Genomic DNA, 115343 nt, shown 5'->3' with positions numbered 1-115343 from the left:
CGCCGCGCGGACCGGTGAAGTGGCCACGGTGGTCACCTCGTTCGGCGAGCTGATGGCGGGCCGCATGGACGCGCCGCCGCCGGGCTCCGCCGCCGCCCTGGCCCTGGAGGCCGGGGCCAGGGCGCCCCGCTCAAAGGCGTACGACCTGCTCGCCGCGCTCGGCGGGCGGGACCCCCGGCTCCAGCTCTCCGGCGACGAGTGCACCGCGCTGGAAGCCCTCGTCGGCGAGTGGCTGGCCCGGGGTCTGGACCGCGACCGGATCACCCACGTCCTCGCGTCGGGGCTCCCCCCGGCGGTGCACTCCGCAGTTGCCTTCCTGCAGAAACGACTGGAGACGAAAATGCCCCCCACCCAGCAGCCCGCACCGGACGCACGACCCGGGGCGGCGCGCGAGGAGATCGCGGCAGCGCTGATGATGTGCCTCTTCTGCGACGAGGACGAGACCACGACGACCCTGGTCGGCGGGGTCTGCGGGGAGTGCCGCGCCGCCATCGACCAGGACGAGGCGAGCGGCGCCACCGGTGACGTACCCGACACCTTCCTCGCCCGCCCCCGGCAGCACCAGGACGTCGCCGCCCGGGTCGCCGAACTCCGTGCGGCGGCGGGCCGCCCGATGACGGTGCCGGTACCGCGCCGGTACTGAGCGACGACCTGCACGACGCCTCTGACCTGCGTACCTCATCCCGTGCAGGCTGCACGGAAATTCTGAGCGGCTGTCAGGAGGGGTTGATAACCTCCGGTTCCGCTCGTGATCATCGGGTGGACGAACCGGGGAGGGACGGCGAACATGCCGGAGAACAGAGCACAGGGGACCCGTGCGGGGCGCGGCGCCGCACGGTGGCTCGCGGGAACGGCCTGCGGAGCCGTACTCGCGCTGACCGCCTCGGGGGTGGCCGTCGCGGCGGACAACCTGCCGCCGCTCAAGCCGGGCGCGGCCGATCTGAAGTCCGGGTCGAAGACCTGCGCTTCCGGAGCCGAACGGCCCGAGGTGACCTGGGCGCCGACGCTGTACGCCACGCTGAACGACCCGGCCGAGGACGACGTACCCGACCGGGTCGACTCCGTCGGCGCCGAGTTCGAGGCGTGGTGGACGGACGCGGACGGAGTGGAACAGCGCCTCCACCACGTCACCCCCGCCCCCCTGCCGTCCGGTGCCACGTCCTTCTGGGACACCGCAGTAGGCAATGCCCTCCCCGCCGACACCGTCATCTCCTGGCACGTACGGGCCGACGACGGCTCCGCGGTGTCCGAATGGAGCGACGCGGGCGCCTCCGCCTGCGAGTTCGTCATCGACACCGTCGCGCCGCAGGCCCCGGTCGTGACCTCTCCGGAGTTCCCCGAGGGCGTGTTCCGCAGCGGCGGGATCGGGACGTACGGGACGTTCACGTTCGCGTCCCCGGCGGACGACGACGTCGTCTCCTACCGCTACACGCTTCTCGGGCACCCCGCCGTGGACGTCGCGGCCACCGGTCCCGACCACACGGCGGAGGTTCGCCTTCTCGCCACGGAGTCCACGCAGCGGCTCGACGTCCAGGCCTTCGACAGAGCGGGGCACCCCGGTGCAACGACGCACTACGCCTTCTACCCGTCCCTGGCGAGCGCGCCCGTCGCGGAGTGGCAGCTCACCGACCCGGCCGGCAGCCGGTCCGCCGCCCCGGTCACCGGCGCGACGGCCCGTGCCGGAACCGGCGCCGCGTTCGGTGCCTCCGCTCCCGAAGGCACCGCGCTGACCACCACCGTCTCGCTCGACGGCACCGGCCACGGCTTCCTCACCCCGGGCGCGCCGGTCGTCGACACCGCGAGGACCTTCGCGGTGGGCGGCTGGGTCCGGCCGGGAGCCACCGACCACGTCATGACCGTCGCCTCGCAGGACGCCGACGGTGCCCCCGCGTTCACCCTCGGCCTGCGCCCCGGTGACGGTGGCGCCCAGTGGTCGTTCGGCGCGGGAAGCGAGCGCGTGACCGGCGGCGAGCCGGAAGCCGGCCGCTGGGCGTACGTCCTCGGCCTGTACGACTCCGAGACCGGCCTCGCGCACCTCTACGTCGACGGCAAGGAGACGGGTACACCCGTCGCGGTCGCCCCGGCCCGTGCGACCGGTGACTTCCAGATCGGCCGCGCGCAGGGCAAGCTCGGATACCGCGACCGCTGGCAGGGCGGGATCGGTGACCTCCGGGTCTACGACCGGGTCGTCCTGCCCGCAGAGATCACCCAGCTCGCGGCCGTGGAGATCCCCGCGCCCACCGAGGCCGGGCGGTGGTCCATGGAGTCCGCGACGGACGGGACCACCCCCACCAGGGACGCGGGCGAGCCGCTCCGCCTGGAAGGCGGCGCGTCCCTTTTCCGGCTGCCCGACGACATCTGCGACGTCTACCCCGTCGACTGCGAGCCGCCCCTCTACCCGCTCCGCGGTGATGCCCACCTGACTCTCGACGGAGTCGACGACTACGCGCACACCGCACAGCCCGTCGTCGACACCACCGGCAGCTACACGCTCTCGGCGTTCGTCCGCCTCGCGGACGACGTGACGGCCGCCGACGCGCCCATGACGCTCCTCTCCCAGGCGGGCGAGGACGGCAACGCCGCGTTCGAGGTGCGGTACGTCCCCGCGACGGGGCGCTGGGAGTTCAGCGTGGCCCAGGGCGGTGCGACGCCCCAGGTCACCACGGTGGGCAAGGACACCGTCCCCACCGGCACCCACCGGGTGGCCGTGGTCCACGACGCTCGGACCGGGCGCATCACGCTCTACGTGGACGCCCAGAAGGAGGACGGCGTGAGCGCCACCTTCAAGGCCCCCGTGGCGAGCACCGGCGGCCTCCAGGTCGGGCGCGCCACGCTCGCCGACGGCACCGGAAGCTCGTACCTGCGCGGAGCCGTGGACGAGGTCCACGCGTACACCGGAGCCCTGTCCGCGAGCGCGGTCCAGGACCTCGCCAACGGGTACGACCCCTGCCTGGTCTGCTCCTGACCGACCGGTGGTCCGCACCCGATCGCGGGCGGATCACCGGACGCGGCCGACGCTCCTCCCCGGTGGCGGAACCCGCCGGAAGCGTGTGGGCTGGAACACAGACGCGCGTGGCGGCCGGTGAGGTGGGCATAGGCCCCGTACGAGCGGCCCGGAACGACACGCCGGACCAGGTGGTGGGCGGGACATCTCACCATCTGGTAAGGACGAGGAGATTCCGGGCCGCTCGTTAAACTGAGCCGACCGCAGTAACGGAATGAGCGAGGAGCGCACGTGGGCCTGGTCGTGCAGAAGTACGGAGGCTCATCCGTAGCCGATGCCGAGGGCATCAAGCGCGTCGCCAAGCGAGTCGTCGATGCCAAGAAGAACGGCAACCAGGTGGTTGTCGTGGTGTCCGCGATGGGCGACACGACGGACGAGCTGATCGATCTCGCCGAACAGGTGTCTCCGATGCCTGCCGGGCGTGAGTTCGACATGCTACTGACCGCCGGAGAGCGGATCTCCATGGCGCTTCTGGCCATGGCGATCAAAAACCTGGGCCACGAGGCCCAGTCGTTCACGGGCAGCCAGGCCGGTGTCATCACCGACTCCGTCCACAACAAGGCGCGCATCATCGATGTCACGCCCGGCCGCATCCGGACCTCGATCGACGAGGGCAACATCGCCATCGTCGCCGGGTTCCAGGGCGTGAGCCAGGAGGGCAAGAACATCACCACCCTCGGCCGCGGTGGGTCCGACACCACCGCCGTCGCCCTCGCCGCGGCGCTGGACGCCGAGGTCTGCGAGATCTACACCGACGTGGACGGCGTCTTCACCGCCGACCCCCGGGTCGTCAAGAAGGCCCAGAAGATCGAGTGGATCTCCTTCGAGGACATGCTGGAGCTGGCCGCGTCCGGCTCCAAGGTGCTGCTGCACCGCTGCGTCGAGTACGCACGCCGATACAACATCCCGATCCACGTCCGCTCGTCCTTCTCCGGACTGCGCGGCACCTGGGTCAGCAACGAGCCGCAAGGGGACCAGCAGGTGGAGCACGCGATCATCTCCGGAGTCGCCCATGACGTCTCCGAGGCCAAGATCACCGTCGTCGGCGTCCCCGACAAGCCGGGCGAGGCCGCCGCGATCTTCCGCACCATCGCCAACGCGGAAGTCAACATCGACATGGTGGTGCAGAACGTCTCCGCCGCCGCGACGGGGCTGACGGACATCTCCTTCACCCTGCCCAAGGCCGAGGGCCGCAAGGCCATCGACGCCCTGGAGCGGGCCAAGGGCACCATCGGCTTCGACTCGCTGCGCTACGACGACCAGATCGCCAAGATCTCGCTGGTCGGCGCGGGCATGAAGACCAACCCGGGCGTCACCGCCGGTTTCTTCGAGGCGCTCTCCGACGCCGGTGTGAACATCGAGCTCATCTCGACCTCCGAGATCCGCATCTCGGTCGTCACCCGCGCCGACGACGTCAACGAAGCCGTCCGCGCCGTGCACACGGCCTTCGGTCTCGACAGCGACTCCGACGAGGCCGTCGTCTACGGAGGCACCGGCCGATGACCGCACGCCGCCCCTCGCTCGCGGTCGTCGGTGCGACCGGGGCGAGCGGCGGCGTCATGCTCCAGATCCTTTCGCAGCACGCGGACGTCTGGGGCGAGGTGAAACTGATCGCCTCCCCGCGTTCGGCCGGCCGCAAGCTGGCCGTACGCGGCGAGGAGAAGGAAGTCCTCCCGATCGGTGAGGACGTCTTCGACGGCGTCGACATCGCCGTCTTTCTGGTGCCCGACCGGGTCGCCGCACTCTGGGCGCCCGTCGCGGCCTCCCGGGGCGCCGTCGTCGTCGACGGCTCCGCCGCCTTCCGCCTCGACCCGGACGTGCCGCTGGTCGTCCCCGAGGTCAACCCGCACGCCGCCCGCACCCGCCCGCGCGGGATCGTGGCCTCGCCGGACTGCACCACGCTCTCGCTGATCGTCCCGATCGGCGCGCTGCACGCCGAATTCGGCCTCAGTGAACTGACCGTCTCCACCTACCAGGCCGTGAGCGGCCAGGGCCGCGACGGCGTCGAAGCCCTCCGCCAGGAGCTCGGCCTGGTCGCCGGCAGCCTCGCCACCGGTACGGAGCTGGGCACCCGCCCCGGAGACGTACGCCGCGTCCTCGGCGACCGGCCGGCCGGCCCGTTCTCCGCTCCCGTCGCGCTGAACGTCGTGCCCTGGGCGGGCAGCGACGCGGGGGACGGCTGGTCCTCCGAGGAACTCTCCATCCGCGAGGAATGCCGCAAGATCCTCGGCCTGCCGGACCTGCGCACCGCCATCACCTGTGTGTACGTCCCCGTCGTCATCACGCACTCGATGTCCGTGCACGCCCGTTTCGAGAACGAGGTCACCGTCGACCGGGCCCACGAGATCCTGGCCACCGCCCCCGGCGTCGTACTCGTCGACAGCCCCGCCGAGGGCGAGTTCCCCACCCCGGCGGACGTGGTGGGCACCGACCCCACCTGGGCCGGCCGGGTGCGCCGCTCGCTGGACGACCCGCAGGCCCTGGAGATGTTCCTCTGCGGGGACAACCTGCGAAAAGGCGGGGCCCTGAATGTGGCCCAGATCGCCGAATCCCTCGCGGCCTCCGTGGGCGGGTCCTGAATCCCGGCGCTGTTTTGCCGCACGGTTTCGCTCCGGGCTCCGTTCCGGATGATCTTTCGGGGTCTTTCGGCGGCAGTCTTCGGCGACCGGGGGCCGAGTGCCGGGGAGACCCGTCTCCCGGTCACCTTCCGGCTCTCCCCGGGCTCTACCCGGGCTCTCCCGGGGCCCTCCACGACTCTCCCCGGGACCTATTCAGGTTCTCCGCAGAGCTCTCTTCCGGGCCGCAGAATTTCGTACATCATCGAAATGTCTCATCGAAACAGTTTTGTGGGATCTGTGAAGGTCACATGTTCAATTCGGCTTCCTTAACCTCTTGAGCTGGGGCGTTGTCATATCCGACGATGAGTCTGTGGTCCTGTGCAACCGTGAGTCGGCAGTTCGGCGTCTTCGCCGTCACTTCTTGCGCGACGGGCGCACCAATAGGGCAATTGGGGAAGAGCGGGTACGTATGAGGGCGAGTCGCACGGAGCTGAACGCGCTGCCGCACGCGTACAACCCTGACGGGGGGCAGTGTGTCCAACTTGCGTGGCAGAGGTTCTCGAAATCCCGGCGGTCCGCCCCTTGCGAGGGGCCCTGGTTCTCCCGCTCCGCAGGCCCCGCGCGGTCGGCGGCATGCCGGTGATCGCCCCGCTGAGCGCCGCGAGCACGACGAGCCACGTGCGGCTCCCCTCGCCGCGCGAGGGTGCTGAAGAGGCGGTGGCGGCCGGAACGACGGTCGACCATCTGACCGAGACCTACCGCGCCCACTACCGTTCCCTGCTCGGCCTCGCCGCGCTCCTGCTGGACGACACCGCCTCCTGCGAGGACGTCGTGCAGGAGGCCTTCATCCGCGTGCACTCCGCCCGCAGCCGCGTGCGCGAACCCGAGAAGACGCTCGCCTACCTCCGGCAGACGGTCGTCAACCTCTCGCGCTCCGCTCTGCGCCGCCGCATCCTCGGGCTGAAGCTCCTCTCCAAGCCGATGCCGGACATGGCCAGCGCGGAGGAGGGGGCGTACGACCAGCTGGAGCGGGACGCGCTGATCAAGGCCATGAAGGGCCTCCAGCGGCGCCAACGGGAAGTACTCGTGCTGCGCTACTTCGCCGACATGACCGAAGCGCAGGTCGCCGACACCCTCGGTATCTCGCTCGGTTCGGTGAAGGCGTACGGTTCGCGCGGGATCGCCGCTCTGCGCCTGGTGATGGAGGCGCAGGCATGAGCGGCGGCCCCCTCAGTCACGATCCGGACCGGACGGGAAGCGGAACAGTGAACCATGGGCCGCACACGAGCCATGGGGCGAACGCGAACCACGGGCCCGAGTCGAGTCCCGGTCCCGAACACCCGGCGGAGGCAGCCGAGCCGACCGGCCGTACCCTCGGCGCCGACGAGGAGCACGGCCCTCCGGGGTCCACACCGTCCGGTCGGTACGACGAGACGCCCGGCCGTCCGGGCGGAGAGGCCTCCGACCGGCACGAGAGGGCGTCCCGTGCGCTCGACGACCTGCCCCGCCCCCGCGAGGAGGCGGCCGGCTCCCGCGACGGGGCTTCGGGGGCGGACGCACCGACCCCACGGACCCTGCTCTCCCTGGCACGCCCCGCGGGTGCGGGCTTCGGCGGCGGCGCCGGCGGCAGAGGCCCGAGCGCCGGCGGCCCCGGTGCCGACGACCCGAGCGCCGACGACCCGAGCGCCGTCGGCGACACGGCCGACGAACAGCTGCTGCGGAACCTGCTGCGGGGAGCCGTCCGCGACCTCGAACCCGCCGAGAGCGCACTGGACCACCTGCACCGGGCCATACCCGTCCGCCGGGCGCGCCGTCGCCAGGCGGTCGTCGGCGCTGCCGCCGCGGCCCTGCTGATCGGTACCGCCGTGCCCGCCTTCGTCCACGTGGCGAGCTCCGGGAACGCGGCCACCGCGGCGCCCGCGCTCGCCGGACACGGCGAGAGATCCCAGAGCCGGCAGGGCGACGCCCCCGGGGCGGCGGTGGGGGAGAAGCCGAGCGACGGACAGCCCGCGCGGGGGACGACCGGCCCGCACGAGGGAGCGCCCGGCCCCAGCCGTACCCCGTCCGCGAGCGACGACCCGGCCGACCCCCACAGCGCTCGCTCCGGGGCCGTCAGCCAGGAGGAACTCGCCTCGATCGCCGCCCTGCCCGCCTGCGGGCCCGGCCAGCTCGGCGTCGTCCTGGCGACCAGCGGTACGGCCGACTCGAACGGCACGGTCTACGGGACCTTCCGCATCGCCAACCGGTCCGCAGCGAACTGCTCGGTCAGCAGCGCGGGCACCATGGGGTTCACCGCCTCCGGCGCCGCCGACGCGACGAAGATCCAGGTCGTGCAGCACGTGATGGGCGACCCCGCCGCAGGGCTGCCCGACCCCGCCGTCGAGCCCGCGGCGGTGCTGCTGAGACCCGAGATGTCGTACGAGGTGCAGTTCGCCTTCGTACCGACCGACACCTGTCCCACCGCCACCGCCCCCACACCCACGCCGGTCGAGACCACACCGCCGGGCACGGGCGCCGAGGAGGACCAGACGGCGAGCGTGGAGACGCAGTCCCTGCCGGACGACGCCGCCCCGGCCGACGGGTCCATCGCCGTGACGCACACCCCGGAAGCGGGCGCGCCGACCGTCGAGACCACGATCAGCAACGCCTGCGCGGGCACGATCTACCGCACGGGCATCGTCGCGGAGCCGTAGGGCCGTCCGTCCGGATCATGCTGGGCGCGCTGACGCTGCCCCCTCCTGGCAGCAGACGGGGTCATCCGCTGCGCGGCGGAGTCCCGGACGCGGTGCCGACGGGTTCACCCGGTTCAGGAGCGACCGGCGTTGACGGGGCGGCGCCGGCCGGGTCGGGGACCAGGCCCAGGGCGATGTCCCGGGCCGCTTCGGCCTCGCGCCGCAGCAGGCGGAACCACATGAAGAGCACGAACGCGGCGAAGACGAACCACTCCCCGGTGTAGCCCAGGTTCTGGAAGGCCTTCAGGTCGAGACCGCTGCCCTCCACCGCCGCCGCCGGAACCGCCTTCATGCCGTTGCCGGAGTCGTCCGCGCCGCCGATGCCGCTCGCGGGGAGCGTGACCCAGGCGTCGTACACGTCGTACGGCACGAGGTTCACCAGCGTCGCCGCGCTGATGATGCCGAGCTCCCCGTCGGGAAGGCCGCCCGCGTTGTTCACGCCGGAGCTGGTGGCGCTCTCCGACGCCTGGAGGTCGCCGGTCACCGTGATCTCACCGGTGGGCGCCGGGGGAACCGTGTTGTTCTCCCGCGCGCGCTCCGGCTCGCCGGGCATCCAGCCGCGTACGACGGGCAGCGCCTTGCCGCCGTCCGTACGCAGCAGGTCCAGGACGTAGAAGCCGTCACGGTCGTCCAGCTCGCGCCCCGGGACCAGGAACTGGTCCGCGAACGTCCCCGTCGCCGTGGCGGGACGGCCCGACGTGACCGTGTCCACGGGCAACAGCGAGTCCAGCGGCTTCGCCTCGCGGGTGCCCGGGTCCGGCTGCTTCTCGGCCTGTTCGTGCGACTGCACGCGGTCCTCGAAACGGCCGAGCTGCCAGGTGCCCATGAACACGCAGAACGGAATGGCCAGCACGACGAAGAGGTTGATCCCCCACCATCGCGGGGTCAGCAGGAACCGGTACACCCCATAACCGTACGGTCCCCACCCGGACGGCCGGGAGCGGGGGCGCCCATTTATCCGGCCCTTACAGGGGCGCCCCGGTCCCGGCGCGGGTGCCCGGCTACTCCCCGGGGACCGCCGTAGCGGTGGTCGCCGCGGCCGTTCCCGGTGTGGGCTTCGGCAGATGCCGCAGCGCGAAGTCCAGCTCCAGACCCACCTGCTTGATCCGCTCCTCCACCACGAGCGACCCGTGACCAGCGTCGTAGCGGTAGACCTCGTGCACCGCGCCCCGGGCCTTCAGCCGGTCCACGTAGTTCTCCACCTGACGGATGGGACAGCGCGGATCGTTGACGCCCGCCGAGATGTAGACCGGCGCGCGCACCGCGTCCACGTACGTCAGCGGCGACGACGCCTCGAACCGCTCGGGAACCTCCTCCGGGGTGCCGCCCAGCAGGGTGCGGTCCATCGCCTTCAGGGCCTCCATCTCGTCGTGGTACGCCGTGACGTAGTCCGCGACCGGCACGGCCGCCAGCCCCAGGGCCCAGGCCTCCGGCTGGGTGCCGAGACCGAGCAGGGTCAGATAGCCGCCCCAGGACCCACCGGCCAGGACCAGCCGGTCCGGATCGGCGAGACCCGACTCGACCGCCCACTCCCGGACCGCCGCGATGTCCTCCAGCTCGATCAGCCCGACCCGGTGCTTCAGTGCGTCGGTCCAGGCCCGGCCGTACCCCGTCGAGCCCCGGTAGTTCACCCGTACGACCGCGAAGCCGTGGTCCACCCAGGCCGCCGGACCGGAAGCGAACGCGTCGCTGTCGTGCCACGTCGGCCCGCCGTGGATCTCGAAGACCGTCGGGAACGGCCCCTCGCCCGAGGCCGGCGTCTGCACCAGCGCGTGCACCCGCCCGCCCGGCCCCTCCACCCACGCGTCCCGCACCGGCACCGAGACGGGGGCTTTCAGCCCCGGCGGGTCCAGCACCACCGAGCCCGTGGTCGAGCGGACGACCGGCGGCAGGGCCGCCGAGGACCAGAGGTACTCCACCGTCCCGTCCGGGCGGGCCGTGGCACCCGACACCGAGCCGGCGGGCGTCTCCACCCGCACCGGCGCCGACCCGCCCGGCTCAAGGCGCCACAGCTCACTGCGGGCCTCGAAGCCGTGCTCGACCAGGATCGCGGAGGCGTCCGGATACCACTCGGCACTCACGTCGCCGGGCAGATCGATCGCCAGCTCCGTCTCCGTGCCCGCGACCGGGTCCCAGATCATCGGCTCCCAGCGGCCCCGCCGCTGGTGCCCGACCAGCAGCCGGGTGTCACCGGCGACGGGAGCGAACCCCATCACCGCCAGACCCAGCTCCTTCGTACCGCCCTCGGTGTCGTCGAGCTCGGCCACCGTCGAGCCGTCCGGCCGCACCACCCGCAGCGCCGAATGCATCGCGTCGCCGTGCTCCGTGTGCTCCAGGGCGATCAGGCTGCCGTCGTACGACAGATCACCGACACCTGCCGACTCGCGGTGCCGGTAGATCTCCACGTCCCCCGCGCCACCCGGCCGCGCCAGATGGATCGTGGTCCCGTCCTCGTCGGTGGACCGCCCGACGACCGCGCTGCCGTCCCGCCCGATCGCGAGACCCGCCGGATACGACGGCTCGAGACCCGGCGCCGCCGGAACGTCCTCGCCGCCACCGAACGGCTGCCGCATCCACACGCCGAACTCGTCCCCGTACGACGGTGCGTCCGGATCGTCGGAGCTGCGGCCGTCGTCGAACCACCAGATCCACTCGCCGTCGGGCGAGAGCACCGCGTCCGTGGTGCCGTCCGGCCGGTTCGTGACCATGCGCTGCTCGCCGGTCTTCCGGTCCCACGCGTAGATCTCGTACGTACCGGTCGCATTGGACACGAACAGGCTGCGGTCCGGGGCGTCCTCCGCCCAGTCGGGCAGGGAGACGCGCGGTGCACGGAACCGCTTCTCCCAGTCGGGCATGGCATCTGCGCTACTCATGCCCCCATCAAACCCGATGGCGAGGATCCGGTGCACGGCCCTTCCCGGAAGCGGAGAACCACCCGGATGTGAGGGTGCGGGCCCTTGGGGACAACGGGCAGCGCGGAACTCCTGGGAACGACCCCTGGGAATGACCCCTGGGAATGCCCGGCAACCGACCTACGGCTCTCCAAGGGCCGCCCTTCCTGCCGGGTTGCGGGCGTTGTTCACCGTCTGCGCAGGTCAGCGCGATTGTCAGTGGTGGGGTCCAGACTCCTTCCATGACTGCAGAGATGAGCGCGGGCACGGTCTCGACCGCTGTTCTGCGCAAGGCCGTGGAGACGTACTGGACCGCCGCCGACGCCCGTGACTGGGAGGCGTTCGCGGCCACGCTCGACGACGACGTGGTGTACGAAGTGCCGCAGACCCGCGAGGTGGTCCGGGGCAAGGAGAGATGCGTCCGGTTCAACCGGGAGTACCCGGGCGACTGGCACGTACGTATCGACCGGATCGTTGCCGACCTGCCCGAGCATCCGGCCGGAGCGGGCGGGGCCGGGCTCGGTGGCCAGGCGGCGGCGCGCACGCTCTTCACGGTGGGAGGTGCGGAGTTGGACGGCATCCACTTCTTCTCGTTCGACACCAGGGGCCGTATCACCGCCGTCACCGACTTCTGGCCGGAGCCGTACGAGCCGCCGACCGGGCGCGAATACCTCGTCGAGCGCGTCTGACGGCCGGGGCGCGTTCGACGGCGTGACGCGTCGCACGGCACAGGGCCCCCGCGCCTGCCTGCGGCGGAGGAGCCCTGTGCGGGTGGGGGGTGGCGCTGTGCGGGTCGTCGGCGGTTCGGCTGCTGGAGCGGGCTGCTAGAGAGCCGACTTGAAGGCGGGCAGGTAGCCGCCCGACTGGCCGGCGGCCTTCGGGTGGTAGGAGTTGTAGACCGGCAGCGTGACGCTGTTGAGCCAGGCGTCGCCCGAGCAGAGTTCGTGGCCGGTGAACTCGTCCACCACGCTGGAGTAGGTGAATCCGGCGTTGGCCGCGCGCTTGGCGATGACGGAGTTCAGTACGTCCGCACCGTTGTTGATCGCCTTCCGCGCGTTCTCACTCAGGCCGAGGATGCAGCTGCCGGAGATCTTGTAGAAGTGGGGGTAGCTCAGCACGACCACGTGCGCCGAAGGGGCCTTGGCGTGGATGGAGCCGTAGAGGGAGTCGAGGCTGCCCGGCAGGACGTTCTGCGCCTTGGTGACGGCCGCGTTCACGCTGCTGATGCAGGTGGCCTCGCTCGACAGGACGCAGGTCTGCATGACATCGGCGAAGCCGACGTCGTTGCCGCCCACCGAGATGCTGACCAGTGCGGTCGACGAGCTGAGCGCGCTCAGCTGGCTGCCGGCGACGGTCGATGTCGTCGCGCCGGAACACGCGACGAAGGCGAAGGAGGACGGGGAGTTGGCGGCGGCCCAGAGGTACGGATACGCCTTCGTCGAACGGTGGCAGTCGCCACTGTCCGAGATGTAGCTGCCGGCGCCCACTCCGGAGGAGTAGGAGTCGCCGAGAGCGACGTAACCGCCCGTAGCGGCGGAGGCCGGCTGAGCGGCTCCCAGTGCGGCGACGGCCGCGATGGCCAGAGTGGAAAAGGATGCCCAGAATCTACGCACTGACATGGCCGGTGGCCCCTTCGGAAGGGTGGGGGGTGCGAGGGGAGTTCGTGGCGCAGACAGTTTTTAGCAGCTCGAAGTACCGACCGGTAGCGGCCTCGCGAGAAGTCGTCTGATATGCCCGAATGATCGTTCGGTGGGCGTAGCTCCGCGCGTAGATAAACCCTGAACGCTGGTCAAAATCGGTGCACTTGGGGGCGCAGCGCGGGCGTGCGCGCTGCGGTGGCGGGGTGGCTTCCGGCGGGCCCGGTGGAGGCGTTCGGGCAAGTGCGCGGCCCTGACGTCCCGCCGAAAACCACTCGCACGGGTGGGTCGTGCCCTGCCTACGATGGCGCCCACCGAGGACGCCCCGCCCCGGCCGTACCGACCGGGGGCGCCACGTCGTGGTCACGCTCCGTGGTGCGTACGCGTCCGCGCGGTGGCCCTGCCGGACCGGCCCGTACCGGACTGAAGAAGGAAGCAGCCAGCATGCCCCGACACCTGATCACCAGCGCCCTTCCGTACATCAACGGGATCAAGCACCTGGGCAACATGGTCGGGTCGATGCTTCCGGCCGACGTGTACGCCCGGTACCTCCGGCTGACCGGGCACGAGGTCCTCTTCATCTGCGCCACCGACGAACACGGCACCCCGGCGGAACTGGCCGCCCACGCGGCCGGACTCCCGGTCGCCGAATTCTGCGCACGGGCGCATGCGGCGCAGAAGGCCGTGTACGACGGATACGCCCTCTCCTTCGACCACTTCGGCCGCAGTTCCTCGCCGCAGAACGCCGAGCTCACCCAGCACTTCGCACGCCGCCTCAACGAGAACGGTTTCATCGAGGAGCGCTCGGTCCGCCAGGTGTACTCACCGGCGGACGGGCGCTTCCTGCCGGACCGCTACGTGGAAGGCACCTGTCCGCACTGCGGGGACGAACGGGCACGCGGCGACCAGTGCGAGAACTGCACACGCGTCCTCGACCCCACGGACCTGCTGCATCCCCACTCCGCGATCAGCGGCTCCACCGACCTGGAGGTGCGCGAGACCCGCCACCTCTTCCTCCTCCAGTCCCGGCTCCAGCAGGAGGTCGAGGCATGGATCGACGCCGTGGCCGATACCTGGCCGCACCTGTCCACCTCGATCGCGCGCAAGTGGCTGACCGAAGGACTCCGCGACCGGGCCATCACCCGCGACCTGGAGTGGGGTGTACCGGTACCTGCCGACACCTGGCCCGGGTTGGCGGCCGAGGGCAAGGTCTTCTACGTCTGGTTCGACGCCCCGATCGCCTACATCGGCGCCACGAGGGAGTGGGCCGAGGCCGCGTCGGCCGAGCCGGAAGGTCCGGCCGTCCCGGCCTCGCCGGTCACCCCGGTTGCCCGCCGCGACTGGCGAAGCTGGTGGTACGAGGCCGAGGACTCCGTCCGCTACACCCAGTTCATGGGCAAGGACAACGTCCCCTTCCACACCGTGATGTTCCCCGCCACCGAACTCGGCGTGCGCGAACCATGGAAGAAGGCCGACATCGTCAAAGGCTTCAACTGGCTCACCTACTACGGCGGGAAGTTCTCCACCTCCGCGCGGCGCGGGGTCTTCACCGCCGACGCTCTGGAGGTGCTGCCCGCCGACTACTGGCGCTACTACCTCGTCGCCCACGCCCCCGAATCCGACGACTCCTCCTTCACCTGGGAGCACTTCGCCGCCTCGGTCAACAAGGACCTCGCGGACACCCTCGGCAACTTCGTCAACCGCACCCTTGCCCTCTCACGGAAGAAGTACGGCGACACGGTCCCGGCCGGACGGGCCGCCGGTGAGCCGGAGGCGCGGCTCGGCGCCGAGGCCGCGCGGCTGCTCGCCGAGTACGAGGAGCACCTGTCGGGCCTCCGCTTCCGCAAGGCGGCGGCCGCCCTGCGTTCCCTGTGGGCGCTGGGCAACGCCTACCTCGCCGAGAAGGAGCCCTGGCGGGAGACGAAGACCGACCCGGAGGGCGCGGCCCTGACCCTGCGTACGGCCATGAATCTCGTCCGGGTGCACGCGATCGTCTCCGAACCCGTCGTGCCGGCCACGGCCGCTGCCCTGCGCGCCGTGTTCACCCCGGTGGAGGGCCGCCCGGGCGGGTGGGCCGACGCGACCTGGGTCACGGCGGACGAGGCCCGGACGCTGGACTTCCTGCCGGCCGGAACCCCCTTCGCGGTGCCGCCCCTGCTCTTTTCCAAGATCACGGACGAGGACCTGGAGTCGTACCGCACCCGCTTCGGCGCCTGAGCCGTCCGCCGTCCGCCGTCCGTTGGTTGTCGTCCGTCGTCCGTCGTCCGTAGAGGCTGGCCCGCACGTGCCGGTGGCCGGCTCGGTCCCGACCGTGTCCCGGGAGTCCGCGGGCGGACGAGGACGCCGGGCGGGAGGGAACTGTCGGGCGCAGCGGAAATGCCGTGCCGTCAATGCTGGCAGCGAAAACGCCGGGCAGCGAGAATGCCGGGCAACGAAAAGGTAGGGCTTGGCGGGAAAGCCGGGCGCAGGGGCTATGGGGAGTCCCTGTGCCCGGCACCTAGATCGTTCGCCATCCCCCGGATCCCGTACAGGAGTTGGCATTGGCGTGAACGCGCCAGGGCGTAAACGCGCCTCAGGAATCGCCGTTGTCCACCTGCGGTACCTGCGGTACCTGCGGCACCTCTGACGTCGGCGGGACCGGCGGGACGGACGTGACGGACGGGTCCGGCGGGACGGACTGCACCGGCCGAAGCTGGTCGTCGGCCGGCGCGTTCTCCAGCCAGCCGTTCCGCGCCGCGTGCCACCCGAGCTGGAAACGGGTGGACGCCCTGACCTGCGCCATGAGCCTCTGGAGGCGGCGCTGCACGGTGCGATGGCCCATGCCGAGCTGGCGGGCGATGGCTGAATCCGTCAGTCCGAGGTGCAGCAGGACGAGGATTCTGCGGTCGGTGGGATCGGGGAGGGTGCCGGAGGCGTCCTCGGGAACCGAGGCCGTGCCGGCGGGGCGCAGCAGCGTGCCCCGCTCGAACTGCGCCTCGAAGAGGGAGCTGAGGGCGACGAGCAGCCCGGTGCGGTGGACCACGAGAGCGACCGGCTCGATCTCCTCGCGTTCCGGATCGAGCGGGAGCAGTGCGATCTGCCGGTCGACGATGACCAGTTTGATCGGCAGCTTGTCCACCACGGAGATCTGCTGGCCCTGGGCGACGTAGGCGTCCAGGGCGGCCGAGACTTCCGGGCTGTCCAGCCAGTCGCGCTCGATGACGGACCGCAGCGCGATCCCGCGCCGCATGAGAGCGCCCTCGATCTCCGCGTGGTTGTCCTCGTGGGTGATCACGGAGTGCCCGGGCTGCGCGAGCGGCATCAGGTTGCACACCTCGCTGGTGGCCTGCTCCTGCATCAGCAGCAGCCTGCGGCGGATGGCCGCCACCCCCGAAAGCACCTCGACCGGGGCCCCCGAAGCGTGGGCCTGGGCGGAGCGGTGGCGCTCGGCGAGGGTGGCCATCAGGGACTCGACCCGGTGCAGGGAGGACCGCCGGGACTCCAGGAGCGGGCCGAGGGCGAGTGCGGGGGAGGCCGCCCGGTAGCGCGGTGCGCCCCCTCCGGGGGAGGCGGAACTGGCGAGGCCACGCACCACCAGGGACTCCAGGGCGTCGCGCACGGCCGTGAGGGGAGCGGCCAGTTCCTTGGTCAGCAGCGCGGGCTCGCTGTCGGGGCGGTCCACCAGGAGCCGGTAGAGGGCGTCCTCCAGCGGGTCGAGCCCGAGCAGCGTGAGCAGCGCGTTCTCGGTCGTCCCGGTCTCTCCGGCGCCCGGCTCGCCGGACGCGCCGCCCGTCGGGCGGAACCCGCTGGCGTTCAGCGGTGTCTCCGGCCGGGTGTGGGCTCGAACAATGGTCCCCGCCCCCTTGCTGCCGCGCGCACAACTGTGCTGATCACGATATCCGGTGGTCATCTCGCAGAGTAGCTCTGTGGACAGCGGGGGCCCGGGGCTCGCGGCCCGTCGGTAGGGTGGGCGGTATGTCTGATGCTCCGGTCCGTGTCCGTTTCGCCCCGTCCCCCACCGGCATGTTCCATGTCGGCGGCGCCCGCTCCGCCCTCTACAACTGGGCCGTGGCCCGGCAGTCGGGCGGCACCTTCGTCCTGCGCGTCGAAGACACCGACGCGGCGCGCAACAAGCCCGAGTGGACCGACGGCATCATCAACGCCCTGGCCGCCATCGGCATCCACGAGGACGACCCGGCCTTCGAGGGCCCCTACTTCCAGTCGCACAACGCCGCCCGCCACACCGAGGCCGGCCTGCGGCTGTACGACGCAGGCCGCGCGTACTACTGCGACTGCACACGCGAGCAGCTCAAGGAGCGCACCGGCTCGGAGCACCTCGGATACGACGGCCACTGCCGAGACCGCGGCCTGGTCCACGAGGAAGGACGGGCGCTGCGCTTCCGTACCCCGGACGAGGGCGAGACCGTCGTGGTCGACCTGGTACGCGGCGAGCCCGCGTTCCCGAACAGTGCCATCGAGGACTTCGTGATCGCCCGGGGCGACGGCTCCCCGGTCTTCCTGATCGCCAACGTCGTGGACGACCTCGACGAGGGCGTCACCCTGGTGGTCCGGGGGGAGGAGCACCTTTCCAACACCCCGAAGCAGCAGTTGCTGTGGGAAGCGCTCGGCGCCGAACCGCCCCGTTGGGCGCACCTCCCGGTGATCGTCAACGAGAAGCGCCAGAAGCTCTCCAAGCGCCGCGACAAGGTGGCCCTGGAGGACTACCTCGCCGAGGGCTTCCTCCCCGAGGCGATGGTCAACTACCTCATGCTGCTCGGCTGGGGCCCCGGCGGCGACCGGGAAATCCTCCCCTACGAGGAGATGGAGCAGCTCTTCCGCATCGAGGACGTCAACACCTCACCGGCGTTCTTCGACGTGAAGAAGCTGACCGCCTTCAACGGCGAGTACATCCGCGCCCTCGCTCCGGAGCAGTTCGCCGCGGCCTGCGCACCGTGGCTGATCGCTCCGCACGCGCCCTGGGCCCCGGACGCCTTCGACACGGCCGTCTTCGAGGCGGCGGCCCCGCTCGCGCAGACCCGGCTGACCGTCCTGTCCGAGATCACCGCCTGCGTCGACTTCCTTTTCCTGGCCGAGCCGGTCCGTGACGAGGCCTCCTGGACCAAGGCCATGAAGCCCGGCGCGGACGCCATTCTGCGGGACGCCCGTGGAGCGCTGGAAACCACTCCATGGCAGGCGGACGACCTGAAGTCGGCGCTGGTCGCGGTCGGTGAGCAGCACGGGATGAAGCTGGGCAAGGCGCAGGCGCCCATCCGCGTCGCCCTCACCGGCCGTACGGTCGGGCTGCCGCTCTTCGAGTCCATGGAGCTCCTCGGCCGCGAGCGGGTCCTCGGCCGGCTGGACGCGGCGTCCGAGAAACTGGCCGCACAGGCGTAAATCCAGTACGGGCGGGCCCCGCCGTCCGCCCGTGCTTCTTGTACCGTTGCGTTCAAGCAGCAACCATCTGGCCGGGCGGGCGGCGTGCGAGCGCCCACGGCCGACACGAGGAAGGCGGGCTCGGCATGCTCCGCAATGGACTGGAACCCTGGCACGTGCTGATCCTGGCGGTCGTGGTCATCGCGCTGTTCGGATCGAAGAAGCTTCCGGAGGCCGCTCGGGCCCTGGGCAAGTCGGCGCGCATCCTGAAGAGCGAGGCGCAGGCGATGAAGAACGACCCCGCCCCCGCCCCGGCCGCCACCCAGGCCCCGGCCACCGCCCAGCCCGCGTCGGCGCCCGCCGCCGCGATGGCGGCGGAGCCGCGACCCACGGACGGCTGACCCCGCGACGCCCGCGCCCCCTGCCCCGCCGGTCCTCAGCGACCGCGGGACAGGGGGCGCGTCCGTGCCGTGTCCCGGACCTTACGGATCAGGGGCTGGCAGGGTCGAACCCATAGGCCACGGGTTCGTCCTGCGCATAGGGGTCGCGGCGGTACACGTACAACGCGTCCACCGTGAATTCGTCGCCGTCCGGGGATTCGACGCGGCAGGGACGCGTCACCTGAAGCACCGGGGGCTGGTCGGGAACCCGCATGCGAAGACCGTCGGCAGGCCCCCCGGCGAGTTCGGCTGTCTCCCACATCGTCGCAGTGTGAAGATCCATGCCCACAACTTTACGGGCTGTGCCGCGCCTCTTTGGGGAGCATGGAACAACCGCTACGTCTTCTTGCCGCGCAGGTCACCGCAGCCGTCGCTGCCGACGCAACCTCCGCCATGGCCCCTCCCGCCCCTGCGGTCACTGCCTCCGCTGGTGCCCCGGTGATGAGCGATGCAGCCGAACTCCCTTGTGAGACGCCCGGTCGTGGGTCCCTCTTCCGGTGAAGTGGACAGGAGTCACGCGCCTGGCGGGACGAGCGCAATGGCGTGATTCGGCCTATTCGCGTCTCCGAGGAACGCTTATCACCAATTCCAGGACATGGGCGACGTGACGTCTGCAAGATCTCGTAGTGAACAGCGTGGCGGCCCGCCGTGCTTTCCGCCTGATCGTGCGAGGAGAACCACCATGGCTGATGACATCCCTCTGCATCAGTTGATCAACGCCCGCCTCGACGCGTCCGAACTGGCGACGGAAGCGGCCGACCTGCTGCGTGGGATGCTTCCGGATCCGCCCCCGGAGAAGACCGGGCGTGCCGGCCCCGTATACCTGCGTTCCATCACCGCGGTGGGCTGGCGGGGCGTCGGACCCGAGACCACGCTCGACCTTCCGCCCGGCCCCGGGCTGACCGTGGTCGCTGGTCGCAACGGCACCGGCAAATCGAGCTTCGCCGAGGCCGCCGAAATGGCGCTGACGGGCCTCAACGCCCGCTGGGACGGGAGCAACGGCAAGCCCCGCACGGTGGTGTGGAAGGAAGGGTGGCGCAATCTGCACAGCCCCGCGGTGTCGTCCGTCTCGGCAGAACTCACGCTCGACGACGTCGGCGCCCCGGTCACCGTGCGCCGCACCTGGTACGGGGAGAAGGTGCACGAGGCGCACACGAAGGTGATCCGCGCGGACGGCACGGAGCAGAAGCTGGAGGAGATCGTCGACGCCTCGGTGCTCTCCCTCTACCGCCCGTTCCTGCCGTACAGCGAGCTGGGGTCGATGGTCGACGGAACACTCAGCTCGCTGCACAACACCCTCGCCCGGTTCGTCGGGCTCGGACAACTCGGCGAGATCGACGACCGGCTCGCGGCCCGCGTCAAGGCGTGCACGGACATCGAGAAGAGGCCCCGCGACCTGAGAACCGCCGCCGTCGAGGCTCTGACCGGGCTCGACGACCAGCGCGCGGTCGAGGCGGCTCGGGCACTCGGCGGACGTACCGCCGACCCCGGTGCCGTACGTGCCCTGCTCGACCGCGACGCGGTCACCGATGCGGGCACCGATGTCCGCCTCCGGGCACTCGCCTCCCTGACCGGCCCCGACGAGCGTGAGCTCGCCGGCGCGTTGGCGCGGCTGCGGGAAGCAGCGGCAGCGGCCGAGGACGCACGGCACTCCGACGCCGAGGACTCCCGGCGGCTCGCCGGGCTGCTGGAGAGCGCCATCGAGCACCGACGCCGCTCACGGAACACCGACTGCCCGCTCTGCGGCACCACGGACCGGCTGGACAAGGCGTGGGCCGACAGCGCGCGCACGGAGATCGAGCGGCTCCGGACGGAGGCGGCCGAAGCGGAGGAAACCCGGCGTTCGCTCGCCCACGAGGTGCGGACCGTACACGATCTGGTGCAGCCGGTCCCCGATCTCCTGCGGGGCGAAGAGTCGGAACTGGCTGGTCTGTGGCACGAATGGACTCGCTGCCGGAGTCTTACCGACGCCACCGAGCTGGCGAACCACGTCGAACGCGTCGCTCCGGCGCTGGGCGCGGCCTGCAGGCAGGTCGGCGAGGAGGCCGCCCGTGCGCTCACCGACCGCAACACCGCCTGGCGGCCCGCGGCCGTGCGGCTCACCGAGTGGCTCGACGCGACGGAGAAGGCCACGGAGGCGGCTGAGCGGCGCAAGGAGGCCAAGGCCGCGCGGGACTGGCTCCGAGTCCTGACGGACGAACTGCGTGACGAGCGGATGGCGAAGTTCGTCGAGCAGTCCCAGGACGTCTGGAAGAAGCTCTGCGAGAGCAGCAGTGTCTCGCTCGGCTCCATCGAGCTGAAGGGCACGGCCGCGCGGGGGAGTGTGCAGCTCGGCGTCTCCGTGGACGACCACGAGGCACCCGCGTACAGCGTGATGAGCCAAGGCGAACTGCACTCGTTGGCGCTCTCGTTGTTCATCCCGCGCGCGACGCACGACGACAGCCCGTTCGGCTTCCTCGTCATCGACGACCCCGTGCAGTCGATGGACACCCGGAAGGTGGAAGGGCTGGCCGCCGTCCTGAGCGACTGTGCCCGCCACCGGCAGGTGGTCGTCTTCACCCACGACTCCCGCCTGGAGGAGGCCATCGCCCACCTCGGCATCGGAGCGACGATCCTCCACATCTCACGCGAAACCGCCTCGGTCGTCTCCGTGAAGAAGAGAAGCGACCCCGTCAAGCAGGCGCTCCAGGAGGTCCGTGACCTCTCCTACGACCAGCACCTGCCCCAGCACGTCGTCGCCCGGGTCATTCCGGCGATGTGCCGACGCGCCCTGGAAGTCGCCTGCGTCGAGACCGCGCGCCGCACACTCCGGGACGACCATGGCCTCGGCATGGCGGAGATCGAGGAGCGAGTCGCCCCGCTCGACCGGACCAAGGAGTACGTGGCCCTGGCGCTGCTCGGAGACGCCTTCCAGAATCCGCAGGCGGCGGTCGAGAGCCTGCACCCCGGAGGGTGGGCCCTGATCGGCGAGCTCAACTCCGGCTCCCACCAGGGACTGCCGACGGTGGACGACCGCAAGCAACTCGTGGCGCGTACGGAGAGGCTGGCCAAGGCGATCATCCGCACCCGTGGAACGGCCGTCCCGCAGGGCGGTGCCCGGTGACGAACGACTCCCGCGCACTCGTATCCGCTGCCGAGACCCTTCTGCAGCCAGGAAAGGGCGTGGCGGGAACGCTCGGCCCCGGCGCACGCGCCCGCGCGGCCGCCATGCTGCTGCGCCTCGCCCTCGACCAGCGGTTGGACGACTTCTGGCGCAAGATCGCCCCCGGCATGACGCGCAACGCCAAGCACCGCATGCTGTGTCTGGAGGAGTACACGGACCGCGAGACCGCCCGGCGATGGCGCCTCACCTGGTCCGCGCTCAGCGGTGTCTGCCACCACCGCGTCTCCGAACTGCCCCCCGTGCCGACCGAGATCCACACACGTCTGCTGGAGGTCAACGCCCTGCTGGACGCACTCGACAGGGCGCCCGCCGACACAGTCACCACCCGTGTCCCGGCTCCAGGGCTTCCGGCCGGCCGTACCACCGCACCGGCGCCGAGTGCCTGCGCACCTCCCCCGAGGGGCCCACGGACGGCCCCCTCCATCCCCAAGCCCGCTCCGCCGCCGGGACACGGAGCCGTACCGGCCGCTCCTCCGGCCACCGGCAACCCGTGACCGTGCCGCCTCGGCGCGCCTGCCGGCCTCCGGGGTTCTCCCGAACGAGTGCATCCACCTCCCCCAACGGATCCCCGTACAGCTGACGTTGTCGGTACGGGCCGCTAGTGTCGCAAGCGCGCGGTCGGCTACGAGGTGTCCAGCTCAGTAGAGAATGGTTTCATCCCCGGCCTGTCCGGGGGCGGCTCGGAGCATCGTCCGAGACCCAACCGACGGTCGGGCATCGCCGATGGCCAGCGGGATGGCCTGCCAGAGCCGACCGCGCCCCACCCTCCGTCGCGGGCATCGATGCGGGCCGATGCGCCGGAACTTCCTGAGCCGTTCGCAGCGCCTGAGCACCCGGAGCTCAGGCGGCACAGCGTGCCGCGCCTCGTGGCCTGGTCCCGGCGGACCGATACCCCGCCGACGGGGGCACATGTCCGGGGGCGAGACCGGTCCTCCATCGGTCGGGGGCCGCTCGCCAGCGTGCTCCCCCCGGCGGCGAGTAGGCGGCGAGTGAGTTGTCAGAACGGCCTGTACGCATCCGGAAGAGTACCGGCCAGCGGGGAGCGTGTAAGCAGCACGTACACGGGGCCATGCGGCGTTTCGGCCTGCAAACTCTCCCACTGATCGAGCTCGTGCGCGCAGTACCGGTGGAGAAGATCGCGAAACTGATCGAACTCCGCGTCGGACAAGGGACCGTCGGGCCGGGCGGGCGTGTCCATGACGCGCAGGCTAGCTGTTCTGCCCCAAGGAGGTTGGTGATCAGTGGCAGGAGTACGGGCTTGTCTTCCCTTAGGCCATGGGGACTGAGCCGGACGCAGCGAACGTACGACGCGAGTTCCGGAAAGTCCTCGCCCGTGTCGCGCTGATGCCTGGTATCGAGCTCAAGCCGCACGAGCGGACCACGAGGGAGACTCGGACGCCCTTCGCTTCGATCCTGTCTGACCGTGACATCCCGCTCGAAGAGATCTTCCGGCTGGTCGGGCACTCCGGCACCGCGGTCACCGAGGAGGTCTACCGGAAGCAGATCCGCCCGGTGATCTGGACCGGGGCCGGCGACGGCCATGGACGGAATCTTCGGCACGCCTCCGCCTCCGGCTCCGGAGCGGTAGTCACGCAGATAGACACGCATGCAGAAACAGGTGAGGCACCTAGGAACGTTCCTAGGCGCCTCACCTGGTGTTTCAGCTGTCGGGGTGGCGGGATTTGAACCCACGACCTCTTCGTCCCGAACGCGATTCGTAGGACCGCTGACGTGGCGACGCACCGGCGGGATGGCTGCATCCGTGGCGGACCCAGTCCGTATCCGTCCGGGAGAGTCTTCCGCCGGTCGCGGAAGTTGGCCCCCCGTTTGGCCCCCCGAATCACAGCACAGGCGACGCCGTCGCGTCCGTGAATCCATGGTCACTAGGTACGGCGGGACGCTGAGCGAGCCAGCCAGAAACCCGGGGTCCGCCGTTCACCGCACCTCCTCCGGTAACGGTGCGCACGTGCCGGAAGCCGTGCCGGAGGTAGTACTGCTGAAGCCCCTCGTTCGCGGTCCACGCGTCGAGCCTCAGCCACACGGCGCCCGCAGCGTGGGCACGCGCACCCGCCCAATCGAGCAGCCGACCGCCAACATCTCGGCCGGCGTATGACCGGCTCACGGTCAGCTTGTTGATGAACATTGAGGGCTCCGCCAGCTCACTCTCCGACCAGAGACCGTCTTCAGCTTCCGGGGTGAGCGTGATGGTCGCGGCCGTGGTCGATCCGTCCATCACCATGAACACCGTGCCGGCCTCGATCGTGGCGAGCAGCCTCTCAGCCGGATAGGGGCGCTGCCACTGATCGGAGCCGAGGGTGGTAAGCCAGCGTGCTGCTTCCTCCCGGAACGCGAGCAGCTTGGCCACATCATCGGGCTGAGCGTCAACGATTCTCACTGAGGCTCACTCTCGCTTCGGGCGGACAAGTCGCCGATCTCGTAGTTCATCCGATTTAGGTCGCCGCGGAACGTCGTGACTGTGCACCGCACCGGGCCCTCATCTGAGTAGCCCGTACGTGTCCACAGAAGGACTGGCACCCCCGCACCGATCTCCAGCAGTCGCGCCTCCTCTGGGGTCGGCATACGGGTCGCGATCTCGTCGAAGTAGCCGATCTGCGAGATCCCCAGGGAGGCCAGGTATCGGGTAGTGCCCTCGGGGATGTCACCTGGTTCGGTGAGTCGTGGCCCCTTCTGTACGAGCCATGCCGGGTAGTGCGTCGCCTGCGTAGACCATGGCACGTCGTCTACGAACCGGTGACAGTGCCGAAGAACTGTCTTTTCTCCGGCGGCCACCAGCAGCCGCTCGGCTGCGTACGCAGGGGCGGGCTGGAGCTCCACGCGGAACGTCTGACTCGGTCGGCGCCCGGCGTTCGTGACATCTGTGTTGTACGCGTCACCGTTCTGCGGGAACGTCAGGTCCTCGAACCGTGATGCGTTCAGCTCGAACACCTCGTGCTTGGTCACCTCGTAGCCGAGCCCCTGGCTGGACGACACGAGCCCCTGAGTGACAAGCAGATTCAGCCCTGATCGCACGGTGTTCCGAGACGCCTCAAACCGGGCTGAAAGGTCGCTCTCGGAGGGCAGCCGCGAGCCCGGCGGATACGTCCCGTTGTCGATCTCGCGACGCAGCGCGTCGGCTACCTGCCTGTACTTCGGCTGCTTGGTCATGCGCCCATCATGACGCACCCGCTCAACTTGTTGGTACATGTGGTCCCCAATCGCTTGACGGCGCCCCACTCGCTGGGGCAGCATCTCCATATCAGCTTGTACCAACAAGTTGAGCAAGCGGTCTATGCCCCTCAAGGCGGGTTGCTTGCGATTCACCCCACCGCCCGGAGGGTCCCGCGAGGGAGTGAGCCCGAAGGAAGCGGCGGTTCCTTTTCAACTGAACAGAGTGCGATTGATTCGACGGGGTGGAAGTCCCCGTCCCTGCGGACGACCAGGTGATGTCGTCGGCGGCCCTTTTGGTGTGCTGGCTCTGGAGAACAGCGTGGCGATCATCCCTCCATCACTGGAGTTCAACGCCTCTGCTGCCACCTCGCGCGCCCCGCCCTGCTGGCGTCAGAGCAGTGACGATGACGCACCGATTTCAGGCTCGGGACTGCTCAGCCGCGCAACGGCTGAGCGGCGAAGCCTGCCGGTTGCCTCCCCCGCCCGTCCGGCCTGTGGGTCGTACGGGCGGGGCTGAGGGGAGCCGGAGCACGCTTCCTGCTTCACCCACCAACGGCGCGGCCCCGGTGTTCGAGCACCGGGGCCGCAGTCGAGCCGTCCACCGACTAGGGAGAAAACGACTCATGCGCACCATCGCTGCACTTCAGAGCCGCGTTACGGCGGCGTCGCTCGACTTCGAGCCGACCGCCGCCGAGCTGGACGCGATCGACGCCGAGATGCCCCTCATCCTCGCCGAGGTCGACTTGCTCGACGCGGAGATCATGACCATCGACCGCACGCCGACCGAGCTGGACGAACGGCGTATCCGCCGGGCCCGCCGGCGCGTGCTCGCCGAGCGCCGCAGCCTCACCAACCGGGCCGGTCTCGGCCAGGCGGGCGGTGCGGCGTGACCACGCCGATGCTGCCCGCGCAGATGTCGAACTCCGGCGGCCGGTGGCACCTGTACGTGCCGCTGACCGGCGAGGAGTGGCCCGCGCACGACTGGAGCCCCACCGCCCCGGTTCCCACCCTCGCCGAGCGGGCGAGGGTGCTGGCCGGTCTCGGCTACGCCGTGGCCGGTGAGTGGACGTGGATCGAGGACAGCGAGGTCTACGGCGACCCGACGACGACGGTGCGGCTCATCGCCACCGCCACCGTCCGGGCCGCCGCCACCGACCCCACGACGTTCAGGAGCGGGGGCCGGCATGGCGCAGCGCTTTGAGGCGTGGATGGCCGAGGGCCTGACCGGGTGGGCCGTGACCGTCGTCATGGTCGGGCGCGTGGAGGGGCTCGGCCCCAGCCACCCCGTCACCCCGTCCGCCCCCTTCGGCGTCCCGACCGAGCCCGTGCGGGCCGACGCGCTCACCGTCCTCGGCTACGTCGCCGAGGACGACGCGGCGTGGTCATCGCGGATGCTCGGCCCGCACAAGGTCTGGTCGATCCCGATCCGCCCGCTCAGCACCGAAGTCCCTGAGGGCCAGATGTCGTTCAGTGAGGGGGAGCGATGAGCATCCTCAACACCCTGACGCCCCGGCAGATCGCTGCGGCTGAGCGGACGTTGTCCGTCGGCACGTGGGGCATCACCGCCGGGGCCGTCGCCTACTCCGTCCTCACCGTCACCCCGTTGGTCGCGCGGGTCACCCCGCCCGGCTGGGAGGTCACGGCTCCCCTGCTGCCGCTCGTCGTGGACGCGGCGGTCATCACGTCCGTGAAACTCGACGCGACGGTCGCCCGGCTCGGCGAGAAGGCCGGCGGGTGGGCGACGCTGCTCCGGTGGATGTCCGGGGCGATGACGCTCGGCCTGAACGTCGGCGACAGCGCGTTGAACGGGGACCCGACCGGGGTCGCTGTTCACGCGGTGATCCCGCTCATCCTGATCGTGATCGCCGATGCCGGACTCGCCTGGCGACGGGCGATCGGACGGGCCGTCGAGCGGATCGAGCGTTCACGGGCCGCCGAGCAGGCAGCCCGTGAACAGAAGGCCGAGACCCGTGAACAGCGGGCCGAAGCCCGTGAACAAGCTGCTCGGCAGGAGCGTGAACAAGCGGCCGAGCGTGAACAGGCGGCCGAGCGTGAACGCGCCGAGCGGGCCGAACGCCTGGAGCGCGAGCGGCTCGACCACGAAGCCCGGCAGGCCCGCGAGGTACGCGAGCACGCAGCCACCATGGCCCGCGAGCAGGCAGAACGGGACGCTGCCGAACGGAAAGCCGCCCGGGAAGCGCAGGAAGCCCGCGATCGCCGCGAGGAAGAGCGGCGTGAACGGGAAGCCCGTCAGACCCGGGAAGCAGAGGATCGTCGTCGCGCCGAAGAGGCGGAAGGCGACCGGGTCGCGGCTCTGGCTGCTGCGGCCCACGAACAGCACACGCAGCCCGTGAACACGACCCATCCGGTCGTGAACACGCATTCGGAATCCGTGAACACGGACGAGGTCGCCATGAACAACGACCGCCCGGCCGTGAACACGGAGGAGCCGGCGACCCCCTCGGCGGGTGACGGCCGACTGTCCGAGCAGGCCGCTCGTGAACACATCGCGGCGGCCGTGAACACGAACCCGGGCGTGACGCTCCGGACGCTCGTCGCCGAGACCGGCTGGTCCCTCGGATGGGTCTCCGCCCGCCGGCAGGAACTCCAGACGGCCGGCGGTGAGCGGTGACCACCGCACCGTTCCCGTCGTACCGGTGGCACCTGGCCCCCGAGGGTCTGGCGACCCGTCGCCAGCTCCGCGCTCTCGGGCTCCGGCCCGGTGGTCAGGACCCGGTCGCGGAGCTTCAGCGTCCGCGCCGGCGGCGGGGGCCGCTGGTCGCCTACCTCTACCGCATCGACCTCGCCCGCCCGGTGAGGCCGATGACCCCCGGGCGGCGGGCCGCACTCGCCAAGGCCATGCTCGCCCGCCGCACTTGCCCGACCTGCCGGACGACCCGGGGCTACTGCATCCCCCGCTCGCTCGGCATGTGCGTCCCCTGCGCCGACAACCCACACGCCACGTCCGGAGGTTCCTTATGAACCGCCCGCCCCTGCCCCGCCCCCTCGCTGATCTGATCTGCCTCGGCCGCGACCTGGCCGAGCGCCCCCGCGAAGTGCTGCTGACCCGCTCCCACCACCAGTGGATGGGCGCGGGCTTCATCGCCACCATCGCCGTTCTCGTCGCCACCGGGACGCCCGGCTTCCCGCCGGTGTCCATGGTCCCCGCACTCGTGCTCGCCGGTCCGAGCTGGGCCCTGGACCTGGCCGGGACCGTCGCCCACGGCCTGTGGGAGACCGGGCGGATCTGGCCGGACGCCGAGTGCGAGTGCTGCGGCGACGACCCCGACGACGGCCACGACGACACCACCCCGGACCATCCGGCCGATGACGGCGGCCTCGCCCACGAGGTCGAGAGCTGGCTCCGCGACCGGACCACCGCACACCGCTGACCAGCACCACCCAGCCCCGGCATACCGCCGTGAGGGCGCCCGATCGACTCGGGCCCGGGGCACGCCCCCCGCACCACCCCGCCCATGGAAGGACCCGCATGGACCAGCATCTCCCCACCACACCCGGCGCGGTGACCGTCGTCCAGCTCCCGGACGGCACCTACACCTACGCCGACACCGCCCACCTGCCCGCCCCGCAGATGGCGCCGCAGCCGATCGTGCAGCACATCCACCAGGCAGCCCCGGACCGCACGGTGCAGCGCATGGCCCTCGGTACCGGGGTCGGCGCCGGCGCCGTGAGCGCGTCGGTGTACTTCGGCCCGATGCTGACCGCCGCGATCACGTCGATGGCCGTCTCCCTGGCCGTCGTCGCTCTGGTCGTCGCCGTCATCGGCTGGACCACGGTGACCATCGTCCGCTCGGTCGGCGGCACGGACGGCAAGGCCGCCGCCAAGACCCTCCGCCGCCGCTGAGCAGGGAGTTCGCATGTTCCAGGCAGGTCAGAAGGTTCGGATCGTCGCGTGCGAGGACGACCCGCGCGCGGTCGGCCGGACCGGACGGATTGTCGATGAAGTGCCGCCCGGTCCGCTGACCGGTGGCCGGTGGACGGTCGCCGGCATCGGCGTCTTCATCGGCCCGGTCCTCGCCCACGCCCACGAGCTGCAGCCGCTCTGACAGCTGCCTGTCCGCCCGGTCACGTACCGGGCGGGCGGGGAGCCGGACAGACCGGCCCCGGAAGGGGATCACCGTGGACCGCACCACCCCCGTCTACAGCTACACCGCCGCCGAGAAGCGCGCCCGCCGAACCCTTTTCATCAGGGGGTTCCGGCAGGCCACCGCCGATTGTCTCGACCCCGCCGTCACCCGCCGGATCGAGGAGATCGACCGGTCCGCCGCCGAGCGCGGCGCCCGCGAGCTCCGCGCTCTCCACGACCTTTTGGCGACCGCCCGGCAGGACGCGGCCACCGCCAAGGCCAAGGAGAAGGCGGCGCCCCGGGCGGAGCGGGACGCCGCCCGGCAGGCCCGCAAGGACGCCGAACAGCGCGTCCGCCTCGCCGAACGGGCCCTGGCCCGCGCCGAACGCTGAACCCCGCACGACCAGCCCCGGCATACCGCCGCGAGGGCGCCGGATCGACTCCGGCCCGGGGCGCTTCCCTGCACCACACCACCCAGCAGGAGACACGCCACCATGAGCGAACAGACCACCACTGTCGTGCCCGAGCAGGCACTCGGGACCGTCCACCACCTCGACGACCACCGCCCCCACACCACCGCCGACCCGCTGCCGGCGGACCTGACCAAGACCACCGCCCCGGACCAGGCCGGTACGCGGCGGGCGCGGGTGATCCGTACCGCCCGCGCCGTCCGTAGGGCCGCCACGCACGAGCGGACCCGGTCAGCGGGGCGGTTCACCGTCCGGCACGGCATGTACGTGGTCGGCGGGGGCCGGATCGTGGCCCGCCGGGCGTGGGAGGGCCGCACCGCCGCCCGCTACGAACGGATGTTGCGCGCGGCGGAAGCCACGGGGAACCTCGACCTCGCCACCGAGTGGGAGGAGCGCGGGCAGAAGTTCCGGGCCGCTCGCCACCAGCGGCGCATGGACCTGCTCACCGCCCCGGTCAAGGCGGCCAAGAGCGCGCTTGCCGGACTCGGCATCACCGCCGGCGGTGCCCTGCTCCTCGGCATCATCCTCGCCGTCGCCAACGAGAACATCGCCGACGTCGCCACCCCGACGCTGGCGCTGATCGAGCTGGTGCGGTGGATCGTCGCCATCATCGCCGTCGTGTGGGGGCCGCTGGTCACCCTCGGCCCGTGGGCCGCGCTCCTCGCCCTGTGGGGCGTGGGCCGTCACCAGCAGGCCGCACCCCAGTGGGCGCTCCCCGCACGCGACCGTGACGCCGAGGGCACCCCGATCACCCCGTCGATCGTGGTCACCGCGATGCGGGACCTGGGCGTCTCCGCGCTGAAGAAGGCCATCAAGGAGATGGGCGACGTCGGGGCGCAGATGCTCAGTCCGATCACGATCGCCGGGTGCGGTGTCGAAGTGGACGTTCACCTGCCGTCCGGGGTGTCGACCGAGGAGATCCAGGGCCGCCGCCGCAAGTTGGCGGAGAACCTGAACCGGCACGAGCACGAGGTGTTCATCACGATCCCGCCGTCGCCGCGCACGGTCCGCCTGTGGATCGCGGACAGCGGGGCGCTGGACTCGCCGATCGGCCCGTCGCCGCTGGTCACCGACCCGGACGTCAAGGCCGACTACAAGTCGGGGCGGGCGCCGTGGGGTCAGGATCTGCGCGGGGACGCGGCGATGGTCAGCCTGTTCCAGCGGATGCTGCTGATCACCGGCCTGTCCAACCAGGGCAAGACGGCATCGCTGCGGGCGCTGGCGTTGTGGCTGGCGTTCGACCCGACCGTCGAGTTCCGGATCGGCGATCTCAAGGGTGTGGGCGACTGGGGCATGTTCGAGGGGCTGGCGTCCGTCCTGATCCAGGGGCCGACCGATGACCACGTGCTGGCCGTGACCGAGATGGTCGAGAGCGCCGTACAGGAGATGAACCGGCGCCTGGTCGCCCCGGTGGGCGAGACGCACGCCCCGCTGGTCGTCGTCGTGGACGAAGCGCAGGTCGCCTACGGGTCCGGGGCCGTCGACAAGAACAAGGTCCCGCTCGGCGGGGCGAAGGCGACGTCCCGGTACTTCCGGGCGGTCAAGGCGATCCACGACCAGGGGCGGGCGGTCAACGTCACTACCTGGGAAGGCACCCAGGACCCGACGAACGAGAACCTGCCCAAGCGGTCCCGCGAGGGCAACCACATCCGCTCATCCCTCGTGCTGGGCACCGAGTCGCAGGCGCGCATGGCGGTCGGTGACGCGGCGATCGACGGCGGTGCCGCACCCCACAAGCTCCGCCAGGGTCTGGACAAGGGCACGGTCGTCGTCGCCGGCGACGGCATCAAGCTCAGCCCCGGGCAAACGTCGGTGACCGTGCGCACGCACTACATCGACACCAAGCAGGCCGCCGAGATCGCGACCCGCGCCAAGGCGGTGCGCGACGGGGTCACGACCCTGACCGCCGTCGACCACACCCCGGACCGGGACGCGCTGGCCGACATCATGACCGTCCTCGGCGACGCCCCACGGCTCCTCACTCAGGACGTCCTCAAGCGCCTCGCGGTCCTGGACACGACGTACGACGAGTGGTCGTTCCTCGACCTCAAGCAGGCCCTCGACGGCACCGGTGCCGAGCCCTACAAGTCCGACGGGCGTATGAGCATCGCCCGGGACCGCCTCGCCCGCCACCTCGCCACCCGCGACGACACCGAGGGTTCCGTTTCCGCCGCTGAGTAGAGGGAGGCACCCCCACCAGCGGCAGGGAGGCAGGGAGAACTCCCTAACCCCCTCCCTGACCCGCCTCCCTGGGGTTGACCTGCGTAAACGATCTGCCAGGGAGGCAGGGAGGCGCCGCAGGTCAGACCCCCGAAACCCCCGCCACAGCCCACCCGGCAGGGGGTGCCTCCGCCTCCCTGCCCGACCGCACCGCTCATTCCGTATCCGCCCCGGAAGGACACCCATGAACCCCAGGATGGCCGCCAAATTCGACGGCATTCGCGTCAGCTTCACCGGCGAAGAGGGCGCGATGCTCGCCCTCGGCCACCACCCCACCGACCGCGTCATCGCGGCCTTCCTCCAGCTCGGCGACGACCCCACCATCACTGCCGCCGACCTCACCCCGTGGATCGCCGAGGGGTGGGCCGTCTTCACCGAGGACCCCGACCCCGACTACCAGTGGACGGCCACTGAGGCCGCCAGGGGCACCCCCGGCGCGGTGGCCGTCACGATCCTCCACGCCTAGCTACGCCGAGGGCGGCCCCCTCTCACGCCAATGAACCGGGGCCGCCCTCGTCTGCCAGCACTCACGAGAACTGGAGACACCCAGCATGACCCAACCCACCGACATCCGGCGAGTGCCCGCCCACCGGCCGCGCCTGCTGGACCTCTTCTGCTGCGCCGGCGGCGCGGCCATGGGCTACCAGAGGGCAGGGTTCGAGGTGACCGGCGTGGACATCGCAGACCGCCCGAACTACCCCTTCCCCGTGCACCGGGCCGACGCGCTCGCGCACCTCGCCGCCCTCACCGCGTCCGGGGAAATCCGCCAGTACGCGGCCGTGCACGCCTCCCCGCCCTGCCAGGCCGGATGCGCCCTCACCGTGGGCACCAACCGGTCGCGCGGGTGGGGGCGCGAGCACGTCCAGCTCATCCCCGAACTCCGCACCCTTCTGGACGCGTCCGGCCTGCCGTACGTCATCGAGCAGCCGAACGGCAAGGCGCCTGTCCGCCCGGACCTGAAGCTGTGCGGGGAGATGTTCGGGCTCGGTGTCCTCCGTCATCGGGTGTTCGAGTTGGGCGGCGGCTGGACCGTCTCCCAGCCCGCACACCGCCCGCACCGGGGGTACGTGCGCGGCTACCGGCACGGCGTCTACCGCGACGGCCCGTACGTCGCCGCGTACGGCGCCGGCGGCGGCAAGGCCACCATCTCGGAAATGCAGACCGCGATGGGCATCACGTGGACCGACGTGCGCGAGGAGCTCACCGAGGCCATCCCGCCCGCGTACACCGAGCTGATCGGGCGGGCCCGCCTCGCCGCCGCGCGGGCGGTGGCGGCATGAGCGCCCTCCTGACCGCCGCCCTCGACCTGGCCGCCCGTGGGGTGCCGGTCCTGCCCCTGCGGGCCGGAAAGCTGCCATTCGGCAACTGCCCCGCCTGCAAGGGCAGCGCATGCGGCGACCGGCCGAACATGGTGGCCGCCGGACCGTGCGCCTGCCCCCGCCCCTGCCACGCGTGGGCCGCCGCCACCACCGACCCGGCCACCCTCACCTCCCCGGCATGGTCGCGGGCGTGGGCGCAGGCGCAGGCCGTCGCCTACCACCCCGGCGGCGGCGGGCTCACCGTCGTGGACCTCGACCACGCCGAAGCAGTCGCCTGGGCCCGCGAGCACCTGCCCGCGACCCGGACCGTGCCCACGACCCGGGGCCAGCACTGGATCTACCGGGGCACCATGCAGTCCTCGAACGGCGTCCGGGACGGCATCGACATCAAGTCCGCGATGTCCTACGCCCGGTGGCTCGGCCCCGGGGCCGGCATGATGACCGCCCTGCCCGATGTGGTGCGCGCCCTGCTCGCGGACAAGCCACGGCCCGTTCCGGCCGTGCGCACCGTCACGGTGTCCGCGCCGGCCGGCGGCGGGCAGTGCCCCCACCGCACGCCCACCTACCTCGCCCGGGGCATTGCCATGGCCGAACAGCGCATCACCGGGGCAACCAGCGCCATCCACGCCACGGTCTACGCCACGTTCCTCGCGGTGCTGTCCGCCCACGGCCGGTGCGGCTGCCTCACCGACTCCCACGTCGGGCAGTTGTTCGCCGCCGCGCAGACCAAGGGCGAGTCCGTCCGGCACTGCACCGACGCATGGGCCAACGCCCTCACACGGTTGGGACTCTGACCATGTCCGACGACGAGAAGAACTCCGGCCGCGAGGTCATCACCGAGTATGCGCAGTCGCATTTCCGGTATTTCCGCACCGCCGACGGAACCGTCTACGCCCAGAAGAACGGACACCCCGTCGCCCGTCCGATCCGCTCCCAGGGCACCACCGGCAGCCACCGCCAGGAACTCATGGTCGGGCTTTACCGCGACGGGCGCGGCGTGTTCAACGGCTCCGCCCTGAAAGAGGCGCTGGACCTGATCGAGGCGCTGGCGCTGACCGAGAACGTCCAGCCGGTACACATCCGCGTCGCTCCCGGGTTCGACGGGGCGACGTGGCTGGACCTCGGCCGCGACGACGGGAAGTCCGTCCGCATCCACCCCACCGGGTGGGACATCACCGTGCCCGACCCGCGCGAGGTCTGCTGGCGGCGCACGCAGCTCACCGGGGAACTCCCATTGCCGGCGAAGGACACGGCGGAGAAGGGCATCGATCTGCTGCTACGGCTGACGAACTTCGCCGGCGCGGACACCGAGTGCCTGGCCCTCGCCTGGCTGGTCGGCTGCCTCGGCCCGTCCGTCCCCGTCCCCGCACCGTTCCTCACCGGGCCGCAGGGCGCGGGAAAGTCCACCGGGGGCCGGATGCTCGTGCGCATCGTGGAAGGCATGAGCGGCGACCTACGCCGGGCCCCGAAAGACGAGGAGAACCTGATCGCGGCCGTCGCCGCAGGGTGGGTCACCGCCCTGGACAACCTGTCCCACATGACGCCGGACCTGTCCGACGCCATGTGCTGCATCGTCACCGGAGCCGAGAGCGTCAAAAGGGCCCTGTTCACCGACGGGGACGTGCACCGGGCCCGCTACCGCCGTCCCCTGCTGCTGACCGGCATCGACGTGGGCGTCATCCGCCCCGACCTCGCCGAACGGCTGCTGCCCCTGCGTCTGGAGCGGCCCAGCGTCCGGCGGACCGAAGCGGAGCTGTGGACCGAGTTCGAAGAGGCGCTCCCGGTGATCCTCGGCTCCCTCCTCGACCTCACCGTCAAGGTCCGGGCCGCCGAAGCGGAGACGCCAACCGATCTGCGCATGGCGGACTTCGCCCACCTGTGCGCCCAACTCGACGCCGCGACCAGCCTCGGAGCGCTCCCCGCGTACCGGGCCAGCCTGGACGACCTCAACGACGACGTGATCGAAGGCGATCTCCTCGCGCAGACGGTTCTTCAGCACGCCGCGACCCTCGACCCCTGCACTGAACAGCGAATGACATCCACTGAATGGCTGCACGCCCTGAGCCGCCTCTACAGCGGCGATGAGCTGCGCCCCCTACCTAAAGGGTGGCCGACGACCGGAAAGGTGCTCTCCGACCGCCTCAAGCGCCTCCAGCCCGTGTTGGCGGCCCGGGGGGTCCTCATCGACTCCGGCCGCAACTTCGCGGGCCGGTACCTCGAAATGGCCCGCCACGTCGCCCCGCCGCCGAGCAGCCAGCCGGAAATGTTCTGACCACAAGCCCGGTCACCGGGACAAGCAAGAGGAGCACGGCGGCGAGGCGTGCTCCTCTTGCTGTTCGGCGAAGCCGCCCAATGGTCGCGCCGCGCAGCGGCCCCTCTTTCACGCTCTGAGAGCCACCGAGCTACTACAGACGCCCTCTCTTTTCCTAAGAGGGAAGGCGCTGCGTCATGTGCGTCATGCGGACGGAAAAACAGCCTCTGAGCTGTGACTACAAGCATGACGCAGACGGCCGATCCTGCGTCATGCCTGCGTCATGTGCGTCATGGGTTCGTCATGCCATGACGCACGTCATGACGGACCCATGACGCACACCTAAACCGCTGCGTCATGCGAAACCGCAGGTCAGAGGCTCGCATGACGCACATGACGCAATGACGCAGAAATCCGCACCTCGGACAGACATCGCCCCGGGAGACCCATGTCCGCATCGACTGTCTCGGCACCCGCACCCCGACTTCTCGCGGTGGAAGAAGCTGCCGTCGTACTCAGCCTCGGTCGCTCCATGACCTTCGAGGAGATCCGGCGGGGACGACTCCGCACCGTCAGGTCCGGCCGCCGGCGTCTCGTTCCGACCGAGTACATCGAGGAGTACATCGAACTGCTCAAGCGCGAATCCGCCTGACGAACAGCGACAACCACGAGGCCGCGCCGCTCACCACGGCGCGGCCTCACCCATGGAAGGACCACCAGCGTGAGCACCGAATCGAAGCCGTCCCGCAAGGCTGGACACGGCGAGGACACGATCTACTGGGATGCCAAGAAGAACCGGTTCGTAGGAGCCGTGTCCCTCGGTTACGCCCCGGACGGGCGGCGGCTGCGGCCCAAGGTCTCCGGCAAGACCAAGACCGAGGTGCGCGCCAAGATCCGTGAACTGAAGAAGGAGTTGGAGGCCGGCGTACGGACCCCCGCCAACTACACGGTCGCCAACGCCGTGAACGACTGGCTGGAGCGCGGTCTCAAAGGGCGCGACGAACAGACCGTGGGCAAGAATCGCACGCTCGCGACCAAGCACCTGATCCCGTTCATCGGCCGCGCAAAGCTGAAAGATCTCAGCGCCGACGACGTGGACGACTGGCTGACCGGTCGGTCCGAGGTCGTAGCCACCCGGACGCTCCGAGACATCCTCGCCGTGCTCCGGCGCTCGATCGAGCATGCGCAGCGACGGGACAAGGCGGTGCGCAACGTTGCCGCACTCGTCACCGTCCCCGAGGGCCTGGCCGGGCGACCGAGCAAGGCGCTGAACCTGGAACAGGCCAAGGCTGTCTTGCTGGCTGCTCGCGGGTCCCGGCTGTACGCCTACCTCGTGCTGTCGCTTCTGAGCGGAGTGCGTACGGAGGAGGCTCGCCCGCTCACCTGGGACCACGTCTTTCTCGCGACGGACAGGGAGATCCCGCCGCACGTCGCGGTGTGGCGGTCGGTCCGGCGGCACGGGGAGACCAAGACCCGCAAGAGCCGGCGGACGATCGCTCTGCCGAAGCAGGTGGTGGAAGTCCTCGAAGAACACCAGCGGTGGCAGAAGCAGGAGCGGGCGTCCCACGGGATCGACTGGAGCCCGGCGGGTCGCGTCTTCACCACCAGGAGCGGTGAGCCGCTCGACGCCGCCAACGTGCGCCGCGACTTCCGGGCCATCGTGGTGAAGGCCGGCCTTGAGCCGGAGTGGACACCGCGCGAGCTCCGGCACAGCTTCGTGTCGCTGCTCTCGGACCACGGCATCCCGCTGGAGCGGATCGCGATGCTCGTGGGGCACAGCAGTCAGGCGACGACGGAGGCGGTGTACCGCAAACAACTCCGCCCCGTGATCACGCAGGGCGCGGAAGCCATGGACGAGATCTTCGGATTCGCCCCCGGCTCGGGTGACGGCGAGGCCTGATCAAAAGCCTTTGGCCCCCTGTTTGGCCCCCCGGGGCATGAAAGAGGCCCATTCGCGATCAAGCGAATGGGCCTCTGACCAGCTGTCGGGGTGGCGGGATTTGAACCCACGACCTCTTCGTCCCGAACGAAGCGCGCTGCCAAGCTGCGCTACACCCCGATGTCCACCGGTCTCCCGGCGACATCGATAACTCTAGCCCACCCACGCCCGGAGGCGAAATCCGGTTACCGACGGGGCCCGGTCCGCTGTCGGAGCTGGTGCCTGGGGCGGGGGCGCACGTGGTCCAGGGCGATGAGCAGGGAGGCGAGGACGACGAGGAGCAGGGAGAGGGCGAAGGCGTGGGCGAGGACCTCCGAGTAGCCGTAGGTGTCCACGTCCAGGAAGGGGTACGGGTAGCGGGGGGCGGCATCGGGGGAGAGCAGGGTCCCCCGGGCCAGGACGAAGCCCAGGTAGGCCAGGGCGCAGAACATCCAGAGCGGCAGGAAGCGCAGGCGCAGCACTCGGGCCGGGGTCAGCAGGAGCCAGTCGAGGGCCACGGCCACGGGCAGGTCCGTGTGCAGCAGCTGTTCCGCGACGGCGCGGGCGCCCGTGGCCGGAGCGGCGGGGGTGCCGGTGGCCGAGTAGCCGAAGCTGTTGTCGGTCAGGATCAGGTGGTAGGCCAGGCCGATGATCACCGCGACGAGGAGGACGCCGCCCGTCAGCTGCGGGGCCACCGGTCCCCGGCCCGTCCATGAGCGGAACGCGGACCAGCCGAAGACCCCGGCGATCAGGAGGTTCGCCTGGAAGGTGAACCGGCTCAGCAGCTCCAGCGGCGCACCGGTGGTCGCCAGCTCGATCGTGAGGCCGCAGATCGCCGCCGTGCACACCAGCACCCGGAGCACGGCGGCGGTACGACGCGGGGTGCGGGTGCCCCGCAGGAACGCGTCCTCGGCCCGGGGCCTGGGCAGCGTCGCGGTTTTCGGGGCGGCGGTCATGGCCTCACCGTAAAGGCGGGGTTCCCGGCCCGCGATTCATCCGTGGCGGATGGGCCCACGCCGGTCGAGCGGTCCGCGGCGGGCGGGCCGGGCGACGGCGGAAGACGGCTCGGGCCCACCCCCCCCAGCCGTCGGGGCCTGCCGCCGTCGGAGCCCCCCAGCCGTCGGAGCCGGCCGCCGTCGGAGCCCGCCACCGTCGCCGGAGCCCGCCACCGTCTCGGAGCCGGCCGCCGTCCTCGAAACCCGCCGCCGTCGGGATCGGTCCTCGCGCGCCTCAGGTCCGCGCGGTGAGGGTGAGCAGGGTGGCTTCCGGGGGGCAGGCGAAGCGGACCGGGGTGTAGCGGTTCGTGCCGCAGCCGGCCGAGACGTGGAGGTAGGACCGGTTTCCGTCGGCCGTGTGGCTGGAGAGGCCCTTCACCCGGTCCGTGTCCAGGTCGCAGTTGGTGACCAGCGCGCCGTAGAAGGGGATGCAGAGCTGCCCGCCGTGCGTGTGACCGGCCAGGATCAGCGGGTAGCCGTCCTTCGTGAACGCGTCGAGCGAGCGCAGGTACGGCGCGTGGACCACGCCGATGGAGAGGTCGGCGCCCGTCTCGGGGCCGCCGGTGACCTCGGCGTACCGGTCACGCTTGATGTGGGGGTCGTCCAGGCCGGTGAACGCGATGTCCAGGCCGTCGAGCTTCAGCCGGCCCCGGGTGTTGGAGAGGCCGATCCACCCCGCGTCGTCGAAGGCGTCGCGCATCGGCTCCCACGGGTTGTGGACCACGTTCGTCGCAGGGGCGTTCCCGTTGAGCCCGTGCTTGCCCGCCGCCTTCTCCTTGAGGTAGCGCACCGGGTTGCGGAGCTTGGGGCCGTAGTAGTCGTTCGAGCCGAAGACGTACACGCCGGGGAGCTCCATGAGGGGCCCCAGCGCGTCCAGCAGCTCGGGCACCGCCTCGGGGTCCGAGAGGTTGTCGCCGGTGTTGACGACGAAGTCCGGGCGGAGCCCTGCCAGGGACTGGAGCCAGGCGCGCTTCTTGCGCTGGCCGCTGACCATGTGGACGTCCGAGATCTGGAGTACGCGCAACGGGCGTGCCCCGGGCGGAAGTACCGGGACTGTCACCCGGCGGAGGCGGAACGAGCGGGCCTCGAATCCTGCGGCGTAGGCGAGGCCGGCGACGCCGACCGCCGCACCGGTCGCAGCGACTTTCAGGGGAACTCCGTAGCGTGCGCGCATGCGCCCATCGTCGCAGACCCCGCCCGGCCGGGGTCCGGCGGCGGCGGGAAAACAAACGGGCACCCGGGACCGCGTACCTGACACAATCAAGTCATGACCACGCTCAAGTCCAAGCTCAAGGAAGACCTCACCACCGCCATGAAGGCGCGCGACGAGCTGACCTCGTCCACCCTTCGGCTGACCCTCACCGCGATCACCAAGGAGGAGGTGAGCGGGAAGACCGCTCGCGAACTCTCCGACGACGAGGTGCAGAAGGTCATCGCCAAGGAGGCGAAGAAGCGCCGCGAGGCGGCGGAGGCGTTCGCCCAGGGCGGCCGGACGGAGCAGGCCGAGCGCGAGAAGGCCGAGGGCGAGCTGCTCGACGCCTACCTGCCCAAGCAGCTCTCCGACGAGGAGCTCGACGCGATCGTCGGCTCCGCCGTGGCGGAGGCGAAGGCCGCCGGTGCCGAGGGCCCGCGCGCCATGGGCGCCGTGATGAAGATCGTCAGCCCGAAGGTCGCGGGTCTCGCCGAGGGCGGCCGGGTCGCCGCCGCGGTGAAGAAGTCCCTCGCGGGCTGAGCCCCGGGGGCTGGGCCCTGAACGCATGAAAAAGGTGGGGCGCCCCCGTCGACCGGGGGCGCCCCACCTTTTTCATGCGCTGGACGTTCGGCCCGTCCGTCAGGGGCCGTTGCCGCCGCCGTCCTGGCCGCCGTGCCGGCCGGCACCCTGGTTGCCGCCGGGGAAGTCCGGCAGGGTGATGCCGGGCGTCGGGGTGTCACCGGCGTCGCCGGTGTCGTCACCCTCGTCGCCCTCGCCGTCGCGGCCCTTGTTCTTGTCCTTGTCGCCCTTCTCCTCGCCCCTGGGGACGGAGACCGGGTTGAAGGACGGGGTCTCGCCGGCGTCGAGGGCGCCGGTCATCGCGATCTTCCAGATCGGGCCGGGCAAGCAGCCACCACAGACCTTGTCGTAGTACTGTCCGCCGATCGTGATGTTGTACATCGGCAGCTTCTTGCCGATGTCGGCGCCGACCCAGACGGCCGTGGACAGGTTCGGCGTGTAGCCGACGAACCAGGCGTCCACCCGCTCGTTCGTCGTACCGGTCTTGCCCGCGTTGTCGCGGTCGCTCAGACCGGCGGCCGTACCGGTGCCGTCCTCGACCACGCCCTTCAGCATCTGGTTGATCGTGTCCGCGGTCTTCTCGCTCATCGCCTGCGAGCAGCTGGACTTCGGCACGGAGAGCTTCTTGCCGTTGGCGTCGGTGATCGACTGGATGGCGATCGGGGTGCAGTACGTGCCGCGGTTGGCGAACGTCGCGTACGTGGCTGCCATGCCGAGCGGGGTGCTCTCCGCACCGCCGAGGGTGACGGAGGGGTCTTCTCCGAGGGCCTTGCCGTCCCCGCGGGCGTAGCCGACCTTCTTCGCCATCCGGACCGTGTCGCAGAGGCCGACCTTCTGCTCCAGTTTGGCGAAGTAGGTGTTGATGGACTTGCCGAGGGCGCCCGTCATGTCGAAGGTGCCCTTCTCCTCCTCCAGTTCGTTCTGCACCTCCCAGTCACCACTGCCGGTCGACGCGCCCGAGCAGGTGGTGAAGGAGCTCATCGGCAGTTCGATCTTGCGTTCCGTGGTGAAGGACTGAGCCGGGCTGATGCCCTTCTCCAGAGCCGCAGCCGCGGTGATCGGCTTGAAGGTCGAGCCGACCTGGAAACCGTAGGTGGAGCCGCCCATCGCGGAGCCGACGGCGAGGTTGAGGACCGTCTGGTTCTTCTTCTGGTCCAGGCCGTAGGGGCGGGACTGGGCCATCGAGAGGATCTTGCCGGTGCCGGGCTCGACCTGGACCACCGAGGCGGCGACCTTGTCGTCCTTGTTGACCTTGGCGATGGAGGCCTCGTCGGCGGCCTCCTGGGCGCGCGGCGAGAGCGTGGTCCTGATGGTCAGACCGCCGAGGTTCCAGAGCTTCGAACGATCCTCGCTCGTCTTGCCGAAGGCGGGGTCGTTGAGGATGACCTTGCGCACGTAGTCGCAGAAGAAACCCGCGCCGCTGACGGCGGTGATGCAGCCGTTCTGCGGAGTCTTGACCTTCAGCTTGATCGGGAGGGCCATGGCCTTGTCGGCGTCGGCCTGCGAGATGCTGCCGGTCGCGGCCATGCGCGCGAGGACCGTGTTGCGGCGCTTGGTCGCCTCTTCCTCGTCGTTGACGGGGTCGTACCGGGTCGGCGACTGGACGATGCCGGCGAGCAGCGCGGCCTCGTCCAGCGTCAGGTCCTTGGCGTGCTTGGAGAAGTACCGCTGGGAGGCGGCCTCCACGCCGTAGGCCTGCTGGCCGAAGAACGTGATGTTGAGGTAGTTCTCGAGGATCTTCTTCTTGCCGAGCTCCTCTTCGACCTGGATCGCGTACTTCAGCTCACGGACCTTGCGGCCCAGGGTCTGCTGGGTGGCCTCGGCGACCTTCTCCGGGTCGTCGCCCGCCTCCTCGACGAACACGTTCTTCACGTACTGCTGGGTGAGGGTCGACGCGCCTTCCGCCGTCCCGCCCGACTGCACGTTGCGGTTCATCGCGCGCAGGATGCCCTTGAGGTCGACCGCCCCGTGCTCGTAGAAGCGCGAGTCCTCGATCGCGACGATCGCGTTCTGCATGTACGGGGAGATGTCCTTGAGCGGTACGACGGTGCGGTCGCGCGAGTAGACCGTCGCGATGGCGCCCCCGTCGGCGTCCAGGATCGTGGTGCGCTGGCTGAGCGGTGGAGTCTTGAGGTTGGCGGGGATCTCGTCGAAACCCTCGACCGTCCCCTTGGCGGCGAGGCCCAGTGCGCCCGCGGCAGGCAGTGCGATGCCCGCCAGCACGGCTCCGGAGAGCGCGGCGACACCGAGGAACTTGGCGGCCTGCTGGGTCGTGGTGAGACCCCCGCCCGAGCGCTTTTTTGGCATGGGGGCAGCCTAATCCGTATCCCTGTACGTTCCGATGGAGCAGGCTCCGCTCGGGATGTTCAGGTACCAACCCGTTACGAGACGCGGGTTTGGACGCCGAATCCAGCACGTCACAGGCGTGCGGGCCGGTCGGCCGGAGTCTGCGGGCGCGCCGGGGCGCAGGTGTGGGCACGCAGGCGTGCGCCGGCGTGACGGCACGGCGCAGTGGCTACGTTGTCATTCGCCGGACACGCGCGCATCCCTTGGCCTAAGCTGCACTCAACTGTCACAGCAGTCCGGCTTTGTATCAACCCCCACGCACACGCCGCACGCATCCCCCGCTCGGCGTTCGTGCAGAGGACCGCACACAGGGCGTCCCCGAAAACGCCTGGTGTGTCATGGAACGTCCCTTGCAACTCGGGTGTACCGTCCCCTTTTTGCATGGTTGGTCTCCCATGTCCTCGCATCACTCCCCTGGGTGATCTGCCGCGTACGCATAGTCCGTTCGGGCCATTCAAGATTGGGCCCGAAGGGGGTGTTGTGCTCGGGGCCGCTTCCGTAACGTCCTCAACTGGCAGCGGTGAATATGCCTCTGCCGCCGTGGGGGAGCCTCAATTCGGGAGAGGACGGCGCCGGCATGGGCTGGGTAACCGACTGGAGTGCGCAGGCAGCCTGCCGCACTACCGATCCGGACGAGCTGTTCGTACAAGGGGCAGCGCAGAACAGGGCCAAGGCGGTGTGCACCGGATGTCCGGTGCGGACGGAGTGCCTGGCCGACGCGCTCGACAATCACGTCGAGTTCGGCGTGTGGGGCGGAATGACCGAACGGGAGCGTCGCGCACTGTTGCGACGCCGTCCCACCGTGACGTCCTGGCGGCGACTGCTGGAGACCGCGCGCAGCGAGTACGAGCGGTCGACGGGCATGCTGCCCGGAGTCATCGACATGGACGACGACGACTTCCAGGAGACGTACGCCGCAGTGGGGTGATCCTCCACGTGGCGCGCCGCGGAGGGACAACCCTCCGCTCCCGCAGCCGGGTTGGCGCGGGGGGACGGCAGGGGGCCGGTCGTCGATGTCCCCGGGCGGAGTAGCGCGAACGCGCTGTACGGGTAAGGCCCGGGCAAACCGGGGCCGCATCACGGTCCGGCGTGCCCGCGCTCCGCGGACGGTCGAGGATCGGCCCATGAGGCCGGGGTCCTCAGGCCGCCCCGGCGGGATCGTGGCCGGCCGCACCCGCGGCGAGGCGTTCGCCCACGGTCCGCAGCCCCGCCAGATCGTGCACGTCGCCCGGCAGCGCGGCCACCTCGGTCACCAGGACCTCGGGATGGGCTGCGGTGAAGTGCTCGCGGGTCCGCCGCTCGCGGGCGACGACCTGCATGCGTTCGGCGTGCAGGCGCAGCAGTCCCTCGGTGAGTTCTTCGATCGCGACCACGGGGACCGCCGGTGTGCCGTCCGCGCCGTCGGGGGTGGGGGACTCAGCGGTTTCGGGGGTGGGGGACTCAGCGGTTTCGGGGGATGCCTCGGGAGGGAGGGCTACCGCCGGGTCACGAGGACCAGTCTTCCCGGGGGCCCCGTCCACCATGCCCGCCGCCTCAAGATTTTCAGCGGCGGCGAGTGCCTGTTCGGCGGTCAGGCGCGCGGCCTCGCTGCCGTGCGCCCGGTTCAGCACCAGCCCCGCCAGCGGCATCCGCTCCGCCGCCAGTCGTTCCACGAAGTACGCCGCCTCGCGCAGCGCGTCCCGCTCCGGCGTCGCGACCACCAGGAACGCCGTCCCCGGGGCCTGGAGCAGCTGGTACGTCGCGTCCGCCCGGGTACGGAACCCGCCGAACATCGAGTCCATGGCGGCCACGAAGGTCTGTACGTCCCGGAGGAACTGGCCGCCCAGCAGCTTGCCGAGGGTGCCCGTCATCATCGACATGCCCACGTTGAGGAACTTCATCCCGGCCCGGCCGCCCATCTTCGCGGGCGCCATCAGCAGCCGGATGAACTTGCCGTCGAGGAACGACCCGAGCCGCTTCGGTGCGTCCAGGAAGTCCAGCGCGGAACGCGAGGGCGGGGTGTCGACGATGATCAGGTCCCACTCGTCGCGCGCCCTCAGCTGCCCGAGCTTCTCCATCGCCATGTACTCCTGCGTGCCCGCGAAGCCGGCCGACAGGGACTGGTAGAAGGGGTTCTCCAGGATGGCGCGGGCCCGTTCGGGGTCGGCGTGCGCCTCGACCGTCTCGTCGAAGGTCCGCTTCATGTCGAGCATCATGGCGTGCAGTTCGCCCTCGCCCGCGATGTCCCCGACCCGGCGCGGGACGTTGTCGAGCTGGTCGATGCCCATGGACTGGGCGAGCCTGCGCGCGGGGTCGATGGTGAGGACGACCACCTTGCGTCCGCGCTCGGCGGCCCGTACGCCGAGCGCCGCGGCCGTGGTCGTCTTGCCGACCCCGCCGGAGCCGCAGCACACCACGATCCGGATGCCGGGGTCGTCGAGCAGCGCGTCGGTGTCGATGCCCGGCGCGCGCACGGGGCCCGTACCGTCCGCCGTCCCCGTACCGTCCACCCGTGCCTCGTCGCCGTCGCCGTCGCCCTCGGTGCCGGTCGCGGTGCCGGACGGCAGCCTCATGACGCCTCCTCTTCCCCTGCGCCCTGTTTGCGGAGCTCCCCGGCCAGGACGTGCAGCGCGGCGAGGTCGATGCCCTCGCCCATCAGCGGCAGCTCGTCCGTGGGCAGTCCGAGCCCGGCCAGTACGGCCCGCTGCTCGCGTTCCAGGCGGACCCGCTGCGCGTGCTCGGCCGCCTGCGCGATCAGCGGACGGACCAGGGCCGCCGAGCCGGTCACGCCCGCCCGGGTCAGGGTCTTCGCGATCTCCTTGCGGCGCGCGCCCGACGCGGTGCGCAGCGCCTCCTCGTCCAGCAGGTGGGGGCGGACCATGTTGACGATCACCCGGCCCACCGGGAGCTGGGCGGCGCGCAGTTCCCCGACGCCGTCCGTGGTCTCCTGCACCGGCATCTCCTCCAGCAGGGTCACCAGATGGACGGCGGTGTCGGGGGACTTGAGGACCCGCATCACGGACTGCGCCTGGTGGTGTATCGGGCCGATCCGGGCCAGCCCGGCCACCTCGTCGTTGACGTTGAGGAAGCGGGTGATCCGGCCGGTGGGCGGTGCGTCCATGATCACGTGGTCGTAGACGAAACGACCCTGCTTGTCCTTGCGGCGCACGGCCTCGCACGCCTTGCCGGTCAGCAGCACGTCCCGGACCCCGGGCGCGATGGTGGTGGCGAAGTCGATCGCGCCGAGCTTCTTGAGCGCCCGGCCCGCGCTGCCGAGCTTGTAGAACATCTGGAGGTAGTCGAGGAGCGCCTGCTCGGCGTCGATGGCCAGGGCGAACACCTCGCCGCCGCCCGGCACGTCGGCGATCCTGCGCTCCTCGTAGGGGGAGGCACCCGCGCCGAAGAGCTCGGCGATGCCGCCGCGGCCCTCCACCTCGACGAGAAGGGTGCGCCGGCCCTCGGCCGCGAGGGCGAGCGCGAGGGCGGCGGCCACCGTGGTCTTACCGGTGCCGCCCTTGCCGCTGACGACCTGGAACCTGCTCACGCTTCGAGCCTAACCAGTAGGTCGCCGGCCTACGCACGGGAGCGCCCGTGCCAGGCGTTACAGTCGGGCCATGACCAAGTGGGAATACGCGACCGTGCCGCTCCTCGTGCACGCGACCAAGCAGATTCTGGACACCTGGGGCGAGGACGGCTGGGAGCTGGTCCAGGTCGTGCCCGGGCCGAACAACCCCGAGCAGCTCGTGGCCTACCTGAAGCGGGAGAGGGCGTAATGGCCGGTACCGTCGAGGCGCGGATCGCCGAGCTGGGACTCACCCTGCCCGACGTCGTTCCGCCGCTGGCCGCGTACCAGCCGGCCGTGCGCTCCGGTGCGTACGTCTACACCTCGGGCCAGCTGCCGATGGTCGAGGGCCGGCTCGGTGTGACCGGCAAGGTCGGCGGCGAGGTGACGGCCGAGGAGGCCAAGGACCTCGCCCGGGTCTGCGCCCTCAACGCCCTCGCGGCCGTGAAGTCGGTCGTCGGTGACCTGGACCGGATCGCCCGGGTCGTCAAGGTCGTCGGATTCGTGGCCTCCGCCCCCGACTTCACCGGACAGCCCGGCGTGATCAACGGCGCCAGCGAGCTGCTGGGCGAGGTGCTCGGCGACAAGGGTGTGCACGCCCGCAGCGCCGTCGGCGTCGCGGTCCTGCCGCTGGACGCGCCGGTCGAGGTCGAGATCCAGGTCGAGCTGATCGACGCCTGACCGTACGCACGTGCTTCCCGTCCCGTCCGGCCTTCCCGGCCGGGCGGGACGTTTTTCGTACCAGCTGTCGATCTCACCAGCAGGGAACGTGCGTTCCCCCCTCGTACGAATCGGCTGATCCCGATAGCCTCCGGCCATGTCCCAAGGTCAGTGGTACCCACCGGAATGGCCCGACCGGATCAGAGCCCTCGCCGCGGGCGAGCTGATGGCCGTGACCCCCCGGCGCGCCGCCACCGTGATGCTGCTGCGGGACTCCTCCGCCGCAGCCGATGGCGGACCGGCCGTCCACATGCTGCGGCGCCGTACCACCATGGCCTTCGCCGGAGGCGCGTACGCCTATCCGGGCGGCGGGGTCGACCCGCGCGACAACGATCACCTCGTCGGCTGGGCCGGTCCCCCGCTGGAGAGCTGGGCCGCGCGGCTGGGAGTCCCGAGCACGGCGGAGGCCCAGGCCATCGTGTGCGCGGCGGTCCGCGAGACCTTCGAGGAGGCGGGTGTACTCCTCGCCGGCCCCACCCCCGACACCGTCGTCGGCGACACCACGGGCGCCGACTGGGAGGCGGACCGCGCGGCACTCGTCGCCCGGGAGATCTCCTTCGTCGGGTTCCTGGAGCGGCGGCGGCTCGTGCTCCGCTCCGACCTGCTCGGCGCCTGGGCCCGCTGGATCACCCCCGAGTTCGAGACCCGGCGCTACGACACCTGGTTCTTCGTCGCGGCGCTCCCGGAGGGCCAGCGCACCCGCAACGCCTCCACCGAGGCCGACCGCACCGTCTGGATCACCCCCGCCGACGCCACCGCCGGCCACGCCCGGGGCGAACTCCGGATGATGCCGCCCACCGTGACGACGCTGCGCTCGCTCCTGCCGTACCGGACGGCCGGAGAGGCACTGGAGGCGGCCGGGACCCAGGACCTCGCCCCCGTCCTCGCACGGGTCCGGCTGGAGGGTGACCAGTTGGTGCTGAGCTGGCCGGGACACGATGAATTCACCACGCCCGTCCCGCCCGCGGGACCCGGAGCCGGAGGAACAGCATGAGCGAGGCCGCGCTTCTGCCCGGACAGCCCCGTGGACAGGTCGTCTCCGGACCCGCCACCGCCCGCGCGGTCAACGTCCTGGCCCCCAACGCCTCCCCGATGACCCTGGACGGCACCAACACCTGGATCCTCGCCGAACCGGACTCGGACCTCGCGGTCGTCCTGGACCCGGGACCGCTCGACGACACCCACCTGCGCGCCGTGATCGACACCGCCGCACGGGCCGGCCGGCGCATCGCGCTCACCCTGCTCACCCACGGCCACCCGGACCACGCCGAGGGCGCCGCGCGCTTCGCGGAGCTGACCCGTACGAAGGTGCGCGCGCTCGACCCCGCGCTCCGGCTCGGCGACGAGGGACTGGCGGCGGGGGACGTCATCACCACCGGTGGGCTCGAACTCCGGGTCGTCCCCACGCCCGGACACACCGCCGACTCGCTCTCCTTCCACCTGCCCGCGGACGGCGCGGTGCTCACCGGCGACACCGTCCTCGGCCGGGGCACGACCGTCGTCGCGCATCCGGACGGGCGGCTCGGCGACTACCTCGACACTCTGCGGCGGCTGCGCTCGCTGACCACGGACGACGGCGTCCACACCGTGCTGCCGGGCCACGGGCCGGTACTGGAGGACGCCCAGGGCGCGGTCGAGTTCTACCTCGCGCACCGCGCGCACCGGCTGGCCCAGGTGGAGACGGCGGTGGAGTCCGGGCTGCTCACGCCGTCCGAGGTGGTGGCCCGGGTGTACGCGGACGTCGACCGGTCCCTGTGGCCGGCGGCGGAACTGTCCGTACGGGCGCAGCTGGAGTACCTGGCGGAGCACGGGCTGATCTGACACGGGGACCGGTTTCCGCCCCGAGGGGTCCCGCGCACCCGGGAACGCCGAGAGGCCCCGCCTGACGGCAGGGCCTCTTCGTGCGTGTGCGCGGTCGCGTCGGCGCTGGGGGCCCGGCGCGTCACGTGTACCGCGTGGGGGCTCAGCGCGAGCGCTTCGCCAGCCGCTCGACGTCGAGCAGGATCACGGCGCGGGCCTCCAGGCGGAGCCAGCCGCGTCCCGCGAAGTCCGCGAGCGCCTTGTTGACCGTCTCGCGGGAGGCGCCGACCAGCTGGGCCAGCTCCTCCTGGGTGAGGTCGTGGACGACGTGGATGCCTTCCTCGGACTGGACGCCGAAGCGGCGCGACAGGTCCAGGAGAGCGCGGGCGACACGGCCCGGCACGTCGGAGAAGACCAGGTCGGACATCTGGTCGTTGGTCTTGCGCAGGCGGCGGGCGACGGCACGCAGCAGCGCGGTGGCGACCTCGGGGCGGGCGTTCAGCCAGGGCTGGAGGTCGCCGTGGCCGAGGCCGAGCAGCTTGACCTCGGTGAGCGCGGTCGCGGTGGCGGTGCGCGGACCCGGGTCGAACAGCGACAGCTCGCCGATCAGCTCCCCCGGGCCCAGTACGGCGAGCATGTTCTCGCGGCCGTCGGGGGAGGTGCGGTGGAGCTTCACCTTGCCGTCGGTGACCACGTACAGGCGGTCGCCGGGGTCACCCTCGTGGAACAGCGCGTCTCCGCGTGCGAGGGTCACCTCACTCATCGAGGCGCGGAGTTCCGCGGCCTGCTCGTCATCGAGCGCCGCGAAAAGCGGGGCGCGTCGTAGAACGTCGTCCACGAGATCTCTCCTTGTCGGCCTGTTCAGGGAACCGTGGTCCCCATCATGCCGGACGGTAAAACAGTGCGATCAATCACAAACCAGTTTGACGCACGAGTCGCCCGGATCGTACGGCAGGGGGCCGATCGAGGGCTGATACCCGCTGACAGGGGCGAATCCACGGGCCGGCCCTCGACCGACGACGACAAAGCCCGGCGCGGCACCTCGCGGCGTTGTCGGACCTTCCGTGTACACCCAGTACACGGGAGATCCTCCGCCTTGCGATGCGCCGCACCGGACACCGCCCGCCGCTCCGACGCGAATTGTCGGACACGGCCTAGGCTGACCGGGTGTCCGGAAAGCTGCTGGGAGCGAAGGGCGAGGGGGCCGTCTAGGTGTCGGAGAAGCAGGATTCAGCTATGGGCGAACAAGGCTCGGGGGTGCCGCGGAAGGGCACTGCACGGACACCCGCCGGCGCCGACCGGCCCGCCGCGAAGGCGCGGCCGGCCCGGTCGAAGTCCGGCGGCGCGTCGAAGACCGCGCCGGCGAAGCCGGCCAAGCCGGAGTCGCATCTCGCGATGGTCCGCCGTGCCCGCCGGATCAACCGCGAACTGGCCGAGGTCTACCCGTACGCCCATCCGGAACTCGACTTCCGCAACCCCTTCGAACTCCTCGTAGCCACCGTCCTCTCCGCGCAGACCACCGACCTGAGGGTCAACCAGACCACCCCGGCGCTCTTCGCCGCCTACCCCACCCCCGAGGACATGGCCGCAGCCGTTCCGGAGGACATGGAGGAGCTGATCCGGCCGACCGGGTTCTTCCGGGCGAAGACCCGGTCGCTCCTCGGCCTCTCGGCCGCGCTCCGGGACAACTTCGGCGGCGAGGTGCCCGGCCGCCTGGAGGACCTGGTGACGCTGCCCGGCGTCGGCCGCAAGACGGCCAACGTGGTGCTCGGCAACGCTTTCGGAGTCCCGGGAATCACTGTCGACACCCACTTCGGCCGACTGGTGCGGCGCTGGAAGTGGACCGACGAGGAGGACCCGGTGAAGGTCGAGGCGGTGGTCGCCGGGATCTTCCCCAAGAGCGAGTGGACGATGCTCTCCCACCGGGTCGTGTTCCACGGCCGCCGGATCTGCCACTCCCGCAAGCCCGCCTGCGGCGCGTGCCCGATCGCCCCGCTCTGCCCCTCGTACGGAGAGGGGGAGACGGACCCCGCGAAAGCCAGGAAGCTGCTGAAGTACGAGAAGGGCGGCTATCCGGGGCAGCGCCTGAGCCCGCCCGCCGACTACCCGGGCGACCCCGCGCCGGGCCTGGGCGAGCGGGAGGCCGCCGCGCAGGAGGCCGCCCTGGAGACCGCGCTGGAGGACGGAGCCGGGGGCGCGGGCTCCGCGGACGCGTCGGGTGCCGAGGCGGCGTCGGACCGCAAGGCCGCACCGGGTGGCAAGGCCGCGCGTCAGGCGAAGGCCGCGCCGGGCACGGGAGCCGAATGAGGGAGAACGCGCCCCGCGCCTCACGCCCGGAGCCCGCCGCGCCCCCGGCGCCTCCGGCGGGCTGCGCCGCCCCGGCGGCCGTCGTCATGGAACGTCCCGGCGCGTCCCCCGTACGGATGAGGCCGGAACGAATTGGCAGATGACAGGCGTTGTGAGAAATCGGGGGTGCCCATGACCTACACACCGAGCACGACGCGGCCGACGAGCGCCGCGCAGACGGACGGCGGGACGCACCGGTCGGGCGAGCAGCCCGCCGCCGGGGACGCGGTCGCCGTCACCACCGAGGGCATGCCGTCGTGGCTCGCCCCGGTGGCGAAGGCCGCCCGCGACGTGCGGCCGCAGCAGCTGAGCCGTTTCCTGCCGCCGGAGAGCGGCGCCGGGCGACAGTCGGCCGTACTGATCCTCTTCGGCGAGGGCGGACGCGGACCGGAGCTGCTGCTGATGGAGCGCGCCGGAACCCTCCGTTCGCACGCGGGGCAGCCGGCCTTCCCGGGTGGCGCGCTCGACCCCGAGGACGGCGACCCGGCGACGAGCGGGCCGCTCCGGGCGGCGCTGCGGGAGGCCGAGGAGGAGACCGGTCTCGACCCGCGCGGTGTGCAGATCTTCAGCGTGCTGCCCCGGCTCTACATCCCGGTCAGCAGCTTCGTGGTGACCCCGGTGCTCGGCTGGTGGCGGACCCCGAGCCCGGTGCGCGCGGTCGACGCCGCCGAGACGGCCCGGGTCTTCACCGTTCCCGTGGCCGATCTCACGGACCCGGCCAACCGGGTGATCACCAAGCATCCCAGCGGCTTCCTGGGCCCCGCGTTCCTGGTGGAGAACGCCCTGGTCTGGGGGTTCACCGCCGGTCTGATCGACCGGATTCTCCACTTCGCGGGCTGGGAACGCCCCTGGGACAGGACCAGGCAGGTGCCGCTCGACTGGCACGCATGACAGGCTGGCTCTCCTGCTGGGTTGTTCCGGGCCCCCGGACCCCGTCACCCGACGGGCCAGGTGACGAATCTGCGAGGCTATAGACGGTGAACGTGCTGGACATCCTGCTGCTCGTCGGCGCCGTGTGGTTCGCGGTCATCGGCTACCGCCAGGGTTTCGTCGTCGGCATCCTGTCCGTGATCGGCTTCCTGGGGGGAGGCCTGGCCGCGGTCTACCTGCTGCCGCTCCTCTGGGACAAGGTCACGGCCAACTCCGAGGTCTCCTCGACGGCCGCCGTGGTGGCGGTCGTGATCGTGATCGTGTGCGCGTCGGTCGGCCAGGCCCTCACCACCCACCTCGGCAACAAACTCCGCGGGCACATCACCTGGTCGCCGGCGCGCGCCGTTGACGCCACCGGCGGCGCCCTGGTCAACGTGTGCGCGATGCTGCTGGTCGCCTGGCTGATCGGGTCCGCCCTGGCGGGCACGTCCCTCCCCACCCTGGGCAAGCAGGTCCGCAACTCCTCCGTCCTGCTCGGTGTCTCCCGGGTGATGCCCCAGCAGACGTCCACCTGGTTCGACGACTTCTCCTCGGTCCTCGCCCAGAACGGCTTTCCGCAGGTCTTCAGCCCGTTCGCCAACGAGCCGATCACCGAAGTCGAGCCCCCCGACCCGGCGTTGACCGGCAGTCCGGTGGTGGCCCGTGCGAAGAAGTCCGTCGTCAAGGTCGTCGGCATGGCCCCGAGCTGCGGAAAGGTCCTCGAAGGCACCGGCTTCGTCTTCGCGGACGGTCGCGTCATGACCAACGCCCACGTCGTCGGCGGCGTCGACGAGCCCACCGTCCAGGTCGGCGGCGAGGGACGGGTGTACGACGCGAAGGTCGTCGTCTACGACTGGCAGCGCGACATCGCCGTACTCGACGTTCCGGAACTCCATTCCACCGCACTGGACTTCACCGGATCGGACGCCAGGACCGGCGACAGCGCCATCGTGGCCGGCTTCCCGGAGAACGGCGACTACGACGTCCGCTCCGCCCGGGTCCGCGGCCGGATCCAGGCCAGCGGTCTCGACATCTACCACCGGGGCATCGTCCACCGCGACGTGTACTCGCTCTACGCGCTCGTACGGCAGGGAAACTCCGGCGGCCCCCTGCTCACTCCGGACGGCCAGGTGTACGGAGTGGTGTTCGCCAAGTCGCGCGACGACGCCGACACCGGCTACGTGCTGACCGCCGACGAGATCCAGCCGGACATCGACGCCGGCCGCACGGCCGACCAGCAGGTCGACACCCAGGGGTGCGCGCTCTGACCGTGGTCGTCTCCCCGCGCGGGCGGTGTGCCGGTGCGGGGAGACGGCTGGGTGCGGGTGGTGGTCGGGTGTGTGCGGTTCCCGGTCAGGTGCGGGGATGGCGCAGTCGCGCCGATACCCAACGGGCCCGCCGACGGAGGATGCGGGGAATGCCGAGCCGAGGATCGTGTATGACCTGCACGGTATGCATATGGCCCGTGGGGCCGCCCCCCTCGTGAGTGCTCACCGCGGCAGTGGCGGTCGAGCGGCGGTTGCGTGCTGCGTCACCGAAGTCGTGCGTCCAGCCCATACCCCGACGTGTGCCCCTGACCCATGGTCGGTAATCGTGCGGAAGCAAGCCAATCGGCCTATGCGCGCGGCACGTGGCCGTTCGACGCACACCTGTACGTATCGGATCAGCGATCGGGCTCGGGATCCTTGAGCCAGTTGATGAGTTCGGTCGAGAAGGCGGTCGGATCCTCCTCGTGCGGGAAGTGCCCGAGACCGTCGAAAAGTCGCCACCGATAGGGAGCCTCGACGTACTCGCCGGACCCCGCCGCACTCCGCGTACGCATCGCTGGATCGAGTGAACCGTGCAGGTGCAGGGTGGGCACCCGGACCGGTCGTTTCATGCGCCGGTAGAACTGCACCCCGTCCGGACGGGCCATCGACCGCACCATCCACCGGTACGGCTCCACCGCGCAGTGCGCCGTGGACGGGATGCACATCGCACGGCGGTAGACGTCCAGCGTCGGGTCGTCCGGGAAGACGGTGTCGTCCGGCCCCGCCCACTCCTCGATCAGCCGGCCCACCAGGGCGCCCTCGTCCGCGACGAGCTGACGCTCCGGCAGCCATGGCCGCTGGAACCCCCAGACGTACGAACCGGCCCTGGACTGGGCGAAGTCCGAGAGCATCGAGGAACGCCAGCGGCGCGGGTGCGGCATCGAGGACACCACGAGGCGGCGCACCAGCTTCGGCCGCATCACGGCCGCCGTCCAGGCGAGGTAACCGCCCATGTCGTGGCCGACGAGGGCCGCGTCGGGCTCGCCGAGCGACCGGATCACGCCGGTGACGTCGAGCGCCAGGTTGGCGGGGTCGTACCCCCTGGGCGTGCGGTCGCTGCCCCCGACGCCACGCAGGTCCATCGCGACGGCGCGGAAGCCCGCCTCGGCGAGGGCGGGCAGCTGGTGGCGCCAGGTCCACCAGAACTGCGGGAAGCCGTGCAGCAGGAGCACGAGGGGGCCGGAGCCCATCTCCGCGATGTGGAAGCGCGCCCCGTTGGCGGCCACGTCGCGGTGCGTCCAGGGGCCGTCCAGCCGTACCGGACCGCCGGAGGCCGCCGGGCGGCCACCGCCCGCCGGGGCGACGGGGACCACGGGGGACGGCGCCGCCGGCCCGCCGTCGGAGGCGGGCCGCGCGGCGTCCGGGGTGGACCCGGACGGCTCCGGCGCGGGACGCGCGGAGCCTGTCGTGCCGAATGCGCTGCTTTCGGGGACCGTCATGCCGAAGAGCGTGCCACAGCGGACGACTTGTCCTGAACCGGGCTCTTCTCGACGGCCTTGTCCACGAGGGAGGAACCACCGATCGCGGGACGGGACGGGCCGGGCGCGACGACCGGGCGGGGGTGCGGCTTGACGCCCTGGAGAACGGCCGCGCTCTGCTTCGCGGACGCGATCGACTTCTCCGGCGGCTTGACCTTCTTGAACTTGGCGACGGCGAAGAGCGCCAGCAGTACGCCCAGGAGAATGAAGGCTCCGCCGACGATCAGGAACGACCAGGCCAGGCCCAGCCCCAGGTTGTGAATGCCGTACGCCGCGGCGAAGCTCAGCGTCGGAATCGCGAACAGGAGCAGGACGCCCGCGATGATGCCGGCGGCGCTGCCCATGACGCCCCGCTTGACGTCCTGGCGTACCTCGGCCTTGGCCAGGGCGATTTCGTCGTGCACCAGTGCGGACATCTCGGCGGTCGCCGTGGCGACCAGCTGTCCCAGACTGCGGTCCGCGCCGCCCACGAAATTGCCGGGGTCGCTCATCCCTGACTCCCTCTCCTCTTCAACACATCCGGTGACAGATCATGCCGGACTGTCCGGCTTGCTGCCCGCTGCCCCCGCCCGTTCGGCGAGACGGCGGTGCTCGGCCGCCCTCCGTTCGTGGAGTGCGGCCATCCGCAGGTGGTACCCGGGATCGTCCTGCTCGTAGACGTCGGGGATCCCCGACGCGTCCTCGTCCCGCTCCTCCGCCTCGTACAGCGCCCGGTGGACGCGTACCCGGAGTTTGAGCAGTACACCGGAGACTACGGTGGCGATGAGCGAACCGAGCAGAACGGACGCCTTGACTTCGTTGGTCATGTCCTCGTCGCCGGCGAAGGCAAGCTCGCCGATGAGCAGCGAGACGGTGAATCCGATGCCGGCGAGCGCGGCGACCGCGAAGACGTCCGCCCAGGCCAGGGCCGGGTTCAGCTCGGCCCTGGTGAAGCGGGTGGCGAGCCGGGCGCCCCCGTAGATGCCGACGGTCTTGCCGACGACGAGGCCGAGGACGACGCCGAGCGTCTCGGGCCGGGTGAAGACTTCGGCGAGCGCGTCGCCGCGCAGCGTCACCCCGGCGGCGAAGAGGGCGAACAACGGGACGGCGAGCCCGGCGGAGAGCGGGCGCACCAGATGCTCGATGCGCTCACCGGGGGAGCGCTCCTCGCCCTCGCGCCGGACGCACCGCAGCATCAGTCCCATGGCGACGCCCGCGATGGTGGCGTGCACGCCGCTGTTGTACATCAGCCCCCAGACGACGAGGGCCAGCGGTACGTACACCCACCAGCCGCGGACCTCGAAGCGGAGCAGGGCCCAGAAGAGGGCCAGCCCGAGGAAGGCGCCGCCCAGGGCCAGGAAGTCGATCGACTCGGTGAAGAACACCGCGATGATCAGGATGGCGAAGAGGTCGTCGACGACGGCCAGCGTCAGCAGGAAGGCCCGGAGCGAGCTCGGCAGCGAGGTGCCGAGGACGGCGAGGACGGCGAGCGCGAAGGCGATGTCGGTCGCGGTCGGCACGGCCCAGCCGCCCAGACTGCCCCCGCCGACGGTGTTGGTGAGTACGTAGACGAGCGCGGGCACCGCCATCCCGCACAGGGCGGCGACGACCGGCAGGGCGGCCGTCCTGGGGTCGCGGAGCTCGCCCGCGACCAGCTCGCGCTTGAGCTCCGCGCCCGCGACGAAGAAGAAGACGGCGAGCAGTCCGTCGGCGGCCCAGTGCTCCACGGAGAGGTCGAGGCCGAGGGCCGCCGGCCCGAAGTGGTAGTCGCTGACCGCCGTGTAGGAAGAGCCGAGCACGTTGGCCCAGACGAGTGCCGCGATGGCCGCCACCAGCAGGACGACGCCGCCGACCGTCTCCGTGCGCAGCGCGTCCGCGAGGTAGGTCCGCTCCGGCAGCGGCAGGCGGCCCAGCAGGGTCGGCCGGGAGGGCGCAGGGGGCGCGGCGGGCGGGTGCGGCGGGGTGCGGCGGGATTCGGCCACGGGAGAGACCTCCGGTTCGGGGTGGTGGCTGAGGACATGGCGGACACGCTCGCCGACCAGACTTCCCGGCACCCCTATGAAGATCTTCCCCGCTTCCGCGCGGGTACGGCCACTGTAAGGCCTTGCGTTCGAATCAGGCCGGGCTCCGGGCTCGATCCGGACGCACGGCCCCGCGGTGGCCGCCCGCACGCGCGAGGGGCATCCGGCGCGTTGCCGGATGCCCCTCGGAGCCGTACAGCAGCTCTGGTTCGCTCAGTCCTCGCTCACCTTTCGCCCGGTCCTCGCTCAGCCTTCGGAGGACCCCTTGGGGAACTCCGCCTGGATGAGGGACATGACCGACGGGTCCGTGAGCGTGGTGACGTCGCCCAGCTCGCGGTTCTCGGCCTTGTCGCGCAGCAGACGTCGCATGATCTTGCCCGAGCGGGTCTTGGGCAGCTCCGCCACCGGCAGCACCCGCTTGGGCTTGGCGATCGGACCCAGCGTGGCGCCGACGTGGTTGCGGAGCTCGGCCAGCAGCTCGTCGGAGGAGGTCGCCGTCCCGCGCAGGATGACGAAGGCGACGATCGCCTGACCGGTCGTCTCGTCGGCCGCGCCGACCACCGCCGCCTCGGCGACCGCCGGGTGCGAAACGAGCGCCGACTCGACCTCGGTGGTCGAGATGTTGTGGCCGGAGACGAGCATGACGTCGTCGACCCGGCCGAGCAGCCAGATGTCGCCGTCCTCGTCCTTCTTGGCGCCGTCGCCCGCGAAGTACTTGCCCTCGAAGCGCGACCAGTAGGTGTCGATGAAGCGCTGGTCGTCGCCCCAGATGGTGCGGAGCATCGACGGCCACGGCTCGGTGAGGACGAGGTAGCCGCCCCCGCCGTCCGGGACCTCACGGGCCTCGTCGTCGACGACGGTGGCGGAGATTCCGGGCAGGGCGCGCTGGGCGGAGCCGGGCTTCGTCGCGGTGACGCCGGGCAGCGGCGAGATCATCATCGCGCCGGTCTCGGTCTGCCACCAGGTGTCCACGACGGGGCACGTGTCGGCGCCGATGTGCTTGCGGTACCAGACCCACGCCTCGGGGTTGATCGGCTCGCCGACCGAGCCGAGGACGCGCAGGCTGCTCAGGTCGAACTTGGCGGGGATGTCGTCCCCCCACTTCATGAACGTGCGGATCGCGGTCGGCGCGGTGTAGAGGATCGAGACGCCGTACTTCTGCACGATCTCCCAGAACCGGCCCTGGTGCGGGGTGTCCGGGGTGCCCTCGTACATGACCTGGGTCGCGCCGTTCGCCAGCGGCCCGTAGACGATGTACGAGTGGCCGGTGACCCAGCCGATGTCGGCCGTGCACCAGTAGACGTCGGTCTCGGGCTTGAGGTCGAAGACGGCGTGGTGGGTGTAGGCCGCCTGGGTGAGGTACCCGCCGGAGGTGTGCAGGATGCCCTTCGGCTTACCCGTCGTCCCCGAGGTGTACAGGATGAAGAGCGGCTGCTCCGCCTCGAAGGCTTCGGGGGTGTGCTCGGCGGACTGCCGGCCGGTGATCTCGTCCCACCAGACGTCCCGGCCCTCGGTCCACGCGGTGTCCTGACCGGTGCGGCGCACTACCACGACGTGCTCGACGCTCTCGATACGGGACACGGCGTCGTCGACCGCGGGCTTCAGCGCCGACGGCTTGCCGCGGCGGTATCCGCCGTCCGCGGTGACGACGACCTTGGCGTCGGCGTCCCGGATGCGGGCGGCGATGGCGTCGGCGGAGAAGCCGCCGAAGACCACCGAGTGGGCGGCGCCGATGCGGGCGCAGGCCAGCATCGTGATCGCGGCCTCGGGGATCATCGGCAGGTAGACGGCGACCCGGTCGCCCTTGCCGACGCCCAGTTCGGTCAGCGCGTTGGCCGCCCGCGAGACCTCGTCCTTCAGCTCCGCGTAGGTGATCGCCCGGCTGTCGCCCGGCTCGCCCTCGAAGTGGATGGCGACCCGGTCGCCGTTGCCCGCCTCCACATGGCGGTCCACGCAGTTGTACGCGACGTTGAGCGTGCCGTCCGCGAACCACTTCGCGAACGGCGGGTTGCTCCAGTCGAGCGTCTCGGTCGGCTCGGTGGCCCAGGTGAGGCGGCGGGCCTGCTCGGCCCAGAAGCCCAGCCGGTCCGCGGCTGCCTGTTCGTACGCCTCCGCCGTGACATTGGCGTTCGCGGCCAGCTCGGCCGGCGGCTCGAACCGGCGCTCTTCCCGCAGCAGGTTGGCCAGGCTTTCGTTGCTCACGACATCTCCCGTTCCCAGGGTGACCGTTGTGTCCCGGGGCATAGCTCATCAGGCGAAAGGCCGGGTGACAAGTGTCTGCCGTAAATTGGTTTAGACCTTTTCCTCGTGCAAGGAGGGACTCCGCCCTCCCGTCCCGCCGGCGCGGCAGTCGCTACGGCGTATCCGTACCGACCGTGCCGCGCCCGCGGGAGAGCGGCGGAATCACAAGGTCTCACGTCCCGGGGGCACCACCGGTTCAGGCGAGGCTGTGGCCGGCCTCCTGGTGACCGGGGCCGTCCTCCACACGCGCCTCCCCCTGATCGGGACCGATGCCCGGCGCCACCCGTTCGAAGACCTCGTCCGGGCCCGAACCGGAACTGGCGTCCTCCGTCAGCAGATAGGCCTGCGCCTCCCCGACGTGGAAGTACATGCCGTGCAGCTGAAGGGTGCCGTCCGCCAGCCGGCGCGCCACCGACTCGTGGGCGCGCAGGTGGTCGAGCTGCTGGACGACGTTGGTCAGGCAGAGCTGTTCCACCTCGTCGGCGGGCATCCGGCCGGCGATGCGCGCCCAGGAACGGTCGCGGGAGGACATGCGGTCCAGGCTCGGCAGCCCGTGCCGCAGCCACCGCCACAGGGGCGTGTTCCGGGGCGTCCCCGGCTCGGCGTTGAGCAGCGCCTGCATGGCACCGCAGCCGGAGTGCCCGCAGACCGTGATGGATTCGACCCGCAGGACGTCCACCGCGTACTCGATCGCCGCGGCCACCGAGTCGTCGCCGCCCGCGTCGGCCCCGGCCCCCGGTGGGGGAACGAGATTGCCCACGTTGCGCACGGTGAACAGATCGCCCGGGCCGCTCGACGTGATCATGCTCGTGACGAGGCGGGAGTCCGCACAGGTGAGGAAGAGCTGGGTCGGTCGCTGGCCCTCCGCCGCGAGACGGGCGAGCTCCTCGCGGACCAGCGGGGCCGTGTTGAGCTGGAAGGCACTGATGCCGCTCAGCAGGCGGTGCCCGCCGCGCCGGGAAGCGTCGGCGCGCGCCACGGAGTGTCCGTCCGCCTCCGGCGCCTGTTTCACGGGAAGCCCGTCGGCACCCCCTGTCCTGGTGCGGAGGTGATCCGCGGCGGTGGTGGGCTGGTGCGGGCGGTCGTGGCAGTGGTGGTTGCGCCAGGGCGTCCACGGGCGGCAGCAGGAGTGCGCCGCCGACGCGGGTTCCGCGATCCTCCCCCCGGACCTGCCGGTGAAGACGATGCTGCCGCCGTGGGCCTCCTGGGTGGTGCGCCAGTCCTGAATGGCCTCGTAGGCCGCGTGGTCCATGAAGAAACCGTCCAGTTCCACGATCGCGTCGACGCCTTGGGGGAGTTGGTTGAGGATGCGGCTGAGCCGGGGAACCGCGAGGAAGGTCAACTGGCCCCGGACGATGACCAGGAAGCGGCCGTCGCTCTCGCTCACGGTGACGCGGGTGCCGGCGAGCCGGTGCAGCGCCGTGCCCACGGCGGCCGTGATGCCGATCGCGACGCCGGCCAGCACGCCGAAGACCACGACTCCGGTGATCGTGGCGCCGTAGACCAGGAATTCGCGGTGCCGGTGGACGTTCCTGATGTGGGCGTAGTTCACCATCTGGATGCCGACGACCATGACGAGGGCGGCCAGCGCGGCGAGCGGGATCCATTCGAGCACGGCGACCAGGAACGCCGTCGCGAGCAGCACCCAGAGGCCGTGCATCACGGTCGCGGCGCGGCCGGTGGCTCCGGCGCGGACGTTCGCGGAACTGCGCACCGCACCACCGGAGATCGGCAGCCCGCCGAGCATCCCGGCGAGCGTGTTGGTGATGCCCTGGCCCCGCAACTCGCGGTCCAGATCGGAGCGGGGGACGCGCGGAAGAGGCAGGTCGGGCTGCTGAAGGGCATGTCGGGACGCGCGGTCGGAAGCCAGCTTGTCCACCGCCACGGCCGCCAGGAGCGACTCCAGGCTGCCGACCAGCATCACGGTGAACATCGCGGTGGCGAGGGCGAGTACGGGGCCGTGCGGCATTTCGGGGAGGGCGTGCGAGCTCCAGGAGGGCAGGTCCACCCGGCTGATGCGGGGCGCGGCGACGGCCGCCACCGCCGTGGCCGCGGCGACCGAGGCGAGCGCGGCCGGAACCCTGCGGAGCACGCGGCCCACGCCACCGGGAATCCGCGGCCAGAGCACCAGCAGGGCGATGGTCAGGGCTCCGATCAGCGGTGCGGCCGGATTGATCCGCGCCAACTGCTCCGGCAGCGCGAGGGCGTTGTCCACCGCGGAGCTCTGTGGGGAGCCGCCGAGAACGATGTGCAACTGGGCGAGTGCGATGGCCACCCCGATGCCGGCGAGGGTGCCGTGGACGATCGCGGGGCTGACGGCGAGAGCGGCCCGTGCCGCTCTCAGTGAGCCCAGCAGGATCTGGAGCAGCCCGGCTCCGACGGTGATGGCACAGGTCGTGCGCCAGCCGTAGACCTGGATCAACTCGGCCGTCACGACGGTCAGTCCGGCGGACGGCCCGCTGACCTGGAGCGGGGTGCCGCCGATCAGTCCGGCGACGATGCCGCCGATCGCGGCGGAAATGAGGCCGGCCTCCAGCGGCGCGTCCATGGCGACGGCGAGACCGAGCGACATGGGGACGGCGATGAGGAAGACCGTGATCGAGGCGGAGAGGTCGCCCGTGGTGACGCGGAAGCGGTGGCCTCCGCGCGACGGCGGGCTGTGGGGCCGCTTCTCCCCGGCAGCGCGGGGGAGGTGGGGGCCGTGGTGGTCTCGGTTCTTTCGGGTGGGTACACAGGCAGGCATTTCCCGTCTCCTCCGGGGCAGCGCGGTCGCGGAATGGGGGGACGCGGCCGTGGGTCACGGCGTGCAGCGGCGGGATTTCTCAACGCTAGGTAAATGAATCGTAATGCAGAGTAAAGAAATGTGGTTCACATATCAGGCAAATAGGCGAAGGAATCACCCAATGCAGTGAATAAGCATCTTTTCGTACGGCCTGTCGCTCGGAGCCGTCCGAGCCGCGTGTGAACGTGACCGCGCCGGTCGGCACATTCCACGCAAACGAGCCGCAAGGAAGAGGTGGGCGGATGATCGCCGCCACGAAGAGAGTCGCCCTGGGTATCACCACCGCAGCGGCGTTCGCCGCGCTCGCCGGTTGTTCCGGCGCCGGAACGAACGGGGCGTCGGGAGCCGCCGCCGAGAAGGCGCACGGCGCCAAGGAGAAGCCCGACGGGCAGAACGCTCCCGCCCCCGGCAACGCCGTCCAGCTGATCGGTGACGGATCCACGGCCTTCACGGGCGCTCAGCCCAACCTCCCGGTTCCCGAGCGCCTCGCGCCGGGAGAGAAGCCCCCGCAGTTCGTGGTGTTCTCCTGGGACGGTGCCGGCGAGGACAGCCAGAAGCTCTTCTCCCACTTCCGCGGAGTCGCCAAGAAGTACGGCGTGAAGATGACGTACTTCCTCAGCGGCGTCTACCTGCTGCCCGAGGCGAAGAAGGACCTCTACGACCCGCCCCAGCACTCGCCCGGCCGCTCCGACATCGGCTTCAACGACACGAAGGGCATTCACGACACCCTCCGGGAGGTACGCGCCGCCTGGAAGGAGGGCAATGAGATCGGCACCCACTTCAACGGCCACTTCTGCGGCCCGGACGGCGGTGGCGGCACCTGGTCGGTCGACGAGTGGAAGAGTGAGATCGGCCAGGCGAAGTCCTTCGTGAAGAACTGGAAGACGAACGACCCGGAGCTCAAGTCCGAGGCACCGCTGCCCTTCGACTACGACAAGGAACTCGTCGGCGGCCGTACCCCGTGCCTGGAAGGCCGGGAGAACATGGTCGCCGCCGCCCGGGACCTGGGATTCCGCTACGACTCCAGCGGCATCAACGACCAGGTCTGGCCCGCGAAGAAGGACGGCCTCTGGGACCTCTCGCTCCAGCTCGTACCCGTTCCGGGGCGCGACTTCGAGACGCTCTCGATGGACTACAACTTCATGTTCAACCAGTCCGGCGTCACCCAGGGCGACCCGGCGGAGCACGAGTACTGGGGCGACCAGATGCGTGACGGCCTCCTGGAGGCCTTCGACCGGTCGTACGACGGGAACCGCGCGCCGCTGATCATCGGCAACCACTTCGAGTCCTGGAACGGCGGCACCTACATGCGCGCCGTGGAGGAGACGATCGCCTCCGTCTGCACCAAGTCGGACGTGCGCTGCGTCTCCTTCCGTCAGCTCGCCGACTGGCTGGACGCCCAGGACCCGGCGGTGGTGGCCAAGCTCGGGACGCTCGGTGTCGGGGAGGCCCCGAAGGGCGGCTGGTCGTCCTACCTCGCGGCCCCGACGGTGGCCGCCGGTGGCAAGCCGATGAGCCCGGCGGCGAAGAACACGGGTAAGGGCGCGGGCAAGGGCGAGGGTGCCGCGAAGAATACGGACGAGGGCGCGGAAGAGAAGTAACGTTTCTGCGGGCTGCGGGCTGCGGGCTGCGGGCTGCGGGCTGCGGGCTGCGGGCTGCGGGCCTGAGTTGCGGGCCGCGGGCCTCCGGGCTCGGGCCTGGGCTTGCCGACTTCGGGTTTCGGGGCTCCAGGCTCGGTGTCGAGCCGTGCGAGGGCGGGACCGCTGCGCGCGTTCCGCGCGGGTCCCGCCCTTCCGTCGCGGCCCCTGCCGGCCGGGCCGCGGTCGTCGCTCGGTCAGGCGGGGGTGGACACGCCCGTCACCAGGCGGTCGTCGAGTGTGAACGCCGGGTCGACCTGGGCGGCCAGATCGGCGCCGGTCTTCTCGTTGCCCCAACTCTCCGCGTTCTTCAGGTGGAAGTGCACCATCTGACGCGTGTACCGCTCGCGGTCGCGCAGCGCGTACGAGTCCTCGGCCGCGTCCTGGAGCGCCTGGAGAGCCATCCGGTTGTCGGCCTCCAGCAGTTCGAAGCGGTTCGGCCGGCCCTTCTCCATCGCCCGCACCCAGTCGGAGTGGCCGACCCCGACGAGCAGGTCCTCGCCGACCTCGGAGCGAAGGAAGTCCAGGTCGTCCGGGCCCTGCACCTTGTTGCCCACCACGCGGAGCGTCACGCCGAAGTCCCGCGCGTATTCCTTGTACTGGCGGTACACCGACACGCCCTTCCGGGTCGGCTCGGCGACCAGGAAGGTCATGTCGAACCGGGTGAACATCCCCGAAGCGAACGAGTCGGATCCAGCGGTCATGTCGACCACGACGTACTCGTCCGGGCCGTCGACCATGTGGTTGAGGCAGAGCTCCACCGCGCCCACCTTCGAGTGGTAGCAGGCGACACCGAGGTCCGCCTCGTTGAACGCGCCCGTGGCCATCAGCCGGATGTCGCCGTCGTCCAGCCGGACGGAGCGCGCGCAGGCGTCGTAGACGGGGTTGTCCTCGCGGACGCGCAGCAGGCGCGAGCCCTCGCCGGGCGGTGTGGTCTTGATCATTGTCTCGGCGGAGGCGATCCGGGGGTTGGTGCCGCGCAGATAGTCCTTGATCAGCGGGAGTTCGGCGCCCATCGACGGAAGCGCTGCCGACTCCTGCTCGTCGAGGCCGAGCGCGGCTCCGAGGTGCTGGTTGATGTCGGCGTCCACGGCGATGACATGGGCTTCGTTGGCGGCGAGGTGACGGATGAAGAGAGAGGACAGCGTGGTCTTGCCGCTGCCGCCCTTCCCTACGAAAGCGATCTTCATGTTCACCTAGGGTAGTCGCAGGATCGCGGAAAGTCGTCGCGCTTCGTGAAGAACGACACGTAGGGGTCGCGAGGGTGTATGGGGCGCGTAGCCTCATTACTTATGAGTACGACTGCCTCGGACCCGCTCGCCGCTCTCGCCGCTCTGCCGGGGGTCCCCGACTCCGTGGACTCGGTCCGCAAGGCCGTGGACCGGGTCTACGGCCACCGTGTGATGCGCCGCCGGAGCAGTGAGGTGACCGCCGAAGCCGCGCTGCGCGGAGCGCGCGGTTCGGCGGCGCTGTCCGGTGCCGACTGGAACCTGGAAGAGGTGCGTCGGCGCACCGATTTCAGTGGTGACCCCGAGGCGCGGACGGTGGGCGCGGCGCTGCGTCTCACCGCGGAGGCCGGTCAACTCCTCTCCATCTGGCGGCAGTCGCCCCTGCGGGTGCTGGCCAGGCTGCACCTCGTCGCGGCCGGAGGCGCCACCCCCGACGACGCCGTGGGCCGTCCCCGGCTGGCCGGTGAGGCGGTCGACGAACCCCTCGTGGAGGCTCCCCTGCCGGGCGCCGACGAGGTGGCGGGGCGACTCGACGGGCTGTCGCGGCTCATCATCGACGGGAGCAGCGCCCCCGCGCTGGTCACGTCCGCCATCGTGCACGGTGAGCTGCTCGCTCTGCGTCCCTTCGGCTCGTGCAACGGGCTGGTGGCCCGGACCGCCGAGCGCGTCGTGCTGATCGGCAGCGGGCTGGACCCGAAGTCGATCTGCCCGGCCGAGGTCGGGCACGCCGAGCAGGGGCGTGCCGCGTACGTGGCGGCGTTCGAGGGGTACATGTCGGGGACGCCGGAAGGAATGGCGGCCTGGATCGCGCACTGCGGGCGCGCGGTGGAGCTGGGTGTCAGGGAATCGACCGCGGTCTGCGAGGCGCTGCAGCGCGGTGCCGCCTGACGGTGCAGGGTACGCGTGACCTCGGGCGGCGCGTCGTGAATCGCGGGGATCCCGGCGTCGAGGGTCGCGGCGGTCCCGGCATCGAGGCGCTGGCATCAAGAGTTGCGGCGTACCGGCATCGAGGCGCTGGCATCAAGAGTTGCGGCGGTACCGGAACCGGTACCGCCGCTGGCACGTCCGCCGGGTTACCAAGCGTCCTCGGAATATGCCCATCAGGTCGGGTTCTTTGCCCGTCACCTGGTGCGGCTGGCCCGTAATCGACGGGTCGACGTCGCGTGGGTGCTCGGCTTCGGTGCTCGGTCCGTGGGGCCTTGCTGCGTGAAAGGTCATCCTCTCGGATGTCCCCGGTCTCGCGGGCCGTTGACTCCTTTGTACTCCTGGAGCGGGGTAAGCGGTACCCCAGACTCCACTTCTTTACTTTCGCGTTCAATTACCCACTGGCCGGACGCTGCCGACTTCCCGCGCTCCGCGCTCGACTGCCCGTTTGCCCCACTGCCCGGTTGTGCGCACGGGTGTCCCTACTGCGGGGTGGTGGTCAGGCGGTGGCTGCCGCGCGTCGGCGCGTGGCGTACCAGACGAGACCCGCGGTGGCCGCCGCCGCTCCCACGGCTGCGGCGGCGACGAGTGCTGGACGCGGCGGCAGCGAGAAACTGGGCAGCCGCTGCTTGAGCCGCACCGGGCGGTTGAAGACGAGGATCGGCCACTGCCGGGCGCCGGCTTCGCGTCGCAGCGCCCGGTCCGGGTTCACCGCGTGCGGGTGGCCGACCGACTCCAGCATCGGGACATCGGTGGCGGAGTCGCTGTAGGCGTAGCAGCGGGAGAGGTCGTACCCCTCCGACGCGGCCAGTTCCTTGACGGCCTCGGCCTTGGTCGGGCCGTAGGCGTAGTACTCGACCTCACCCGTGAAGCAGCCGTCCTCGCCGACGACCATCCGGGTCGCCACGACCCGGTCGGCTCCGAGCAGTTCACCGATGGGCTCCACCACTTCGGCGCCCGAGGTGGAGACGATCACCACGTCGCGGCCGGCGGCGTGATGCTCCTCGATGAGGGTGGCGGCCTCGTCGTAGATGATCGGGTCGATCAGGTCGTGCAGGGTCTCGGCGACGATCTCCTTGACCTGCGCCACGTTCCACCCCTTGCAGAGCGCGGAGAGATATTCACGCATCCCCTCCATCTGATCGTGATCCGCACCCCCGGCGAGGAAGACGAACTGTGCGTACGCGGTGCGCAGCACTGCGCGGCGGTTGATCAGGCCGCCTTGGTAGAAGGACTTGCTGAAGGCCAGCGTCGAAGACTTCGCAATGACCGTCTTGTCCAGGTCGAAGAAGGCGGCGGTGCGCGGCGAGAAGCGGTTTTCCACAAGGCTGAGCATAGGGGGCCTCCATTCGGCTCAAACTCCGGTGCGCGGGTTTGCCTGGCAAGGCGCTCGGGTACACCATGGAAGTCACGGATCGTTCGCGACCGTGCTAACCCGGTCCGACTCCTCCCCCCCCGAGTCGGCCGTGGGGACGACCCCCGCTCTCCCCCCCGGCGGGGGTCGTCGCACGTCCGGGTGTGTTTTCCCCGGAATCACGCGTTTTTTCACCTTTGTCGCGGGCTTGTCGTTCCGGCCGCGCGTGCGGCTGCGCCCAGCCTGACACGTAACCGTGTGTAGCTAAAAGAGTGCGCTCCGAATGTGCCCGGATCGAGTGACCGAGTTATTCACAACGTGGGAGTTGTCCACAGTTCTCCACCAAGATCCACATCTTTTTCCGTGAGATCGCATGGTGATTCCGCCCGCGAAGTCCGCGGGTTCCCGAATCGCCTGTCCCGGAACTTCCGGGATCCGCGTGAACGGTGCTCAAGGAGCTGTGAGAAGGGGTGGAGATCGTGGCCCGATCCCTTGCGCGAGAAGGATTCCCGATCGCCGATGAGCGGCGCGGTGCGCCGCTCATCGTGACGGAGGACATTGATCTGCTCGACGATCTGCTGCGTCTCTGCGCGGCGGCCGGAGCGGAACCGGAGGTCCATCACGGCGTACCGGAGGACCGCGAGGTGTGGCGGCGGGCGCCGCTGGTTCTGGTGGGCGACGACGCGGTGCAGCGGTGCCGCGGACTCGCGCGGCGCCGCGGGGTGATGCTCGTCGGGCGGGGCGCGGACTCGCCCGACGTCTGGCGGCAGGCGGTCGAGATCGGCGCCGAGCACGTGCTGAGGCTGCCTGATGCCGAGGGCTGGCTCATCGAGCAGCTCGCCAACGCGGCGGAAGGCGCGGGGCGTCCCGCGCTCACCGTGGCGGTGGTGGGCGGCAGGGGCGGCGCCGGCGCCTCGACGCTCGCCTGCGCGCTCGCCGTGACCGCCGCCCGGGCGGGAGCGCGGACCACGCTGATCGACGGCGATCCGCTGGGCGGCGGCATCGACGTCCTGCTCGGCGGAGAGCGTACGGAGGGCCGGAGATGGCCCGACTTCGCCCACACCAGGGGCCGGCTCGGCGGTGGGGTCCTGGAGGGCTCGCTGCCCTCTCTGCACGGCCTGCGGGTGCTCAGCCGGGGGCGCGAATGCGGCGTCGTCGTACCGCCCCAGGCTGTGCGGTCGGTGCTGGCGGCGGCCCGGCGGCTGGGCGGAGTGGTCGTCGTGGACCTGCCTCGGCAGGTGGACGAAGGCGTCGCGGAAGCGCTGTCCCAGTCGGACCTCGGTCTCCTGGTCGTGCCCGGTGAACTGCGCGCCGTGGCCGCCGCGAAATGCGTGGCGTCGGCGGTCGGCACATCCCTCGACGATCTGCGGGTAGTGGCGCGGGCGCCGTTCGCCCCCGGGCTCGACGGCCCCTGGGTGGCCCGCGCGCTCGATCTGCCCCTGCTGGGCGAACTCCCGGTGGAACCAGGCGCCTCGGCGCATCAGGACGGCATCCTTCCGCCGGGTTCGGGGCCGCGCGGTCCGCTCGCCCGGTTCTGCGCCGCGTTCTGGGAGAAGGCGTGCGCAGGCGGTCTTCCCGTTCCGGTAGGAGGGGCGTCATGACCGAGGGGCTGCTGGACGCCGTGCGGCAGCGGCTGGCGCTCAGTGGGGAGGTGCCCACCCCGGCAGGGGTGGCCGCGGCCGTGCGGGCTCAGGGCCGGCTGCTCGGGGATGAGGAAATCCTGGGCGCCGCAGCCGTGTTGCGCGGCGAGCTGGTCGGAACGGGCGTGCTGGAGCCCTTGTTGGCCGATGCGGCCGTGACCGACGTCCTGGTTTCGGCGCCCGACCGGGTGTGGGTGGACCGGGGCGGCGGTCTGGAGCTGACCGGTGTCACCTTCGCCGACGCCGCGGCCGTGCGCAGGCTCGCGCAACGCCTCGCGGCGGTGGCCGGCCGGCGCCTGGACGACGCGCGGCCCTGGGTGGACGCGCGGCTGCCGGACGGGACGCGGATGCACGCGGTGCTGCCTCCGGTGTCCGTCGGGTCGACCTGCCTCTCGCTGCGTGTCGTCCGCCCCCGGGCCTTCGCCCTGGAGGAGCTGGTCCACGCCGGCACCGTGCCGCCCGGCGGCGACCGGATGCTGCGGAGTCTGGTGCGTGCCCGGGTCTCGTACCTCATCAGCGGGGGCACGGGCGCGGGGAAGACCACCCTGCTGTCGAGCCTGCTGGGCGAGGTCGGCCCGCACGAACGGATCGTGCTGGCCGAGGACTCGTCCGAACTGCGCCCGGATCACCCGCACGTGGTGCGCCTGGAATCTCGCCCGGCCAACCAGGAGGGAGCCGGCCGGGTGACTCTCCGGGACCTGGTCCGCCAGGCGCTGCGCATGCGTCCGGACCGGCTGGTCGTCGGCGAGGTGCGAGGCGCCGAAGTGACGGATCTGCTGGCCGCGTTGAACACCGGGCACGAAGGCGGGTGCGGCACGGTGCATGCCAACGCGGCGTCGCACGTGCCCGCTCGGCTGGAGGCGCTGGGGATGGCCGCCGGGCTCGACCGTCCCTTGCTGCACAGCCAGTTGGCGGCAGCACTGTCGGTCGTGCTCCATCTGGTGCGCGACCGCACGGGACGACGACGCCTCGCCGAGGTCCATGTGCTGGAACGCGGCTCCGACGGCCTGGTGTTCACCGTGCCCGCGCTGACCTTCGGACCGGACGGCTTCGTGCGGGCCCGCGGCTGGCAGAGGCTGACCGCGCTCGTCGGGGGTGCCTCATGAGCGGTGTGGGGCTCGTGTGCCCGACGTGGGGAGCGACGGCCTGTGCGGTGCCGGCGGCCCTGCTGGTCCTGCTGGGCCCGCGCCGCGGTTCCGCCGGCACGGTGCGGGGGAGGTGCGCGGAAGTGCTGCGTCGCGCCCCTGGCCCGGGCGGCGGCCCAGGCGCGGACATCGGTGGCGCGGAGGCCGGCGTACCGGCAGGGGTGGCGCGGAGCGCTGAGGTGCTGCGCGCACGGGCGGGTGAGCTGCTGGGACGGTGGCGTGCATGGTGGTGCGTCCCGGCTGCCGTGGCGCTCGCGATGCTCGGGAACTCGTGGTTGCCACTGGTCGCGGGGGCGGTGGCGGTGCCGCTGGTACGGCGATGGCTGCGCGGGCGGGACGAGCGGGCCGCGTGCCAGCGGTCCGACGAGGCGGTGGTGGTGCTCTGCGGTGCCGTCGTCGGCGAGTTGCGGGCCGGACGCGAACCGGGGCAGGCCTTGATCCGTGCCGTGCGCGAGACCCGAGGGCTGGGTGCGGCCGAGTCACCGGTGCTTGCCGCCGCCCGGTTCGGCGGTGACGTGCCCGCCTCACTGCACCGCGCGTCCCTGATGCCGGGGCTGGGGGCGCTGGCCGGGGTCGCGGCGTGCTGGCGCGTGTCGGTGGACGGCGGTGCGGGACTCGCGACGGGGCTGGACCGACTGGAAGGAGCGTTGCGGGCCGAGCGCCGACGCCGGGAGGAACTGCGGGCGCGGCTCGCCGGTGCCTGGTCGACGGTGGTGGTGCTGGCACTGCTGCCGCTGGCCGGTCTGGGCATGGGCGCCGCCCTCGGGGCCGAACCCCTCCGTGTCCTGCTGCACACCTCGGCGGGTCTGGTCTGCCTGGCGACCGGTCTGCTGCTGGAGGCGGTCGGGATCCTCTGGGCCGGGCGGATCGTGCGGGCGGGGGACGCGGGATGAACGCGATGTCCGGAGCAGGTGCGATGTCCGGAGAAGTTGTCCACAGCCTGGGGGTCTGGCTCACGGCGTGCGTGGCGGCCCTGTGCTCGGTGGCCTCGGTCACGGGCGCCCGGCGGAGAGGGGTCCGGCTGAGGAGAGGCGCGGCGCTCCTCGGAGGGGTGGACGGCGACTCGGCTGCGGCGCGAGCGGGGTGGGGGAAGCAGATCCGTGCGGTCTCGGGGGACCGGGAGACCGCAGGGGTCCGTGACGTGGTGACGCGCTGGGCAGAGCCGGCCGGCGCCGGTCTGACGGTGTGGATCCTCGTCGAAGGCGCTGCCGGAGCCCTGGCCGGTGCGGGGGTGGCCGCTGCGGTGTGGCACTTCCGGCGGACCGGACGGGCCCGTCGTCCGGGGGGTTCCGGGACGCCGACGGAGGACGAGCTCTCGGCCTCCCGGCAACTCCCGTTGGCGGCGGACCTTCTGGCCGCCTGCATCTCCGCCGGTGCCGGTCCCCGGCAGGCCGCGGAGGCCGTCGGGGAATCGCTGCGGGGACCTCTCGGGGAGCGGCTGGTCCGCGCGGCCGTCGAGATCCGCCTCGGCGGCGATCCCTCCCTGGCCTGGGGCCGCCTCGGGGGCATCCCCGGAGCGGGTCCGCTGGCCCGGTGCCTGGACCGGGCCGGTGAGACGGGGGCCCCGGCAGCCGAGCCGGTCGCCCGGTTGGCCGACGCCATACGCGCCGCGCGCGCCGACGCCGCCGTGGCGAAGGCCCAGCGCGCGGGCGTGCTCATCACCGCCCCGGTCGGGCTCTGCTTCCTCCCGGCCTTCCTGGCGGTCGGGGTCGCGCCGGTGATCGTCGGCCTCGCGGGAGGCCTTCTGCACACCGGCTGATCCGGCCCGGCGGATCCATTTCCACATTCCAGAACCGACGGCGCGCCACAGGTGCGCCGGTTGTCCGACCATGCCCGTCGAAGGGCGGAACGAGGCTGACATGAGCGCCGACATGGGTGTCGAAACGAGTGGGAACGTCGCGGACGGCACGCGCGGCGGAAGAGTGCGACGCGGCCGGCACGCCGAGCGCGAGGCGGTGCGTCCGGCTTGGTGCCGGTTCCGTGCCGTGTGGCGGGGCCGACGGGTTCGGCGGGTTCGGCGGGTTTGGTGGGACCGGAGGTTCGGCGGAGCCGACCGGGGGATGACCACCTCCGAGTACGCCATGGGGACGATCGCGGCCTGCGCGTTCGCCGCCGTGCTCTACAAGGTGGTCAACAGCGGTGCGGTACAGAACGCGCTGCAGTCGCTGATCGAGGGTGCGCTCGATGGCTCGTTCTGAGCGGGCCGGCGAAGCGGGACGCGATACGGAACAGCGGTGGACCCGGGTCCCCCGTCCCGGCGGGGACACGGGTTCGGTCACCGCCGAGGCGGCGATGGTGCTGCCGGTGCTGGTGGCCCTCGCCGCGGTGCTGGTCTGGGCGTTGGTGGCGGCCGCCGATCAGATCCGGTGCGTGGACGCGGCGCGGGCCGCCGCGCGGGCCGCGGCACGTTCGGAACCGGAGTCCGTGGTGCGGGCTGCGGCCCGCACCGCGGCTCCCGCCCGGGCCCTGGTCGTCGTACGGAGGGAGGGCGCGCTCTGGCGCGTACGCGTGGAGGCTCCCACACCCGGGCCGCACGCCCTGGCCCTCACTCTGAGCGCCGAAGCGGCAGCCCTGGCCGAGGACACGGTGGGCGCCGGTCCCCCTGCGGATCCCGGTTCCGGCGCGGATCCCGGTCCCCCTGCGGAATTCGGTCCCGCTGCGGATCCCGGTCCCGGTGCGGCCGCTGCTCCCGGGGATGTCCCCGGAGCGGGGGAGAGGGCCGGAGGCGGGCGATGAACCGGCTTGTCGGCCGCCGCCGCGATCAGGGGATGGCGACCGTGTGGGTGGCCCTGACGGTGGCCACGCTCTGCGCGGTGTGCGTGGTGATCCTCGCGTTCGGGCAGGCGGTCGCCGCCCGGCACCGTGCCGGTGGGGCGGCGGACCTGGCAGCCCTCGCCGCGGCCGACCGCGCGCTGAAGGGCCCCGGGGCCGCCTGCGCGGCGGCCCGGCAGGTGGCGGGTGCGCAGGGTGCCCTGCTGGTGCGGTGCTCGGTGCGGGGTGAGATCGCCGACGTGACGGCGCGGGCGGCGTTCGGGCCGTACGCGCCGGAGGTCAGGTCCCGCGCGGGGCCTCCGGCGCTTCCGGGTCCGGCGGCTCCTGGGTCGGCGCTTCCGGGTCCGGCGGCTCCTGGGTCGGCGCTTCCGGGGCCGGCGGGCCCGCGGGGGCGGCCCTGAGGAGTTCGGTCAGCAGCCGAACCGCACCTCGCTTGTGGAGGGGCTCGTTGCCGTTCCCGCACTTGGGGGACTGGATGCAGGAAGGGCAGCCCGCCTCGCACTCGCAGGAGGCGATGGCCTCGCGCGTCGCGGTGAGCCAGGCGCGGGCGGTGTGGAAGGCGCGCTCGGCGAACCCGGCGCCGCCGGGGTGGCCGTCGTACACGAAGACGGTGGGCAGCAGGGTGTCCGGATGCAGTGGTACGGAGACCCCGCCGATGTCCCAGCGGTCGCACGTGGCGAAGAGGGGCAGCATCCCGATCGACGCGTGTTCGGCGGCGTGCAGCGCGCCGCCGAGGATCTCCGGATTGATCCGGGCGGCGTCGAGCTGGTCCTCGGTGACGGTCCACCAGACGGCCCGGGTGCGCAGGGTGCGAGGCGGCAGTTCGAGCTTCGTCTCGCCCAGTACCTCTCCGGTGATCAGCTTCCGGCGCAGGAAGGAGACGACCTGGTTGGTGACTTCGACGGAGCCGTAACAGAGCCGCCCGTCTCCCCAGGGGATCGTGGTGTCGGTCTCCAGGACCGTGATGGCGGTGGTGTCGCGGGCGTTCGTCGAGTACGGCGGACTCGCCTCCTCCACGAGGGCGACGGAGTCCTCCAGGTCCAGCTTCCGGACCAGGTAGGTCCGTCCCTGGTGGAGGTGGACGGCGCCCTCGTGCACCGAGGTGTGGGCGGCGGCCTCGTCGACGGTACCCAGCAGCCTGCCGGTGCCCTCCTCGACGATCTGCACCGGCCGCCCTCCGCCGCCCCGGATGTCGGTGAGGTCGGCGGCCCGTTCACAGCGGGTCCAGTGCCAGCCCGCCGCCCGCCTGCGCAGCAGTTTCGCGGCCTCGAGCTGCGGCAGCAGCTCGGGCACGGTGGGTCCGAAGAGTGCGATGTCCGCGGCGGTGAGCGGCAGCTCGGCGGCGGCGGCGCACAGGTGGGGGGCGAGGACGTAGGGGTTGTCCGGGTCCAGGACGGTCGACTCCACGGGCTGCTGGAACAGTGCCTCCGGGTGGTGCACGAGGAAGGTGTCCAGCGGATCGTCCCGGGCCACCAGTACGGCCAGGGCGCCCTGCCCGGAACGGCCGGCGCGGCCCGCCTGCTGCCAGAGAGAGGCCCGGGTGCCCGGGTAACCGGCGATGACGACCGCGTCCAGACCGGAGACGTCGATCCCCAGTTCGAGGGCGGTGGTGGCGGCGAGTCCCAGGAGCTCACCGGAGTGCAGGGCGCGCTCCAGGGCGCGGCGTTCTTCCGGCAGATAGCCGCCCCGGTAGGCGGCGACCCGTCGCGGCAGCGAGCGGTCGACCTCGGCCAGCCGCTCCTTGGCGATCACGGAGATGAGTTCCGCGCCGCGCCGGGAGCGCACGAAGGCGACCGAGCGGACGCCCTGGAGCGTCAGGTCGGTGAGCAGGTCGGCGGTCTCGGCGGTCGCGGTACGCCGCACGGGCGCGCCCTTCTCGCCCTGCATCTCGGTGAGTGGTGGCTCCCAGAGCGCGAAGACGAGTTCGCCCCGGGGAGAGGCGTCGTCGGCGATCTCCTTGACCGGCAGCCCGGTGAGACGGCCGGCCGCGACCGACGGCTCGGCCGCGGTGGCGGAGGCGAGCAGGAAGACCGGATCGGATCCGTACCGGGCGCACAGCCGCCGCAGTCGACGCAGGACCTGGGCGACGTGCGAGCCGAAGACACCACGGTACGTATGGCATTCGTCGATGACGACGAAGCGCAGAGCACGCAGGAAGGAGGCCCAGCGGGGATGGGACGGCAGGATTCCCCGGTGCAGCATGTCGGGGTTGGTGAGGACGTAGTTGGCGTACTGGCGTACCCACTCACGCTCCTCCACCGGCGTGTCGCCGTCGTACACGGCGGGCCTGACCGCGTTGCCGAGCGGCGCGGCGAGAGCCTTCACCGACCGGCGCTGGTCGGCCGCGAGCGCTTTGGTGGGTGAGAGGTAGAGCGCGGTGGTCGCACGTCCGTTCGGGGCCTCGGAGCCGTCGAGCAGCGTACTGAGCACCGGGGCGAGATACGCGAGCGACTTTCCGGACGCCGTGCCGGTGGCGATCACCACGGATTCGCCGTCGAGCGCGCATTCGGCCGCAGCCGCCTGATGGACCCACGGATGGTCGATCCCGGCACGCCCGATCGCCGCGATGACTTCCGGGCGGATGCGATCCGGCCAGATGGCATGGGTTCCCGGTCGCGGGGGCAAGTGCTCCGTATGAGTGATGCGCGCGGCCCGGCCCGCCCCCGCGGCGAGTCGGTCGAGGATCATGTCGGGGGAGGGGCGGGAGTCTCCGCTCTCGGCGGGTCCGCTGGGGCGGTGATTCTTGGCCATCGGCACCGAGTGTGTCACTGGCGTGACGGACAATGGTCCCAAGGCGTCGTGCATGGCTGCAGGTAAGTGATTGAATGCCATCGCGGCTGGCGATCCGTCCCCTGGCTCCGTCGGGGAGACCGAGGGGCGACCGCTCGATAGCAAGGTGCTGGAGGATCCGTGGACCTGTCCCTGTCGACTCGCAATGTGTCCGGCCCTGGTGGCGACCGTACGGTCGTCGAGGTCGGTGGCGAGATTGATGTGTATACCGCGCCCAAGCTGCGCGAGCAGTTGGTCGAGTTGGTGAATGACGGCAGTTACCACCTGGTTGTCGACATGGAGGGCGTCGACTTCCTCGACTCCACCGGCCTCGGCGTGCTGGTGGGCGGCCTGAAGCGTGTCCGGGCCCATGAGGGCTCGCTGCGCCTGGTCTGCAACCAGGAGCGCATTCTCAAGATCTTCCGGATCACGGGCCTGACCAAGGTGTTTCCGATTCACACCACGGTCGACGAGGCCGTCGCCGCCACCGACTGACGTCGGAGCGGCCCGCCGGCCCCGGTCGGCGGACCGTGGACGGCCCGGGCGGCAGCAGCCGCGCCGGGCTGCGCTGAGCAGGCGGTCGACCCTGGGTCGGCCGTCCGCTCCGTGGGCTCCCGGAGGAGACACAGGGGTACGGGCGACACGCCCGGGCCTCTGAGACGCACGCCCTACGTTCGAGGGGATCTCATGGCCACCGTTGAACTCCGCTTCAGCGCACAGCCTGAACATGTCCGGACGGCCCGCCTGGTGGCAGCCGCTGTGGCACGCCGGGCCGGCGTCGACGAAGCGGTGCTCGACGAGGTCAGACTCGCGGTGGGCGAGGCGTGCAGCCGGGCTGTGGGGCTGCACCACGCTCATGGCATCGACACCCCGGTGGCCGTGGTGCTGACGGACGAGGAGAAGTCGTTCTCCATCGAGGTCGGCGACGACGTGCCGGGTCCCGGCAGCGAAGCCGGAAGTGCCGTTCCCAGTGCCCGCCGGGCCTCGCACGCCGTGCCGGTGGGTCTCGACGACCCCGAGCCGGAACCGGACGGTGAGGGTGAGGACGAAATGGGCCTCGCCGTCATCAAGGGCCTGGTGGACGACGTGGAGGTCCGGTCGGGGGTGAACGGCGGTGTGATCCGTATGACCTGGCCGACCGCGCCCGCAGTGGTCTTTCCCTGAGCGTCCCGGCCGGGCCTTCTTCGGTTACGGGTTGCCTTCGGGGCTGCTGAGGCCGGGATCGTTGCGGCTGTGCGGCTGTGCGGCTGTGCGGCTGTGCGGCTGTGCGGCTGTGCGGCTGTGCGGCTGTCCGCGTGTCCGCCTGTGCTTTCCTGCAGTCCGTGAGTCCCGCCGGAATGGCGGTCGGCCGAGGCGTCGTTTCGGGCTGCCCCGCAGACTGCCGCCTGCCTGCTGCCCGTTGCTTCCCGCACCCTTGCCGGCCGCGTGCTGGATGCCGCCCGCCGCGATACGCGGCACCCCCAGCGGCACCAGGCGCGGTTTCGGCGAACCACCGGAGAACGCCTGGCGAACCGTCGGCGGCTGCCTCGGCGCACCTCTGGCTGATAAGTGACGCGCGCTCATATCAGGCGCGCCACACGGGCGCTGACGGCCCGTTGGCCGGACGCTGCGGGAGCGCGGGGCCCGAGGGGGAGGCTCTCATCCGTTCGGGTGAAGGGAGGAGTCCGCCCGAGGGGCGGTCCCGCTGGTCGGCGTGGGCGTGCGGGGTGAGTTGAATCTCCCCTGCCGCTCTTGATGCAAATGGCTTCAAAAGGGTACATACCCCGAGACCGGGGCCCGGTTGTCGCCCACGTGGCGTGTAAGTTCCGGGGCCGAGAGCCTTGGAAGGGACCGATCCGGTGAACAAGAAGCTTGCGGCCGCACTGTCCGGCGGCGCGGTACTCGTACTGACGCTGACGGGTTGCAGCGACGACAGCAACGACGAGGTCAACGACTGGGCCAAGAAGGTGTGCGGCCAGATCCAGCCGCAATTGCAGAAGATCTCGGACGCCAATGCCTCCATTCAGGAGCAGACCGCGGACAACAGCCAGCCGGCCGACGTGCAGCGGACCGACTCGGCCGCCTTCCAGCAGATCTCAGAGGCGTACAAGGCGCTCGGCTCGGCCGTCGACTCGGCCGGTGCCCCGCCCGTCGACGACGGTGAGGCCACGCAGCAGGAGGCGGTGAAGGGGCTCAACGCCTCCTCCGAGGCGTACGCGAACCTCAAGACCAAGGTGGACGCGCTCGACACCGAGGACCAGGCGAAGTTCGCCGACGGTCTCAAGGACATCGCCGACGAGTTGAAGAACATCAGCAGCAGCGGCGCCAACGCGCTGAACAAGCTGCAGTCCGGCGAGGTCGGGAGCGCGATGGCCAAGCAGGACAGCTGCAAGAGCCCTTCCGCTTCGGCCTCTCCCGGTTCTGGCGCCCCGGCCTCCTCGGCCAAGGCCTCGTAACCGACGGCACCGACGACGGCAGCAGCGGCCCGGTCACCCCTTCTCGGGGGGCCGGGCCGCTGCCGTTGTCGGTGGGAGCGGCGACAATGGGTGCGTGAGTACGAAGAGCCCTTCAGCACCGACGAGCCCCACGGGGCCCCGCCTTCCGCGGTCCGAGCACGTTCCCGCACTCCGCGAGGCACTGCTCGCGGCCGCCTTCACCGCGGACGGGCTGCTGGACCTGCTCGGCGCACCGGCCTACGCGGCGCTGGCACGCGCCGAGACGGTTCCCGCCCTGCGCGCCACCCGGGGCGACACCGCGCTCGACACGCTGGTGCGGCTCTTCCTCCTCCAGCGCGCCGTCCCGGTGGAGCGGGCGAAGGCCGCCCTTCCGCTCGCCGTCTGCCTGGAGGACGGCTGGGTGCGGGAGGAGGACGGAGAAGTGCGGGCGACCGTCGACGTCCGCCCGTACGGCGGCCCCGAGGGCCAGGACTGGTTCATCGTCTCCGACCTCGGCTGCGCCGTCGGAGGCGCGGGCGGCATCGGATCGCACGAGGAGGGGGTCGTCCTCGGTGTGGGGGGCGCGTCCACCACGCTCGCCGGAATCACGGTCCGTACCCCGGTGGCCTCCGCCCTCGACCTGGGCACGGGCTCCGGTATCCAGGCGCTCCACGCGGCGCAGCACGCCACGCGGGTCACCGCGACCGACCTCAACCCGCGCGCCCTGGACTTCACACGGCTCACCCTCGCCCTCTCCGGCGCCGCGCCCGCCGATCTGCGGGAGGGCTCCCTCTTCGAGCCGGTGGCCGACGAGAGGTACGACCTGATTGTCTCGAACCCGCCGTTCGTCATCTCACCCGGCGCCCGCCTCACCTACCGCGACGGGGGCATGGGCGGCGACGACCTCTGCCGCACCCTGGTCCAGCAGTCGGGCGACCGGCTGAACGACGGCGGGTACGCCCAGTTCCTCGCCAACTGGCAGCACGCGGAGGGCGAGGAGTGGCAGGACCGGCTCCGTTCCTGGGTGCCGGAGGGCTGCGACGCCTGGATCGTGCAGCGCGAGGTGCAGGACGTCACGCAGTACGCCGAGCTCTGGCTGCGCGACAGTGGTGACCACCGGGCCGATCCGGACGAGTACACCGCCCGGTACGAGGCGTGGCTCGACGAGTTCGAGGCGCGCGGGACGACGGCTGTCGGATTTGGCTGGATCACGGTGCGCAAGTCCGCCGCGGCCGCTGCCGGCGATCCGTCGATCGTCGTGGAGGAGTGGCCGCACACCATCGAGCAGCCGCTCGGGCCGGCCGTCCTCGCCCACTTCGCCCGCCAGGACTATCTGCGCGCCCAGGACGACGCCTCGCTGCTCGCGGGGCACTTCACCCTCGCCGAGGAGGTCGTGCAGGAGCAGGTCGGTCTGCCGGGAGCCGAGGACCCCGAGCACGTGGTGCTCCGTCAGCACCGGGGGATGCGCCGGGCCACCAAGGTCGACTCGGTGGGCGCCGGGTTCGCGGGCGTCTGCGACGGTTCGCTGCCCGCCGGCCGCATTCTGGACGCCATCGCGCAGTTGATGGGTGAGGACCCGGTGCTGCTGCGGGACCGTACCCCGCAGGCGATCCGGCTGCTGGTCGAGGAGGGCTTCCTGGAGCCGGTGGAGCCGGCGGCGGGCGGGGCCGGGCGCACGGCCTGAGCATTCCGCGCGCGACCTGCGGGCGATGTCCGGCGCACGGGGACTGAGCAGGGCGTATCCGCCACGAGCAGGGAGCCCCCACGGCGCGGTGCGGGCCCGCCTCCCGGGGTGCGGGCCACTCCACCACGCGGTGCGGGCCACCCCACGCGGTGCGGGCCACTCCGCTACGGGGTGCGGGCCACTCCACCACGCCGTGCGGACCACCCCACGGGGGCGCGGGCCACCCCGCGGCGCGGTGCGGGCCGCCTCCCGGGGCGCGAGGGGCGCTGTTCACCCGGGGTTCGCGTGGCCGACGTCCGGGGATGGCAGCCTCCCCCCTGCGCGTCCTGAGGACGAGCCGGTCCCGGTCGGGTCGCGGCCGACCGGGACGGCCGGGTCCGTAGGCGGGCCAGGACGGGGTGCGGAGCGATGGAGAGCGGGCCGGCGGTTCTCGCGGGATCGGTCTTCGCGCTGTTCGGCGCGGCGCTCCTCGTCTGGACGGGGGCGCGTACCGCCCGTCGCGCGCCGGTGGCCCAGGGAGTGAGCCCCGTCTCCGCCGCCGTGCTTTCCACGTTCTTCGGCGTACTTTTCCTCGTCCTCGGCGTATGGGTCCTCCTCCGCGCCTGATCGAATCCGGTGCGATCGAATCCGCTGCCGCAGGGCCCCCGGGATGCGGCCCGTCGCCCCTCCCGTTCCGTGTCCGGCGCGCCCGTTCACGTTCTCTTCGCTCTCCCCCCGCACCCTCTCCGCACTCCTCCGCGCCCCTTCCCCGGTGTCCTGAAACCCGCGGGCAGCTGCCCTACGCAGTGCGGAACGGACAGTCCGGGCGGCAGGAATGCCGGAAGTCGGGTTACCGTTCGAGTGGCCGTTGCGGGCTTTTGCCGTTTGACACGGGGGCGGGTTGTACCGTCACACTCCGCAGCGACAGCACCGCCAGTGGCTCATCGCCGCCGCGTGGATGCGCATCGAGTGCCGACCGGAGAGAAGAGCGAAGTTGTCCCCGACCAGCGAGACCGCACAGGGCGGCCGCCGACTCGTCATCGTCGAGTCGCCTGCCAAGGCGAAGACGATCAAGGGCTATCTCGGCCCCGGATACGTCGTCGAGGCGAGCGTCGGGCACATCCGCGACCTCCCGAACGGCGCGGCAGAGGTTCCCGACGAGTACACCGGCGAGGTCCGGCGGCTCGGAGTCGACGTCGAACACGACTTCCAGCCCGTATACGTCGTCAACGCGGACAAGAAGGCCCAGGTCAGGAAGCTCAAGCAGCTGCTGGCCGAGTCCGACGAACTCTTCCTCGCCACCGATGAGGACCGCGAGGGCGAAGCCATCGCGTGGCACCTGCAGGAAGTCCTGAAGCCCAAGGTCCCGGTCCACCGGATGGTCTTCCACGAGATCACCAAGGACGCGATCCGCGCCGCCGTGGCCAACCCGCGCGAGCTCAACCAGCGCATGGTCGACGCCCAGGAGACCCGCCGCATCCTCGACCGCCTCTACGGCTACGAGGTCTCGCCGGTCCTGTGGAAGAAGGTCATGCCCCGGCTGTCGGCGGGCCGTGTCCAGTCCGTCGCCACCCGGCTCGTCGTCGAGCGGGAGCGCGAGCGCATCGCCTTCCGCTCCGCCTCGTACTGGGACCTGACCGGCACCTTCGCCACCGGCCGCACCGGTGACGCCTCGGACCCGTCCACCCTGACCGCCCGCCTCAGCGCGGTCGACGGGCGCCGCGTCGCCCAGGGCCGCGACTTCGGTGCGGACGGTCAGCTCAAGGCGGCGTCCGGCCAGGTCATGCACCTGGACGAGACGAACGCCCGCGCCCTGGCCGCCGCCCTCGCCGACTCCGCCTTCGCGGTCCGCTCGGTCGAGTCGAAGCCGTACCGCCGCTCGCCGTACGCCCCGTTCCGGACGACCACCCTCCAGCAGGAGGCGAGCCGCAAACTGGGCTTCGGGGCGAAGGCCACCATGCAGGTCGCGCAGAAGCTGTACGAGAACGGCTTCATCACCTACATGCGTACGGACTCCACGACCCTCTCGGACACGGCGATCTCCGCCGCCCGGGCACAGGTCACGCAGCTCTACGGCGCGAACTACCTGCCGGAGAAGCCGCGCGTCTACGCGGGCAAGGTCAAGAACGCCCAGGAGGCGCACGAGGCGATCCGCCCCTCCGGCGACCGCTTCCGCACCCCGGCCGAGACCGGGCTGACCGGCGACCAGTTCCGTCTGTACGAGCTGATCTGGAAGCGGACCGTCGCCTCCCAGATGAAGGACGCGGTCGGCAACTCCGTCACCGTCAAGATCGGTGGCCGGGCGGGCGACGGCCGGGACGCCGAGTTCTCCGCCTCCGGCAAGACGATCACCTTCCACGGCTTCATGAAGGCGTACGTCGAGGGCGCCGACGACCCGAACGCCGAGCTGGACGACCGTGAGCGCCGGCTGCCGCAGGTCGCCGAGGGCGACGCGCTCTCCGCCGCGGAGATCACCGCCGACGGCCACTCCACCAAGCCGCCGGCCCGCTACACCGAGGCCTCGCTGGTCAAGGAGCTCGAAGAGCGCGAGATCGGCCGCCCGTCGACGTACGCCTCGATCATCGGGACGATCCTCGACCGCGGTTACGTCTTCAAGAAGGGCACGGCGCTCGTCCCGTCGTTCCTCTCCTTCGCCGTCGTCAACCTGCTGGAGAAGCACTTCGGCCGGCTCGTCGACTACGACTTCACCGCCCGCATGGAGGACGACCTCGACCGCATCGCGCGCGGCGAGGCCCAGTCCGTGCCGTGGCTGAAGCGCTTCTACTTCGGCGCGAGCGAGGACAACGCCGGCGCCGGTAAGGCTTCCGACGCGGGCAACGGCGACGGCGACCACCTCGGCGGGCTCAAGGAGCTCGTCACCGATCTCGGCGCCATCGACGCCCGGGAGATCTCCTCGTTCCCCGTCGGCAACGACATCAAGCTCCGTGTCGGGCGGTACGGCCCGTACATCGAGCGCGGCGAGAAGGACTCCGAGGGCCACCAGCGCGCGGACGTTCCCGACGACCTGGCGCCGGACGAGCTCTCCGTCGAGTACGCGGAGGAGCTGCTCGCCAAGCCGAGCGGCGACTTCGAGCTGGGCGCCGATCCCGTCTCCGGCAACCAGATCATCGCCAAGGACGGCCGGTACGGCCCGTACGTCACCGAGGTTCTGCCCGAGGGCACGCCGAAGACCGGCAAGAACGCGGTGAAGCCGCGGACCGCCTCCCTCTTCAAGTCGATGTCGCTCGACACGGTGACGCTGGCCGACGCACTCAAGCTGATGTCGCTGCCGCGCGTCGTCGGCGAGGACGCGGAGGGCGTCGAGATCACCGCGCAGAACGGCCGCTACGGCCCGTACCTGAAGAAGGGGACGGACTCGCGGTCGCTCACCTCCGAGGACCAGCTCTTCGACATCACCCTCGACGAGGCCCTCGCCATCTACGCGCAGCCCAAGCAGCGCGGCCGGGCCGCCGCCAAGCCGCCGCTGAAGGAGCTGGGCACCGACCCGGTCAGCGGGGCGCCGGTGGTCGTCAAGGACGGGCGCTTCGGCGCCTACGTCACCGACGGCGAGACCAACGCGACGCTGCGCACCGACGACAGCGTCGAGACGATCACGCCGGAACGCGGGTACGAACTGCTCGCAGAGAAGCGCGCCAAGGGCCCCGCCAAGAAGAAGACGGCGAAGAAGGCGCCCGCGAAGAAGGCCGCCACCGCGAAGAAGGCCCCGGCGAAGAAGACGACGACCGCGGCGAAGAAGACGACGGCGGCCAAGAAGACGACGACCGCCGCGAAGAAGACGACCGCCGCGAAGACCACGACGGCGGCGAAGAAGGCGACGAGCTCCGCCTCCTCCTCGGCGACGCCCACGGAGGACTGAACCGGGCGTGCGGGCCGCACCGCACCCCGCGACACGCGCGACCGCCGCCCCCGGTTCTTCGACCGGGAGCGGCGGACGTGTGTCCGGGGCCCACTCCCCTCAGGGGTGGATCCCGATGCTCCGCGGAGGCGGCGGAGTCGGTTCCCGGCCGGGTTCCCGGCCATGACATTCCGGTCCGCCGCACGGTCGTATGTTCGGCCGGGGCAACGACGACCGTACGGCTGCCGATAGGCTGGACGGATGACGCGAGCCGAGCAGCCAACGGTCGTGAGCCCCACCTCCGACACACTTGCCGCAGACTCACGCGAGCGCGCCCTACGGGCTCTGCTGCGCATCCAGCCGCTGAAACGGTTGTGGAGCGCCCAGCTCGTCGGCGGGATCGGCGATGCACTCGCCCTTCTCGTGCTGGTGCTGCTGTCGCTGCAAGCGGCGGTCGTCGAGGGCTCATTCGGCACCGGATACCGCGGGGCGGCCTTCGCCGTCGCCGCCGTCTTCGGTGTCCGGATCTTTTCCACCGTGCTCTTCGGAGCCGTACTCCTGGGGCCGCTGACGACGCTCACGACCCCCGGCGGAGTGCTGGACCGGCGATGGCTGATGATCGGCGCCGACGGGCTGCGGCTCGCGCTGCTGGTCGTCGCGCCGCTCTGGATCGACTGGACGCCCGACAACGCGCTCCTGATGGTCCTGATCACCGTCTTCCTGGCCGGCGCCGGGGAACGCCTGTGGTCGGTGGCGAAGGAGAGCGCGGCTCCCGCGCTGCTGCCGGCCCCGCCGATCGAGGGCGCGGCCGTACGCCCGCTCCCCGACCATCTGGACGCGCTGCGCCGGCTCTCCCTGCGCACCAACTTCCTCGCGGTGCCCGCCGCCGCGCTGGTACTGCTGGCCGCCACCCTGGTCGGCAACCTCCTGGGCGCGGGGCTGGACTGGTTCTCGCTGCACCAGGCGGCTCTCGGCTCGTACGTCGCGGCCGGGCTTTTCTCCGCCTCCATCTCGACCCTGTACTTCCTCGAACTGCCGGGACTTCCCACCCCCCGGCCGCGTTCGCCGCTGGAGGGACTGCGCCGCCCGGCCGACGGAACGGACGGGACCGGTGCCGAGAAGGGCCGTACCGGCGCGCTCCGGCTGACGGTCGCCGCCTGCGCCGCCGTGGCCGGGGCGATCGCCGCGGCCGCCGGTGTCGCCGTGCTCCAGGCCGCCGACCTGGGCGGCGGGCCCGCGACGTACGCCCTGCTGATCCTCGGACTGACCGGCGGCACCGCCCTCGGCATCCGTACCGCCGTGAAGGTGCTGCCCGCGCTGTCGCGGCGGCGGCTGCTGGCCCTCGCGCTCGCCCTCACCGGCGTGGCGCTGCTGGTGCTCGGCCTGGTGCCGGACACCGCGACCGGGCTGATGATCGCCCTGTTCGCCGGGTACACCGCCGGGATCGCCGCGCACACCGGCCACGGCCTGATCGACCAGGAGACCGAGGAGCCGCGGCGGGCCAGGACCACCGCGCACCTCCAGGCGGTCGTCCGGGTGGCCGTCGCGGTCGGTGCGGTCGGCGGCCCGTTGCTGGCCGCCGCGTTCGGCCGGCACCGCCTCGTCGCCGGAGACTTCGTCTTCGCCCACGGTGGCGCCGCCTTCGCCCTGATGCTCGTCGGCGCACTCCTGCTGCCCGTCGCCGCACTCGTCCTCGCCAAGACGGACGACCGCGCGGGGGTCCCGCTCCGGCGCGACCTGCGAGAGGCACTGCGTGGCGGCGACCCGGCCGTCGCGCCCGCCGCGACCGGCTTCTTCATCGCCCTGGAGGGCGGCGACGGCGCCGGCAAGTCGACCCAGGTCGAGGCGCTCGCCTCGTGGATCCGGTCCAAGGGCCACGAGGTCGTCGTGACCCGCGAACCGGGGGCCACCCCGGTCGGCAAGCGGCTCCGCTCGATCCTCCTCGACGTGTCCTCGGCCGGACTCTCGAACCGTGCCGAAGCCCTGCTGTACGCCGCCGACCGCGCCGAGCACGTCGACTCCGTCGTCCGCCCGGCCCTGGAACGCGGCGCGGTCGTCATCTCCGACCGGTACATCGACTCCTCCGTCGCCTACCAGGGCGCGGGCCGGGATCTCTCGCCCGTCGAGATCGCCCGTATCTCGCGCTTCGCGACCAGCGGCCTCGTGCCGCACCTGACGGTGCTGCTGGACGTCGACCCCGCCACCGCGCGGGAGCGGTTCACCGAGGCGCCGGACCGGCTGGAGTCCGAGCCGCCGGAGTTCCACGCCCGGGTGCGTTCCGGCTTCCTGACCCTCGCGGCGGCCGACCCGGTGCGGTACCTCGTCGTGGACGCGGGCCAGGAACCGGCGGCCATCACCACCGTCGTACGCCACCGGCTCGACCGGGTCCTGCCCCTTTCCGACGCCGAGATCAAGGCCCAGGAGGAGGCGCGCAAGGCGGCCGAGGAGGAGGCCCGGCGCAAGGCCGAGGAGGAGGCCGCCCGCAAGGCCGAGGAGGAGCGGCTGGAGCGCGAGCGCCAGGCGCAGCTCGCCAAGCTGCGCGCCGAGGAGGAGGAGCGCAAGCAGCGCGAGCTGGAAGAGGCCCGCCAGGCCGAGGCCGAGCGCCAGGCCGAGGAGGCCCGGCAGCGCGCCGAGGAGCTCCGCCTCCGCGAGGAGGAGGACCGGCGCCGTCGCGAGGCCGAGGAGAAGGCGCGTGAGGCCGAGCAGGAGCGGCTGCGCCTCCAGGCCGCCGAGGAGGCCCGGATCCGCAAGGAGGCCGAGGCGCTCCGGCTGGAGAAGCAGCGCAAGGCCGAGGAAGCCCTGGTCCGCGCCGAGGAGGCCCGCCGCCGCGCCGAGGAGGAAGCCGCCGAGCGTGCGGCGACCGAGGCCGCCGCGCGGGCGCGGGCGGAGGCCGCGGCCCGTGCCGAGGCCGAGCGGGTCGCCGCGGAGCGTGCGGAGGCCGAGCGGCTGGCCGCCGAGCGCGCCGAGGTCGCGCGTAAGGCGGAGGAGGCGCGGGCGGAGGCTTCGCGTCCGGTGCGGGACCCGTGGACGAAGTCGGGCTCGGTGGGTGCGTCCGGCGGTTCCGCCGCGTCCGGCGGTTCCGGGGACGACCTGACGGTGCCGACACCGGTCGTGAACCCGAACGAGGTCACCCAGCAGGTCCCGAAGGTGCGTCCCACGGACGGGGAATCGGACTCCGCCTCGGCCTCTTCGGCCTCTTCGGCCTCTTCGGCCTCTTCGGCCTCTTCGGCCTCTTCGGGTGCTTCCGGCGGTTCTGGCGGCTCGGGTGCTTCCGGCGGCTCGCGCGGTTCGCGCGGTTCGCGCGGTTCGCGCGGGGCGAAGGGGCAGGCGGGGTCGTCGGAAGCCGACGAGACCACCGTGCTTCCGGCGTACCGCGAGGAGGCGGACGAGACCACCGTGCTTCCGGCGTACCGCCCCGAGGCGCCGGCCGACCGTGTTCCCCGGGGCATTTTCCGGGACGAGGACCCGGCGCCCTCCGCCGCGGAGAGCGAGGCCGAGCGGACCCGCGAGCTGCCGCAGATCAGCGGCGACCCGGCGGCCGACCGCGCCGCGTACGAGCAGCAGCAGAACCGTCCGCGCCGGCCGCGTCCGGACTGGGCCGAGGAGACCCCGCTGGACGATCTGCCGACGCTCGCCGACGAGCTGCTCGGCGGACATGACGACGACGAGGACGGATCCGGCGCCGGCCGACGGCGCCCGCGCCGCTGAGGACGCCCCCGCCCGCCCCGCCGTACGCGTACGACGGCACCGACCGCCCCCGGACCGGACCCCCGGACCGGGGGCGCTCGCATGCGGCGGGCCCGCCGTCGGCGACGCGTGCACGTGATCCTCGCCCCGGAGACCGTACGGCGTCGGGATTGTCGGTGGGGTCCCCCACAATGGAAGCGCGCGGTACCCCGCGCGCAGTACGCCTCCGGTCATCGTCACCGCAGGACCGCACGACACCACCGGAAGGGCGGTGACCATGTCCGTATGGGACGACCTGGTCGGTCAGGACCGGGTGCAGGAGCAGCTCTCGGCTGCCGCCCGTGACGCCGACATCCTGGTCACCGCGACGGCCCAGGGCGAGCCTGTCCCCCCGGGCTCGAAGATGACGCACGCCTGGCTGTTCACCGGACCGCCCGGCTCCGGCCGGTCCACCGCCGCCCGGGCCTTCGCCGCCGCCCTCCAGTGCACCAGCCCCGACCGGGCCATGGGCGGGGCTCCCGGCTGCGGGTTCTGCGACGGCTGCCACACCAGCCTCATCGGTACGCACGCCGACGTCGAGGTGATCCGCACGGACCTGCTCTCCATCGGTGTGAAGGAGACGCGTGAGCTGGTGCGCCGCGCCCAGCTCTCGCCGGCCGTGGGCCGGTGGCAGGTCATCGTCCTGGAGGACGCCGACCGGTTGACCGAGGGCGCCGGGAACGTCCTGCTGAAGGCGGTGGAGGAGCCTGCCCCGCGCACGGTGTGGCTGCTCTGCGCGCCGTCGCTGGAGGACGTGCTGCCCACGATCCGCTCCCGCTGCCGCCACCTCACGCTGGGCACGCCCCCGGTGGAAGCGGTGGCGGACGTCCTCATCCGCCGCGACGGCATCGACCCCGAGCGGGCGCACTCCGCGGCCCGCGCCACCCAGGGGCACATCGGCCGCGCCCGCAGGCTCGCGACGGACGAGCGGGCGCGGGCCCGCCGTGCCGCCGTGCTCAAGGTCCCGCTGCGCGTCGCGGACGTGGGCGGCTGCCTCAAGGCGGCGCAGGAGCTGATCGACACGGCCGCCGAGGACGCCAAGCAGGTCGCCGAGGAGGTCGACGTCAAGGAGACCGAGGAGATGAAGGCGGCGCTCGGCGCGGCCGCCGGCGGCCGGATGCCGCGCGGCACGGCGGGCGTGATGAAGGAGCTGGAGGACAAGCAGAAGCGACGCAAGACGCGTACTCAGCGCGACAGCCTCGACCTCGCCCTCTCCGACCTCACCGGCTTCTACCGCGATGTGCTGGCCCTCCAGATGGGCTCGCGGATCGCCCTCGCCAACACCGACGCGCAGGACGCGCTCGACCGGATCGCCGAGTCCTCGGCGCCCGCGCAGACTCTTCGCCGTATCGAGGCGGTGATCGCCTGCCGCCGCGCGCTCGACCGGAACGTGGCGCCGCTGCTGGCGGTGGAGGCGATGACGATGGCCCTGCGCGCAGGCTGAGAGCGCGGGGCGGCTTTTCCGTGCGGTCCGGGCGGGTGCCGTGCGGGGCGGGCCGGTTCCGTGCGGGCTCAGGGCGGCGTGGCTGTTCCCGGCAGCTCGCTGCGCCCGCCCCGGCTCGGTGCGGTCTCGCGCGCTCCCTCCGCGCCCGCCTGGCCGCTCCACCTCCCCTTCACCCAAATGAGGAGGAAATCGGACGACTCGTCACCGGACGGCTACGCTCCGGGCATGGACTCCAGGCGCCTGCTCCAGACCCTCGCTACCGCGCTCGGCACTGCCGGCCTGCTCGTCTCCGGTTGCACGAGCGGCGGTTCGACGCCCAGTGCGTCCGCCGTCGGCTCCTCGGCGACCGTCTCGGCCAAGGACCTCGCCCCGTTCTACGCGCAGAAGCTGAAGTGGGGGGAGTGCGGCGTCGAGGGCTTCCAGTGCGCGACGATGAAGGCGCCGAAGAACTACGGAAAGCCGGGGGACGGGGACATCGATCTGGCCGTCTCCCGGAAGAAGGCGACCGGGCCGGGCGAGCGGATCGGCTCCCTCCTGGTGAACCCGGGCGGCCCCGGCGGCTCGGCCATCGAGTACCTCCAGGGGTATGCCGCTCTCGGCTACCCGGCGCAGGTCCGCGCCCGGTACGACATGGTGGCCGTCGACCCGCGCGGAGTGGCCCGCAGCGAGCCTGTCGAATGCTTGACCGGCAAGGAGATGGACGCGTTCACGCAGGTCGACCTGACGCCGGACGACGAGGCGGAGATCGACAAGCTGAGCGCCGCCTTCAAGAAGTTCGCCGACGGCTGCGAGAAGCGCTCCGGCAAGATCCTCCCGTACGTCTCCACCGCCGATTCGGCCCGCGACATGGACATCCTGCGCGAGATCCTGGGCGACGAGAAGCTGCACTACGTGGGCGCCTCGTACGGTACGTACCTGGGCGCGACCTACGCCGACCTGTTCCCGGACCGGGTGGGGCGCCTGGTCCTGGACGGGGCGCTGGATCCGTCGCTGTCCGCCGTCGACGTCAACCGTGACCAGACGGCCGGCTTCGAGGGCGCCTTCGAGTCCTTCGCGGCGGACTGCGTGAAGGAGAAGGACTGCCCGCTGGGCACCACGAGCACCGCCGACGCGGCGGCGGAGCTGAAGCGGCTCTTCCAGGACCTGGACGCCAAGCCGGTCCCGACCGGCGAGGACCGCGAACTGGGCGAGTCCCTCGCGACCACGGGCGTGATCGCCGCCATGTACGACGAGTCCGCCTGGCCCCAGCTCCGCGAGGCCGTCGCGGGCGCCCAGCACGGCGACGGCTCCGGCCTGCTCGCCCTCTCGGACAGCTACTACGAGCGCTCGCCCGACGGTTCGTACGCCAACCTCATGTACGCCAACTACGCGGTGAACTGCCTCGACCTGCCCGCCGCCTTCTCCGGCACCTCCGCCGTGGAGAAGGCCGTGCCGAGCTTCGAGAAGGCCTCGCCGGTCTTCGGGAAGAACTTCGCGTGGGCCGCCCTGAACTGCGCGTACTGGCCGGTCGACCCCACCGGCACCCCGCACGCGACCCACGCGAAGGGCGCCGACCCGATCCTCGTCGTCGGCACCACCCGCGACCCGGCCACCCCGTACAAGTGGGCCGTCTCCCTCGCCGACCAGCTCACCTCCGGCACCCTGCTCACCTACGACGGCGACGGCCACACCGCGTACGGCCGGGGCAGCGACTGCATCGACACCGCGATCAACCGCTACCTGCTGGAGGGCACCGTTCCGAAGAAGGGGACCACCTGCTCCTGACCGGGCTCCGCCCCGCACCGCCCCTCCCCGGGGCCGCCCTGACCTGCGGGGAGGGGCCCCGGGGAGGGTGGTACGGAGCACTCCTCGAAACTGTGTAGACTTGGCCCCGCTGCTGATCGCACCATGGTGCGACAGGGCGTGCCGCCTTAGCTCAGTTGGCCAGAGCAACGCACTCGTAATGCGTAGGTCTCGGGTTCGAATCCCGAAGGCGGCTCGGAATTGCCCCAGGACTCACTCGCCGTGACCTGGGGCTTTTTCATGCCCGCCGTCGTGGCCGGGGCGTGGCGAGCCGTAAGAGTTCCGAAGGGAGCGGCGGCGAGGGCCATGTCCACGCCGGCCGGGGCGGCCACCGTACGGAGGGTGGTGCGGCAGTGGCCGAGTCAGCGCTTCCGGACGAACGTCAGGTCGATCGAGTACATGAACTGGCCGATGTCCACGCACTTCCAGCCGACGGCCTCGACGGACTGGACGACCAGGTCGATCTCCTTGCGGATCTTCTTCATCGGGTTCCTGACCCGGGACATGGCCCGGGGGTCGATGTCGATGGAGGCTTCGAAGACGTCGTCCCCCTCAGCGCGGGCGCGCCTGGCGTCCGCGACGAGTTTCTGCATCCGGATCGCGTGCAGCATTCCCATGGGTGTCTCCCGGTACGGGCTGGTGTGGTGACGGGGTGCTCGCGTCATCCGCCTGTGGCGCGCGTCTCCTGCCACGGGGTGGCGCAGGGCCACGCGTCGGGTTCGGTGCAGTCGGGGCCGGTGCTGGGGGGCGCGGTGGTGGCGGGCGCTGTGGTGGTGGGAGTCGGGGTGGTGGCAGTCGGGGTGGTGGGAGTCGGGGTGGTGGGGGCGGCCGGGGGGCGGAGCGGGGGAGCCGTTGTCGGGGGCGTGCGGGGGGCCGAGGGGCTGGGCAGGGGGGACGGGGGCTCGGACCGGGTGGCGTGGGAGCGGGTGGGGGCCGGCTGGACGGTCTTCGGTGGGTGCGGGGCTCCTCCGCTTCCGTTGGCGGGGGAGCCGAGGAGGTTGCCGGTCAGCTGGACAGAGGCGCCGCAGAGGAGCAGCACCACGGCCAGGGTGGTCAGTCCGGTGGAGGCGCGCGAGGGCCGGGGGATCGGGGAGCGTGGGTCGGGGGTGCTCATCAGTCCACGTACTCCTGTGCGACCTCGACGTAGGTGAAGCCCCTGACGTCGGTGGCGATCTGCATCCGTCCGGTCGCCGACGAGGCGATCAGGGTGTTGAGCAGACCGGTGATCGCCTCGCTCAGCGCCGACTCGGTGTCCGAACCGTCGGCGATGAACAGCGCCTTGGTCGCCACCTTCTCCAGTACGGCGCGCTGCGCGCTGCCGAAGCCGTAGGCGATCACGTGCGGGTGGCGGGGCCAGTTCCTGTCCGCGAGTCTGCGGAAGGCGTCCTGCCAGTGCGTGTCGGTCGGGCTGCCGTCGGTCAGAAAGAAGACCGTCGGCCGCAGTACGTCCAGGTGCTGTGCCCTCAGGTCGCTGACGTCCCGTTCGATGCACTCCCGGATCAGGTCGAAGGTCTTGCCGTATTCGGTGCGGCCGCCGCAGATCACCTCGGGCATGGCCGGCACCTGCTCCATGTCGGACATCGGGATCACCACGTGCACATCGGTGGAGAAGGCGACCACGCTGACCCGGGCGAACTCCGAGACGCGGGGATTCATCGCCAGGTTGAGGTGCAGGCGGGCGAGGGTCGCGTTGAGTACGGCCTCGTGCGGTTTCATCGACGAGGACGCGTCGATCACCACGTAGGTGGGCAGGCAGAGCGACATGGGTGCACCTTCGGGCTAGTGGCTGGCGGTGACGAGGAAGAGCAGGACCACGGCGATGGTGAGGACGACGATCCAGCCGACGGCCTGCAGGTCGGAGTCCGGGCGTTCGGGGGTCGTGACCTCGGTCTCGTCCCCGTTCTCGGCGTCACCGGGGGTGGGGGGCCGCGGTACCGGCGGCGGGGGCAAGGGCGGCAGTTCGCCGCGGGCCGGACGTGGCGAGGGCCTGAGGTAGGGACCGCCGTCCAGCGCCCGGTTCAGCTGAGCGGCCGAGGGGCGCCGCTCACGGTCGGTCGCGAGCAGCATGTCGAGGAGTACCTCGGAGACGGCGGGCTGGTTCTGCCACGGGGAGGCCGCGACGGTGTGGAAGGCGTGGGCGTCCCGCCGGCCCGTCATGCACTTGGCGACGAGCAGGCCGATCCGGTAGCGGTCGGTGTACTCGTCCGCGTCGGTACCCGGCGGCGTGAGCGGGTCGGCCCAGTTCGGCTGGTGGACGTCGGGCATCTTCTCCGGCTGGCAGCCGTCGACGTCGATGAGATAGACGGAGCGCCGGTCCGGGCTCCAGAAGGCGTTGGAGAACGACCAGTCCGAGTAGACCAGGCCCAGCGTCTCCAGGATCGCGGCGAGCTCCGTCAGCCGGAGGCAGGCGGCCAGCCTGCCCGCGGGGCCGGGGGGCGGCAGTCCGATGCCCCCGATGGACTCGTCGGACTTCGCCAGCCAGTCGATCTCCACGAACCGCCGCTCGCCGAACCCGCCGCGCCGCAGCTCGGAGCGGTAGTGCTCGGGTGCCATCGGGATCACGCAGCCGACGGCCGGGTTGCCGGGCTCCTGGATCCGGGCCGCGGGCCAGCACGTCCCGGCGTACAGGAGTGCGCGGTCCGCCTCCGGCAGCGTGCCCGGAGCCGAGATCAGCAGGTCGAGGCGGTCGGCGTCCTCCGGGAGCAGACCCGGCCGGTAGAGCTTGGCCAGCCAGCCCGGATGGTCCTTCAGCGGCCTCACGGCGATGGCCTGGCCGTTGTGCTCGGAGACCGGATCGGCCAGCGGCCCGAGATCGCCGAGGCTCACGGTCCGCGGCAGCTTCCAGTCCCGCCGGACGTCCGCCGGGCCGGCGGCACCGCCGTCGGCGGGAGTGGAGCCGGTCATGCCCGGCCGCCGTTCCACAGCACGACCGCGGTGCGGTCGTCGAGGCACTGGGGTGCGTCGAAGCCGACGTCGGCGGTGAACCGGGTGGCCGGGACCGGCGAGCGCCAGGCGTTCGCGAAGTACTCGTTGACGTTGCCCGCCGGGTCCGCCCACGCGTCACCGACGCCGTCCGTCACCAGGGCGAGGGCGGCGCCGGGAGGCAGCGTGAGGTAGTGGTCCCGGGCCAGGTGGGGGGTGTCCGGCAACCGGCCGGCGACCTCGTTCGAGACGACCGCGGCCGCCCGGTCCTTGGCCTCGCCGGAGGTGAACCGCCACAGCGGGACCTGCGGGTCGAGCGTCCACGCCGAACTGTCGCCGAGCCAGGAGACCCAGACCTTCGCGACGCCGTTCGCGTCCGGTTCGGTGAGCACCGCGGTGATCAGCACGGTGGCCATGTGCGAGGTGGCGACGCCCCGGCCCGACGCCTGCGCGGCGATCGATGCCGCGATCCGCCCGTACAGCTCCTTCACGTCGAGCCCGGCGAAGCCCACCGTCTCGATCTGCTCGCGGAGCAGGGTGACGGCCTGGCTGGAGGCCGTGGTGGCGCCGGTGTCGGACCAGGGCGCGCTGGACAGGCCGTCGGCCACGGCCACGATCGCGTGCCGGCTGTCCCGGGTGCGCCCGATCCGGTACGAGTCCTGGCGCGGCTCGGCGGGGTGGCCGCAGCGGTGGCCGGGCCCGATGACCGAGGCCCCGCGGATGGTGAAGGCACCGACGGTGGCCTCGTCGGCGGCGATCCCGTTCTGCACCGTGCGTTCCGGCAGCAGCCAGGGGTAGCCCTGGGCACGGGCGCCGTCGCCGAAGCGGGGCACGCCGAGGTCGGTCGGCCGCTCGCGCAGGAACGGCCGGGGCCCCGGGGGCCGGGGCTGCGGCGCCGCCGGTCCGTCGGCGTAGCGGCAGACCGGAACCGGCGTGCCCGGCGCGGGTTCCCGTACGAGCCGGTCCGGCGTCGGTACGGACCCGGGGGCGGACCCGGGGCCGGGACCGTCGGCACGGCCGAATCCGAGCACGGCTGCCGCGCCCACGACTCCTACCGCCGCGAGGGCGAACGCGTTCACCAGCAGGCCGTACCGCTGGTGCTCCGCACCGACCTCGACGAAGGCACCGACGACGACGGCCATGAACAGCACCGCCCGCAACCGTCCGTCCATGAGCCCGTCTTGCCGGCTGTCGTCCCGGTTCACCGAAGTCCTCCCGAATTCCGGAGCCCGCCCGTGTCCGGGAACTGGCCTGAATCGGAAAGTCGTCCCGAATCCCGGCTGTTCGGACCGGAGGCGAAATGCTGGGAGCCGCGCTGCACCGCGAACACCTCACCGGAATGGGTGGCGAAATTGATCTGGATCGCCGTGTCCGGCCTTTCCGGAAAGCGCAGCGCCACCAGGGCCGTGACCTCCCGGACGGCATCCGGGTTCTGTTCGAGCAAGTGGCACAGGGCCTCCGTCCAGTAGCCGACCGCACCGGCTTCGACCGCTCCCCTCGTGGCGGTCGAGTGCCGGTCCAGCTCCACGGCCAGCTCGTCGCGGCGGCTGCCGCGCCCGGCCCGGGTGAGGACCCGGTTCATCAGTCCTCGCGCCTCCTGCCAGAGATCGGTGCCCATGGCGGAGACCAGGGCGGTGGCACCGCTCGTGGCGAGCACCGCGAGTTCCTCGTTCATCGGTGCGGATCAACTCCGGTCGGTGTGGGTGACGTTCTGCTCGCCGCGGTTGACGGTGAACGCGGTGCCGTTTCCCGAGACCTGGACGAGCTGTTCGGACGAGGGCGCCTGCGGCTCGGTCCGCCCTCTCCCCCCGACGGATCCGGACTGCTGGTCGGCGACGGCCCGCGGCCCGACCGGGCTGCCCGGGTACCAGAGCCAGGCCCGGGAGGCGTACTCCTTGACCCGGACGTCGACCCCGGTGAAGGCGTCGGTTTCGAGCCCTTCGTAGCCGTGCCCCACCGTCTCCTCGTAGACGTGGCGCGAGAGGATCGCGGCCAGCGGGGTGCCGGAGGTACCGGCCAGGGTCGCGTTCCGCAGCGGGGCCGAGTCGAGCAGCCGGGCCAGCGCCTCGAACGGGGCGCCGGAGACGGTGCCGTCCGGATCGAACCGGATCTCCCCCGCGTGCACCGCGGCCCGCACCCGCAGCCGGGTCTCCGGGCCGGCGTGCCGGTTGTGCGCGCGGATCCGCGCACACAACTCCGGGAGCAGCGGGAACAGCAGCGCGGCCTTGGGCAGTCGGGCCGGGGCGACGAGCCGGAAGCCGTCGCCGGTGTCGACGGACGCGAACCCGCGCGCGTCCGGACCCGCCGTACCGAGGGCGTCGGACAGCGCGGTACGCAGGACGCCGCGGATCTCCTGCAGATACTGCTCGCCGCGGCCCGCGGACCCCGCGATGTCGCACGCCAGCAAAGCTCGGTACTCGTACCTCGGATTCACAATTCCTCCGTGATCGCGACGGGTTCAAGCAATTCGAAGATCAATTGCCGTCGTCCGGTTATCCGGTGTCAGCCAGATGATGGGTGAGACCGTAGAGGAGGGGTCCCCGAGGAGAACGGCTACTAATACGGCTTGTGCGGCTTCGGCCGCACGCGAGGAAGAGGTGTCGTCCATGAGCAACACACGTGTGCGCGGCGCGGCGGCGTACTGGCCGTCGGCCGGGCTGCTCGGCCGGCTCGGCGAGTCCGACCGCGGAGTCCTCATCGGACTCGGCCACGGCGTCGTCTACCCGGCAGGCCAGATCGCCATCCGCGAGGCGGACCGCTCGGACTTCTCGCTGCTCCTGCTCGGCGGCATGGTGAAGGTCACCGCGCACGCACAGGACGGCCGTGAGGCGCTGCTGGCCGTACGGATGGCAGGGGACCTGGTCGGTGAGCTCGCGGGGATCGACAGCCAGCCGCGCGTCGGCACCGTGACCGCCTGCGGACGGGTGCTGGCACGCTACATCCTCCGTACCGAACTGGCGGAGTGCGTGAAACAGCACCCCGCCGTCGGACTCGCGCTCAACGCGAGCGTGGTGGCCAAGTTGCGGACGGCGACCGGCCGGATCGTCGATTTCACCGGCTGCGACGTGCTGGGACGACTGGCCAGGATTCTGCACCACCTGGCCGTCACCTACGGGCGGCCCGGTCAGCACGAGGCCCGACTCCCGCTCTCGCAGCCGGAGATGGCCACTCTGGTCGGCGCGGCGGAGTCGTCGATCCACAAGGCGCTGCGGGCACTGCGGGCGTCCGGAGCGGTCGCGACCGGCTACCGCAGCATCACGATCCTCGACCTGGACCACCTCGCCCGGATCGCCGCCGCGGCCGGGCCCGGCGGCGATCTCGCCGAACACGTAAAAACGCCCGGTCGGCGCGGGGCTTCGGCGCCAGTGTGACCGGGTGAGGCAACCCGAACGCGGGAAAGGACGGGGGAGAGCAGATGGCGGAGAACGACGGTGTTCCGGAGCGGCCCGGGCGCATTCAGGTAGGTGACGTGCCCGGGACGATGATCGTGGGCAACGGCAACATCCTGACCAACATCAATGCCGAGTCGGGCTCGATCGTCACCGTGACCAGCGGTCCGCTGCCCGTTCCGGTCAAGCGGCGGCCGATCGCGCAGCTGCCGCGGGCCGCCACCGAGCCGCTGTTCGGCCGGGCGCGGGCCGCGGAAGGCCTGCGAGAGGCGATCGCGGCACGGCAGCTGGTGCAGATCTGGGGTGCGCCCGGGGTCGGCAAGAGCGCGCTGCTGCGCCACCTCGCGCGCACCATGCCCCGCGGGCCCGAGGGCGTGGCCCACGTCGAGGCCGGCGGGCGTACGGCCGACGACATCGCGCAGGCGCTCTTCGACATCAGCTTCGACGCGCCGAACTACAGGCCCTCGGCGGAGGTGTTGAAGGAGCATCTGAAGACCCTGCGGCTGCGGATCTATCTGGACGACGTGGGGCTCGACGAGAGCGACCTGCGGCGGCTCTTCGACATGGCCGAGCAGTCCACCTTCGTCTTCACCGCGCGGCGGCGCTCCGCGGTCGACAGCGTGCACGCGATCGAGCTGGCCGGGCTGGAAGCGCCGGCGGCGGCGGAACTGGTGGGATCGCTGATCGGCCGCGAACTCGGTCCGGAGGAGGCGGGGATCGTTCCCGCGCTCTGCGAAGCGGTGAAGGGCAACCCCCTCCGGCTGCGGCGCATCGGCCTCGCGGCCGCCACCGGCCGCAGTCTGCCGGGCATCGGCGAGCTGCCCGAGCTGCTGCCCGCGCTGCTGAACAGGCTCCAGCCGCAGGAGCGCGACGTGTTGTACCTGCTCGGATCGCTGCCAGGCGCCGAGTTGGACCCCCGGCACCTCGACGGGCTGCTCCGCCGGTCGGACGCCGAGGCGCTCGCCGAGGGGCTGACCCGGCACGGCCTGCTGCTCGCTTCGGAGACCGGCTACAGCTGCCCGCCGGATGTCGCCGACTGCGTGCTCGGCCTTCGGCGGACGGAGTTTCCCGCCGATCAGCTCTGCCGGGCGTTCACGGCGTGGGTCGAGGCGCCGGACACCACTCCGGACGACGTCGCGGCGCACTTCCAGGCCCTGGACGTCGCGGTACGGCGGGCGGAGAGCGGCGGACACCCACAGCTCGGTGTGGCGCTGGCCCGTGCCGCCTCGCCGAAGCTGGCGCTGTCCCGGCAGTTCGACGCGTGGGGCAGCCTGCTCGGAGCCGGCTGGGCGGCGGCGAGGAGCGCGCGAGACGCGCAGGGCGAGGAGTTCTTCCTGGGCGAGGCCCGCAATCGACGGAGGGCGATCGGACGGGGCGCGCTGACCACGGCCCTGGTGCTCGAAGCGGGCGTGCTGTTCCGGGAACTCGCCACCCTGCATGCGCACTCCGTGGCCCAGCAGGCGGCCGGTCCGGTGGCCCAGCAGGCAGCCAACGCGGCCATGACGCACGGGGCTTCGGCCAATGCGGCCATGGCGCACGGGGCTTCGGCCAACGCGGCCATGGCGCACGGGGCTTCGGCCAATGCGGCGTCGGCCCACCCGTTGACCACGGCGCACGGCGTGGTCCAGGCGCATGCCCCGGTGGCCGCGCATGCCCCGGTGGCCGCTCATGCGCCGGTGGCCGCTCATGCGCCGGTGGCCGCGCACCTGCCCGCCAACGCGGGGAGGCCGGTGGTCGACATGGCTCACGCCTCCGCACAGCCGCACGCCACGGCAGGCCACCTGACCGGCGCGCACCCGGCCACACCGGCGCCCCACACGATCGACCTCTCGGCGGCGCACTCCTCCGCCGCGCACGCACCGCACGCCGCGGGCACCACCGCGACCACGACGAGCGCGAGCCATACGGCCGTGGGCACTGCCGTTGCCAGTACGGGCAAGGTCACGGGGCTGGTCATCGCCTGCACACTCGGCTTCGCGACCGTGGTGGGCGTGGGATTCGCGGTCAACGCGGACGACCAGCCGTCATCGCCCGTGTCGCACTCGTCCACGTCGGAGCAGTTCGGGTCGGAGGAGTCCTCGGGCTTCGTGGCCAGTTCCGACGGTGACGCGAGCGTGGACGGGAGCGAGGACGGGAGCGCCGCGGACCCGGTCGATCCGGTGTGCTCGACGGTGCTGCTGGAACTGGACCCGGAGCTGGCGCAGTTCAACACCGATGCCGCTTCCGCGTCCGCCGCGGTCGACTCGTACAACAGCGCGATGTCCTCCTACAACTCGGGCGCCACCTCCGTCGTGCCCGACTTCGGAGCGGCCGACTCCGGCGTCGCCGCTGCCATCGACGACCTCGGTTCCATCGAATCCACGCTCCAGGACGCCGTCTCGGGCGCCGAGGACAGCTCCGTCGCATCGGATCTGGAGGACATGCTGACCGCCATTCAGGAGACGAAGGGCATGTACCAGTCGTACGCGGACGATCCGTCGACCGGTTTCGAGACGTCGAGCCAGGGCGAGGCGCTGCTGTCGGCCCTGGACAGCCTGCAGACCGACTGTGGTGGATGACCCGCCGAGTCCCGACCTGCCGAGTGCCGACCGGCCGAGTCCCGACCGGCCGAGTCCCGACCGGTCGATTCCCGGCCATCCGATTCCTGACCGGCCGGGAGTCCCGACCATCCGATTCCCGACCTGCCGAATCCGAGGACCGTCCCAGCTGGACCTCTCAGCCGGTTCTCCCAGCCCGACCACAGAAAGGGCGGCCATGCCACCGGAATCCACTCGCGGGAACATCCGGGCCGGGGATGTCTCCGGCACCTTCATCGTGGGGGACAACAACCACGTGACGAGCACGACGCACGAACCCGAGCAGCAGCAGCCCCAGCAGTCTCAGCAGGAAGCACAGTCGCAGCAGCGGAACTCCGCGTCCGACCAGGCGGCCGTCTTCGCGGTGGAGAACGGCCACCAGTACGTCACGTACTACGCAGGGGCCGAGCGCGAGGGGGAGGACTGAGCAGCGCCGAGTGCCCCGGCCGAAGTCCGGCCGGGGCACTCGGCGTGCGACGCGCTCAGTCCGTGTCGGCCAGCAGCTCCAGGTCCTGGGCGCTGAGGGTCGCCGTCTTCAGGAGCTCCCGGATCAGGTTGACGCTGAGGGTCGAGCCGACGGGCTCGCCGACCTCCTCGCGCAGCAGTCCGCGCACCCCTCGGCGGTGCAGCCGTTCGCGTACGTCCTCGACCGTGTTCGCGGCCATCTTGTGGGTCCAGGACTTGGTCGCGTACGGGGAGGCGCTGACCAGACGCGCCGTTTCCTCCCAGGGGAGCGGGAGCGGGAAGGCGTCGTGGCCCTCCAGGTAGCGGCGGCCGAGTGCGGTCAGTACCAGCCGTTCCTGCGGGGAGAGTTCGTAGACCGTCTCGGGGTCCACGGTCTCCGCGCCGCTCGTGGCACGGGGGTTGTGGTCGTCCTCGTCCACGACGCGGACCTCCACCAGGTGGGAGCGGCGTTTGGTGGAGTTGATCACCAGTGGGGTGTACCCGGACCCGATGAGCCGTTTGTGGCCGGTGAGCATCAGTACTCCGTCCGGCAGTTCGATCGGCAGATTGCCGGTGTTGACCAGCCACCAGTCGCCGTCCGTGGCCGTGCGGGTGAACACGCCGTGCCGACGGCTGACGGTCGGGTCCTCGACACCGACCGGGACATGAACGTCCTCGCGGTCGCGCCCGAACAGCAGCGTGTACCGGCGCGGCGGTACGGCGTACCCGCCCTCCGGCCCCAGTACGAAGATCGTTCCCGGCGGCGCCGAGGGCACCCGGTCGGAGGGGCTGCCCGGCGGCAGCATCTGGGGTGGGAAGTTTCCGTACTCCATGCGCGCCTGCCTCCGGGCTCGGGATCGCGTCAGTGTACGAAGGCGCCGTGGGGACCGTTCCTCCCGCGCGTGTGCGTCCGGCTTGATTCGTGCGCCGCCGCCAACTGGTTTTGATTCGGCCGGAGTCGCTCGATAACCTGCCCGCCCCGAGAACGAGCGGTCGGAGGACTGCTGATGATGGACGGCACGGTCGCCGAACCGCTGGGCGCGGACGACCCGCAGGAGATCGGCAGCTTCCACCTCATCGGCCTGCTCGGAATCGGCGGCATGGGGGAGGTCTACCTCGGGGCGTCCGACAAGGGGTATGCCGCCGTCAAACGCGTCCGGCCGCGGCTGGTCTCCAGCGAGCGCTTCGAGCGCGAGGTCGGCATCCTCTACCGGGTGCCGGCCGGTGTCGGACCGCGGGTGCTGGCGAGCGACGGCACCGCGGAACGTCCCTGGTTCGCCGCGGAGTACGTGCCCGGACTCACCGTGGACGAGGCGGTCCGGATGCGCGGCCCGCTGCCCGCCGAGGCGCTGTGGCTGCTGCTGGCCGAGACGGCCGCCCACCTGGCGGCCGTGCACGCGCTGGAGATCGTGCACCGCGACGTCAAGCCCGGCAACGTGATGCTGGTGCGGGACGGGGTGAAGCTGATCGACTTCGGCATCGCCCGCGCGGCGGACCAGGCGAGACTCACCAGGAGCGGCGGCGGCTACGGGACGCGGGGGTTCTCGGCACCGGAACAGCAGGCCGGGGACGCGTACGTGGACGCGCCCGCGGACGTCTACGCGCTCGGGGCGCTGGTGCTCTACGCGGCGTCGGGCCGTACCTCCGGCATCGTCCCGGACGCCGAGCCGCTGCGCGCGGTGGACGCCGGCCTCGCCGCCGTCGTCGGATCCTGCTTCGCGGACGACCCCGGAGCCCGCCCCACCGCCGCCGCGCTGGCGGAGACGGCCCGCGCGCGTCTGCCGGTCACCGCTCCCTCCTGGCCCTCCGAGGTCGTGGCACGCATCGCCGCGCGGCGCGCCTTCGCCACGACGCCGGTGAGCAAGCTGGAGACCGTCCCGCCGCCGGAGGCGGATGCCGCTCCCACGCCCGGGACCGCACAGCCGCCCGCCGCTCCACCCCGTCGCCGGCGCGGACGCCTGTTCCTGCTTCCGGCCGCCGCGCTGATCGCCCTGGGCGTCGCGGCAGGGGTCCTGCTCGACCCGTCGGTGTTCCGGCACCAGGTCGCCGCGGACCCGACCGGCCGCGCGTCGGCCGGTGCCGAGCCCGTGGCAGAGGTGACCCGGACGGCCTCCGGGAGCCCGAGCCGTCCGGCCCTGACCACCGCCGATTCCGCAGGGTCCGGGGAGTCCGGGAGCCCCGCCCCCGCCGTCCCGGCCGGGGTGGGCGCGAGCGCCGCACCGAACGCGTCCGGCGGCGGAGCGCATGCCTCGTCCGGTCCCGCCGCACCCGCCGCGTCCGCCGCGTCCACGTCCGCCCCGCCCGCGCCGGACGCACCCCGGGTCACCTCGACGGCGATCGAGGGGATCGACGGCACCAAGGATCCGGCCCAGGTCCAGGGCTCCGAGGCGGACGTCTACTGGGTCGGCCCCACCGCCGGCTGCTCCGCCTGGCTGGACGACAACGGCTCCGGTTCGCTCGCGGGCGTGCTCAACACATCCCTGGGCCGCAGCTGCGGCGCCGAACTCCACCGCAGCGACGGCACCGCGTACGCGTTCTACGCCCGCTGGAAGGCGGCGAAGACGAGTTACCTCCCGGGCGCCGGGCACACGATGTGGATCTGCGTCTGGAACGCGAGCGACCGGTCGGACGAGAAGTGCTCCCCCCGCTTCGCCATGAACGGCCACACCCCGGTCGCGGAGTGAGACGGGCGGAGCGATCCGCCCGGTGCACCCCCCGCGCGCGGGGGGTACGGAGGGGGCGACGCGGGTCCGCCGTGCCGAACGGCCCGCGCATGTACAGGAGATGACCTGCGGGTGAGGCGTGCGCGGCGACTCGGGCCAAAGCCGTTCCGCACCGCCCGCACGGGTACGGGCGACCCTACGGTGATCCCGTGCGGACACGGCAGCAGTCAGGTGACGGCAGGACCGAGGCCTCCCGGCAGGCGGCCGGTGCGCGACCGGCGGCCGGGCGCTCCGTGCCCGGTCACGCCCCGGGCATGCTGCTCGGCATCCAGCGGGCCGCCGGGAACACGGCGGCCTCGGCGGTGGTGGAGAACGCCCGGCGGGGGCGGGCGCCGGCCGCACCGGCCCCAGCCTCCGCACCCGCCCCCGCGGCGGCGTCGGTGGCCTCCGGGCGGGCCGGGACGGGGATGGTCCTGCCGCCGTATCTGGCGTCGCTGGAGACGGCGGGCCTGTCGGCGGTGTACGGGCTGACCGGGCACGAGTTCGTCGAGGGTGCGGTGAAGAGGGCCGTCGGGTACGGAGCCGGTGCCACCGGGAGGAAAGCGGCCGGGGGCGGGGAAGACACCGTCGGCGAGATCGCCGCCGAACTGGCCGGGCGGCCGGAGTCCTTCTTCGGGCAGGGGCGCGCCTTCGCGGTGCGGGGCCCCAAGGGCAAGGACTGGTTCGACGTCACGGTCAGGATCACCCCGGCCGACGACGAGAGGCGGCCCGTCTTCCACACCGCGAAGGAGCGGAACGCGCTTCCGGCCGGGCGGCAGGGACCCGTGGGGGCCGTGCTGGACCATCCGGAAGGCAAGGAGACCAAGGTCGACGTCCAGCACAACTCGGTCGCCACCGCGAGCGCGACGTCCGCCGACTCGTCCGACAAGGGCGTGGGCGGCACGGCCTTCCTGCTCTGGCCCGGTCTGCCGGGGACGTGGGGCGGCGTCGCCGTCACCGGCGCGGTACGGCCCTGGGAGAGCGGCGACGAGTCCCGGACCCAGCGGACCGCCGCGGAACCACGCGTCCTGCGCAGCGACAAGGGCACCGTCGAGGTGGAGCGCAGGGTGCGGTTCGACGTACGGGTGCAGAAGAGCGGTACGCGGGACGTCCAGCCCTTCCAGCAGACCGGGACGCTCACTCAGCGGGTGCCCACGGAGCATCTCGTCCCGGACGGCACCGCGGCGCCGCGGGGTCCGATCGAACCGGAGGTCCCGAGCCACGGGTTCGCCCGGCGGGTCCGGCTCGCCGACTCCCTGGCCCCGGTCGGTGTGTCGGAGGAGGCGGCCCCCCACGAGGGCGGCGGCGGGCTGTTCGACACGGTCGCCTCCGTCCTGCACCAGTCGGTCACGGCCCCGGGCGCGCCCGGCCGCGCGCGGCTGTACGAGGCGACCTCGACAGCCAACGTCCTGGAGGACCTGCCCCGGCTGCTCGGAGACGGGGTCGTCGGTGAGGACCTGTGGGCCAAGGACGGCAGAACGGCGTGCAGTTACCGCATGCGGGCCGACATCGCGGGCCTGACTCCCGCTTGGCCCACCGGCAAGACCCAGTTGCGGACCCACCAGCAGTCCCAGCACACCGCGACCGCGACCGCGAGCGACGGGCGTGCCGCCCGGCTCGGCGTGGGGCCGGCGTTCGGCTTCGGGGCTCCCGCCGGTGTCGCTGCCGCACGGGGCACGGTCATGCCCGTGGGAGGCGTCCGCAAGGCGCGGTTCTCCATGAACGAACAGACGGTGACGAGCCGTCAGGGGGCAGAGGTGCGCGGCGAGAAGGTGCTCTATCTGGCGACCGTGCGGTTCACAGCGGAGGGCACGGGGCCCAGGCCGGGTGCGGTGGTCCTGAACCCGCGGCTCGGCACCGCCACGCACGCGATGAAGGTGTGGATGAGCCTGCGCTCCGACGAGGCGCGGGACCTCGGGCTGCCACTGCCGCCGGGCACGGAGGCCGGGGAGCTCGTGAAGAAGCCGAAGGCGACCGGAGAAGACGGCCAGGAACGCGATGTCGAGCGGCATCTCGCCTACGAGAACGGCTCCAGCGTCGTCCTCAGCCATGTCGACAGCCGTCCGACGATGGACGCCGTGACGGAACTGTTCGGGAACGACGCCCGGCTGGCCGGATACCTCCCCCTCTTCGGGGGGACCCGGGCGGTGAAGCTCCCCACCACGGAGGAGGCCGAGACCCAGCGGGGCAACTACCGCAGCCTCGCGCTCGCCCTTTCGGAGACCAACCTGAAGGCCAACAAGGCCCAGTTGCTCTCCACCGGCATCCCGGTAAGGCTGCGGCGCAAGTCGAAGACGCACAGCCATGACGTGCTGGTCCGGGTCAAGGGGCGGCTCGACGGCACCCGTTACCTCGGCGACACCAAGGACTGGATGACGCGCGGGCACTCCGGGATCACCAGCAACGCGCAGACCGGGCGCAACAGTTCGCGCTCGCTCGGCGTCCAGGCCTTGGGCCAGGCCCGGTTGATCCCCGGCATCCTGACGGCCTCGGCCCGCTACGAGAAACAGTGGTCGGGCAAGCGCCGCAACCAGGGCGGCCCCAGCACCCGTACCGACACCCTCACCAACGGCTCCGAAACCGCCTCCGTCTTCGGTGCGTCGCTCCTGCTCGACGTGAACGTCTCCCTGACCTCCCGGCCGCGCAAGCTCACCCGGACCGTCACCCCGGGCAGCCCCGGCCGTCAGGCGCCGACGGCACAGCCGATCAGCACCCTGCACCTGGGCGCGCAGGACGTCAGGCTGAGCACGCCGCAGGAGTTCACCCTGGACGACTCGGAGAAGTCCGAGCAGGACGCGGACACCGAGCGGCGCAAGGCCGGGCCGGCCCCGTTGGAGCGTCCCTTCGCCCTCGCGGGCATCGGCGACCTGGCCGCGCTCGTGCAGAAGCCCGCGGCCGGGTCGGTGGTGCGGGACTGGCAGCTGCTGGAGACCGTCGGCGACGGCGCGGCCGTCCGGGATCTCGCCTTCGCGCTGTTGTCGAAGGCCGCAGCCCGGGGTACGGGCGTGCGGGGCGACGACGCGCTGGCGACGGAGGGCCTCGCACCACGGCTGGCGATCGAGGAGCGGCTGAGCCCGCAGGCGCTGCACGCCGCACTGCGGCAGGCGACGTCCTCGGGCTGGGTGGTGAAGAACCTGCGCCACGCGCGCCGCCTCGCCGCGCTGAACGGGGCGGTCGGCAGCCGGATGACCCTGGCCAACCCGAGGTTCCTGCACAAGGGGGCGGGGCCCGGTACGGAGACCCTGGTCCTGGGCGGTCACCAGAGCGCCGGGCAGGAGGGGCGGAGCACCAGCAGCTCGTGGCAGTTCGGGGCCATGGGCTCCGAGACCGTCGCGGGCGGCCGGACGAGCCAGGGGCTGGCGTACCACCGGACCGCGTCGGAGGGCGGGGCGGAGAGCTCCGCCGTCTCCGGCACGGTCGAACGGAACGCCCACACGCCGAAGAAGGCTCCGCTCTACCTGGTCCAGTGCGACCTGCTGGTCCACATGGTGGCCGAAGTCGGGGTCACCACCGGCGGACCGTACGTGGAGAGCCGCGCCCTGACCCTGCCGGCCGAGGCCGCGGTATGGCTGACGGAGGCCCAGCTCCCGGCGTCCGTCCGCAGACAGGTGGAACGGAGGGAGAAGCGGGAGGCCGGGGCGAAGGCCGCAGCCGAGGCGCGGGCGGCCCGGCAGCGGGACCCGGAGAGCGGGGAGAGCTCGGGTACGGGCGCCGAGCGGGCCGCCCGCGAGGGTACGGGAGGTGGCCGGGCCCCGGCCGCCCCCGCCGCCCCGACCGGGGCGGGCACCACCGCGCCGCCCGCCGAGTCCACCGGGCCCGCCGAGTCCACCGCGCCCGCCCGGGCCGCCTCGGGGGCCGGGCACGTCCTCGACCGTGCGCTGCCGCTCGGTCTCGGCATGATCGAGAACCTGCCGAACTTCGTTCCGCTGCTCGGAAAGCTGCGTGACAGCCTCGCCAGGGGCCCGCGGAGGAGGCTCGCGGAGGATCTGCTGCCGAGGCAGCAGCTCAACGACCGCCACGACAACGTGCAGCGGCTGCTCCGGGTCCTGGACCGGAGCGGTTCCACCGGGCTGTTGTCCGGCGCGATGGACGGCGGCGTCACCGTCGAGCTGTTCGACGGACGCAACACGCCCTACTGGGCCGTGTTCAGGATCGACCGGTCGGACCACGGCACGTTCCTGCAGGACGCGGACGACGGGCGGGACATGGAGTACATCACGGCGGCCGTGGCCCAGCAGGCCGGCACCCGCGACCAGGGCGTGACGCAGGGGGTGGAGGGCGTATTCGCCGGATCGGCCCGGCCGGAGGACGGGCTGGGCGGCCTGAAGGGCGTGGGCGGCGGGGGCGGAGCGGGGTTCGCCACCGGTTCGTCCCGGCGCCACGGCTCCGCGAGCCGGGGCCAGGTGGGCATGAAGCTGGTCGCCGAGGCCAAGTCCGCGCCTTCGGCGAAGATGCGGGTGCCGATCACGGCGAACCTGGAGCTGTTCGGCGCCTCGGGCGCGCGGGTGTCGCTGGCCAGGCTGAGCGGTCTGGAACTGACCCATAGGGTCCCGGTGAAGGACCTGGAGGCCCTCGGCCGCGTGCGCACGCCCGCCCCGGCCCTCGCGCCCGCCCGGACCGCCGCGCCCACGACCGCCGCGCCCACGACCGCCGCGCCCACGACCGCCGCGCCCACGACCGCCGCGCCCACGACTGGTGCGCCCGCCGCCGTCCCGGCTCCGGGCGGTCCGGCCCCCGCCGACCGGTCCGGTGCGGCCCGGCCCGACCACGGGGCCTGGCGGGCCCGCGGGGTGCAGCTCCCCCTGGAGGCGCAGGTCAACGGGTTCCAGGGAGCCCCACGCGTACGGCAGTTGATGGGGAGCGCCGTCCAGGCCGCAGGGGGTGGCGAGCGCTTCCGGGACAAGGGGCAGGCGGCCGCGTACGCGCTGAACGAGGCGATCTCCACCGAGTGGATGATCGCGGCGCTGCCCCTGCTGGTCTCCGCCGGGGCGGACCTGCCGCCGGTGCACGCCAGTGGCGTCGAGGGCCAGGATCTGCGGGCCTCCGTCCATGCCCGGTTGCGGGAGGGACGGGTTCTGGGCGTCGGCGACACGATGACGTTCGAGACGGTGGGCCAGAGCCACCTCGGAGCGCCCCGCCCGACGCAGGGCGACGGTTCCGTCTCCGCCGAGCAGAGCAGGTCGGGACGGGGGATGGGAGGCGCGGCCCTGCTCAACCCGGACGAGCTCCGGCTCAACCAGCTGATGGGCACGGTGGGAGGGTCGGGCGGCGCCGCCGCCGCCGCGGGCAACTCGGCCGGGTCCTGGCCGCTGGTCAAGCCGAAGACGAAGTCGGTTCTGGTCCGGTTCACCCTGGACGTCAGGGTGGTGGCCGAGGTGGGCAACCGTGCCCGGGCCGCCGTGGGAATGGACGGGACCGGCGGTCCCACCGTGCGGGAGCTGACTCTGCCGCAGCCGGTGGTGATCCGGGTGCCGGAGCCGCTGGCCCAGCGCATGGTCCGGACGGCCGGGCCCGAACTCCGCGACCCGGAGAACCACTTGGGTGTCGCCCCGGCGGCGGCACCGACACCCCCGGCCGCCTCGTAGCCACGGCGCGGGGCTCGGACTCCGGAGCCGCGACCGCAGGGGCGGCCCCTGGCTCAGTCCGGGCCCAGCGAGGTGACCAGCTCGATCCGTCGCCGTATCCCCAACTTGCGGTAGGTGTTGGTCAGGTGGGTCTCCACCGTGCGCCGGGCCAGGTGCAGCAGGTCGGCGATCTCGGTGTTGGTGTGGCCGTCGGCGGCCAGCCGGGCGATGCGGCGTTCGCTGGCGGTGAGGGAGCGCGCGCCGGTGGCGGCCCGGGTGGGGCGGCGGGCGCCGCTCTCCCGCAGGGCCTGCTCCGCGAGCGTGCGCAGCCGTACCGCGCCGAACCGCTCGGCGCGTTCGGCCGCCTCGCGCAGGCATCTGCGGGCACGGACGTGCTCCCCGGCGGCGGTCAGCGCCCGGCCCTGCGCGAGCAGCGCGCTGACCAGTTCCGTGCCGACCTCCGTCGGGGAGTCCCGCAGCAGCCGTACGGACTCCTCGGTCATCCGCAGACCGCGACGCCCGCCGGTGACCGTCCCGAGCACCCGCAGCGCGCGGCCCACCGGGCGCGCGGTGCCCCAGACGCGGGCCAGGCGCAGTTCCTCCTCGGCCAGCGCGAGCGCCTGCCCGGGACTGCCCAGAACCTGGCAGCAGAGGGCGGCCGCCGTGCGCCACGGGGTCACGACCGGGCTGACCACCTGGCGCTCGGCCTGGCGGCGCCCGCACTCCAGGAAGTCGTGCAGTGCCCCCGACGGGTCTCCCGCCGAGACGCGCTGGAGCCCTCGTGCGTAGAGGAACCGGTTGCGGCCCCAGGAATCGGGTGCGTCCCGCAGGTCGAAGGCGTCCGCGAGCCGCCGGGCCTCGGCGGTGCGCCCGCCCTCCACGAGGCCGGTCAGCACATGGGCGTGCGCGGGGGCGAGCCCGGTGGACCCGGCGGCGGACGACCCGGCCGGCAGGCGGGTGTACTCGCCCCGGGCGGCCGCGATGTCGGTGCGTACGTTGACCAGCGCCATGTGCATGGGGTGCGGAAGGTGGGGGGGCCGGCCGGCCAGGCCGCGGTCGACCAGCTCCTCGGCCTCGTCGAGTTCGTCGGCCCACTGCGCGACCGTGGCCGCCGCGCCCAACAGAAACGGTTCGGCCAGCGGGTCGGACGGTTCGGCGAGCAGGACCCGTACCTTCCGCATCGCCTCGTCGGCCGAGGTCAGCCCGGCGGTGGCCGCGTACCGGACGAGCAGCGCCTGAGCGGCCGGGCTGACCAGCTCCGGGGTGCGCTCCGCGGTGGCGCGCAGCCACCGGTAGACCTCCTGGCGGACCGTCTTGTCCTGGTCGGAGAGGAGCACGGTCGCGCTCTGCAGGGTGCTCGCCAGGCCGGGGTGGCCGGCGAGCTGGCCGTCGGCGCTGCGCAGCACCTCCAGGGCCGCGCGCGTCCTGCCGCGCCCGGCGAGCGCGGTGCCCAGGGCGACGGCCGCGCGGACCCGTTCACGCGGGGTGCCGGCCAGCGCGAGTGCCTCGGTGAAACGGGGGATCGCGGCGGACGACTGGGCGCCCGCGTACTCCAGGGAACCCAGATCGGTCAGCAGCCGTTGCCGCTGCTTGGCCGGGAGCGGTTCGTCCAGGGCGCGGCGCAGATAGGCGACGGCGTCGCCGTTCCGCCCGGCGCGCAGAGCCAGCGAGGCGGCGCCGTGCAGCGTGGTGGGTGCCCAGGACTGACCCACCGGACCGGCGAGCAGCAGGTGCCCGGCGACCGTCTCGGCGGGGGCGCCCCAGCGTCGTGTCACCTCGGCCGCCGCTCCGCGCAGGGCGTACCGCCGGGCCGCGGGGACGCAGGTGAGGACCGCGTCCCGCAGCAACGGATGGGCGTAGCGGGGCCTGCCGTCGCCGCCGGGGCGCAACAGGCCGAGCCCGGTCATCGCGGTGAGCCACCCCGCCACCCGGGCGGGATCGGCGCCGGACAGTTCGGCGAGCAGTCGGCCGAGCTCCTCGGCGGCCCGGTCCGGGCCGGTACCGGCCGGGCGGGGCTGCTCCGGACTCCTGCGGTCCGGTTCCTCGTCGAGAGCCGCGAGGACGCGCGCCACCTCCGAGGTCTCGGGCCCGGCGCTCTCCAGCCACCAGGACACCGCCGCCGTGTACGCCCCCGGGTACAGCGCCGCGGCGCTCTCGGGTACGGCCGGGAGGGAACCGGAGGCGCCGAGGTCGTCGAGCAGCGCGTGCAGCAGCAGCGGGCTCGCCGCACCCGCCCGGGTGCACGCCTCGACCCACGCCCCGGTGGCCGAGGGGAACCTGGCGCGCACCAGGCCGGCCGTCGTCTCCGCGGTGAGCGGGGCGAGGGTGTGGGTACGGACGAGGGCGGGGGAGAGGCCGCGGGCGAAGCCCGGTGCGGGCGCGCCCACGTCGTACTGGCTGCGTTCGGTGACCACCAGCAGCACCGGCAGCCGCAGCCGGTCCACGTGCCGGGCGGTCTCCACCAGCCACCGGTACGAGGACGCGTCCGCGAGGTGCACGTCGTCAACGGCCACCAGGAGGGGGACCTGTTCGGCGCGGGCGACCAGCAACTGCCGCAGCCGGTCGCCCTGTTCCCGCTCGTTCTGTTCCCGCTCGTCCTGCTCCCGGGCGCCCGCTTCCCGCCCGCCTGCCGCGCCGCTTCCGCCGGCCCCGGCGGGGGGCTCCGGCACCGTCCCGGAGCGCAGCAGGTGGTGGACGGCGGCGAAGGGAACCGTGGCGTCGCCGGGGGAGCAGCGGCCCCGCAGCACCCGCATGCCGTGCCCGTCGGCGGCCTCGGCGGCGGCCTCCAGCACGGTGGTCCGGCCGGTGCCGGTGGCCCCGCGCAGGAGCACCGCACCACCGTGGCCCGCGCGGGCACGGGCAGCACTCGTCGCGATCAGTTCTGTCGCACCCCTGTGCTCGCGCGGTTGCTCACTGTAGGGTCCGGACATTCTGTCCCCTTTTCGTGACGGTGGTGAACGGGGCGTCCCCCGCGTACCGCCCCGGGCGCCGTGCCCGCGGCGGGTGGTGCCGTGATCCGCGGTCACCGCCGATCTCGTGGTACCGCTCGTGGTGTTCCACGATGGCGGGCACCCCAGCCGTTCCACGAAGGTGGGAGCCGCGGACCCGTAGCCGACCGGAAACCGGGTTCCACGCACGCGGACTTGGGGGAATTCGGTTGCACAGCGCCACGCGCAGCACACAGCCCGGCCCGGCCGACCCCGTGGAGCGGATACGTGTCGGGGTGCACACCAAGGACCCGATCTCGCGCGAGGGAGTCCACAGCCAGCTGCGCCGGTACCCGGAGATAGACCTCCGGGACGAGAACGAGACCGGCCCCGGCATGGTGCTGCTGCTCGTCGAGGACTCGCTCGACGAGTCGGTGCTGACCCGGCTGCGCCGACTGGTGCGCAGCGAGGGCGCGCGGGCCGCGCTCGTGGTGGGAGCGCTGCGGGAGGCCGAACTGCTCGACGTGATCGAGTGCGGTGTCGGCGCCATCGTGTGGCGCCACGAGGCCACCGCCGCCCGGCTCCTGCAGGCCGTCCACGCGGCTGCCCGCGGTGACGGCGACCTGCCGTCCGACCTGCTCGGCCGGCTGATCACCCAGGTGGGCTCGCTGCACCGCAGCGCGGCAGGCCGGCCCGGCGCCCCGGTGTCGGGCCTGACGCCGCGTGAGGTCGACGTACTGCGGCTGGTGGCCGAAGGGTTCGACACCGGAGAGATCGCCAAGAAGCTGTCCTACTCCGAACGCACGGTCAAGAACGTCATGCACGGAATGACCACCCGACTGCACCTCCGCAACCGGGCGCACGCCGTGGCTCAGGCCTTGAGGGAAGGCTACATCTGACCGGAAGGGCAACCGGAGCCGCCCCTGGGGGCGGCACGGTCTGCCCGGCCGACGTCCCGGCGCGACTGCGGGGACGGGCGGCGCGGGAGGCAGGATCGTCCGGGGCGGCCGGGCGGATCACGGCGGCGGCACGGCGGTACGGACTACAGCGGGGCCGGGAACGGCAGGGCGGGAGCACGACGGTGATCCACGAAGTGGACGAGGTCCTCAAAAACCTTCTCGGCTCAGGCGCGTTGAGCGGCTCGGGCATCGACATAGCCTTCGATGCCCCCACCCGGGACTGGGCCGCCCGGCGCAACGCGCCCACCATCAACGCCTATCTGTACGACATCCGCGAGGACGTCAACCGTCGCCAGCGGGGCCACGTCCCCGTGTACGACGAGCGGGACGTGGTCGTCAAACGCCGCCAACCCCCGCGCTGGTTCCGGCTGTCGTACCTGGTGACGGCCTGGACGAAGCAGCCCCAGGACGAACACCGGCTGCTCTCCGCCGCGCTGGCCACGCTCATCCCGCGTGAACTCATCGCCCCCTCCGAACTGCCGGGAGCCCTGGGCGCGCTGGGCATGACCGTGCCGCTGTCGGTGGCCGGCATCCAGACCGAGGCCCGCTCGCTCGCGGAGATCTGGTCCGCGCTCGGCGGAGAACTCAAGCCCTCCCTCGACCTGGTGATCACCGCACCCTTCCCGGCCTACCCCGAGTACGACGCCGGGCCGCCCGTCACCGAGGGCGCCGCGGTGCGCCTGGGCACCATGGACGCCGCCGGGGACGGAACCCGGGCCGAATCGGAGCGCGCGCACCGTCCCCACCAGGTCGCGGCTGCCCAGGAGGCCAGGAAAACGGCCCGTCGCAACCGCGCCACGGGCAACCGCACATGACCGCCGGCGCCCCGCTCCCGCCGCCGGACGACGCCGACCACGCTGGGTCGCTCCTCGCCCGCCTCGCCGAACTGCGCGAGCGCGTCGCGCTGCTGGTCGAGTACCGCTCCGCCGACGACCCCACCGCGAACGACCCGCTGCGTGGCCTGTACGTGTCGAACGAGGCGGTCCACCATCTGCTGAGCCCGGCGGAGCCCCCGCGGCTCGGTGTCGCCGAGCCCGTCGACGCGTACGCCGACCGCCTGACCGACCTCGCCGTCCGGCTCGGGCTGACCGGACTCGACGCCCTCGTTCTGCTCGTCGCGCTCGCCCCGGACCTGGACCGGAGCTTCGAGTCGCTGTACGGCTACCTCAACGACGACGTCAGCCGGCGCCGGGCCACCGCCGCGCTCGCCCTCGACCTCTGCGGCATCCCCGTCCACCTGGCCTCCGCGCGGGCCCGGCTGCACCCGGCGGCACCCCTGCGCGCGCTCGGACTGCTGGAGGTGGAGGAGCCCGAACGTCCCTTTCTGAGCCGTTCGTTGCGCGTACCGGACCGGCTGCTGGCCCACCTCCTCGGCGACGACGCCCCGGACGCCTCCCTCGCCGGGCACCTCCACCCGCTGGACGCGGGCCCCGACCCGTACGAAGAGCCGTACGCCGGGCAGGGGCCGTACGGCGGGCAGGGGCCGTACGGCGGGCAGGGGCCGTACGCCGGGCAGGGGTCGTCTCCCGACACCGCCACCGGCCCCTTCGTGCACCGTCTGGCCGCGCTGCTCGCCGCCGGTCCGCCGGTCACGGCCTACCTCCGTGAGCGGCGTGAGGGCGACGGGCTGCCCTCGATCGCCGCCGCCCTGCGCGTCGCGGGCCTGCCGGCCCTGCGGTTCACCGGACCCGAGGACCGCGTGCCCGACCTGCTGCGCGAGGCCCGGCTGACCGGCCGCGCGGTGGTCGTCCAGGGGCTGCCGGACAAACCGGAGGCGCTGGTACGGCAGTTGGCGGGTGCCGCCGACGTACCGGTGCTGATCACCGGACCGCGCCCGTACGACCCGCTGTGGTCCGACACGGACCCGCTGGTCCTGGAGGCACCCCCGCGCGGTGCCGGTGCGACCGGTGCCTGGGCGGCGGCGCTCGGCGAGGAGCCGGGCTTCGACCTGGCCGCCACCGTCGCGCCGTACCACCTGGCCGGCGACCACATCGTCCGTGCCGCCCGCGCGGCCCGCGGGCTCGCGGCCTTCGACGGGACTCCGCTCACCCCCGCCCACCTGCGGCTCGCCGCCCGCCAGCAGTCCGCATCCGGCCTCGAACAGCACGCCCGGCGCATCCGGCCCGCCGTCGACTGGCGGGACCTGGTGCTGCCCCCCGGCCCGCTCACCGAACTGCGCGAACTCGCCCTGCGCGCCCGGCACCGCGACCGGGTCCTCGGCGACTGGCGGCTGAGCGCGGGCGGTGGCCGGGGCCGGGGCGTCCTCGGGCTCTTCGCGGGCGCCTCGGGCACCGGGAAGACGCTGGCGGCGGAGGTCGTCGCGGCCGAACTCGGCCTCGACCTCTACACGGTCCAGCTGTCGTCGATCGTCGACAAGTACGTCGGCGAGACCGAGAAGAACCTCGAACGCATCTTCACCGAGGCGGACCGCACCGATGCCGTCCTCCTCTTCGACGAGGCCGACGCCGTCTTCGGCAAGCGGTCCGAGGTGAAGGACGCCCACGACCGGTACGCCAACATGGAGAGCTCCTACCTGCTCCAGCGCCTGGAGTCCTTCGACGGCATCGCGCTCCTCACCACCAACCTGCGCGCCAACATCGACGAGGCGTTCACCCGGCGTCTCGACCTGGTTGTGGACTTCCCGTTCCCCGACGTCGAGCAGCGCTTCGCGCTGTGGCGGCACAGCCTCTCCCACGTGCCCTGCGTGCCGGACGTCGACGTGCGGCCGGTGGCCTCGGTCTTCGAGCTGGCGGGCGGCTCGATCCGCAGTGCCGTGGTGACCGCCGCCTACCTCGCGGCCGACCGCGACGGCCTGGTCACCGCCGCCGACCTGCTGGAAGGCGCCCGCCGCGAGTACCGCAAGGCCGGGCGCCTGGTGCCGGGCGAGGGGACCTGGTAGGCCGCCCGCCCGGCGGTGACGGTCGTTCGGTGGTGATGGTCGTTCGGTGGTGATGGTCGTTCGGTGGTGACGGTCGTTCGGTGGTGACGGTCGTTCGGTGGTGACGGTCGTTCGGTGGTGATGCTCGATCGGCACCGCCGGTCATCCGGCGGTGGTCTCACTCCGCGGCGGGGACCGTGAACGAGACGGCTTCGAGCGCGCGGGAGTTGTCGGTCGTACCGCCGAAGTTGAAGTCCCCTCGCGGCCCCCTGCACGTGGCGGTCCTGGTCCACTCCGACCCGGTGAAGCGGATGTTGTGGCAGATCTGCCCGGAGCCGACGTTGATGCCGAAGCCGGCCAGCACCTCGGCGTCGTCGTCGGTGCTGCCGATGTAGTTGTCCTTGCCGTCGGCGACGACGGCCGTCCAGGGCGTCTTCCAGTGGGCCTGTCCGTCGGTCGAATCCGGGTCGTGGGGGAGGGCGTTGGCGGCGGAGCCGCTGACGCCGTACACGGCGATGTTGAGGGCAGTGAGCGGCTTGCTCCGGCCGTTCCCCGCCATGGCGCCGTCGCAGGCCGGACGCTGCCAGCCCTCGCCCTCGATGAACGCCCGGTAGCAGATGTGCCGGCCCGTGGGGTCGTCCTCGGCCATGAGGTTCACCGCGGTCGCCGCCGTCTCCTCGGGCTCCTTCGGGGCGGTGGACTCCTTGTCCCCGCCGCCTCCGCCCGATGCGGGCTGTGCGTCGTGGGTGGGTTGGGCGGGTTCGGTGGTGGGTGCGGTGGTTGGGGGTGGTGGGGCGAGGGTGGCTTGGGGGGTGGGGCTGGGTGCGAGGGTGGCGCCGGCTTCGACGAGTTTTTCGGTGGTGCCGCTGGCGATGGTGGGTTTGTGGCCGAACCAGAGGGCGAGGAAGGTGATGGTGAGGGCGATGAGGATGCCGAGGATGGTGGCGAGCCAGCGGGGGAGGAAGCCGCGTTGGACGAAGGTGCCGTCGACGGGGAGGGGTGTGGTTCCGGAGCGTTGGACGGTGAGGGTGTAGGGGCGTTGTTCTTTGGGGCCGAACCAGATGAGGGTGCGGGGTTTGAGGGTGGTGGTGATGAAGGCGGCGCGGCCGGGTTCTATCTGGATGTTGCTGGGGCGGAGTTCGTAGGTGAGTTGGTCGCCGTTGTCGGTGCCGCCGAGG

General features: G+C 72.0%; 94 protein-coding genes, 2 tRNA genes and 3 pseudogenes (2 of these 99 only partly in view). 65 read left to right on the top strand and 34 right to left on the bottom strand.

The genetic code is table 11. The annotated features are described in order from the left end of the window. The 6 genes from ACFZAX_RS03720 to ACFZAX_RS03695 all read left to right on the top strand — a co-directional run. On the top strand, positions 1 to 643 hold the 3' end of the coding sequence (locus tag ACFZAX_RS03720; RefSeq protein ID WP_390958745.1) for a hypothetical protein. 677 nt of this gene lie to the left of the window's left edge; only the last 643 of its 1320 coding nucleotides appear in the window; its start codon lies beyond the left edge, outside the window; the stop codon is at positions 641 to 643. 144 nt (positions 644 to 787) lie between these two features. After that, the gene (locus ACFZAX_RS03715) at positions 788 to 2965 is read left to right on the top strand and encodes a LamG-like jellyroll fold domain-containing protein (protein ID WP_390958744.1); all 2178 of its coding nucleotides are present in this window, start codon (positions 788 to 790) and stop codon (positions 2963 to 2965) included. A gap of 270 nt (positions 2966 to 3235) precedes the next feature. Then, the gene (locus ACFZAX_RS03710) at positions 3236 to 4507 is read left to right on the top strand and encodes an aspartate kinase (RefSeq protein ID WP_390958742.1); all 1272 of its coding nucleotides are present in this window, start codon (positions 3236 to 3238) and stop codon (positions 4505 to 4507) included. Next, positions 4504 to 5583 carry an aspartate-semialdehyde dehydrogenase gene (locus tag ACFZAX_RS03705; protein WP_390958740.1) on the top strand — a complete coding sequence of 360 codons (1080 nt, stop codon included), beginning with the start codon at positions 4504 to 4506 and terminating at the stop codon, positions 5581 to 5583. Before ACFZAX_RS03710 ends, ACFZAX_RS03705 begins: the two co-directional genes overlap by 4 nt. 612 nt (positions 5584 to 6195) lie before the next feature. After that, positions 6196 to 6780, top strand: coding sequence for a SigE family RNA polymerase sigma factor (locus ACFZAX_RS03700; protein WP_390959227.1), 585 nt, complete (start codon positions 6196 to 6198; stop codon positions 6778 to 6780). Next, a complete protein-coding gene (locus ACFZAX_RS03695; RefSeq protein ID WP_390958739.1) occupies positions 6777 to 8255 on the top strand; it encodes a hypothetical protein in 1479 nt (492 codons plus the stop codon). The genes ACFZAX_RS03700 and ACFZAX_RS03695 overlap by 4 nt, the downstream gene beginning before the upstream one ends. A 61-nt stretch (positions 8256 to 8316) precedes the next feature. On the opposite strand, the gene ACFZAX_RS03690 is transcribed toward ACFZAX_RS03695, so the two are convergent. Beyond that, positions 8317 to 9198, bottom strand: coding sequence for an SURF1 family cytochrome oxidase biogenesis protein (locus ACFZAX_RS03690; RefSeq protein ID WP_390958738.1), 882 nt, complete (start codon positions 9196 to 9198; stop codon positions 8317 to 8319). A 97-nt stretch (positions 9199 to 9295) separates the two neighbouring features. Further along, a complete protein-coding gene (locus tag ACFZAX_RS03685) occupies positions 9296 to 11167 on the bottom strand; it encodes a prolyl oligopeptidase family serine peptidase (RefSeq protein ID WP_390958737.1) in 1872 nt (623 codons plus the stop codon). Positions 11168 to 11427: 260 nt separating this feature from the next. On the opposite strand from ACFZAX_RS03685, the gene ACFZAX_RS03680 reads away from it, so the two are divergent. Continuing rightward, positions 11428 to 11874 carry a nuclear transport factor 2 family protein gene (locus ACFZAX_RS03680; protein ID WP_390958735.1) on the top strand — a complete coding sequence of 149 codons (447 nt, stop codon included), beginning with the start codon at positions 11428 to 11430 and terminating at the stop codon, positions 11872 to 11874. Between the two features lie 135 nt (positions 11875 to 12009). On the opposite strand, the gene ACFZAX_RS03675 is transcribed toward ACFZAX_RS03680, so the two are convergent. Next, positions 12010 to 12804, bottom strand: a complete 795-nt coding sequence (locus tag ACFZAX_RS03675; protein ID WP_390958733.1) for a GDSL-type esterase/lipase family protein — start codon at positions 12802 to 12804, stop codon at positions 12010 to 12012. A 462-nt stretch (positions 12805 to 13266) separates the two neighbouring features. On the opposite strand from ACFZAX_RS03675, the gene metG reads away from it, so the two are divergent. Then, positions 13267 to 15039: a methionine--tRNA ligase gene (metG, locus tag ACFZAX_RS03670; RefSeq protein WP_390958731.1), complete on the top strand. Its 1773-nt coding sequence runs from the start codon at positions 13267 to 13269 to the stop codon at positions 15037 to 15039. Between the two features lie 355 nt (positions 15040 to 15394). Here the strand turns inward: metG and ACFZAX_RS03665 are convergent, their stop codons facing one another. Beyond that, on the bottom strand, positions 15395 to 16711 hold the full coding sequence (locus ACFZAX_RS03665) for a helix-turn-helix transcriptional regulator (RefSeq protein ID WP_390958730.1): 1317 nt from the start codon (positions 16709 to 16711) through the stop codon (positions 15395 to 15397). 113 nt (positions 16712 to 16824) lie between these two features. On the opposite strand from ACFZAX_RS03665, the gene gltX reads away from it, so the two are divergent. Both gltX and tatA read left to right on the top strand, forming a co-directional pair. Further along, a complete protein-coding gene (gene gltX / locus ACFZAX_RS03660) occupies positions 16825 to 18195 on the top strand; it encodes a glutamate--tRNA ligase (RefSeq protein WP_390959226.1) in 1371 nt (456 codons plus the stop codon). Between the two features lie 125 nt (positions 18196 to 18320). After that, positions 18321 to 18575, top strand: coding sequence for a Sec-independent protein translocase subunit TatA (gene tatA, locus ACFZAX_RS03655; protein ID WP_390958729.1), 255 nt, complete (start codon positions 18321 to 18323; stop codon positions 18573 to 18575). Positions 18576 to 18663: 88 nt separating this feature from the next. On the opposite strand, the gene ACFZAX_RS03650 is transcribed toward tatA, so the two are convergent. Continuing rightward, the gene (locus ACFZAX_RS03650) at positions 18664 to 18897 is read right to left on the bottom strand and encodes a hypothetical protein (RefSeq protein WP_390958727.1); all 234 of its coding nucleotides are present in this window, start codon (positions 18895 to 18897) and stop codon (positions 18664 to 18666) included. A 399-nt stretch (positions 18898 to 19296) separates the two neighbouring features. Between ACFZAX_RS03650 and ACFZAX_RS03645 the strand changes: the two genes are divergently transcribed. Next, positions 19297 to 21717 carry an AAA family ATPase gene (locus tag ACFZAX_RS03645; protein WP_390958726.1) on the top strand — a complete coding sequence of 807 codons (2421 nt, stop codon included), beginning with the start codon at positions 19297 to 19299 and terminating at the stop codon, positions 21715 to 21717. 59 nt (positions 21718 to 21776) lie between these two features. Beyond that, positions 21777 to 22271, top strand: coding sequence for a hypothetical protein (locus tag ACFZAX_RS03640; protein WP_390958724.1), 495 nt, complete (start codon positions 21777 to 21779; stop codon positions 22269 to 22271). Positions 22272 to 22774: 503 nt separating this feature from the next. Here ACFZAX_RS03640 and ACFZAX_RS03635 read toward each other — a convergent pair. After that, the gene (locus ACFZAX_RS03635; RefSeq protein WP_390958722.1) at positions 22775 to 22975 is read right to left on the bottom strand and encodes a hypothetical protein; all 201 of its coding nucleotides are present in this window, start codon (positions 22973 to 22975) and stop codon (positions 22775 to 22777) included. Between the two features lie 35 nt (positions 22976 to 23010). On the opposite strand from ACFZAX_RS03635, the pseudogene ACFZAX_RS03630 reads away from it, so the two are divergent. Continuing rightward, positions 23011 to 23365: pseudogene (locus tag ACFZAX_RS03630) on the top strand (site-specific integrase); the annotation flags it as partial. A gap of 252 nt (positions 23366 to 23617) precedes the next feature. Here ACFZAX_RS03630 and ACFZAX_RS03625 read toward each other — a convergent pair. Together ACFZAX_RS03625 and ACFZAX_RS03620 are read right to left on the bottom strand one after the other, a co-directional pair. Continuing rightward, on the bottom strand, positions 23618 to 24172 hold the full coding sequence (locus tag ACFZAX_RS03625; protein ID WP_390958720.1) for a GNAT family N-acetyltransferase: 555 nt from the start codon (positions 24170 to 24172) through the stop codon (positions 23618 to 23620). Next, complete coding sequence (locus tag ACFZAX_RS03620) at positions 24169 to 24942, bottom strand: GntR family transcriptional regulator (protein WP_390958718.1); 774 nt, start codon at positions 24940 to 24942, stop codon at positions 24169 to 24171. The genes ACFZAX_RS03625 and ACFZAX_RS03620 overlap by 4 nt, the downstream gene beginning before the upstream one ends. A gap of 626 nt (positions 24943 to 25568) precedes the next feature. Between ACFZAX_RS03620 and ACFZAX_RS03615 the strand changes: the two genes are divergently transcribed. From ACFZAX_RS03615 to xerC, 16 genes are all read left to right on the top strand, one after another. Next, positions 25569 to 25835 (top strand): DUF6284 family protein, encoded by a 267-nt coding sequence (locus ACFZAX_RS03615; protein WP_390958717.1) that lies wholly within the window; start codon positions 25569 to 25571, stop codon positions 25833 to 25835. Continuing rightward, positions 25832 to 26146, top strand: a complete 315-nt coding sequence (locus ACFZAX_RS03610) for a DUF6303 family protein (RefSeq protein ID WP_390958716.1) — start codon at positions 25832 to 25834, stop codon at positions 26144 to 26146. Before ACFZAX_RS03615 ends, ACFZAX_RS03610 begins: the two co-directional genes overlap by 4 nt. Continuing rightward, entirely contained in the window at positions 26130 to 26432 is a 303-nt protein-coding gene (locus ACFZAX_RS03605; protein WP_390958715.1) for a DUF6303 family protein, read from the top strand. Before ACFZAX_RS03610 ends, ACFZAX_RS03605 begins: the two co-directional genes overlap by 17 nt. Next, complete coding sequence (locus tag ACFZAX_RS03600) at positions 26429 to 27577, top strand: DUF2637 domain-containing protein (protein ID WP_390958713.1); 1149 nt, start codon at positions 26429 to 26431, stop codon at positions 27575 to 27577. Before ACFZAX_RS03605 ends, ACFZAX_RS03600 begins: the two co-directional genes overlap by 4 nt. After that, the gene (locus ACFZAX_RS03595) at positions 27574 to 27927 is read left to right on the top strand and encodes an RRQRL motif-containing zinc-binding protein (protein WP_390958711.1); all 354 of its coding nucleotides are present in this window, start codon (positions 27574 to 27576) and stop codon (positions 27925 to 27927) included. Before ACFZAX_RS03600 ends, ACFZAX_RS03595 begins: the two co-directional genes overlap by 4 nt. After that, positions 27924 to 28337 (top strand): hypothetical protein, encoded by a 414-nt coding sequence (locus tag ACFZAX_RS03590; protein WP_390958710.1) that lies wholly within the window; start codon positions 27924 to 27926, stop codon positions 28335 to 28337. Before ACFZAX_RS03595 ends, ACFZAX_RS03590 begins: the two co-directional genes overlap by 4 nt. A 98-nt stretch (positions 28338 to 28435) precedes the next feature. Continuing rightward, positions 28436 to 28810 carry a DUF6251 family protein gene (locus ACFZAX_RS03585; RefSeq protein ID WP_390958708.1) on the top strand — a complete coding sequence of 125 codons (375 nt, stop codon included), beginning with the start codon at positions 28436 to 28438 and terminating at the stop codon, positions 28808 to 28810. Between the two features lie 13 nt (positions 28811 to 28823). Beyond that, a complete protein-coding gene (locus ACFZAX_RS03580; RefSeq protein WP_390958706.1) occupies positions 28824 to 29012 on the top strand; it encodes a hypothetical protein in 189 nt (62 codons plus the stop codon). 73 nt (positions 29013 to 29085) lie between these two features. After that, positions 29086 to 29424 carry a hypothetical protein gene (locus ACFZAX_RS03575; protein ID WP_390958705.1) on the top strand — a complete coding sequence of 113 codons (339 nt, stop codon included), beginning with the start codon at positions 29086 to 29088 and terminating at the stop codon, positions 29422 to 29424. A gap of 102 nt (positions 29425 to 29526) precedes the next feature. Next, positions 29527 to 31683: an ATP-binding protein gene (locus ACFZAX_RS03570; protein ID WP_390958703.1), complete on the top strand. Its 2157-nt coding sequence runs from the start codon at positions 29527 to 29529 to the stop codon at positions 31681 to 31683. Between the two features lie 223 nt (positions 31684 to 31906). Next, a complete protein-coding gene (locus tag ACFZAX_RS03565) occupies positions 31907 to 32188 on the top strand; it encodes a hypothetical protein (RefSeq protein ID WP_390958701.1) in 282 nt (93 codons plus the stop codon). An 85-nt stretch (positions 32189 to 32273) separates the two neighbouring features. After that, entirely contained in the window at positions 32274 to 33002 is a 729-nt protein-coding gene (locus ACFZAX_RS03560; protein WP_390958699.1) for a DNA methylase, read from the top strand. Next, positions 32999 to 33835 (top strand): bifunctional DNA primase/polymerase, encoded by an 837-nt coding sequence (locus tag ACFZAX_RS03555; protein ID WP_390958697.1) that lies wholly within the window; start codon positions 32999 to 33001, stop codon positions 33833 to 33835. The genes ACFZAX_RS03560 and ACFZAX_RS03555 overlap by 4 nt, the downstream gene beginning before the upstream one ends. Positions 33836 to 33837: 2 nt before the next feature. Next, complete coding sequence (locus ACFZAX_RS03550) at positions 33838 to 35313, top strand: ATP-binding protein (RefSeq protein WP_390958696.1); 1476 nt, start codon at positions 33838 to 33840, stop codon at positions 35311 to 35313. Between the two features lie 427 nt (positions 35314 to 35740). Continuing rightward, positions 35741 to 35944, top strand: coding sequence for an excisionase family DNA-binding protein (locus ACFZAX_RS03545; protein WP_390958694.1), 204 nt, complete (start codon positions 35741 to 35743; stop codon positions 35942 to 35944). Between the two features lie 69 nt (positions 35945 to 36013). After that, a complete protein-coding gene (gene xerC / locus ACFZAX_RS03540; protein ID WP_390958692.1) occupies positions 36014 to 37192 on the top strand; it encodes a tyrosine-type recombinase/integrase in 1179 nt (392 codons plus the stop codon). Positions 37193 to 37277: 85 nt separating this feature from the next. Here xerC and ACFZAX_RS03535 read toward each other — a convergent pair. From ACFZAX_RS03535 to ACFZAX_RS03525, 3 genes are all read right to left on the bottom strand, one after another. Then, a tRNA-Pro gene (locus tag ACFZAX_RS03535) sits at positions 37278 to 37351 on the bottom strand. A gap of 65 nt (positions 37352 to 37416) precedes the next feature. Then, on the bottom strand, positions 37417 to 38166 hold the full coding sequence (locus ACFZAX_RS03530) for a Pr6Pr family membrane protein (protein WP_390958690.1): 750 nt from the start codon (positions 38164 to 38166) through the stop codon (positions 37417 to 37419). A gap of 274 nt (positions 38167 to 38440) precedes the next feature. Continuing rightward, positions 38441 to 39379: a metallophosphoesterase gene (locus ACFZAX_RS03525; protein ID WP_390958688.1), complete on the bottom strand. Its 939-nt coding sequence runs from the start codon at positions 39377 to 39379 to the stop codon at positions 38441 to 38443. A gap of 93 nt (positions 39380 to 39472) precedes the next feature. On the opposite strand from ACFZAX_RS03525, the gene ACFZAX_RS03520 reads away from it, so the two are divergent. Continuing rightward, the gene (locus ACFZAX_RS03520) at positions 39473 to 39937 is read left to right on the top strand and encodes a GatB/YqeY domain-containing protein (RefSeq protein ID WP_387371286.1); all 465 of its coding nucleotides are present in this window, start codon (positions 39473 to 39475) and stop codon (positions 39935 to 39937) included. 99 nt (positions 39938 to 40036) lie between these two features. Here the strand turns inward: ACFZAX_RS03520 and ACFZAX_RS03515 are convergent, their stop codons facing one another. Further along, positions 40037 to 42283, bottom strand: a complete 2247-nt coding sequence (locus ACFZAX_RS03515; protein WP_390958686.1) for a transglycosylase domain-containing protein — start codon at positions 42281 to 42283, stop codon at positions 40037 to 40039. 616 nt (positions 42284 to 42899) lie between these two features. On the opposite strand from ACFZAX_RS03515, the gene ACFZAX_RS03510 reads away from it, so the two are divergent. After that, positions 42900 to 43250 (top strand): WhiB family transcriptional regulator, encoded by a 351-nt coding sequence (locus ACFZAX_RS03510; protein WP_327177088.1) that lies wholly within the window; start codon positions 42900 to 42902, stop codon positions 43248 to 43250. 211 nt (positions 43251 to 43461) lie between these two features. On the opposite strand, the gene ACFZAX_RS03505 is transcribed toward ACFZAX_RS03510, so the two are convergent. Continuing rightward, complete coding sequence (locus ACFZAX_RS03505) at positions 43462 to 44874, bottom strand: ArsA-related P-loop ATPase (RefSeq protein ID WP_390958685.1); 1413 nt, start codon at positions 44872 to 44874, stop codon at positions 43462 to 43464. Then, on the bottom strand, positions 44871 to 45845 hold the full coding sequence (locus ACFZAX_RS03500; protein WP_390958684.1) for an ArsA-related P-loop ATPase: 975 nt from the start codon (positions 45843 to 45845) through the stop codon (positions 44871 to 44873). The genes ACFZAX_RS03505 and ACFZAX_RS03500 overlap by 4 nt, the downstream gene beginning before the upstream one ends. A 70-nt stretch (positions 45846 to 45915) precedes the next feature. On the opposite strand from ACFZAX_RS03500, the gene ACFZAX_RS03495 reads away from it, so the two are divergent. From ACFZAX_RS03495 to ACFZAX_RS03480, 4 genes are all read left to right on the top strand, one after another. After that, entirely contained in the window at positions 45916 to 46074 is a 159-nt protein-coding gene (locus ACFZAX_RS03495; RefSeq protein ID WP_073492664.1) for a DUF4177 domain-containing protein, read from the top strand. Further along, a complete protein-coding gene (locus ACFZAX_RS03490) occupies positions 46074 to 46544 on the top strand; it encodes an Atu1372/SO_1960 family protein (protein ID WP_390958682.1) in 471 nt (156 codons plus the stop codon). The genes ACFZAX_RS03495 and ACFZAX_RS03490 overlap by 1 nt, the downstream gene beginning before the upstream one ends. 136 nt (positions 46545 to 46680) lie before the next feature. After that, a complete protein-coding gene (locus tag ACFZAX_RS03485) occupies positions 46681 to 47577 on the top strand; it encodes an NUDIX hydrolase (RefSeq protein WP_390958680.1) in 897 nt (298 codons plus the stop codon). Then, complete coding sequence (locus ACFZAX_RS03480; protein WP_390958678.1) at positions 47574 to 48404, top strand: MBL fold metallo-hydrolase; 831 nt, start codon at positions 47574 to 47576, stop codon at positions 48402 to 48404. Before ACFZAX_RS03485 ends, ACFZAX_RS03480 begins: the two co-directional genes overlap by 4 nt. 142 nt (positions 48405 to 48546) lie before the next feature. On the opposite strand, the gene ACFZAX_RS03475 is transcribed toward ACFZAX_RS03480, so the two are convergent. Beyond that, positions 48547 to 49221, bottom strand: coding sequence for a Crp/Fnr family transcriptional regulator (locus tag ACFZAX_RS03475; protein WP_150489041.1), 675 nt, complete (start codon positions 49219 to 49221; stop codon positions 48547 to 48549). A 398-nt stretch (positions 49222 to 49619) separates the two neighbouring features. Here ACFZAX_RS03475 and nth point away from each other — a divergent pair. From nth to ACFZAX_RS03460, 3 genes and pseudogenes are all read left to right on the top strand, one after another. Next, positions 49620 to 50516 (top strand): annotated as a pseudogene (nth, locus tag ACFZAX_RS03470) (endonuclease III); the annotation flags it as partial. A gap of 345 nt (positions 50517 to 50861) precedes the next feature. Further along, positions 50862 to 51620 (top strand): NUDIX domain-containing protein, encoded by a 759-nt coding sequence (locus ACFZAX_RS03465; RefSeq protein ID WP_390958677.1) that lies wholly within the window; start codon positions 50862 to 50864, stop codon positions 51618 to 51620. Between the two features lie 86 nt (positions 51621 to 51706). Continuing rightward, positions 51707 to 52906, top strand: coding sequence for a MarP family serine protease (locus tag ACFZAX_RS03460; protein WP_390958676.1), 1200 nt, complete (start codon positions 51707 to 51709; stop codon positions 52904 to 52906). Positions 52907 to 52991: 85 nt separating this feature from the next. Here the strand turns inward: ACFZAX_RS03460 and ACFZAX_RS03455 are convergent, their stop codons facing one another. From ACFZAX_RS03455 to ACFZAX_RS03430, 6 genes are all read right to left on the bottom strand, one after another. Further along, positions 52992 to 53195 (bottom strand): hypothetical protein, encoded by a 204-nt coding sequence (locus tag ACFZAX_RS03455; protein ID WP_390958674.1) that lies wholly within the window; start codon positions 53193 to 53195, stop codon positions 52992 to 52994. A gap of 106 nt (positions 53196 to 53301) precedes the next feature. Then, positions 53302 to 54387: an alpha/beta fold hydrolase gene (locus tag ACFZAX_RS03450; protein WP_390958672.1), complete on the bottom strand. Its 1086-nt coding sequence runs from the start codon at positions 54385 to 54387 to the stop codon at positions 53302 to 53304. Next, positions 54384 to 54917, bottom strand: a complete 534-nt coding sequence (locus ACFZAX_RS03445) for a phage holin family protein (RefSeq protein ID WP_390958670.1) — start codon at positions 54915 to 54917, stop codon at positions 54384 to 54386. The genes ACFZAX_RS03450 and ACFZAX_RS03445 overlap by 4 nt, the downstream gene beginning before the upstream one ends. Positions 54918 to 54956: 39 nt before the next feature. Continuing rightward, positions 54957 to 56387 carry a Na+/H+ antiporter NhaA gene (nhaA, locus tag ACFZAX_RS03440; RefSeq protein ID WP_390959224.1) on the bottom strand — a complete coding sequence of 477 codons (1431 nt, stop codon included), beginning with the start codon at positions 56385 to 56387 and terminating at the stop codon, positions 54957 to 54959. A gap of 285 nt (positions 56388 to 56672) precedes the next feature. Further along, on the bottom strand, positions 56673 to 58670 hold the full coding sequence (acs, locus tag ACFZAX_RS03435) for an acetate--CoA ligase (protein ID WP_390958669.1): 1998 nt from the start codon (positions 58668 to 58670) through the stop codon (positions 56673 to 56675). 193 nt (positions 58671 to 58863) lie between these two features. Then, positions 58864 to 61410 (bottom strand): SulP family inorganic anion transporter, encoded by a 2547-nt coding sequence (locus tag ACFZAX_RS03430; protein WP_390958666.1) that lies wholly within the window; start codon positions 61408 to 61410, stop codon positions 58864 to 58866. Positions 61411 to 61691: 281 nt separating this feature from the next. Between ACFZAX_RS03430 and ACFZAX_RS03425 the strand changes: the two genes are divergently transcribed. After that, entirely contained in the window at positions 61692 to 63050 is a 1359-nt protein-coding gene (locus ACFZAX_RS03425; protein ID WP_390958664.1) for a hypothetical protein, read from the top strand. 233 nt (positions 63051 to 63283) lie between these two features. Here the strand turns inward: ACFZAX_RS03425 and ACFZAX_RS03420 are convergent, their stop codons facing one another. Then, on the bottom strand, positions 63284 to 64276 hold the full coding sequence (locus ACFZAX_RS03420; protein ID WP_390958662.1) for an ATP-binding protein: 993 nt from the start codon (positions 64274 to 64276) through the stop codon (positions 63284 to 63286). Between the two features lie 102 nt (positions 64277 to 64378). Here ACFZAX_RS03420 and ACFZAX_RS03415 point away from each other — a divergent pair, with 102 nt between their 5' ends. Next, positions 64379 to 65203 carry an oxidoreductase gene (locus ACFZAX_RS03415; RefSeq protein WP_390958660.1) on the top strand — a complete coding sequence of 275 codons (825 nt, stop codon included), beginning with the start codon at positions 64379 to 64381 and terminating at the stop codon, positions 65201 to 65203. Between the two features lie 535 nt (positions 65204 to 65738). Here ACFZAX_RS03415 and ACFZAX_RS03410 read toward each other — a convergent pair. Beyond that, positions 65739 to 66575 carry an HAD-IB family hydrolase gene (locus tag ACFZAX_RS03410; protein ID WP_390958657.1) on the bottom strand — a complete coding sequence of 279 codons (837 nt, stop codon included), beginning with the start codon at positions 66573 to 66575 and terminating at the stop codon, positions 65739 to 65741. 497 nt (positions 66576 to 67072) lie between these two features. Here ACFZAX_RS03410 and ssd point away from each other — a divergent pair, with 497 nt between their 5' ends. From ssd to ACFZAX_RS03375, 7 genes and pseudogenes are all read left to right on the top strand, one after another. Continuing rightward, positions 67073 to 68194: a septum site-determining protein Ssd gene (gene ssd, locus ACFZAX_RS03405; protein ID WP_390958655.1), complete on the top strand. Its 1122-nt coding sequence runs from the start codon at positions 67073 to 67075 to the stop codon at positions 68192 to 68194. Next, positions 68191 to 69339, top strand: coding sequence for a TadA family conjugal transfer-associated ATPase (locus ACFZAX_RS03400; RefSeq protein ID WP_390958652.1), 1149 nt, complete (start codon positions 68191 to 68193; stop codon positions 69337 to 69339). The genes ssd and ACFZAX_RS03400 overlap by 4 nt, the downstream gene beginning before the upstream one ends. Then, complete coding sequence (locus ACFZAX_RS03395) at positions 69336 to 70271, top strand: type II secretion system F family protein (RefSeq protein WP_390958650.1); 936 nt, start codon at positions 69336 to 69338, stop codon at positions 70269 to 70271. Before ACFZAX_RS03400 ends, ACFZAX_RS03395 begins: the two co-directional genes overlap by 4 nt. A 23-nt stretch (positions 70272 to 70294) precedes the next feature. Beyond that, positions 70295 to 71137, top strand: coding sequence for a type II secretion system F family protein (locus ACFZAX_RS03390; RefSeq protein ID WP_390958648.1), 843 nt, complete (start codon positions 70295 to 70297; stop codon positions 71135 to 71137). 226 nt (positions 71138 to 71363) lie between these two features. Further along, entirely contained in the window at positions 71364 to 71576 is a 213-nt protein-coding gene (locus ACFZAX_RS03385; protein ID WP_390959222.1) for a DUF4244 domain-containing protein, read from the top strand. Further along, positions 71563 to 72114 carry a TadE family type IV pilus minor pilin gene (locus ACFZAX_RS03380; protein ID WP_390958646.1) on the top strand — a complete coding sequence of 184 codons (552 nt, stop codon included), beginning with the start codon at positions 71563 to 71565 and terminating at the stop codon, positions 72112 to 72114. The genes ACFZAX_RS03385 and ACFZAX_RS03380 overlap by 14 nt, the downstream gene beginning before the upstream one ends. Beyond that, positions 72111 to 72389, top strand: a pseudogene (locus ACFZAX_RS03375) (Rv3654c family TadE-like protein); the annotation flags it as partial. The gene ACFZAX_RS03380 and the pseudogene ACFZAX_RS03375, both read left to right, overlap by 4 nt. 40 nt (positions 72390 to 72429) lie before the next feature. Here the strand turns inward: ACFZAX_RS03375 and ACFZAX_RS03370 are convergent. Further along, positions 72430 to 74982 carry a DEAD/DEAH box helicase gene (locus tag ACFZAX_RS03370; RefSeq protein WP_390958644.1) on the bottom strand — a complete coding sequence of 851 codons (2553 nt, stop codon included), beginning with the start codon at positions 74980 to 74982 and terminating at the stop codon, positions 72430 to 72432. Between the two features lie 78 nt (positions 74983 to 75060). On the opposite strand from ACFZAX_RS03370, the gene ACFZAX_RS03365 reads away from it, so the two are divergent. From ACFZAX_RS03365 to ACFZAX_RS03320, 10 genes are all read left to right on the top strand, one after another. Then, positions 75061 to 75414, top strand: a complete 354-nt coding sequence (locus ACFZAX_RS03365) for an STAS domain-containing protein (protein ID WP_003967428.1) — start codon at positions 75061 to 75063, stop codon at positions 75412 to 75414. Positions 75415 to 75606: 192 nt separating this feature from the next. After that, on the top strand, positions 75607 to 76083 hold the full coding sequence (locus ACFZAX_RS03360; protein WP_390958642.1) for an ATP-binding protein: 477 nt from the start codon (positions 75607 to 75609) through the stop codon (positions 76081 to 76083). A gap of 674 nt (positions 76084 to 76757) precedes the next feature. Beyond that, a complete protein-coding gene (locus ACFZAX_RS03355) occupies positions 76758 to 77354 on the top strand; it encodes a small secreted protein (protein ID WP_390958639.1) in 597 nt (198 codons plus the stop codon). Positions 77355 to 77535: 181 nt separating this feature from the next. After that, a complete protein-coding gene (locus tag ACFZAX_RS03350) occupies positions 77536 to 79017 on the top strand; it encodes a methyltransferase (RefSeq protein ID WP_390959220.1) in 1482 nt (493 codons plus the stop codon). A gap of 408 nt (positions 79018 to 79425) precedes the next feature. Next, a complete protein-coding gene (locus ACFZAX_RS03345) occupies positions 79426 to 79623 on the top strand; it encodes a hypothetical protein (protein WP_390958637.1) in 198 nt (65 codons plus the stop codon). Between the two features lie 367 nt (positions 79624 to 79990). Further along, a complete protein-coding gene (topA, locus tag ACFZAX_RS03340) occupies positions 79991 to 82873 on the top strand; it encodes a type I DNA topoisomerase (protein ID WP_390958635.1) in 2883 nt (960 codons plus the stop codon). 240 nt (positions 82874 to 83113) lie between these two features. After that, positions 83114 to 86560, top strand: coding sequence for a dTMP kinase (tmk, locus tag ACFZAX_RS03335; protein WP_390958633.1), 3447 nt, complete (start codon positions 83114 to 83116; stop codon positions 86558 to 86560). Positions 86561 to 86816: 256 nt separating this feature from the next. Beyond that, positions 86817 to 88022, top strand: a complete 1206-nt coding sequence (locus ACFZAX_RS03330; RefSeq protein WP_390958631.1) for a DNA polymerase III subunit delta' — start codon at positions 86817 to 86819, stop codon at positions 88020 to 88022. A gap of 225 nt (positions 88023 to 88247) precedes the next feature. Next, positions 88248 to 89786: an alpha/beta fold hydrolase gene (locus ACFZAX_RS03325; RefSeq protein ID WP_390958629.1), complete on the top strand. Its 1539-nt coding sequence runs from the start codon at positions 88248 to 88250 to the stop codon at positions 89784 to 89786. A gap of 140 nt (positions 89787 to 89926) precedes the next feature. Continuing rightward, positions 89927 to 90000: transfer RNA gene (locus ACFZAX_RS03320), tRNA-Thr, on the top strand. Positions 90001 to 90166: 166 nt separating this feature from the next. Here ACFZAX_RS03320 and ACFZAX_RS03315 read toward each other — a convergent pair. Genes ACFZAX_RS03315 through ACFZAX_RS03285 form a run of 7 tightly spaced genes read right to left on the bottom strand, consistent with a single transcriptional unit; the run spans position 90167 to position 95160 of the window. Then, the gene (locus ACFZAX_RS03315; RefSeq protein WP_390958627.1) at positions 90167 to 90421 is read right to left on the bottom strand and encodes a hypothetical protein; all 255 of its coding nucleotides are present in this window, start codon (positions 90419 to 90421) and stop codon (positions 90167 to 90169) included. A 44-nt stretch (positions 90422 to 90465) separates the two neighbouring features. After that, on the bottom strand, positions 90466 to 90918 hold the full coding sequence (locus tag ACFZAX_RS03310) for a hypothetical protein (RefSeq protein ID WP_390958625.1): 453 nt from the start codon (positions 90916 to 90918) through the stop codon (positions 90466 to 90468). Continuing rightward, positions 90918 to 91568: a VWA domain-containing protein gene (locus tag ACFZAX_RS03305; RefSeq protein ID WP_390958623.1), complete on the bottom strand. Its 651-nt coding sequence runs from the start codon at positions 91566 to 91568 to the stop codon at positions 90918 to 90920. Before ACFZAX_RS03305 ends, ACFZAX_RS03310 begins: the two co-directional genes overlap by 1 nt. A gap of 15 nt (positions 91569 to 91583) precedes the next feature. Continuing rightward, a complete protein-coding gene (locus ACFZAX_RS03300; RefSeq protein ID WP_390958621.1) occupies positions 91584 to 92708 on the bottom strand; it encodes a hypothetical protein in 1125 nt (374 codons plus the stop codon). Then, positions 92705 to 93898, bottom strand: coding sequence for a protein phosphatase 2C domain-containing protein (locus ACFZAX_RS03295; RefSeq protein ID WP_390958619.1), 1194 nt, complete (start codon positions 93896 to 93898; stop codon positions 92705 to 92707). Before ACFZAX_RS03295 ends, ACFZAX_RS03300 begins: the two co-directional genes overlap by 4 nt. A gap of 29 nt (positions 93899 to 93927) precedes the next feature. After that, positions 93928 to 94401, bottom strand: coding sequence for a hypothetical protein (locus tag ACFZAX_RS03290; RefSeq protein WP_390958617.1), 474 nt, complete (start codon positions 94399 to 94401; stop codon positions 93928 to 93930). 9 nt (positions 94402 to 94410) lie between these two features. After that, on the bottom strand, positions 94411 to 95160 hold the full coding sequence (locus tag ACFZAX_RS03285) for a hypothetical protein (protein WP_390958615.1): 750 nt from the start codon (positions 95158 to 95160) through the stop codon (positions 94411 to 94413). Positions 95161 to 95332: 172 nt separating this feature from the next. On the opposite strand from ACFZAX_RS03285, the gene ACFZAX_RS03280 reads away from it, so the two are divergent. The 3 genes from ACFZAX_RS03280 (at position 95333) to ACFZAX_RS03270 (ending at position 99118) form a co-directional block, all read left to right on the top strand. Continuing rightward, entirely contained in the window at positions 95333 to 96097 is a 765-nt protein-coding gene (locus tag ACFZAX_RS03280) for a helix-turn-helix domain-containing protein (RefSeq protein WP_390958613.1), read from the top strand. A 44-nt stretch (positions 96098 to 96141) separates the two neighbouring features. Next, the gene (locus ACFZAX_RS03275; RefSeq protein ID WP_390958611.1) at positions 96142 to 98673 is read left to right on the top strand and encodes an ATP-binding protein; all 2532 of its coding nucleotides are present in this window, start codon (positions 96142 to 96144) and stop codon (positions 98671 to 98673) included. Between the two features lie 196 nt (positions 98674 to 98869). Further along, positions 98870 to 99118 carry a hypothetical protein gene (locus tag ACFZAX_RS03270; protein ID WP_390958609.1) on the top strand — a complete coding sequence of 83 codons (249 nt, stop codon included), beginning with the start codon at positions 98870 to 98872 and terminating at the stop codon, positions 99116 to 99118. Positions 99119 to 99173: 55 nt separating this feature from the next. On the opposite strand, the gene ACFZAX_RS03265 is transcribed toward ACFZAX_RS03270, so the two are convergent. Continuing rightward, entirely contained in the window at positions 99174 to 99968 is a 795-nt protein-coding gene (locus tag ACFZAX_RS03265; protein ID WP_390958607.1) for an FHA domain-containing protein, read from the bottom strand. 174 nt (positions 99969 to 100142) lie between these two features. Between ACFZAX_RS03265 and ACFZAX_RS03260 the strand changes: the two genes are divergently transcribed. Both ACFZAX_RS03260 and ACFZAX_RS03255 read left to right on the top strand, forming a co-directional pair. Continuing rightward, positions 100143 to 101819 (top strand): protein kinase, encoded by a 1677-nt coding sequence (locus tag ACFZAX_RS03260; protein WP_390958605.1) that lies wholly within the window; start codon positions 100143 to 100145, stop codon positions 101817 to 101819. Between the two features lie 188 nt (positions 101820 to 102007). Beyond that, entirely contained in the window at positions 102008 to 107422 is a 5415-nt protein-coding gene (locus tag ACFZAX_RS03255; RefSeq protein WP_390958603.1) for a hypothetical protein, read from the top strand. Positions 107423 to 107475: 53 nt separating this feature from the next. Here ACFZAX_RS03255 and ACFZAX_RS03250 read toward each other — a convergent pair whose 3' ends face one another. Continuing rightward, positions 107476 to 110331, bottom strand: a complete 2856-nt coding sequence (locus ACFZAX_RS03250) for an AAA family ATPase (RefSeq protein WP_390958601.1) — start codon at positions 110329 to 110331, stop codon at positions 107476 to 107478. A 227-nt stretch (positions 110332 to 110558) separates the two neighbouring features. On the opposite strand from ACFZAX_RS03250, the gene ACFZAX_RS03245 reads away from it, so the two are divergent. The 3 genes from ACFZAX_RS03245 to ACFZAX_RS03235 all read left to right on the top strand — a co-directional run bounded on the left by ACFZAX_RS03245 (position 110559) and on the right by ACFZAX_RS03235 (position 114186). Next, positions 110559 to 111227: a LuxR C-terminal-related transcriptional regulator gene (locus ACFZAX_RS03245; protein ID WP_390958599.1), complete on the top strand. Its 669-nt coding sequence runs from the start codon at positions 110559 to 110561 to the stop codon at positions 111225 to 111227. A gap of 182 nt (positions 111228 to 111409) precedes the next feature. Next, positions 111410 to 112102 carry a Pvc16 family protein gene (locus ACFZAX_RS03240; protein WP_390958597.1) on the top strand — a complete coding sequence of 231 codons (693 nt, stop codon included), beginning with the start codon at positions 111410 to 111412 and terminating at the stop codon, positions 112100 to 112102. Continuing rightward, entirely contained in the window at positions 112099 to 114186 is a 2088-nt protein-coding gene (locus tag ACFZAX_RS03235) for an AAA family ATPase (protein WP_390958595.1), read from the top strand. Before ACFZAX_RS03240 ends, ACFZAX_RS03235 begins: the two co-directional genes overlap by 4 nt. A gap of 157 nt (positions 114187 to 114343) precedes the next feature. Here the strand turns inward: ACFZAX_RS03235 and ACFZAX_RS03230 are convergent, their stop codons facing one another. Next, positions 114344 to 115343, bottom strand: partial view of a hydrolase gene (locus tag ACFZAX_RS03230; RefSeq protein WP_390958592.1) — the 3' portion only. It continues 431 nt past the right edge of the window; 1000 of the gene's 1431 nt are visible here — the last part of the coding sequence; its start codon lies off the right edge, out of view — the gene reads right to left on this strand; the stop codon is at positions 114344 to 114346.

This window comes from Streptomyces sp. NPDC008125 (assembly GCF_042957125.1).
Lineage (GTDB): Bacteria > Actinomycetota > Actinomycetes > Streptomycetales > Streptomycetaceae > Streptomyces.
The sequence above is the reverse complement of the archived record's forward strand: the minus strand, read 5'-3'. Positions and strand labels throughout refer to the sequence as shown.

Excerpts from the sequence above, each read along its gene's own strand:
- ACFZAX_RS03395 (WP_390958650.1), top strand. The coding sequence starts at position 69,336 with ATGAGCGGTGTGGGGCTCGTGTGCCCGACGTGGGGAGCGACGGCCTGT.
- ACFZAX_RS03390 (WP_390958648.1), top strand. The coding sequence starts at position 70,295 with ATGTCCGGAGAAGTTGTCCACAGCCTGGGGGTCTGGCTCACGGCGTGC.
- ACFZAX_RS03455 (WP_390958674.1), bottom strand. The coding sequence starts at position 53,195 with ATGGGCTGGACGCACGACTTCGGTGACGCAGCACGCAACCGCCGCTCG.
- ACFZAX_RS03305 (WP_390958623.1), bottom strand. The coding sequence starts at position 91,568 with ATGTCGCTCTGCCTGCCCACCTACGTGGTGATCGACGCGTCCTCGTCG.
- ACFZAX_RS03520 (WP_387371286.1), top strand. The coding sequence starts at position 39,473 with ATGACCACGCTCAAGTCCAAGCTCAAGGAAGACCTCACCACCGCCATG.
- ACFZAX_RS03525 (WP_390958688.1), bottom strand. The coding sequence starts at position 39,379 with ATGCGCGCACGCTACGGAGTTCCCCTGAAAGTCGCTGCGACCGGTGCG.
- ACFZAX_RS03545 (WP_390958694.1), top strand. The coding sequence starts at position 35,741 with ATGTCCGCATCGACTGTCTCGGCACCCGCACCCCGACTTCTCGCGGTG.
- ACFZAX_RS03495 (WP_073492664.1), top strand. The coding sequence starts at position 45,916 with ATGACCAAGTGGGAATACGCGACCGTGCCGCTCCTCGTGCACGCGACC.
- ACFZAX_RS03555 (WP_390958697.1), top strand. The coding sequence starts at position 32,999 with ATGAGCGCCCTCCTGACCGCCGCCCTCGACCTGGCCGCCCGTGGGGTG.
- ACFZAX_RS03410 (WP_390958657.1), bottom strand. The coding sequence starts at position 66,575 with ATGCTCAGCCTTGTGGAAAACCGCTTCTCGCCGCGCACCGCCGCCTTC.
- ACFZAX_RS03345 (WP_390958637.1), top strand. The coding sequence starts at position 79,426 with ATGGAGAGCGGGCCGGCGGTTCTCGCGGGATCGGTCTTCGCGCTGTTC.
- ACFZAX_RS03695 (WP_390958739.1), top strand. The coding sequence starts at position 6,777 with ATGAGCGGCGGCCCCCTCAGTCACGATCCGGACCGGACGGGAAGCGGA.
- ACFZAX_RS03550 (WP_390958696.1), top strand. The coding sequence starts at position 33,838 with ATGTCCGACGACGAGAAGAACTCCGGCCGCGAGGTCATCACCGAGTAT.
- ACFZAX_RS03260 (WP_390958605.1), top strand. The coding sequence starts at position 100,143 with ATGATGGACGGCACGGTCGCCGAACCGCTGGGCGCGGACGACCCGCAG.
- ACFZAX_RS03570 (WP_390958703.1), top strand. The coding sequence starts at position 29,527 with ATGAGCGAACAGACCACCACTGTCGTGCCCGAGCAGGCACTCGGGACC.
- ACFZAX_RS03290 (WP_390958617.1), bottom strand. The coding sequence starts at position 94,401 with ATGAACGAGGAACTCGCGGTGCTCGCCACGAGCGGTGCCACCGCCCTG.
- tmk (WP_390958633.1), top strand. The coding sequence starts at position 83,114 with ATGACGCGAGCCGAGCAGCCAACGGTCGTGAGCCCCACCTCCGACACA.
- ACFZAX_RS03580 (WP_390958706.1), top strand. The coding sequence starts at position 28,824 with ATGTTCCAGGCAGGTCAGAAGGTTCGGATCGTCGCGTGCGAGGACGAC.
- ACFZAX_RS03280 (WP_390958613.1), top strand. The coding sequence starts at position 95,333 with ATGAGCAACACACGTGTGCGCGGCGCGGCGGCGTACTGGCCGTCGGCC.
- acs (WP_390958669.1), bottom strand. The coding sequence starts at position 58,670 with ATGCCCCGGGACACAACGGTCACCCTGGGAACGGGAGATGTCGTGAGC.
- ACFZAX_RS03665 (WP_390958730.1), bottom strand. The coding sequence starts at position 16,711 with ATGACCACCGGATATCGTGATCAGCACAGTTGTGCGCGCGGCAGCAAG.
- ACFZAX_RS03505 (WP_390958685.1), bottom strand. The coding sequence starts at position 44,874 with ATGAGGCTGCCGTCCGGCACCGCGACCGGCACCGAGGGCGACGGCGAC.
- ACFZAX_RS03445 (WP_390958670.1), bottom strand. The coding sequence starts at position 54,917 with ATGAGCGACCCCGGCAATTTCGTGGGCGGCGCGGACCGCAGTCTGGGA.
- ACFZAX_RS03415 (WP_390958660.1), top strand. The coding sequence starts at position 64,379 with ATGAGTACGACTGCCTCGGACCCGCTCGCCGCTCTCGCCGCTCTGCCG.
- ACFZAX_RS03645 (WP_390958726.1), top strand. The coding sequence starts at position 19,297 with ATGGCTGATGACATCCCTCTGCATCAGTTGATCAACGCCCGCCTCGAC.
- ACFZAX_RS03605 (WP_390958715.1), top strand. The coding sequence starts at position 26,130 with ATGGCGCAGCGCTTTGAGGCGTGGATGGCCGAGGGCCTGACCGGGTGG.
- ACFZAX_RS03530 (WP_390958690.1), bottom strand. The coding sequence starts at position 38,166 with ATGACCGCCGCCCCGAAAACCGCGACGCTGCCCAGGCCCCGGGCCGAG.
- ACFZAX_RS03300 (WP_390958621.1), bottom strand. The coding sequence starts at position 92,708 with ATGACCGGCTCCACTCCCGCCGACGGCGGTGCCGCCGGCCCGGCGGAC.
- ACFZAX_RS03680 (WP_390958735.1), top strand. The coding sequence starts at position 11,428 with ATGACTGCAGAGATGAGCGCGGGCACGGTCTCGACCGCTGTTCTGCGC.
- ACFZAX_RS03705 (WP_390958740.1), top strand. The coding sequence starts at position 4,504 with ATGACCGCACGCCGCCCCTCGCTCGCGGTCGTCGGTGCGACCGGGGCG.
- ACFZAX_RS03430 (WP_390958666.1), bottom strand. The coding sequence starts at position 61,410 with ATGCCTGCCTGTGTACCCACCCGAAAGAACCGAGACCACCACGGCCCC.
- ACFZAX_RS03420 (WP_390958662.1), bottom strand. The coding sequence starts at position 64,276 with ATGAAGATCGCTTTCGTAGGGAAGGGCGGCAGCGGCAAGACCACGCTG.
- ACFZAX_RS03565 (WP_390958701.1), top strand. The coding sequence starts at position 31,907 with ATGAACCCCAGGATGGCCGCCAAATTCGACGGCATTCGCGTCAGCTTC.
- ACFZAX_RS03370 (WP_390958644.1), bottom strand. The coding sequence starts at position 74,982 with ATGGCATTCAATCACTTACCTGCAGCCATGCACGACGCCTTGGGACCA.
- ACFZAX_RS03490 (WP_390958682.1), top strand. The coding sequence starts at position 46,074 with ATGGCCGGTACCGTCGAGGCGCGGATCGCCGAGCTGGGACTCACCCTG.
- ACFZAX_RS03330 (WP_390958631.1), top strand. The coding sequence starts at position 86,817 with ATGTCCGTATGGGACGACCTGGTCGGTCAGGACCGGGTGCAGGAGCAG.
- ACFZAX_RS03250 (WP_390958601.1), bottom strand. The coding sequence starts at position 110,331 with ATGTCCGGACCCTACAGTGAGCAACCGCGCGAGCACAGGGGTGCGACA.
- ACFZAX_RS03315 (WP_390958627.1), bottom strand. The coding sequence starts at position 90,421 with ATGGGAATGCTGCACGCGATCCGGATGCAGAAACTCGTCGCGGACGCC.
- ACFZAX_RS03325 (WP_390958629.1), top strand. The coding sequence starts at position 88,248 with ATGGACTCCAGGCGCCTGCTCCAGACCCTCGCTACCGCGCTCGGCACT.
- metG (WP_390958731.1), top strand. The coding sequence starts at position 13,267 with ATGCCCCGACACCTGATCACCAGCGCCCTTCCGTACATCAACGGGATC.
- ACFZAX_RS03675 (WP_390958733.1), bottom strand. The coding sequence starts at position 12,804 with ATGTCAGTGCGTAGATTCTGGGCATCCTTTTCCACTCTGGCCATCGCG.
- gltX (WP_390959226.1), top strand. The coding sequence starts at position 16,825 with ATGTTCCATGTCGGCGGCGCCCGCTCCGCCCTCTACAACTGGGCCGTG.
- ACFZAX_RS03265 (WP_390958607.1), bottom strand. The coding sequence starts at position 99,968 with ATGGAGTACGGAAACTTCCCACCCCAGATGCTGCCGCCGGGCAGCCCC.
- ACFZAX_RS03620 (WP_390958718.1), bottom strand. The coding sequence starts at position 24,942 with ATGACCAAGCAGCCGAAGTACAGGCAGGTAGCCGACGCGCTGCGTCGC.
- ACFZAX_RS03400 (WP_390958652.1), top strand. The coding sequence starts at position 68,191 with ATGACCGAGGGGCTGCTGGACGCCGTGCGGCAGCGGCTGGCGCTCAGT.
- ACFZAX_RS03310 (WP_390958625.1), bottom strand. The coding sequence starts at position 90,918 with ATGAGCACCCCCGACCCACGCTCCCCGATCCCCCGGCCCTCGCGCGCC.
- ACFZAX_RS03590 (WP_390958710.1), top strand. The coding sequence starts at position 27,924 with ATGAACCGCCCGCCCCTGCCCCGCCCCCTCGCTGATCTGATCTGCCTC.
- ACFZAX_RS03360 (WP_390958642.1), top strand. The coding sequence starts at position 75,607 with ATGGCCACCGTTGAACTCCGCTTCAGCGCACAGCCTGAACATGTCCGG.
- ACFZAX_RS03515 (WP_390958686.1), bottom strand. The coding sequence starts at position 42,283 with ATGCCAAAAAAGCGCTCGGGCGGGGGTCTCACCACGACCCAGCAGGCC.
- ACFZAX_RS03485 (WP_390958680.1), top strand. The coding sequence starts at position 46,681 with ATGTCCCAAGGTCAGTGGTACCCACCGGAATGGCCCGACCGGATCAGA.
- ACFZAX_RS03700 (WP_390959227.1), top strand. The coding sequence starts at position 6,196 with ATGCCGGTGATCGCCCCGCTGAGCGCCGCGAGCACGACGAGCCACGTG.
- ACFZAX_RS03635 (WP_390958722.1), bottom strand. The coding sequence starts at position 22,975 with ATGGACACGCCCGCCCGGCCCGACGGTCCCTTGTCCGACGCGGAGTTC.
- ACFZAX_RS03585 (WP_390958708.1), top strand. The coding sequence starts at position 28,436 with ATGGACCAGCATCTCCCCACCACACCCGGCGCGGTGACCGTCGTCCAG.
- tatA (WP_390958729.1), top strand. The coding sequence starts at position 18,321 with ATGCTCCGCAATGGACTGGAACCCTGGCACGTGCTGATCCTGGCGGTC.
- ACFZAX_RS03650 (WP_390958727.1), bottom strand. The coding sequence starts at position 18,897 with ATGGATCTTCACACTGCGACGATGTGGGAGACAGCCGAACTCGCCGGG.
- ACFZAX_RS03685 (WP_390958737.1), bottom strand. The coding sequence starts at position 11,167 with ATGAGTAGCGCAGATGCCATGCCCGACTGGGAGAAGCGGTTCCGTGCA.
- ACFZAX_RS03480 (WP_390958678.1), top strand. The coding sequence starts at position 47,574 with ATGAGCGAGGCCGCGCTTCTGCCCGGACAGCCCCGTGGACAGGTCGTC.
- ACFZAX_RS03270 (WP_390958609.1), top strand. The coding sequence starts at position 98,870 with ATGCCACCGGAATCCACTCGCGGGAACATCCGGGCCGGGGATGTCTCC.
- ACFZAX_RS03380 (WP_390958646.1), top strand. The coding sequence starts at position 71,563 with ATGGCTCGTTCTGAGCGGGCCGGCGAAGCGGGACGCGATACGGAACAG.
- ACFZAX_RS03510 (WP_327177088.1), top strand. The coding sequence starts at position 42,900 with ATGGGCTGGGTAACCGACTGGAGTGCGCAGGCAGCCTGCCGCACTACC.
- ACFZAX_RS03425 (WP_390958664.1), top strand. The coding sequence starts at position 61,692 with ATGATCGCCGCCACGAAGAGAGTCGCCCTGGGTATCACCACCGCAGCG.
- ACFZAX_RS03715 (WP_390958744.1), top strand. The coding sequence starts at position 788 with ATGCCGGAGAACAGAGCACAGGGGACCCGTGCGGGGCGCGGCGCCGCA.
- ACFZAX_RS03600 (WP_390958713.1), top strand. The coding sequence starts at position 26,429 with ATGAGCATCCTCAACACCCTGACGCCCCGGCAGATCGCTGCGGCTGAG.
- ACFZAX_RS03465 (WP_390958677.1), top strand. The coding sequence starts at position 50,862 with ATGACCTACACACCGAGCACGACGCGGCCGACGAGCGCCGCGCAGACG.
- ACFZAX_RS03275 (WP_390958611.1), top strand. The coding sequence starts at position 96,142 with ATGGCGGAGAACGACGGTGTTCCGGAGCGGCCCGGGCGCATTCAGGTA.
- ACFZAX_RS03615 (WP_390958717.1), top strand. The coding sequence starts at position 25,569 with ATGCGCACCATCGCTGCACTTCAGAGCCGCGTTACGGCGGCGTCGCTC.
- ACFZAX_RS03560 (WP_390958699.1), top strand. The coding sequence starts at position 32,274 with ATGACCCAACCCACCGACATCCGGCGAGTGCCCGCCCACCGGCCGCGC.
- ACFZAX_RS03295 (WP_390958619.1), bottom strand. The coding sequence starts at position 93,898 with ATGGACGGACGGTTGCGGGCGGTGCTGTTCATGGCCGTCGTCGTCGGT.
- ACFZAX_RS03450 (WP_390958672.1), bottom strand. The coding sequence starts at position 54,387 with ATGACGGTCCCCGAAAGCAGCGCATTCGGCACGACAGGCTCCGCGCGT.
- ACFZAX_RS03235 (WP_390958595.1), top strand. The coding sequence starts at position 112,099 with ATGACCGCCGGCGCCCCGCTCCCGCCGCCGGACGACGCCGACCACGCT.